A 112,637-nucleotide genomic window follows, 5' to 3' on the forward strand; every position below is an offset into this window, starting at 1 on the left:
AGAATCGGGCTTTGTCCCTCCTCCTCCCTTCAAGTCCTACCATACAAGCGGGCTTGCTCGCGAAAACGATGGGCCAGTCGACATATAGTTGAATGATTAATCGCTTTCGCGAGCAAGCCCGCTCCCACATTTAATCTCCAGCGCATCAAGTTAGCAGAGACAAAAAAGCCCCGAAAAATCGGGGCTTTTGGGGTAACGCTAAGGCTTACTCGCCAATAGCAGCCTTGTAGGCCACCGGGTCGAGCAGGTTGTTCAGCTCAGAGGTATCGCTTGGCTCGAGCTTGAAGAACCAGCTGTCATAAGGCGCGCTGTTGACCAGTTCCGGGTTGTTGGCCAACTCTTCATTGACAGCAATGACTTTGCCGGAGACTGGCGAGTAGATATCGGACGCTGCCTTGACCGACTCGACTACACCCGCAGCCTCACCGGCAGCGAACACTTTGCCGATTTCCGGCAGCTCAACGAACACTACGTCACCCAAGGCTTCCTGAGCATGGTCTGAAATACCCACTTTCACGCCGCCATCATGGTCTAGACGGGCCCATTCGTGACTTTCGGCATAACGCAGGTCGACAGGGATTTCGCTCATGTTCTGTGTCCTCAAGAAAAATGTCAGCGGTTATTGCCCGCCAAAAAAGTTAGATCAAAGTTTTGCCGTGGCGTACGAAGGTCGGTTTGACCACTCGAACCGGGTACCACTTGCCACGGATTTCCACTTCAGCGCGGTCGGCGGTGGCCACCGGCACGCGCGCCAGTGCTATCGACTTGCTAAGCGTAGGAGAGAAACTACCACTGGTGATCTCCCCTTCGCCAACATCGGCGATGCGAACCACTTGATGGGCCCGTAAAACTCCACGTTCTTCAAGGACCAGACCCACCAGTTTGTGCTGCACGCCGCTGGCCTTTTCCGCTTCCAGGGCTGTGCGGCCGATGAACTGGCGCGTGGCCGGTTCCCAGGCAATGCTCCAAGCCATGTTGGAGGCCAATGGCGAAACTTCTTGATGAATGTCCTGACCGTAGAGGTTCATGCCGGCTTCGACACGCAAGGTATCGCGGGCGCCGAGGCCGATCGGGGAAATACCCGCGCCCACCAGATCGTTGAAGAAGCCCGGAGCCTGATCGGCCGGTAGCACGATTTCCAGACCATCCTCACCGGTGTAACCGGTGCGCGCGATGAACCAGTCACCGTCGGTCTGACCTTCGAAATATTTGAGCTGCTGAATCAGCGTGCCACGGGACTGAGTCACCAGTTCGGCAATCTTGTGCCGGGCGTGAGGCCCTTGAATGGCCAGCATCGCCAGTTCGGAGCGCTCGTTGAGCTGCACCTCGAAGTCACCGAGATGCGCCTGCATCCAGGCCAGGTCCTGATTGCGGGTGGAGGCGTTGACCACCAGGCGATAACCGTCCTCGAGACGGTAGACGATCATGTCGTCGACGATGCCACCGTGCTCGTTGAGCATGGCGCTGTACAAGGCACGGCCGGGGCTGTGCAGACGTTCGACGTCATTGGCCAGTAAATACTGAAGCCAGGCCTTGGCCTGGGGGCCGTCAACATCGATCACGGTCATGTGGGATACATCGAAAACCCCGCAGTCGCGGCGCACCTGATGGTGTTCCTCGACCTGCGAGCCGTAATGCAGAGGCATATCCCAACCGCCAAAATCGACCATCTTCGCGCCGAGGGCGAGATGAAGGTCATACAGAGGCGTACGCTGTCCCATGGGTTTCTCCTTCCGGGCGTGGCGAAGGTGCGGACAGGCGCTGCACGGGGTGAAATGCCTTGAAATAAAAGACTTTCAGCCGTTTCAGCCACCCGGTCTGAAAGACGGACCGCACCGAATGCCGCGCATTGTAGCCGCAAGGTGTAGGACTGACACCTACGTGTTTCGATGCGCCGAACGTCGGATCAATCCGATGACCGGTAACAGCCCGACCAACACCAGGGTCAATGCCGGCAACGAGGCCCTCGCCCACTCGCCCTCGCTGGTCATTTCAAAGATACGCACTGCCAGCGTGTCCCAGCCAAACGGGCGCATCAGCAGGGTCGCGGGCATTTCCTTGAGCACATCGACGAACACCAGCAACGCCGCACTCAACGTGCCCGGAAGCAGCAGCGGCAGATACACTTTGAAAAACAGTCGTGGCCCACTAACGCCAAGGCTACGTGCTGCTTCGGGCAAAGAGGGCCGTATTCGCGCCAGGCTGCTTTCAAGCGGTCCATAGGCCACCGCAATGAAACGCACCAGATAGGCCAGCAACAACGCCGACAGACTGCCTAGCAGCAACGGTTTGCTCGCGCCGCCAAGCCAGCCCGACAGCGGGATCACCAGTTCGCGATCCAGGTAACTGAACGCCAGCATGATCGACACCGCCAGCACCGAGCCCGGCAAGGCGTAGCCAAGGTTGGCCAGACTGATGCCGGAGCGGATCGCCCGGGTCGGCGCCAATCGACGGGCAAAGGCCAGCACCAGAGCGACACCAACAGTGATCAACGCCGCCATGCCGCCCAGATAAAGGGTGTGGATGATCAATCCGGTATAGCGCTCATCCAGATCGAAGCGCCCGCGTTGCCAGAACCACACCACCAGTTGCAGCACGGGAATGACGAAGGCGCAGGCGAAGACCAGGCCGCACCAGCTCATGGCCGCCAGCGCCTTGACCCCGCGCAGGTGATACAACGCCTTGACCCGTGGCCGTTCGTTGCTCGCCCGGTTGGCCCCGCGGGCACGGCGCTCGCCATACAGCACGACCATCACCACCAATAGCAACAGGCTGGCCAGTTGCGCGGCGGTGGAAAGACTGAAAAAGCCGTACCAGGTCTTGTAGATAGCGGTGGTGAACGTATCGAAGTTGAACACCGACACCGCACCAAAATCCGCCAGGGTTTCCATCAGAGCCAACGCCACTCCCGCGCCGATGGCCGGACGTGCCATGGGCAACGCAACTCGCCAGAACGCCTGCCATGGGGATTGCCCAAGGACTCGCGCTGCTTCCATCAAGCCTTTGCCCTGGGCCAGGAATGCGGTACGTGCCAACAGGTAAACGTACGGATAGAAAACCAGCACCAGCACCAGAATCACACCGCCGGTGGAGCGCACTCGCGGCAGCCTCAAACCGCTGCCAAACCATTCGCGCAGCAAGGTTTGCACGGGGCCGGCGAAATCCAGCAGTCCGACGAAGACAAATGCCAGCACATAAGCAGGAATGGCAAAGGGCAGCATCAACGCCCAATCCAGCCAACGCCGCCCGGGGAATTCGCAGAGGCTGGTGAGCCAGGCCAGGCTGACGCCCAGCAGCGTTACGCCAAAACCGACGCCGAGGACCAGCGTGAGTGTATTGCCCAGCAGTCGCGGCATCTGGGTGTCCCACAGGTGGGACCAGATCTGCTGATCGATGGTTTGCCAGGAGAGAAGCAGGACGCTCAGGGGCAGCAGGACCAGCGCAGCAATGGCGAAGACCAGGGGATACCAGCGGCGTTGGGCGGGGTGGGCCAAGGAAAGCTCTCGTTTAAATGATTGTGCCCACGCTCTGCGTGGGCACACATCTTGTGACGCTCTGCGTCACGCCTCGACGCGGAGCGTCGGTGGATGCATTCCCACGCAGAGCGTGGGAACGATCAGGCCGGCAGGGACGCCGCCGACTTCATTCTGTGGCGCAGTATATCGACAGACTCAGTTCCAGCCAGCCCGATCCATCATCCGGATCGCTTCAGCCTGACGCTTGCCGGCAATTTCCACCGGCAAGGTGTCGGCCACAAACTTGCCCCAGCTCGCTACTTCAGCTGAAGGCTGAACGGCAGGGTTGGCCGGGAATTCCTGGTTCACGTCAGCGAAAATCTTCTGCGCTTCAGGCGTGGTCATCCACTCCACCAGCGCCTTGGCGGCTTCCGGGTGCGGCGCATGTTTGGTCAGGCCAATGCCCGACAGGTTGACGTGCACGCCACGGTCGCCCTGATTCGGCCAGAACAGCTTCACCGGCAGGTCCGGCTTCTGTTTGTGCAGACGACCGTAGTAGTAAGTGTTGACGATACCGACGTCGCACTGACCGGCGTTGATCGCTTCCAGCACGGCAATGTCGTCGGAGAACACGTCGGTGGACAGGTTATTGACCCAGCCCTTGAGGATTTTCTCGGTTTTCTCGGCGCCATGGACTTCGATCATGGTGGCGGTCAGGGACTGGTTGTAGACCTTCTTCGCCGTGCGCAGGCACAGGCGGCCTTCCCATTGCTTGTCGGCCAGCGCTTCGTAGGTGGTCAGCTCACCGGGTTTCACCCGGTCGGTGGAGTAGGCGATGGTCCGCGCCCGCAGGCTCAGGCCGGTCCAGGCATGGGAGGACGCACGGTATTGCAGCGGGATGTTGGCGTCGATCACCTTGGAAGTGAACGGCTGGAGGATGCCCATCTGCTCGGCCTGCCAGAGGTTGCCGGCATCGACGGTCAGCAGCAGGTCGGCAGTGGCGTTTTCGCCCTCGGCCTTGATCCGCTGCATCAGCGGCGCTTCCTTATCGGTGATGAACTTCACCTGCACGCCGGTTTTCTGGGTGTAGGCATCGAAGACTGGCTTGATCAGCTCATCGATACGCGAGGAGTAAACCACCACCTCGTCGGCGGCCTGGGCGGCGGTGCTGCCAATCAGGGTCAGGGCCAGTGCGGTCAGTAGACGCTTGGGTGCCAACATGGAAGCGGTCTCTCGAATGGGGAAGTGAGGGCAAATGATAAGGACTCACATTTCGCTTCTCAATCGAACAGTGAGTGGAGGCGTTACCGGATGTTGCACGGTTTGGGATGTGCGTTGAATGTGCCGCCGCCTTCGCGAGCAAGCCCGCTCCCACATTGGAATGCATTTCAAATGTGGGAGCGGGCTTGCTCGCGAAGAGGCCATCAGCTGCAGCGATGATGTCAGGCCTTGGCCAACGCCGGCAGATCCCCAATCAACCCAAGCGCCTCACGCACGAACAACGCCTTGGCCTCGGGCATTTGATCGACCATCTTCAACCCGGTATTACGCAACCAGCGCACCGGCAACGGATCGGCCTGGAACAGTCGCTCGAACCCTTCCATCGCCGCCATCAACGCCAGGTTGTGGGGCATGCGCCGACGCTCATAACGACTGAGCACTTTCACATCCGCCAACCGCTCGCCGCGTGCAGCCGCTTGCAACAGCACTTCGGCCAATACTGCGGCATCGAGGAAACCGAGGTTCACGCCCTGCCCGGCCAGCGGATGGATGGTGTGGGCCGCATCGCCGATCAGCGCCAGGCCTTCAGCCACATACCGCTTGGCATGACGCTGACGCAGCGGCACGCACAAACGCGGGTCAGCGCTGAGCACTGTGCCGAGGCAACCCTCGAAGGCCCGTTCCAGCTCCTTGCAGAAGCCTTCGTCGTCCAGCGCCATCAGGCGTTCGGCTTCGCTGGGCGTGGTCGACCAGACGATCGAGCACCAATCCCCTTGACCGTCCCGTTCCAGCGGCAGAAACGCCAGCGGGCCATTGTCGGTGAATCGCTGCCAGGCGGTCATTTGATGAGGTTTTGAGCTGCGCACGCTGGTAACGATCGCGTGGTGCATGTAATCCCACTCGCGAGTCGCAACGCCGGTCAGGCGCCGAACGGCCGAATTGGCGCCATCCGCCGCAATTACCAAAGGCGCTCGCAAGGTTCGGCCGTCGGCCAGGGTCAGCAGCCAGTCGTCACCGGAGCGGCGCATCTGCTCCAGACGCGCATTCGCCAGCATCCCGAGATCGCAGTCGTGCAGTCGATCGAGCAGAGCGTTCTGAACCACGCGGTTCTCGACGATATGCCCGAGCACTTGGGCATGGACGCTGGTCGCCGAGAAATGGATTTGCCCGGTGCCGCTGCCATCCCAGACGTGCATGTCGGTGTACGGACTACTGCGCCGGCTGACAATGCCATCCCAGACGCCCAAGCGTTCGAGTATTCGCTGGCTGGCAGCCGACAAGGCGCTCACCCGCGGTTCGAACGGAGCCTGCCCATCGAAAGGTTTGACGCTCAGGGGGCTACCGTCCAGCAGCAGGACTTCGAGCCCACTGTTTTGTAACGCCAGCGCCAGGGCACTGCCGACCATTCCGGCCCCGACAATCAGCAGATCTGCGCGCATTTCCATGCTTTAAGCCTATCTCGCTTGCGGCTTGAGCCGCACATAAAGGTTTTTCTCGACCCGCGTCACCCAAGTGCTCGCGCCGTCATGAATATCGACTTGCAGGTGCACCCTGCCCGGTTTTCGCTTAATCATCGGGACGCGTACCCAACCCCATGGCCTGCCGGGCGAACCAGCGCTTGGCCGGCGGCAGCAGATCGAGGCCGAGCAGCCCAATGTTGCGGCCCAGGGAAACCAGCGGCTGAGTGCTGCCGAACAAGCGGGTGACCTGATCGGAAAAACCCACGGTCAGGCTCTGGTCCAGACGCTGACGCTCGCGATAAGCCTGCAAGGTGGCGAAATCGCCGGGCCCGGTCTCGCTGCCCAACAAACTGTCGGCCAGCGCCTGGGCGTCACGCAACGATAGATTGAAACCCTGCCCGGCGATCGGATGCAGGCTGTGGGCGGCGTTGCCGAGGATCGCCAGATGCGGGCGGACTTGTTCCTCGGCTTCGATCAGCGACAGCGGATACAAATGCCGTGCGCCCACCTGTTTCAACGTGCCGAGGCGATAACCGAAGATGCCCTGCAACTCGCCGAGAAAACTGCGGTCATCCAGGGCCGCCAGCCGTTGCGCGTCCATGCCCAGACGGGTCCAGACCAAGGCGCAACGATTGTCCGGCAACGGCAGCAAGGCCATCGGGCCATCGTCGGTGAAACGCTCGAAGGCCATGCCGTTGTGCGCTTCACTGGGGGTGATGTTGGCGATCAGCGCGCTCTGGTTGTACGGGCGTTTCTTGATGCCAATCCCCAGTTGCTCACGCAAACCGGAACGGCCACCATCGGCGAGCACCGCAAGGTCGCATTCCAGGATGGTTTCATCGTTAAGGGTCAGGCGATAGCCGTCGGTCAGCGGTTCCATGCGGGTGACTTCCGCCGGGCAACGCCAACTGATCACGTCTTTGTCCAGACCTTGCCAGAGGCATTGGCCAAGCCAGGCGTTTTCAACCACATAACCCAGCGCCGGAACGCCCTCTTCCATCGCCGACAGCCGCGCGGTGGAGAAACGCCCACGGTCGGAGACATGAATCTGCTTGATCGGCTCGGCGCGGCGAGAGATTTCCTGCCACACGCCCAACCGTTGATAAATCTGCCGGGCACCGAAGGACAGCGCCGAAGAACGGGCGTCATAACTCGGTTGATAAGTGTCGCCGGGGGCAAACGGTTCGATCAGCACGATCTTCCAGCCACGGGCCTTGGCCCCGGCCTGCAACGCCAACGCCAAACTGGCGCCGACCAGACCACCACCGATGATTGCCAGATTGACTCGACTCATGCCGCTTGTGTCCGTGCTGCGGCCATCAAGGCCTCGATTTCGGCGACCGTTTTCGGCACGCCGTTAGTCAGGATTTCACAACCGGTTTTGGTGACCACCACGTCGTCCTCGATGCGTACGCCAATACCGCGCCATTTCTTTGCCACGCTCTGGTTGTCCGGAGCAATGTAAATGCCCGGTTCGACCGTCAGCGCCATGCCGACTTCCAGTACGCGCCATTCGCCGCCGACCTTGTATTCGCCAACATCGTGCACATCCATACCCAGCCAGTGGCCGGCGCGGTGCATGTAAAACGCTTTATAGGCTTCGCTGGCGATCAACTCGTCGACGTCGCCCTGCAACAGGCCCAACTTCACCAGGCCGGCGGTAATTACCCGGACCGTGGCTTCGTGCGCCTGATTCCAGTGTTTGTTCGGCGCGATCTCGGCAAACGCTGCTTCCTGGGAAGCCAGCACCAACTCGTAAACCGCCTTCTGCTCTGGTGAATACTTGCCGTTGACCGGCCAGGTGCGGGTGATGTCGCTGGCGTAGCAGTCGATCTCGCAACCAGCGTCGATCAGCACCAGATCGCCGTCCTTGAGCACCGCGTCATTCTGCTGGTAATGCAGGATGCAGCTGTTGCGCCCCGCCGCGACGATCGACCCATAGGCCGGCATCTTCGCCCCGCCCTTTCGGAATTCGTAATCGAGCTCGGCTTCAAGGCTGAACTCATGCAAACCGGCACGGCTGGCTTGCATCGCACGAATATGTGCCTGAGCGGAAATCCGTGCGGCTTCGCGCATCACCTTCACTTCTGCCGCCGATTTATACAGGCGCATGTCGTGAAGCAGATGATCCAGGGCAACGAATTCGTTCGGCGGCTGGGCGCCGAGGTGCGCTTTAGAGCGGATCACGTTGATCCAGTCCATCAGGTGCCGATCGAATTCCGGGTTGCTGCCCATGGCCGAGTACACCCGGTCACGGCCTTCGATCAGGCCCGGCAGGATGTCGTCGATGTCGGTGATCGGGAATGCGTCGTCGGCGCCGAAGTCGCGGATCGCGCCTTCCTGGCCGGCGCGCAGGCCATCCCACAATTCCCGTTCGGCATTACGTTCCCGGCAAAACAGCACGTATTCGCCATGCTCACGGCCGGGCATCAAGACGATGACGGCTTGAGGCTCGGGGAAACCGCTGAGGTACTGGAAGTCGCTGTCCTGACGGTAGACGTGCTCGACATCGCGGTTGCGGATGGCCACCGCGGCGGCGGGCAGGATGGCGATGCTGTTGGGTTCCATCTGCGCCATCAGCGCCTTGCGGCGACGGCTGTATTCCGATTTCGGGATATGAATCATGGGCAGATGGCTTTCCCTTGCACGCGATTAATGCAACGACGGTTTGGCAGCCGCTTCGTCGGTTTTCTTGGTTTCGGTGAACAGCAGCAACGGAGCGACGCGCAGGTACTCCATCACTTCCATGTAGTCGCTTTCGCCGTCGTCGGACTCTTCCAGCGCGTCCTGTACCTGGGCAATAGCGGCCAGATCCTGCAGCACTTCAGTGGCTTCAGTGCTCAAGGCATATTCACGGCGGGTCAGACCGAAGCCAGTAAGGAAGCCCTGGCACCACTGGCCCAGTGCAGCCGCACGCTCGGTGAGTGGCGCGTCGTCGGTCGGCAGCAGCAGAACAACGGTCATGTCGTCGCTGGTAAGCTCGCCCTTGACCATCTCTTGCAGGCCGATCAAGGCGTTGCGAACGTTGTCTTGTGGCTCGCCTTCGAGCAGCTCGGCGGCGTCTGCCAACCAGCTGTCGGCTTCGAAGCCGGCACCGGCGCAACTGCGGCCGAGCAACAGGCCATGCAGTTCGGCAGGCGAGACGGGATGGCCGCTGGTGCTCAGCAGGGTGGCAAAGGCTTGGTACGGAGAATTCTGAATGGGCATGGGCAGCTAGGCGCCAGACGGCGCTATGTCTAGAATGAAGGCCTTGTATCCTACATCGACAGACTCGCCAAGACTATTAAAGGCTGTCCGCCAGCCAGGGTCTGTACGAAACTCGCCGAGCGCCGATCAGGCGAGCCTGTTTTTAACGCAGCATGATCGACGCGCAGGCAGTTTCGTACAGGGCCTGCCATCCATCAGACACAAACTCAGTGGACACAATGGAAGACACCGACCTGCAAGCGCTGATGGCCAGACTCGAACTGCTAATTACTCGAGTCGAGCAACTAAAGAGTCAGAATGGACTCCTATTAGCTCAGGAAAAGAGCTGGCGCGAGGAACGCGCGCACCTCATTGAAAAAAATGAAATCGCCCGGCGTAAGGTCGAATCGATGATTTCGCGCCTCAAGGCCCTGGAGCAAGACTCATGAGTTCAAGCAATAGCGTTACCGTGCAGATCCTCGACAAAGAATATTCGATCATCTGCCCCCAGGAAGAGCGCAGCAACCTGGTGAGCGCTGCCCGTTACCTGGACGGCAAGATGCGCGAAATCCGCAGCAGCGGCAAAGTCATCGGCGCCGACCGCATCGCCGTGATGGCCGCGCTGAACATCACGCACGATCTTCTGCACAAGGAAGAACGCCCGGATGTACAGGCCAGCGGCTCGACCCGTGAGCAGGTTCGCGACCTGCTGGACCGCGTCGATCTGGTACTGGCAACCGATCCGGATGTCACCAAGGGCTGATTCGCGTGACCGCTTGGGGTATACTCGCATCACTCCCTGGGGTGCTTGCCAGTTGACGACGTCCCTGAGCCGATTCGCACTACCCTGGAGGTTGCACGTTGGGCTGGTGTGCATGTCCGCTAGACGGAAAGCCTTAAAGCCTACTGCATCTTCCACCTTGAACTTTCGGGTTCAAGGGCTAAGTCGACAGCGGTTCATCCGGGGAGCCTGATTCCAGTCCGATGCCGGTTTAAATACCGGCATCGGCTTTTTTACGGGTACGCTTTAGTACTCGCACTTGCGAAGCCTGAATCCATGACCGAACCTGCGCTGCTGCCCCGCCCGCAACTTCGACGCATGCTGCGCAAGGCCCGCCGCGCACTGACACCCTGTCAGCAGCGCGAGGCCGCTCGCGGGCTGTATAAGCAATTGGCCCAGCACCCGCTGTTCCGCCGCGCAAAACACATCTCTCTGTACCTGCCCAACGACGGTGAAATCGATCCGCACCTGCTGACGCGTGCCGCGCAACGTCGGGGCAAGGCGATTTATCTGCCGGTGCTCAGTGCCTGGCCGCGAACCAAAATGGTGTTCCAGCGGATTCATCCCGGCGAAAAGCTTAAACCCAACCGCTTTCGCATCCCCGAGCCTCGGCACAACATCGCTCGACAACGCAAAGTCTGGGCGCTGGACCTGGTGTTGTTGCCGCTGGTGGGGTTTGACGATGTCGGCGGACGCCTGGGAATGGGCGGTGGCTTCTACGATCGAAGCCTGGCGTACCTGGCGCGCCGCAAAAACTGGCGCAAGCCGACGCTGCTGGGCCTGGCCCATGAATGTCAGAAGGTTCAACGATTGGCTCAGGCGAGCTGGGATGTACCGCTGCAGGGAACGGTCACGGACAAGGCGTGGTATTTCGCGGACTAGACGCCACTGATTTCAGCGGCGTCGAAAGACAGGTTCAGCGCTTGAAGGCCGACGGCTGTTGCTGTGCGATCTCGACGGGAGCATCGGGTTTGTTGTTCCACAGGCTTTGGGCATAGCCGGTGGTCACGACACCAAGGCCGAATAAAATTACCAAAATCCATAGTAAATCCGGTTTGCGTTTCATCGATTGCCCCCCAAAGGCACATCAACACGATGACAGCAGCGGTTTCCGTTGTAGGTGTAGGCCGTGCAGCAGCGTCAAGCTTAGAAGGCCGGCATTTTGCGACAACGTGAACCTACACGCAAACGCTGGCGTCAACCGACCGTCGGTTTGTCATAAAATTGCCCGACCACTTGCCCACTCACCTCGCAAGGAGCAAAACCATGGCCTATTGGCTGATGAAATCCGAGCCCGACGAACTCTCGATCAAAGACCTGGAGAAGCTTGGCCGAGCGCGCTGGGACGGGGTTCGCAACTACCAGGCGCGTAACTTCCTGCGGGCCATGGCGGTGGGTGACGCGTTTTTCTTCTATCACTCCAGCTGCCCGGAGCCGGGAATTGCCGGGATCGGCAAGATTGTCGAAGCCGCGTACCCGGACCCGACGGCGCTGGAGCCTGAGAGTCATTACTTCGACCCGAAGGCCACTGCCGAGAAAAACGCCTGGAGCGCGATTGATGTTGCGCATATCGAGACGTTTCCCAAGGTGCTGAAGCTCGATTATCTGAAGCAGCAAACGGCGCTCGCCGAGATGCCACTGGTGCAGAAGGGTTCGCGGCTGTCGGTGATGCCAGTGACAGCCGAGCAGTGGGCGGCGGTGATTGCATTACGGGCATGAGCGATGTAGCGACAGCAAGAATGCCTTCGCGAGCAAGCCCGCTCCCACATTAAACCGAGTTGCTGGATAAGTACGCGGTCAACTGTGGGAGCGGGCTTGCTCGCGAAAGGGTTAGCCCGGACAGCAAAAGACTTATTGAATGATCAGGTTGTTGAACAACAAATCCTCAACCACCGGCTTGCCGGTCTCGTCGTTCATCACTTGCTGAGTCTGCTTCAAGGCTTCCTGACGCAGTTTTTCCTTGGCTTCAACATTGTTCATGGCTTCAGTGGTCTGCTGCGCAAACAACGCCACCAGCTGATTGCGGATCAATGGCTCATTGGCCTTCACCGCTTTGGTCGCTTCTTCACCGGTCACCCGCAACGCCACATCGGCCTTGTAGACCTTGAGCTTCGGCGTGCCGTCCAGCCCATAGTTGCCCACGAATGGCGGGCTCAGGGTGATGTAATTGACCTTCGGGGCTTCACCTTCTTTGGCTTCTTCGGCCATCGCTGCCACAGGCAGAGACAGGGCCAGCAACAACATGATCCACGCTTTCACAATTCGCTCCTTATCCGGTTTGCGGCCAAGCATAACGACCCGCCGCTCAAGCACAAGCTTATGGCTGACTATCAGGGTCGGGCATGCTCGTTGACCCAATGACTCACACACCTACACTTATCGGCCATCACTCCCAAAGGAATAGCCCTGATGAAAGCCGTGCTGTGCAAAGCCTTCGGCCCTGCCGAATCGCTGGTGCTGGAAGACGTCGCCAGTCCTGTCGCGAAGAAGAATGAAATCCTGCTGGACGTGCACGCGGCTGGGGTGAATTTCCCGGACACGTTGATCATCGAGGGTAAATACCAGTTCAAACCGCCCTTCCCGTTTTCGCCGGGGGGCGAAGCGGCCGGGGTGGTCAGCGCGGTGGGCGAAAAGGTCAGTCACCTCAAGGTCGGTGACCGGGTCATGGCCCTGACTGGCTGGGGCAGCTTTGCCGAGCAGGTCGCGGTGCCGGGCTACAACGTGCTGCCGATCCCGTCATCGATGGACTTCAACACTGCTGCCGCATTCAGCATGACCTACGGCACTTCGATGCACGCCCTCAAGCAACGGGGCAACCTGCAACCCGGTGAAACCTTGCTGGTGCTCGGCGCTTCCGGTGGCGTCGGCCTCGCCGCCGTGGAAATCGGCAAAGCCATGGGCGCTCGCGTCATAGCCGCCGCCAGCAGCGCGGAAAAACTCGCGGTAGCCAAGGCCGCCGGCGCCGATGAGTTGATCAACTACAGCGAAACCAGCCTCAAGGACGAGATCAAACGCCTGACCGATGGCCAGGGCGCCGACGTGATTTACGATCCGGTGGGCGGCGACCTGTTCGACCAGGCCATCCGCGCCATCGCCTGGAACGGCCGTCTTTTGGTGGTCGGTTTCGCCAGCGGACGAATCCCTGAGCTGCCCGTGAACCTGGCACTGCTCAAAGGCGCAGCGGTGGTCGGCGTGTTCTGGGGCTCCTTCGCCCAGCGCCAACCACAGGACAACGCGGCGAACTTCCAGCAACTGTTTGGCTGGTTTGCCGAAGGCAAGTTGAAGCCGCTGGTGTCCCAGGTTTATCCCCTGAGCAATGCGGCGCAGGCCATCAATGATCTTGGCCAGCGCAAGGCGGTCGGGAAAGTGGTGGTTCAGGTTCGCTGATCGTTTACTCACCTACTTGATCTAAACCGGGTCCTAGCCCTGCGACCCGGTTCCGCCATCCTCATACCGTCCTGCATTTATATATGAGCGACATGTTCATAAAAGAACATGCGATCTCCAACATTTCCCCTGTTTGGCCGATGTGAAGCGGTGCTATTTTCGGTAACGAAACTGTAACATTCGCATCCGCAGTCAAAACAAGAAATCTGGAGCTCTTGAATGTTTGCTTTCTTTCGTCCTGCCGCACATCAGGCTCCATTGCCTGAAGAAAAAATAGACGACACCTACAAACGACTTCGCTGGCAGATCTTCGCCGGGATTTTCATTGGGTATGCGGGTTACTACTTGCTGCGCAAGAACTTCACCCTGGCATTCCCGGATCTGATCGCCCAAGGCTATACAAAAGGCCAACTCGGGGTGGCGATGTCGGCGATTGCGATCGCCTACGGCCTTTCCAAGTTTTTGATGGGGATTGTGTCCGACCGCTCCAACCCTCGTTACTTCCTGCCCTTTGGCCTGATCGTGTCCGCCGGGGTGATGTTCGTATTCGGTTTCGCACCCTGGGCGACGTCCAGCGTGACCATGATGTTCATCCTGCTGTTCATCAACGGCTGGGCGCAAGGCATGGGTTGGCCACCGAGCGGGCGCACCATGGTGCACTGGTGGTCGCAGAAAGAACGCGGCGGTGTGGTTTCGGTATGGAACACCGCGCATAACGTCGGCGGCGGCTTGATTGGTCCGCTGGCGATACTCGGCATGGGCTGGTTCAACGATTGGCACAGCAAGTTCTATGTGCCGGCTGCGGTGGCGTTGCTGGTCGCTGTATTTGCCTTCATTGTCATGCGCGATACCCCGCAATCGACGGGCTTGCCGCCCATCGAGAAGTACAAGAACGATTACCCGGAAGGCTACGACGCCAGCCACGAAGAAGAATTCAGCGCCAAGGACATCTTCGTCAAATACGTGCTGCGCAACAAAATGCTCTGGTTCATCGCGCTGGCTAATGTCTTCGTCTACTTGTTGCGCTACGGCATTCTGGATTGGGCGCCGACCTACCTTAAAGAGGTCAAGCACTTCGACTTCGACAAGACATCCTGGGCTTACTTCCTGTACGAGTGGGCAGGCATTCCCGGCACGCTGCTGTGCGGCTGGATGTCGGACAAGATCTTCCGGGGCAACCGTGGCCTGACGGGCATGGTGTTCATGGCACTGGTGACCGTTGCAACGATCGTTTACTGGCTGAATCCGCCGGGTAACCCGATGGTCGACATGATCTCGCTATTCGCGATCGGCTTCCTGATCTACGGCCCGGTGATGCTGGTCGGCCTGCAAGCGCTGGAGCTGGTACCCAAGAAAGCAGCGGGCACGGCTGCCGGTTTTACCGGTCTGTTTGGTTATCTGGGTGGTTCAGTCGCGGCCAGCGCCCTGATGGGTTACACGGTGGACTATTTCGGCTGGGATGGCGGCTTCATCCTGCTGGTCGTCGCCTGCCTGCTGGCGATGGCGTTCCTTGCACCCACCCTGGGTCACAAGAACGTCGCCAGTCAGAGCCGCGAAGCGATCGCCTGATCGGCCTTTGATTTGCAGCGCTTGAGCCGCGCCTCCAGATTCCGGTCTGGCATGGCGTGGCTACGCAGGGCGTGCGCAGTCTGCTCGACATACTCGCGAGTGGTGCCATAACGCCCGCAAGCGCTTTCGAACACCTGGCTCAGCACATGATCCGGCAAGTTGCCGGCATAGCTGGGCAGGTGCCGCTCCAATACAAATCCCAATGCCTGAACCTGGCTTCCGTCTTCAAGACGGCAGTTAAGCCAATGTGGGCGATAGGACGGAAATGGCATTTCACGCTGCCAGAGCGCATAAAGCGAAGCTTCGAGTTGTTCTTCGGGCAAGCGATAGGCAAACCCGCTGCATGAGCCGCCGCGATCCAGGCCAAACACCAGCCCGGGCACTTCCGGCGTACCGCGATGTTCGTGGGACCACAGGTATAAACCGCGATGGTAGCCATGCACGCGACCGCGCACTCGCTCAACCGCTGCACATTCAGGGCGCCATATCAGCGAACCATAAGCGAATAGCCAGACCGGCCCACCCTTGTGGCGCGCCATGGTCGATTGCATCGAGCCGAGTAATTGTTCGTGCGTGAGCTGCGGCCCCAGATCGAGCCGCGGAGGGTAAGCCAGATTCAAAAAAGCAGATTCAATGGCGCTCATGGCGAATAGCGTTCAGCTCCCCGCGGGTAAAGAATTACTTAATAGAACGCACCGCTGTAACAATAAGGCACATATGTTTTAAGGCAATTTAAGTGCCATGGCGGCGCTCTGAAACTTATTGCCTGAATAAGATATAACCTACCGGCATTTATATAAATCTATAAATACCGATCGGCTATATGGGGAGTTATAACGATTTAAAATCGAGGATCAAGATCGGGGCGCATAAGCGAAAACATCCGCGCGCATTTGATGGGCATCCATCCCCGCTTCGACCAGCGCATCCAGCGTGCCATAGACCATCGCCGGAGAGCCGCTGGCGTAGACGTGCAGGGCTTTCAGATCAGGGAAGTCTTCACACACCGCCTCATGCAACATGCCGCAGCGCCCTCCCCAGCCGCATTGATCGCTGACGACTTTATGCAGGAACAGATTGGGCAGCTTCAACCATTCGTCCCAATGCTCAATGTCATAAAAGTCTTCGGGACGACGCACACCCCAATACAGATGCACCGGATGCTTGAAACCCGTGGCCCGGCAATGTTCGATCAGACTGTGGATCTGGCCCATGCCGGTACCGGCAGCAATCAGTACCAGTGGACCGTCCGGCAATTCCGCCAGATGGGTGTCGCCGAATGGCATCTCGATGCGCACCATCGAGTTGCGCTGAAGCTGTTCGATCAGGCTCAGCGCACTGCTTTCGCGCGCCAGCACGTGAATTTCCAGATCGCGGCCGGAATGCGGTGCAGAGGCCAGGGAGAAAGCGGACTTCTCGCCGTTCTCACGCTCGATCATCAGGTACTGACCGGCGTGATAGCGCGGCGACTTGCCCGCAGGCGCACGCAGACGCACGCGCCAGGTATCGCCGCCGACGTCTCTACATTCAATGACCTGACACGACACGCTGCGCACCGGCAACTCTCCCAGCGCGAGCACGCCATCCCACAGCACGATGCAGTCTTCCAGCGGCTCTGCAATGCAAGTGTAGAACTCGCCGTGGTCGCGCACATCGCCGGCCTGTTCGACCCGCCCTTCCACCAGCAACGCGCCGCACACATGGCAATTGCCGTTGCGACAGCTCTGCGGGCATTCATAGCCCAGGCGCCGCGCGCCATCGAGAATACGCTCGCCGGGCAGAATCTCTAGCACTGCTCCGGAGGGCTGCAAGGTTACACGCATCAATCTATTCCTAACTGATTCCAGATGGCATCGATCCGTTGGGTAACGGCTTCATCCTTGACGATAACCCGGCCCCACTCGCGAGTGGTTTCGCCTGGCCATTTATGCGTGGCATCGAGCCCCATCTTCGAGCCCAAGCCGGAGACCGGCGAGGCGAAGTCCAGGTAGTCGATCGGCGTGTTGTCGATCATCACCGTGTCACGCTTGGGGTCCATGCGCGTGGTGATGGCCCAGATCACGTCGTTCCAGTCCCGTGCGTTGATATCGTCGTCGGTGACGATAACGAACTTGGTGTACATGAACTGTCGCAAAAACGACCAGACACCGAGCATTACCCGCTTGGCATGGCCGGGATACGACTTCTTCATGGTCACGATGGCCATGCGGTACGAACAGCCTTCGGGCGGCAGGTAAAAGTCGGTGATCTCCGGAAACTGCTTTTGCAGGATCGGCACGAACACTTCGTTCAGCGCCACTCCGAGAATCGCCGGCTCATCCGGTGGACGGCCCGTGTAGGTGCTGTGGTAGATCGGCTTGATCCGGTGGGTGATGCGCTCGACTGTGAACACCGGGAAGCTGTCGACTTCGTTGTAGTAGCCGGTGTGGTCGCCGTATGGACCTTCATCGGCCATTTCGCCCGGATGGATCACGCCTTCGAGGATGATCTCGGCGGTGGCCGGCACTTGCAGGTCATTGCCGCGGCACTTCACCAGCTCGGTGCGGTTACCGCGCAACAGACCGGCGAAAGCGTATTCGGAGAGGCTGTCCGGCACCGGCGTCACGGCGCCAAGAATGGTTGCCGGGTCAGCGCCCAAGGCCACAGATACCGGGAACGGCTGGCCAGGGTGTTTCTCGCACCACTCACGGTAGTCCAGCGCGCCGCCACGATGGCTCAGCCAGCGCATGATCACCTTGTTGCGGCCGATCACTTGCTGACGGTAGATGCCGAGGTTCTGGCGATCCTTGTTCGGCCCCTTGGTGACGGTCAGGCCCCAAGTAATCAGCGGACCGACGTCGCCCGGCCAGCAAGTCTGTACCGGCAACATCGCCAGATCGACATCGTCGCCTTCGATGATCACTTCCTGGCAGATCGCGTCTTTGACGACTTTCGGCGCCATGGCAATGATCTTGCGGAAGATCGGCAGCTTCGACCAGGCGTCCTTCAGGCCCTTCGGCGGCTCGGGCTCCTTGAGGAACGCCAGCAGCTTGCCGATTTCGCGCAATTCGCTGACCGCTTCTGCGCCCATGCCCAGCGCCACGCGCTCGGGGGTGCCGAACAGGTTGCCGAGTACTGGAATGTCATAACCGGTAGGGTTTTCGAAAAGCAGCGCAGGGCCCTTGGCGCGCAACGTGCGATCGCAGACCTCGGTCATTTCGAGCACTGGGGACACTGGAACCTGGATGCGCTTGAGTTCGCCGCGCTTTTCCAGGCCGCTGATAAAGTCGCGCAAGTCGCGATACTGCATGCGTGAGCCTCGTGTTGGCCGGGCGTTCGGGGCAGGCAGTTTAGCGCCGAACCCCTCTATTCAGAACCACGAACTGCCGGTTCATCAAAAATCAGATAGCAAAAAGCCGGGTTTCCCCGGCTTTTGCTGACTTTCTGCGATTTACTTGCGCTTCATCGACAGGAAGAACTCGTCGTTGGTCTTGGTCTGTTTCAGCTTGTCGACCAGGAACTCGATGGCAGAGACTTCGTCCATCGGGTGCAACAGCTTACGCAGGATCCACATACGCTGCAGCTCGTCGTCGGCCGTCAGCAACTCTTCGCGGCGAGTACCGGAACGGTTGATGTTGATGGCCGGGAACACACGCTTTTCGGCGATCTTGCGATCCAGAGGCAGTTCCATGTTGCCGGTGCCTTTGAATTCCTCGTAGATCACTTCGTCCATCTTCGAGCCGGTTTCAACCAGCGCGGTAGCGATGATGGTCAGCGAGCCGCCTTCTTCGATGTTCCGTGCAGCGCCGAAGAAACGTTTTGGTTTCTCCAGGGCGTGGGCATCGACACCACCGGTCAGTACCTTGCCGGAGCTCGGGATCACGGTGTTGTAGGCACGCGCCAGACGGGTGATGGAGTCGAGCAGGATCACCACGTCCTTTTTGTGTTCGACCAGGCGCTTGGCCTTCTCGATCACCATTTCGGCAACCTGCACGTGGCGGGTTGGCGGCTCGTCGAACGTCGAGGCAACCACTTCGCCGCGAACGGTGCGCTGCATTTCGGTCACTTCTTCCGGACGTTCGTCGATCAGCAATACGATCAGATGAACTTCAGGATTGTTACGTGCGATGTTCGCCGCGATGTTCTGCAGCATGATCGTTTTACCGGCTTTCGGCGGTGCAACGATCAGGCCGCGCTGGCCTTTACCGATCGGGGCGCACAGGTCGATGACACGACCAGTCAAGTCTTCGGTGGAACCGTTGCCGGCTTCCATCTTCATGCGCACGGTCGGGAACAGCGGGGTCAGGTTCTCGAAGAGAATCTTGTTTTTCGCGTTCTCGGGACGATCGTAGTTGATCGTGTCGACCTTGAGCAGCGCGAAATACCGCTCGCCTTCCTTTGGAGGGCGGATCTTGCCAACGATGGTGTCACCGGTGCGCAAGTTGAAGCGGCGGATCTGGCTCGGCGAGACGTAGATATCGTCTGGGCCGGCGAGATAGGAAGCGTCAGCGGAGCGCAGGAAGCCGAAGCCGTCCTGGAGAATCTCCAGCACGCCATCACCGGAGATTTCCTCGCCGCTTTTAGCGTGCTTTTTGAGCAGGGAGAAAATCACGTCCTGCTTGCGCGAACGGGCCATATTTTCTATGCCCATCTGTTCGGCCAATTCGAGCAGTTCGGTAATCGGCTTTTGCTTGAGTTCAGTCAGATTCATATAGGAATGACGTAATCATTTATGGAGGGGGGAAATTAAGCTTTTGGCTTAATGAGGCCGCGCCGCAGAGAAGGCGACAGGATCGCGTACTTATTCGAAAAGGAGTGCGTCGGCGACGGCTAGCAGGGGGCAGTGGAGAAACCAGTGCGGGGCCGAATGTACCACCTGAGTTTCGGAGCGTCTAGCCCTCAATAACGAAAAGGCCCCGCATTATGCGGGGCCTTTTCATGACGCTTTATAACAACGCTTAGATGTTGGCGTCGAGGAAAGCAGCCAGTTGCGACTTCGACAGCGCGCCGACCTTGGTGGCTTCGACGTTGCCGTTCTTGAACAGCATCAGTGTCGGGATACCACGTACGCCGTGCTTGGCCGGGGTTTCCTGGTTTTCATCGATGTTCAGCTTGGCAACGGTCAGCTTGCCAGCGTAGGTGCCAGCGATCTCGTCCAAAACCGGGGCGATCATTTTGCAAGGGCCGCACCACTCAGCCCAGTAGTCAACAAGCACAGGGCCAGCAGCCTTCAGTACTTCTTCTTCGAAGTTAGCGTCGGTGACGTGCTTGATAAGATCGCTGCTCATGGATGTCTCCGGGTTGTAAGCAATAAAAAACGTGGCCCATCATAGCCGCCCTTCCCGTGTTCAGGAAGCCGCAGATGATTGAGTCTCGCTATGGTGGTCCATGAGTTTGGGTATAGCTCAAGTCATGAGGTGGCGGGAGCGACGAAAGCAATTCCGGTGCGCAGGGCGGCGTTGCGCACATGCTCTTGCATCGCCTTCTGCGCGGCGCCAGAGGCCCGACGAGCCAGCGCGCGGAGGATTTTACGGTGTTCCTGCCAGGTTTCCATGGCGCGTTCGGCCCGGATGAACGGTAGCTTCTGGCTCTCCAGGAAGATGTCGGCGCTGGCTGTAAGGATGCTCAACATCGCCTGATTGCCGCTGGCGAGAAGAATGCGCCGGTGAAACTCGAAATCCAGTCGCGCCGCTGCATCGAAGTCGGCGGCACGCAATTCGGTGCGCATGGCGGCGACATTGTCTTCCAGGGCATCGAGCTCATCGGTACTCAGGGTGACGGCCGCCAGCCCGGCGGCAAAACCTTCCAGCGCATAGCGCAACTGGAAAATGTCCAGCGGCGATGCCTGAGCCGCGAACGGCCAGCCCGGCGCCGCATCGCCCCGGGGCAGATCGACCGGTGACTGCACGAACACCCCCTTGCCTGGCTGGATACTGATCACGCCCAGCGCACTCAAGGACGATAACGCCTCACGCAATGATGCCCGACTGACCCCCAATTGCACCGCCAGGTCCCGTTGCGAGGGCAAGGCATCCCCCGCCCCGAAACCTTGCTCGGTGATCAGTTTGCGGATGGCTTGCAGCGCCACTTCAGGTACGGCGCGGGAGATCGAGTTCATGGTTTTTTCAGACGAGCCAGGCCAATGAGCGGCTAGTTGTAAAGCTATTCGCGACGTCCGGCAAGTCGTGCCCCATGGGGGTTCGGGAATTTTCACGGGTGCGCCATCAGGGTGCGAAATGCCACCCAACTGTTCAGACCAGTAAGACCGAACGACACCAGCAAAACCGTGGCCTGCGCCCCCCAAAACCTAATCTTGGCATGGCCCGTGCTCTGTCGATCCGCAGAAATCACTTCCCGCCGATCCGGAGATTTGCCATGACCCAGCGTTACAGCGTCCTCCTCGCAGCCCTGTTTGCCAGCCTGATGCTGAGCCAGGCACCCGCCCACGCCGACGGTCTGGAGGACGTGGTCAAACGCGGAACCCTCAAAGTTGCCGTGCCCCAGGACTTCCCGCCATTCGGCTCGGTCGGCCCGGACATGAAACCTCGCGGCTTGGACATCGACACCGCCAAACTGCTGGCCGACCAACTCAAGGTCAAACTCGAGCTGACCCCGGTCAACAGCACCAACCGCATTCCGTTCCTGACCACCGGCAAAGTCGATTTGGTGATTTCCAGCCTCGGCAAGAACCCTGAGCGCGAAAAAGTCATCGACTTCTCCCGTGCCTACGCACCGTTCTACCTCGCCGTGTTCGGCCCGCCAGACGCCGCCATCAAGGGCCTGGACGATCTCAAGGGCAAAACCATCAGCGTCACCCGTGGCGCCATTGAAGACATCGAGTTGACCAAAGTCGCTCCCGAAGGCGCGACCATCAAACGCTTCGAAGACAACAACTCGACCATCGCCGCCTACCTCGCCGGCCAGGTCGACCTGATCGCCAGTGGCAACGTGGTGATGGTAGCGATCAGCGAGAAAAACCCGAAACGCGTGCCGGCCCTGAAAGTGAAGCTCAAGGATTCGCCGGTTTACGTTGGCGTGAACAAGAACGAGCCGGCGCTGCTGGGCAAGGTCAACGACATCCTCACCACGGCCAAAGCTGACGGGGCGCTGGAAAAGAATTCGCAAACCTGGCTGAAAGAGCCGCTGCCGGCCGATCTCTGATCGTTCGCGCGGGAGACGATTTATGGCTTATCAGTTCGATTTCTTGCCGGTGGTGGAAAACACCGATCTGCTGCTGCGCGGTGCGCTGTTCACCCTTGAGTTGACGGCCATTGGCGCGGTGCTCGGGGTCGGCCTGGGCATCGTCGGGGCACTGGTGCGGGCGTGGAACATCCGCCCGTTCGCCGGCATTTTCGGGGTTTACGTCGAGTTGATCCGCAACACGCCATTCCTGGTGCAGTTGTTTTTCATCTTCTTCGGCTTGCCGTCGCTGGGCCTGCAGATTTCCGAATGGCAGGCGGCGGTACTGGCGATGGTGATCAACCTCGGCGCCTATTCGACCGAGATCATCCGCGCCGGCATTCAAGCGATCCCTCGCGGGCAGCTGGAAGCCGCAGCCGCCCTGGCGATGACGCGCTTCGAAGCCTTCCGTCACGTGGTTCTGTTGCCGGCGCTGGGCAAGGTCTGGCCGGCCCTGAGCAGCCAGATCATCATCGTGATGCTCGGCTCGGCGGTCTGCTCGCAGATCGCCACCGAAGAGCTGAGCTTCGCCGCCAACTTCATTCAATCGCGCAACTTCCGCGCCTTTGAAACCTATGCCCTGACCACACTGATCTACCTGTGCATGGCGCTGCTGATCCGCCAATTGCTGAACTGGATCGGCCGGCGGTTTATTTCAAGAAGCAGCAGCGCAAGGAGCAGCAGCCAATGAGCGATTTCACCTTCTGGGACATCCTGCGCAACCTGCTCACGGGCCTGCAATGGACCCTGGCATTGTCGCTGGTGGCGTTTATCGGCGGTGGGCTGATCGGTTTGCTGATCATGGTGATGCGGATTTCAAAAAAATCCCTGCCCAGCAACTTCGCCCGCACCTACATCGAACTGTTCCAGGGCACGCCGCTATTGATGCAGCTGTTTCTGGTGTTCTTCGGTGTGGCGTTGGCCGGTGTGGAGATTTCGCCGTGGATGGCCGCGGCGATTGCCCTGACGCTGTTCACCAGCGCCTATCTGGCGGAGATCTGGCGCGGTTGCGTCGACTCGATCCCCAACGGCCAGTGGGAAGCCTCGTCGAGCCTGGCGCTCAACCCGCTGGAGCAACTGCGTTACGTGATCTTGCCGCAAGCCCTGCGCATCGCCGTGGCGCCGACCGTGGGTTTCTCGGTGCAAGTGGTCAAAGGCACCGCCGTCACCTCGATCATCGGCTTCACCGAACTGACCAAGACCGGCGGCATGCTCGCCAACGCGACCTTCGAACCCTTCATGGTCTACGGCCTGGTGGCGCTCGGTTACTTCCTGCTCTGCTACCCCTTGTCCCTCAGTGCGCGCTACCTGGAAAGGAGACTGCATGCCTCTGCTTAGAATTTCCGCCCTGCATAAATATTACGGCGACCACCATGTGCTCAAAGGCATCGACCTGAGTGTCGACGAAGGCCAGGTGGTGGCGATCATCGGCCGCAGCGGCTCGGGCAAATCCACCTTGTTGCGCACCCTCAATGGCCTGGAGTCGATCAATGACGGCGTGATCGAAGTCGACGGCGAATACCTCGACGCCGCCCGCGCCGACCTGCGCAGCCTGCGGCAGAAAGTCGGGATGGTGTTCCAGCAGTTCAATCTGTTCCCGCACCTGACTGTGGGCGAAAACGTCATGCTTGCGCCGCAAGTGGTGCAGAAAGTGCCGAAAGCCAAAGCCGCCGAACTGGCGCGGCAGATGCTGGAACGGGTCGGGCTGGGAGAAAAGTTCGATGCATTCCCGGATCGACTGTCTGGCGGCCAGCAACAGCGGGTGGCGATTGCTCGTGCCTTGGCGATGTCGCCGAAGGTCTTGTTATGCGACGAGATCACCTCGGCACTGGATCCGGAACTGGTCAACGAAGTGCTGAGCGTGGTCCGGCAACTGGCCAAGGAAGGCATGACGCTGATCATGGTCACCCATGAAATGCGCTTTGCCCGCGAGGTTGGTGACAAATTGGTGTTCATGCACCACGGCAAGGTGCATGAGGTGGGGGATCCGAAGGTGTTGTTTGCCAACCCGCAGACGGCGGAGCTGGCGAATTTCATTGGGACGGTCGAGGCGGCAGGCTGAGCGATTTTCAGTGGCTGACAGGCCGTCTTCGCGAGCAAGCCCGCTCCCACTGGGATTTTGTGTTACCTACAATCCTGCGAACGACACCGAACCAATGTGGGAGCGGGCTTGCTCGCGAAGGGGCCATCCGCAACGCCGCAAGTGCCCCGTGGTAAAAGATCGCAGCCTTCGACAGCTCCTACGCGTTGGCGGCAGCGTTTGATCGTGGCAGGATGTCGAGGTTATCGACCGAGACCCCCTGACCATGCCGCAATCCCAAGCCAAGAATCTGTCCCTGATCGCCGCAATCGACCTGGGCTCCAACAGCTTTCACATGGTCGTGGCCAAGGCCCAGAACGGCGAAATCCGGATTCTCGAACGTCTCGGGGAGAAGGTTCAGCTGGCCGCCGGCATCGACGAAGAACGTCAACTCAGCGAAGAATCCATGCAGCGCGGGCTCGATTGCCTGAAGCGTTTCGCCCAACTGATCAGCGGTATGCCGCCCGGTACCGTGCGGATCGTCGGCACCAACGCACTGCGCGAAGCCCGTAACCGCGCCGAATTCATCCATCGCGCCGAAGAAATCCTCGGTCACCCGGTAGAAGTCATCTCCGGCCGAGAAGAAGCGCGCCTGATTTACCTCGGCGTCTCCCACACCCTCGCCGACACCCCGGGCAAGCGCCTGGTGGCCGACATCGGCGGCGGCAGTACTGAATTCATCATCGGCCAGCGCTTCGAGCCGCTGCTGCGCGAAAGCCTGCAAATGGGCTGCGTCAGCTTCACCCAGCGCTATTTCAAGGACGGCAAGATCACCCCGGCCCGCTACGCCCAAGCGTACACCGCGGCACGGCTGGAGATCATGAGCATCGAACACGCCCTGCACCGCCTGACCTGGGATGAAGCCATCGGCTCCTCGGGCACCATTCGCGCCATTGGCCTGGCGCTGAAGGCCGGCGGGCATGGCACTGGCGAAGTGAATGCCGAAGGCCTGGCCTGGCTCAAGCGCAAGTTGTTCAAACTCGGCGATGTCGAGAAAATCGATTTCGAAGGCATCAAGCCCGACCGCCGGGCGATCTTCCCCGCCGGGTTGGCGATTCTCGAAGCGATCTTCGACTCCCTCGAACTTCGACGTATGGATCACTGTGAAGGCGCCCTGCGCGAAGGAGTGCTCTATGACCTGCTGGGCCGTCATCATCACGAAGACGTCCGTGAGCGCACGCTCAGCTCGCTGATGGAGCGTTACCACGTCGACCTGGAACAAGCCGTACGAGTCGAACGCAAGGCACTGCACGCCTTCGATCAAGTGGCTGAAGACTGGGATCTGAACGACGGCGTCTGGCGCGAATTGCTGGGCTGGGCGGCCAAAGTCCACGAAGTGGGCCTGGACATCGCCCACTATCAGTACCACAAGCACGGCGCCTACCTGATCGAGCACTCGGACCTGGCCGGATTTTCCCGCGAAGACCAGCAAATGCTCGCGCTACTGGTGCGCGGTCACCGACGCAACATCCCCAAAGACAAGTTCGCCGACTTCGGTGACGACGGCATCAAGCTGATTCGCCTGTGCGTGCTGCTGCGCTTTGCGATTCTGTTCCACCACATCCGCGGTACCCAGGAGATGCCACAAGTGGTGCTGCACGCCAACGGCGACAGCCTTGATGTGTTATTCCCGGAGCACTGGCTGGACGACAACCAGTTGACCCAGGCCGACTTCGCCCTGGAAGCGGAGTGGCTGACCCGCGTCAGCTTCGTGCTGAACGTGCGCTGAAATTAAAAAAGGCCTTCTTCGGAAGGCCTTTTTTGTGCCCGCGATTCAGCAAACGACGCAAACCCCATGTGGGAGCGGGCTTGCTCGCGAAAGCGGTGTGTCAGTCAACATCCTTGCTGAATGTGCTGCCCCCTTCGCGAGCAAGCCCGCTCCCACAGTTTTTGCGCGTTAACGAACAGCCAGAATCGGGCTGCCCAAACGCTCAAGCAAGGTTGCCTGGGCACTGCGCGGGTTCTGGTTGCCGGTCGGCGTGTTGCGGATGTAGCGACCGTCCGCCTGCAGGCTCCAGCTGTGGGTGTTATCGGTCAGATAAAGCTCCAGCTCTTTCTTGACCCGCAAAATCAGCTTCTTGCCCTCGACCGGGAAGCAAGTCTCGACGCGCTTGTCGAGGTTGCGCTCCATCCAGTCGGCACTGGACAGGAACATCTGCTCTTCGCCGCCGTTGAGGAAGTAGAAGACCCGGGTGTGTTCCAGGAAGCGACCGATGATCGAGCGCACGTGGATGTTGTGGGAAACGCCGGCGATGCCCGGGCGCAGGCAGCACATGCCGCGCACCACCAGATCGATACGCACCCCGGACTGACTGGCCTTGTACAACGCGCGGATGACCTTCGGATCGGTCAACGAGTTGAACTTGGCGATGATGTGCGCCGGTTTGCCGTCGAGGGCGAACTGCGTCTCCCGGGCAATCATGTCGAGCATGCCCTTCTTCAACGTGAACGGCGCATGCAGCAGTTTCTTCATGCGCAGGGTTTTACCCATGCCGATCAACTGGCTGAACAGTTTGCCAACGTCTTCGCACAAGGCGTCGTCGGAGGTCAGCAGGCTGTAGTCGGTGTACAGACGGGCGTTGGCTGCGTGGTAGTTGCCGGTACCCAAGTGGGCGTAGCGGACAATCTCACCAGCCTCGCGGCGCAAAATCAGCATCATCTTGGCGTGGGTCTTGAAGCCGACCACGCCGTAAATCACTACCGCACCGGCCGCTTGCAGACGGCTGGCCAGCTGCAGGTTGGATTCTTCGTCGAACCGCGCGCGCAATTCGATTACCGCCGTCACTTCCTTGCCGTTACGCGCAGCGTCCACCAGCGCATCGACAATCTCGGAGTTGGCGCCGCTGCGATACAACGTCTGACGAACCGCCAACACGTGCGGGTCCTTGGCCGCCTGGCGCAGCAAGTCGACCACCGGGGTGAACGATTCGAACGGGTGCAGCAGCAGGATATCCTGCTTGCTGATCACGCTGAAAATGTTCTCGCTGTTTTGCAGCAGTTTCGGAATCTGCGGAGTGAACGGCGTGTATTGCAGCTCCGGATGACTGTCCAGGCCGGTGATGCTGAACAGCCGGGTCAGGTTGACCGGGCCGTTGACCTGATACAGCTCGGTCTCATGCAGGTTGAACTGCTTGAGCAGGTAATCGGACAGGTGTTTCGGGCACGTATCGGCCACTTCCAGCCGCACCGCGTCACCGTAGCGACGGGAGAACAACTCGCCGCGCAGGGCGCGGGCCAGGTCTTCTACATCTTCGGTGTCGACCGAGAGGTCGGCGTTACGGGTCAAACGGAACTGGTAGCAGCCCTTGACCTTCATGCCCTGGAACAGGTCATCGGCGTGAGCGTGGATCATCGACGACAGGAACACGTAGTTGTCGCCGGGGCCACCGACTTCTTCCGGCACTTTGATGATCCGCGGCAGCAGACGCGGTGCCGGAATAATCGCCAGACCGGAGTCGCGACCGAAGGCGTCAATGCCCTCGAGCTCGACGATGAAGTTCAGGCTTTTGTTCACCAGCAACGGAAACGGGTGCGTCGGGTCGAGGCCGATCGGGGTGATGATCGGTGCGATCTCGTCGCGGAAATAACGACGAACCCAGGTCTTGAGCTTGGTGGTCCAGTAGCGACGACGGATGAAGCGGACCTGATGTTTTTCCAGTTCCGGCAACAGAATGTCGTTGAGGATCGCGTATTGGCGATCGACGTGGCCGTGCACCAGCTCGCTGATGCGGGCCAAAGCTTGATGCGGCTGCAAGCCATCGGCGCCAGCCTGTTCACGGGCGAAGGTGATCTGCTTCTTCAGGCCGGCCACACGAATCTCGAAGAACTCGTCCAGGTTGCTGGAGAAAATCAGCAGAAACTTCAGCCGCTCCAGCAATGGGTAGGACTCATCCAGCGCCTGTTCCAGCACACGGATGTTGAACTGTAGTTGCGAGAGCTCACGATGGATGTACAGGCTGCTGTCATCCAGGCCGGGAATGGCAATCGCTGGCGCCGCCACGGCGGGCTCGGCCACCACCGCGGGTGGAGCAGGCTCCAGCTCCGGCGGGGTTTCGGCGATTTGCTCCACCACAGGTTGAGCGTCTTTTACGGCAACTTCAGTGAGTCCTTCGGTATTCATCGAATGTTCCTGGGAGGGCTATTTTTGCTCTCGTAACAATTGAGCAGCGCGGACGGCAAAGTAAGTCAGGATGCCATCAGCGCCTGCACGTTTAAAAGCGGTCAGGGATTCGAGGATAACCCCTTCGCTCAACCAGCCATTCTGGATCGCTGCCATGTGCATGGCGTATTCGCCGCTGACCTGATAGACAAAGGTCGGCACTTTGAATTCTTCTTTAACCCGGTAAAGGATATCCAGATACGGCATGCCTGGCTTGACCATGACCATGTCCGCGCCTTCTGACAAGTCCGCTGCCACTTCGTGCAGAGCTTCGTTGCTGTTGGCCGGGTCCATCTGATAGGAGGCCTTGTTGGCCTTGCCCAGGTTCAGCGCCGAACCCACCGCATCGCGGAACGGGCCGTAATAGGCGCTGGCGTATTTGGCCGAGTAAGCCATGATCCGCACGTTGACGTGATCGGCCAGCTCAAGCGCCTCGCGGATCGCCTGGATGCGACCGTCCATCATGTCCGACGGAGCCACCACTTGAGCGCCGGCTTCGGCGTGGGACAGGGCCTGTTTAACCAGTGCGTCGACAGTTATGTCGTTCTGCACGTAGCCTTCTTCGTCGAGAATGCCGTCCTGACCGTGGGTGGTGAACGGGTCCAGAGCGACGTCGGTGATCACACCCAACTCAGGGAATCGATCACGCAGAGCTCGGGTAGCGCGCTGAGCGATGCCGTCGGGGTTCCAGGCTTCAGCGGCGTCCAGGGATTTAAGCTCTGGTGGTGTCACCGGGAACAGTGCCAACGCAGGAATCCCAAGCTCGACCCACTTGGCCGCTTCTTCAAGCAACAAATCGATGGTCAGGCGTTCGACGCCCGGCATCGAGGCCACCGCTTCGCGACGGTTTTCACCGTCCAGCACGAACACCGGCAAGATCAGGTCGTCGACGGTCAACACGTTTTCACGGACCAGTCGGCGCGAGAAATCATCACGACGGTTGCGACGCAGGCGGGTTGCAGGAAACAAACGGTTGGCGGGGGTAAAGCTCACGGCAGACTCCTGAGCCCGCGCAGACGGGCGAGCGTGACAGTTATAAGCGGCCATTATGACGAACACATGACAGTTGTGTGCACCCTGTGACACGTAGCCGCATTCCATTGTCCTTGTAGGAAATGTTCACGTCGAGACACATTTGGACACTTTCATGAATGTGCACGAAGGGTTAGGCTGCGCGTTCATTTCGCCAGCACCCAGACAATGCTCCAACAATTTCTGCATGACTTCGGCTATTTTGCCCTTTTTCTCGGCACGTTTTTCGAAGGCGAAACCATTCTGGTGCTCGCAGGCTTCCTCGCGTTCCGCGGATACATGGACATCAACCTGGTGGTGGTCGTGGCGTTCTTCGGCAGTTATGCCGGCGATCAGCTGTGGTACTTCCTGGGGCGCAAGCACGGGCGCAAATTGCTGGCCCGCAAACCGCGCTGGCAACTGATGGGCGATCGGGCGCTGGAACATATTCGCAAGCACCCGGACATCTGGGTGCTGAGCTTCCGTTTTGTCTACGGGTTGCGCACCGTAATGCCGGTGGCGATCGGTCTGTCGGGCTATCCGCCGGGACGTTACCTGCTGCTCAACGGGATTGGCGCAGCGATCTGGGCCACTGCGCTGGCCGCAGCCTCTTACCACTTCGGCGCGGTACTCGAAGGCATGCTTGGCAGTATCAAGAAGTACGAGCTATGGGTGCTGGGCGCCCTGCTGGTACTGGGCTTTGGCCTGTGGCTGCGGCGGCGCTTCAAGAATGCCCGTCTGGCGAAGAAGATCTATGCCGACGAGCAAGCGTTGAAAGCCGAACAGGCCAAGTCCAGCGAACCTACGACGCCCATCGAGTGAAGCGGTTTCTACAACAGTAGAGACCGATTGCGCTGAGCAGGCTGTAACTGAGCAGCCACACCCAGCCCACCGCGCTGCCCGGCCATAGCCCGACCATTGGCGCCAGCCACACCAGCGGCAAGTTCGACGCCAGCCGCAACAGCTCCAGCTTCAGTGCCTGCGGGCGATTTTCCAAGGCTACGCCCAACACAAACAGCCCCAGTGCGACGGCGCCCCAGCCCAACACCAGGGCAGAAGTCGGCAGGCTCTGCTCCAGGTTCATCAAGTAACTGCCCAAGGCGATGTAGACGCAAAATTGCAGCGCCACATACCACTGCTGGCGTCCATCCAGCCGTACCTCGAATTTGCGGAACTGGCTCAGGTCCGGTTTGTTCATCGGGTACTTGGCCGCCACATCCGCAGGCCGCCAACCGGTGCGCATGAACCAGATCCGCAGCTTGTCCCACCCGTTTTCGGCGCGCCGGGCGTCATCCCACAGCTGCGCATAGAACTGCACGTTCGCCCATAACGGATTCCAGCTTGCCAGTGGCGTGGTTACGCCGAAAATCACCGGTTCGTTGTCGTCCTCTTCCTGGAACGAGCCAAACAGACGGTCCCAAATAATGAACACCCCGCCGTAGTTGCGATCCATGTAGAGAGCGTTCTGTGCATGGTGAGCCCGATGATTGGACGGCGTGACGAAGAACCATTCGAACCAGCCGAGCTTGGGAATGTGCCGGGTATGCACCCAGAATTGGTACAGAAGATTCAGCGCCGCAACGCTGACGAACACCACCAGCGGCACACCGAGCACGGCCATGGGCAAGTAGAAAATCCAGCTCAGCAGAAACCCGGTGCTGGTCTGGCGCAAGGCCGTGGAGAGGTTGTAATCCTCGCTCTGATGATGCACCGAGTGGGCAGCCCAGAGGATGTTGCGTTCGTGGCCCATGCGGTGCAGCCAGTAATAGCAGAAGTCGTAGAAGACGAAGGCAAACACCCAGACCCAAACGCTGTCGGCCGACAGCTCAATCACGGCCAGATGCTTCAGGGCGAAGGCATAAGTCACCAGGCCGACGCCTTTGGTCAACAGGCCCGTGGTAGTCGACAGCACACCAGTGCTGACGCTGTTGATCGCGTCTGCCACGCGGTAATTGCTCACTCCGCGCCAACGGTCGGCCAGCAACTCGACCGCAATCAGCACAAAGAAAAACGGCACCGCATACAGAATGAAGTCCATGACGCGCCCTGATCAGAATCGTTCAGCAGAGATTAGGTGTAGCCGCGTATTAACCCTATGGCAACGAGTGACAAATTAGTGGACATTTAACGCCATGAATCTGGAGAAAAGCCCATGAGCAAAAAAATTGCAGTGATCCTTTCCGGCTGCGGCGTGTACGACGGCGCCGAGATCCACGAAAGCGTGATCACCCTGCTGCGGCTGGACCAGCGCGGCGCCCAGGTGCAGTGTTTCGCACCTAATATTGCGCAGTTGCATGTAATCAACCACCTGACCGGCGAAGAAATGCCCGAGGCGCGCAACGTGCTGGTGGAGTCGGCGCGGATCGCCCGGGGCAATATCAAGGACATTCGCGAAGCCAGCGTCGAAGACTTCGATGCGCTGATCGTTCCTGGCGGATTTGGATCGGCCAAGAACCTGTCGAACTTTGCCGTCGAAGGCGCCGGATGCAGCGTTCAGCCTGACGTCCTGGCGTTGACCGAAGCGTTCGCCGAAGCCGGCAAACCGGTGGGGCTGATCTGCATCTCGCCAGCCCTGGCGGCCAAGATTTACGGCCCGGGTGTGACCTGCACCATCGGCAACGATGCCGATACCGCCGCCGCGATGAACAAAATGGGCGCCACCCATGCCGAGTGCGCAGTGACCGACATCGTCGAAGACAAGGCGCGCAAGCTGGTGAGCACTCCGGCGTACATGCTGGCGCAATCGATCAGCGAGGCTGCTTCCGGCATCAACAAACTGGTCGACCGCGTACTGGAACTGACCCACGAAAACGACGAGTAACACTGTTCAATGTGGGAGCGGGCTTGCTCGCGAAGACTGACTGACATTCAACATTGATGTTGGCTGATATACCGCTTTCGCGAGCAAGCCCGCTCCCACAGGGTTCAATGCATGGCTTAAGACTTGCGCGACAACCGGGTAAGTATCCGGTCCAGCGCATTGGCGAACGCCTGCTTCTCGCGCTCGCCAAAGGGTGCCGGCCCCCCGCTCATCTGACCCTGCTCACGCAGATCGGTGAACAGGTTACGCACCGCCAGTCGATCGCCCATGTTCTGCGCATCGAACTCCTTGCCCCGTGGATCCAGCGCCGCAACGCCCTTCTTCACTAGCCGGTCCGCCAGCGGCACATCGCTGCAAATCACCAGTTCGCCTGGCACCGCGTGTTCCACGAGGTAATCGTCGGCGGCATCCGGGCCGCTAGGCACCACGATCAGCTTCACCAGGGCGAGGCCCGGTTTGATCTGCGGCTGACCGGCCACCAGCACCACTTCGAATTGGCGCTTGAGGGCGAATTTCACCACCAGATCCTTGGCTGCCCGCGGGCAAGCGTCGGCATCGATCCACACGCGCATAGTGTTTTCCTCTTCCAAAAAAATCGCGAGCAGGCTCGCTCCCACAGGTTATACGCAATCCTGTGGGAGCGAGCCTGCTCGCGATTGTGAGCGCAGCGAATGCTTTTAAGAAACCGACACCCGCCGCGTCTCGGCCATCCGGCTACGGCTGTACAGCACGATGATCGCAATGATCGCCACGGCCTGGGCACTCAGCGAATACGCATCAGCGTGAATCCCCAACCAGTCGAAGTCAAAGAACGGCACCGGTCGCGTGCCGAAGATCCCGGCTTCCTGCAACGCCTTCACACCATGGCCGGCAAACACCACCGACAACGCGCACAGCAGCCCGGCATTGATGCCGAAGAACAACGCCAGCGGCAGTTTCGCCGAGCCGCGCAAAATCACCCAAGCCAGACCAATCAGCAATACCAGCGCCGTCGCCCCGCCCGCCATGACGGCGTTGTGCCCTGCCGGCCCGGCCTGCAACCACAGGGTTTCGTAAAACAGGATCACTTCGAACAACTCGCGATACACCGAGAAGAACGCCAGGATCGCAAACCCGAAACGCCCGCCGCCACTCACCAGGCTGCTCTTGATGTAATCCTGCCAGGCCGCTGCGTGGCGACGGTCGTGCATCCACACGCCAAGCCAGAGCACCATGACACTGGCAAACAACGCCGTCGCGCCTTCCAGCAGTTCACGCTGGGCACCGCTGACGTCGATCACATACGCCGCCACCGCCCAGGTCGCCAGCCCGGCCAGCAGCGCCAGGCCCCAACCGATGTTGACGCTGCGCACCGCCGATTGCTGACCGGTATTGCGCAGGAACGCGAGGATCGCCGCGAGCACCAGAATCGCTTCCAGACCTTCTCGCAACAGAATCAACAGGCCGGAAATGTAGCTCAGCGACCAGCTCAAGCCATCGCTGCCGAGCAGGCCAGCGGACTCTTTCAATTTGGCCTTGGCCGCCTCCAGACGCTGCTCGGCCTGGGCCACCGGCAAGCCATCTTGCAACGATTGACGGTACGCCATCAGGGACTTCTCGGTGTCTTTGCGCACGTTGGCGTCGACGTTGTCCAGAGAGCTTTCGACCAGCTCGAAGCCTTCCAGGTACGCCGCCACCGACAGGTCGTAGGCCTGATCGTGATCGCCGGCGCGGTAGGCTGCGATGCTCTTGTCCAACGTAGCGGCCGTGTATTCCAGCAACTGCCCCGGGCCACGCTTGACCTGCGGCGGCTGCGCTCGTTGCGCGCGGAAGGTCGCGGCCGCTTGCGGACCCTCGGCGGCCTGCACTTCGGCGGGCGTCTGACGTGCCAGATCGGCGATGTTGTAGGTTTTCCCGGATTTTGCCGCGGCCGGATCGGCGCTGAAGCTGGCGATGTAGGTCGCCAGGTCCCAACGCTGGCGATCATCGAGCTGATCGGCGAAGGCCGGCATGTCGGTGCCTTCAACGCCCATGCCCAGCGTGTTGTAGATCGCATAGAGGCTCAGACGGTCCAGTCGCACGGCATCGCGCAGATTGGCCGGCGGTGGCGTCATGCCGACACCCGCCGGGCCGTCACCGGCGCCCGCATCGCCATGGCACACCGAGCATTGCTGGGCATACAGCGGCGCGCCGCGAGTCGGGTCCGGGGTGATGACCGGGGCCTGACTGACCTCATAGGTCACCGCCAGTTTTGCCCCCAGCTGCCGCGCCTGACGGGCAACATCCGCGCCGTCCTTGCGGGCGGCGATCGCAGCGCCAAGGCTGCTGACGCCCTGCTCCAGCTCTGCGCGTTCGGGTTTGGCCGGCAAATCGGCGATCAAGCCTTGTAATACCTTCAGGAATTCCTGCTGTTCGCGGTATTCAGACTCATCAATGACTTTGCCCGCCTCGACCGTCGCCGGGTAATCAGCGCCAATGTAATCGAGCAAATGCAGGGCCTTGGGCGCACCTTCCGTGGTTTCGGCCAGCGCATTGAAGCTGCAAAACGCGATCACCGGCAGCACGAGCCACGCCAGAAAACGAGAGGAGGCAATCATGAATAAATCTCAAATGGAAATACGAAGTAACACATTGTTCACTCCCAATGAGTTTCACTCAAGCTTTGTTGGTATTTCCAGCGCGAAGCGCTGAGGTACCAGGCCTGAAATAAGTAGTGGCACGTTGTGAAATCATGTAATTAAAAAGCCATTACATAGCCAGCATCCCTGTTTATAATGCCGCGCCGTCGTTATTGCGATATGGCATTTAAGCTCCTTTTTTTATGAGGAATTGGCAGGAGGCCAACAACCCTGCCGATGGGTCCCAACAGCCCGACCAGCACGCGGCTGCTTATATTCAGGGAAGACGTACCCCTTATGGCATTCCGTGCCCCCACCTTGATCGCGCTCAGCGCTGTCACGTTGCTTTCCGGCTGCTCGGCCTTTCGTAACTACGATTCGGAACTTGCACAAACCAACCAGCAATTGGCTTCCGGCAACGTCGACGCCGCATTGACCCTGCTGGAAAAGAACAACACCAGCAAAGACAAAGACCTGCTCTATTACTTCGAGAAAGGTGAACTGCTGCGCGCCAAAGGCGACTTGTCCGGCAGCCAGAACGCCTGGACCAGCGCCGATCAGGTGGTGGGCAAGTGGGAAGACGCGGTCAAACTCGATACCGACAAATACCTGGCTCAGTTCGGCAGTTTCCTGGTCAACGACAAGGTTCGTCGCTACGAAGGCTACGACTACGAAAAAGTCATGCTGACCACGCAGATGGCCCTCAACCTGCTGGCGGTGAATGACTTCGACGGCGCGCGCACCGCCATCAAGAAAACTCACGAGCGTGAAGCGGTGATCGCCGACCTGCGTGACAAGGAATACCTCAAGAGCGAAGAGCAAGCCGAGAAAGAAGGCGTCAAAACCCAGTACAAGGATCTTCAGGGTTACCCGGTGGCCAGCCTCGACGCGCCAGAAGTGGTCGGTTTGAAAAACAGCTATCAGAGCGCGTTCAGCCATTACCTGGCCGGCTTCGTCTATGAAGCTCTGGGCGAGAAAGATCTGGCGGCGCCGGGTTATCGCAAAGCCGCCGAATTGCGTCCGAACACGCCACTGCTGGAACAGGCGCTCGTGAATCTCGACAAACCGGCCAAGAACGATGACAGCGACATCCTGATCGTCGTGCAAAGCGGCCTGGCGCCGTCCCGCGATTCGATCCGCATTCCGCTGCCATTGCCGATCAGCAACAACGTGGTGATCACACCGCTGTCGTTTCCGATCATCAAGCCGGATAGCTCCACTGCCACCTTCGCCCAGATCGGCGTGGACGGTCAGCAGCTGAACCTGACGCAACTCAACAGCACCACCGCCATGTCCCGTCGTGCGCTACGTGATGACATGCCGGGCATCATCTTGCGCACTACTGTGCGGGCGATCACCCGTGGCGTGGCGCAGAAGCAGATCAACGAAACCAACCCGCTGGCGGGTCTTGCAGTCGGTATTTCTTCAGCCGTGCTCGAAGGTGCCGATACCCGTACGTGGCGTACGTTGCCGGACAACACTCAGGTAGTGCGTCTGCGCTTGAAGAAAGGCGAACACAGCGTCACGCTGCCGAGCGCCGTGGGCGGCTCGGTGGTCAAGGTCACCGTCGATCAGCGCTTTCAGGTCATCACTCTGCGCGCCGTGGGCAATCAAGTATTCGCCAGCGGCCTGGCTGCGCACGTGATCCCGAGCGCCAACCCGACCGCCGTGGCCAGCCTCAAACAACCTTAAGAACGGAGTCTTTGCATGCGCTTCAAATTCATCGCTGTCGTCGCCCTCGCCTTGTTGGCCGGCTGCGCCACCCCGCCACCGCCAGAGCCAGGCAGCGCTGCCAGCAAGGTCGTGGCCATGGGCAAGCTCAAGAACATCGTGGTCGGCGCCATGCGCGTGGCCCGGGAAAACGGCTTCATGACGGTCAATGCGCAGCTGAGCAACACCAGCTACAACAACAAGACCTTCTACTACCGTTTTGCCTGGCTCGGCCCTGAAGGTTTCCCGGTTGCCGAAGAAGAAACCTGGAAAAGCCAGATGATGTATGGCGAGCAGACCCGTTTCATTCAGGCCATTGCGCCAACCACCAAAGCCGTGGATTTCCGTCTCGAAATCAAAACGCCTTAAGCCCTACACCATTCGTTCAGTTCTAGAGAGCATTCCCATGTTTGCACGCTTTTCGTTCATCGCCGTCATCGCCCTCCTGGCCAGCGGTTGCGCCAACACTTCGCCGACCCTGGGCAGTAAAAACATCAGCTACGGCGACACCAAGGCCGTGGAAACCGTGACCAACGAGTTCGGCTCCACCGACCTGCAGATGATCGCCGAATCCATGACGCGCTCCCTGGCCCAGTCCGGCATCCTGCAAGGCCGTCCGGTGGTTCAGGTTTACGACGTGAAGAACAAGACCAGCGAGTACATCGATACCCGGGAAATCACCACCAGCATCAAGACCCAGCTGATGAAGACCGGCGTCGCCCGCTTCGCCAGCGACAACACTGCCATGCAAAGCCAGGTTGACCAGCTCAAACTACAAAACCAGAGCGGCCTGTACAAGAAAAGCACCGTGGCCAAGACTGGCAACATGATCGCAGCCAAGTATCGCATCGAAGGTTCGATCAGCTCGATCGTCAAGCGCAGCAGCGATTACAAGGACGTCTTCTACAAATTCAGCCTGCAGTTGATCGATGTAGAAAGCGGTCTGGCCGAGTGGATGGACGAAAAAGAGATTCGCAAAACCACGGAGCGTTAATCGATGCGCACATGGATTGGCATGATGGCCCTGGCTTGCGCGTTCAGCGTGCAAGCGGCCCCGAAAGTCGCAGTAGCGGACCTGGCGTATCAGGAACGGGTGGAACAATACGTCCACACTGTTTCGGCCCAGAGCAACCACAGCCAGAGCTATTACGGCGCCAGTGGTTCGTCCAGTTACGAAGAGTACGAAGCAACCAGCAGCTACATCGAGCAAGGCGAGCTGCGTAAATTCACTGGCGACATCAAGGGCGAGATTCTGCGCACCGGCATGTTCCAGCTGGTGCAGGGCACGCCTTATACAGCCTCGTCCAAAGGTGACGTGTATGACGTGATCAAGCGGATCAAGGCCGGTAGCTTCAAGGGTGCCGACTACGTGCTGTTCGGCACCGTGTCAGACATCGACTTCACCCGCGACATGAACGAACTGGCCAATACCGACAGCTATTCGGCAGTGCTGGGGCTGACGCTGGTGGCGGATTTCAGTCTGATCAACACCAAGACCTATGAGATCACCTCGGCCTTCACGGCGATGGGCGAAGGTCAGGACACCAAACTGGTGAATGGCCGGGATATCAAGATTTCGCTGAACCGCCCACGGGTGGTACGTGATGTGTCCAAGGCACTGGGTGAGGATGTGGCTGCGCAACTGAGCCAACAGCTCGGTGGCGGTGGCTATGAGCAGCCGGGGCAGGCGCCGCTGCGCAATAACCTGCCGCGGGATACGGCACCGGTGATTCTGCACTGAGTAGTGCTCTGATCATTCCCACGCTACGCGTGGGAATGCAGCAGCCAGGGACGCTCTGCGTCCCAAAGAGCCGAACGCGGAGCGTCCGTTGAGGCATTCCCACGCAGAGCATGGGAACGATCAGGCGACCTGTGAGGGTCGCCTTTTTTGTGCCTGAAGGTTTTACACCGCGGCTTTGCGCAGGGTCGCCATAAAGGCCGCCGCGCCGATGAACAGCCCGGCAAAGGTGCGGTTCATGCGTTTTTGCTGCTTGGGTGTGCGCAGCAAACGCAGCACCTTGGCCGCCAGCCCGGTGTAGCCGGCCATGACGATCAGGTCGACACAGATCATGGTCACGCCGAGGATCAGGTACTGGGCCACCAGCGGCGCGTGGGGGTCGATAAATTGCGGCAGCACCGCGAGCATGAACACCAAGGCCTTGGGGTTGCTGACGTTGACCAGAAAACCGCGGAATACCAGCGCCATCGGCTTGCCGATCTGCCGGATGGCAGCGTCGTCGCTCATGTCGTTGGGCAGCGCGCGCCATTGCTTGACCGCAAGATAGACCAGATAGGCCACGCCAAACCATTTGATCGCGTAAAAGGCTGTGGCGGAGGCCGCGAGGATCGCCCCCACACCGGCAGCAACAATCGCAATCTGCAACGCCAGGCCCAGTTGCAAGCCCAATGCGTTCCAGTAACCGCGCCAGAAACCGTAGCGCAAACCGCTGGACATCGACGCAATGGCGCCGGCGCCGGGAGAAAGACTGATCACCCAGCAGGCGGCAAAAAACGCCAGCCATGTTTGAAGCACCATCGCACACCTCGACTCAGACTCGTGACAGACGTCTAAGCTAATGCGCCTTTGGGCCGATGACTACCGATTTTTTGTAGGACATGGCGACTGCCGACCAGCGTTTACGGCTTGAGGCCCCCTTCGCGAGCAAGCCCGCTCCCACATGGGATCTCCAGTGGACACAAAATTTGTGATCCACATCAATCTAGTGTGGGAGCGGGCTTGCTCGCGAAAGCGGTATATCAGGCGACATCGATGCAGGAATTCAGAGCCTATTTTTCAAACCCGTTCGAAGAGAACACATCAGTGCCGCGCCAGCGTCGAACCGAACGCTGAAAGAACAGGCTATTGGGCACTTGCACCATGGCGCTGCCGGTACCGAGTTCTTCGGCTTCGATCAGCGTGGTGTAGAGCAGATTGATCGCCACCACCCGGCCTTTGACGCCGGGCTTGTCGGTGGTATCCACCAATTCGACCACATCGCCGATACGGAATGGGCCGACGGTGAAAATCAGGATCGCGCACAGCAGGTTGGACAGCACGCTCCACATGGCGAAAAACGCCACGGCGGCCACCGCAACGAAACCGGACAACGCCGTCCAGAGCACCGTGGCCGACACGCCAAGGCGTTCGAGCACGAAGATCAGCGCGCTGCCCATGATCAGCCAGCGCAAACCGCCGCGCAGCGGCATGAAAAACTGCGGCGGAAACGGGTAGCGCTCACCCAATCGAGTCAGGCATTTAGCGACGACACGCTGGGCGATATAGCCGGCCAGCAGGATTAGCAGGATTTGCGCGACCAGCCAGAGCGGCTCGCCCCACCCAGCCGGCAAAGGCAGCTTGAAGGCTTCCATCAGGACAGTGCCTCCAGCTCCGCCTGCATGCTTTCCAGCAGTTCCAGCGCTTCCATCCAGGCTTCTTCAAGTTCGGCTTCACGCACCTTCAGCTTGGCTTGTTCAGCCAGCAGATCACGCAAATCGTTCTTGCGCATCGGCTCGTAAATGTCGCTGTCGCCGAGGCTGGTATCGATCTTCGCCAGCTTCTCGTGCAGCTTGCCCAGCTCGGCTTCAAGCTTGTCGGCCTCACGCTTGTGCGGTGCCAGTTGCTGACGCAACGCAGCAGCAGCCTGACGCTGGGCCTTCTTGTCGGTCTTGTCCGGATTGACCGGGGTATTGCTGACCGGGGCATTGCGTTGACGGTATTCGACCAGCCAACGGGCGTAGTCTTCCAGGTCGCCGTCGAATTCCTCAACCTTGCCGTCTGCCACCAGATAGAAGTTGTCAGTAGTGCTTTTGAGCAGATGGCGATCGTGTGAGACCACCAGTACCGCGCCACTGAACTCTTGCAAGGCCATGGTCAGCGCCAAGCGCATTTCCAAGTCCAGGTGGTTGGTCGGTTCGTCGAGCAGCAACAGGTTCGGTCGATCCCAAGCGATCAATGCCAGGGCCAGACGCGCCTTCTCACCGCCGGAGAAATTCAGTACCGGCTCATCAATACGCGCGCCGCGGAAGTCGAAACCACCGAGGAAGTCGCGCAGGGTCTGCTCACGCTCGGTCGGCGCCAGGCGCTGCAAGTGCAGCAACGGGCTGGCCTTGGAGTCGAGGGAGTCGAGCTGATGCTGGGCGAAGTAGCCAACGACGGTGTTTTCACCGCGCGTCAGGCGACCGGCCAACGGCTCAAGCTCACCGGCGAGGTTTTTGATCAAGGTCGATTTACCCGCGCCGTTCGGGCCGAGCAAACCGATCCGTGCGCCGGGAGTCAGTTGCAGCTTGACCTTCTCCAGAATGGCTTTGTCGCCGTAACCCAGTCGAGCATCCGACAGATCGATCAACGGGCTGGAAATTTTCGTCGATTCGCGGAAGACGAAATCAAACGGAGAATCGACGTGCGCGGCGGACAGCTCTTCCATCCGCTCCAGCGCCTTGATCCGGCTCTGGGCCTGACGGGCCTTGGTGGCCTGGGCCTTGAAGCGGGCGATGTAGCTTTCCATGTGCGCACGTTGCGCCTGTTGCTTCTCGTAGGCCTGTTGTTGCTGGGCCAGACGTTCGGCACGGGCGCGTTCGAAGGCGCTATAACCACCGCGATACAGGGTGATCTTGCGTTGATCGACGTGGGCTACGTGATCGACCACGGCATCGAGGAAGTCCCGATCGTGGGAAATCAGCATCAAGGTGCCGGGGTAGCTTTTAAGCCACTCTTCGAGCCAGATGATGGCGTCGAGGTCCAAGTGGTTGGTCGGTTCGTCGAGCAGCAACAGGTCCGAAGGGCACATCAAAGCCTGCGCCAGGTTCAGACGCATCCGCCAGCCACCGGAGAAATCTCCTACTTGCCGATCCATCTGCTCATTGGTGAACCCAAGGCCGGCCAGCAGCTTTCGAGCCCGAGCGTCGGCGGTGTAGCCGTCGGCGCTGTCGAGTTCCGAGTGCAGGCGGGCCTGAGCGGCACCGTCATGGGCCGCTTCGGCTGCGGCGAGGTCGCGTTGCACCTCGCGCAGGCGCAGGTCACCATCGAGCACGTAGTCGACCGCGATGCGCTCGAGCGTCTCGATTTCCTGGCGCATGTGGGCGATGCGCCAGTCGGCCGGCAGGAAGCAATCACCCGAGTCCGGGTGCAGTTCGCCCCGGATCAAGGCGAACAGGCTCGATTTTCCGGCGCCGTTGGCACCGATGAGGCCGGCTTTGTGGCCGGCGTGCAGGGTCAGCTCGGCGTCTTCTAGCAGACGTTGCGGGCCACGCTGTAAAGTCAGGTTCTGAAGTCGAATCATAATGGCGGCGGAGTCTACCAGCTTCGCTCGCAACTGGCGCGAGTAGCACTATGTCCTCTGACCTGTGGAGCTTTTCCCTTGGCACTTACGCCCGTCCCGGCGTTGAAGCTGCCTGCCTGCAATTACAGTCGGCAGGGGTGAACGTGTGCCTGCTGCTCTGTGGATTGTGGCTGGGACAGCGAGGTGTCGCCTGCAATGGGCAACGATTACAGCAACTTCGCTACGTGGCCGAGCCTTGGGACGCGGAGGTCGTGCGACCGCTACGGGCGTTGCGCAGGCAATGGAAAGCCGGCGCGGCCGAGGATGCCGAACTGAATACGTTGCGCGAACAAGTCAAAACCCTGGAACTGCAAGCTGAGCGACAGTTGTTGTTGCGACTGGAGCGGTCGGCAAAGAGATGGCCGCAGGATGAGGCGACCGATCTCTCGGCCTGGCTGGAAGGTATGGCGGGGGGCGCCGCCAACCTGGACCGCGACGCGCTGCATCAGCTGCGCGTCGCGGTAACCGGCACTTAGGAAGCGCTGGTTGGGGTGGTGCTGATACTCGACGACGCGGCTGGCGTTGGCGCAGACGTGGTGGTCGAGGTGGTTGCTGCAGGCGCGGGCGAAGCCGAAGAAGCCGGGGCCGGAGTTGCTGGCTTGATCGCTGGCGCAGCAGTCGGTTTGGCAACGGCGACTGGCTTTTTCACGGCCGGTTTTGCTGCTGGTTTTGCAGCCGGTTTTGCAGCGGCTGGTTTTGCAGCAGTGGCTGGCTTGGCAGCGGCAGCAGGTTTCGCAGCAGCAGTTCTGGCAGCCGGTTTAGCGGAGGGTTTGGCCGCAGCTTTTGCAGCGGGTTTAGCAGCTGGCTTGGCTGCGGCGGTTTTAGCCGCGGCAGGTTTGGCGGCTGGCTTGGCAGCCGGTTTAGCGGCGGCAGTTCTAGCGGCTGGCTTGGCAGCAGATTTAGCCGCTGGTTTTGCCGCTGCGGTTTTTGCCACGGCGGGTTTGGCAGCCGTGGTTCTTGCAGCTGGTTTAGCGGCAGCTGTTTTGGCAGCAGCTGGCTTGGCGGCAGGTTTGGCAGCCGTCGTTTTAGCCGCTGGTTTTGCAGCACTGGCAGCGACTGGTTTTTTCACCGCCGGTTTTGCGGCTGGCTTGGCTGCGGCTTTCACCGGGGCTTTGGCAGCAGGCTTGGCCGGTGCTTTTGCAGCAGCTGGTTTGGCAGCGGCTTTCTTCGCAGTTGCCGCAGCTGGCTTGGCCGAACGCAGGGACAACGCCTTGCCGACAGCCTCTTGGACACGACCGACACCCTGGGCCAGTTTCAGGCTTTCTTGAGCGTCGCGTTTGAGTTGCAGGATGTAGCTGCGCGTTTCGGACTGGCGATCCTTGAGGGCATCGAGCAAGTCCTCAAGTTCTTTCACCGCATCTTTGGCCTTGGCTTGCGCCTTGGCTTTGCCGGCCGCCGCAGCGTCCTGCAATTTGGTCCGGGATTTGTGCAGTTTTTCCTGCGCTTTTCCGCGCTGCTTTTCCAACTTGGCGAGCAGTTTTTCAGCATCAGCCATAGCTTGGGAACAAGCGTTTTCCAAATGCTCGAGCAAGCTGCCCGAGAGTTGTTGGAGTAAGTGCAACGGAGTATTTACAGGCTTCTTGGTGGCCGACATGGTTTACCTCCTGGCTGACGTGAATGCGGCTCATACTAGACCTCTGCTGCTACCGCCGCTAGGGCATGTTGACAGTATCTAAAGCACTCCGTTGCAACGAATCAAAAAAGTTCTGCGCTTAGGTAAAACCAGTTCACCTTCGAGCGCATTCGCACTGGCATAATCCTGCGCATCTCAGGTCGGAGAGTGCCCATGTCGCGCTACTTTTTTTTATCGCTGTGCGTGTTTTTTTCCGTGGCCCAGGCCGCCGAAAAAAACGCCGCAAATGACGCTCACGATCTCGCTTACAGCTTGGGTGCAAGCCTTGGCGAACGCTTGCGCCAGGAAGTTCCGGACCTGCAACTTCAGGCCCTGCTCGAAGGTTTGCAACAAGCCTATCAGGGCAAGCCTCTGGCACTGAAAGATGAGCGGATCGAACAGATTCTGGCTGAGCATGAAGCCCGGGTTGCCATGCAATCGCCTGTGCCGCAAAGCGAATTGGCTTTAGAAAACGAGAGACGTTTTCTCGCCGAGGAAAAAGCCAAACCCGGCGTTCGCGAACTGACAGATGGAATATTGCTGACAGAGTTGGCGCCGGGCACCGGTGCCAAGGCCGGTCCAAATGGCAAGGTCCAGGTGCTGTATGTCGGACGCCTGCCTGACGGCTCGGTGTTCGACCAGAACAGCCAGCCGCAGTGGTTCAGTCTTGATAGCGTAATCAGCGGATGGCGCAGTGCGCTGCAAAACATGCCGGTCGGTGCGAAATGGCGCCTGGTGATTCCATCGGCCCAAGCCTACGGTGCCGACGGTGCCGGCGACCTGATCGCGCCATTCACGCCGCTGGTATTCGAGGTCGAATTGCGTGGTGCTACAAGCTGAAAGCCGGAAACGAAAAACGGCGCGCATTGGCGCACCGTTTTTGAGGGTGTTGCTGGATAAGGTTCAGGCCTGAACCGAATCCTCTTCTTTGTGAGCGGTGTGCAGCACTTCGATCAGGCAGTCTTCCAGTTCGAAGCGTTCGTGCAACAAGCCACCCAGCTCCTTGAATTTCTCCGCGACACACTTGCCGGCATCACACAGGTCGTTGAACGCCAGCAGCTTCTCGGTGATGACGTCGATGCGCGGGTAAATTGTCTCGGCCAATTCCAGACCGCGAGTATCACCGAACGCCTTGGCTTCGCCCGTCAGCTGTTCGTAAATCTCGAAATGCCCGGCAGACACGTAGTCGACCAGCACGCCGCAGAATTCCTGCAACGGTTTTCGGTTCTCGCCCAGAGCTTCGGGCTTGGCGCCGAGAGCGTCATAGGCCCGAACCAGTTCGTGACGCTCCTGCAACCAGCGATCGATCAGCAGATGCACTCCACCCCAACGTTCCTGAGCATTCTGACAACTTTCGAGCATGGTGATTCTCTCTTCCCTTGTGGGTCATGCTGCTCTACACCTGTCGCACACTTGAAGATCAAGAATCGACCAGGCAGAGCGTCATTCGAGCAACATAAATCCAATGACACGTGCGGGCCAGATTATGCCCGCGCGCCTATGGCTTCAAGGTACGCAGGAGATAAAGTTCATACAAGTGTTTAATCGCCCGCCAGTACCCGGTGCGACGACTCGCCGCTGAGCGGTCGCTGACACGCGATCCAGACAAGGCGCAGCAACTGATGCCCGCCCAGAATCATCATCGCAACGAAGAACAGCAGACTCCACTCCGGGATACTCAGGTCGAACAGCGTCCAGGAAATTTCCGCGCAATCGGCGGTTCCTTTGAACATTCGCTGCACGACACACAGCCAGGGCGTACTGGCGAACAGATCGGCCAGGTCAGTCGAGCACGCCGATAGCTGATGCACCGGATCGCTCTGCAACACCACCTGCCGCCATGCAGTGATGGTCCCCGCCAGACTGCAGAGCAGACCCAGAAGCCAATACAGGAACGACCCGAAGCGGCCAGGCCCCTGCACTGAAGCCACCAGGCAGACACCCGTGAGCAGCGCCAGGCAAACCCGCTGCAACAGGCACAACCCGCAAGGCTTGAGGCCGACCGCATATTCCAGGTAATAGGAAACGCCCAAGGCCAGGGCACCTGCAATGAAAACCATGAAAAACAAGGAGCGTGAGCAGGCCAAAGACATGGCTTTTCCGTAACAGTAGAGACAGGCGGTTACGGTAGAGGAAAGCGCAGCAGCCTTTCAAGGCAGACCACCACGGACACTTCACCAGAAGTGTAGGGAATTCCCGACAGGGTCGAGAGGATTTGATGTAGTCCTCTGTAGGACTTTGCCGGCAAAGGACTACAACGCTGAAACAGTGGCGGATTCGAAGCGATTCCCGCCCCTGTAGCAGCTGGCGCAGCCTGCTGCTACAGGGGCAGGAATCAGGCGTGAGCCGGCACCGGCAGCGGTGCCGCCAGCAAGCGTTCATCAAGCAGACCCAAGCCCTCCTGGAACAGCTGATTACTGCGTGCGGTGTCACCCAGTTGCGCCAGCAACCGCGCCAGTTCGGCGCAGGCTTCAGGGTTGCGCTGTACACGCAGGCTGCTCTCCAGATAATCCCTGGCCTTGCCCCACAGACTGCTTTGCAGACACAAACGGCCCAACGTCAGCAACAGGCTCGGGTCGGCGGGATGATCCTTGAGCCAACCCTCGGCGGTGTGCAGTTGCCTGGCCGGATCGCTGCCGCGAACCAGCCCGTACAGGCGTGCCAGATGGCTGTCGTATTTGCGCTTGAGGGCTGCACGCAGGACCTCCTCGGCCTCGACCTGCGCCCCCAGTTGCCGCAATTGCTCGGCATAGGCCAGCACCAGTTGCGGTTCCTGGCGCTGAGCGGCGGTGAGTTGCTGCCAGGCGCGATTGAGCGATTGCAAACCGACCGTTCCGTCCTCTTCCCGGTGTGCCGCCAACGAAAGATTTTCACCCCAGGCCCGGCGCTCCAGCTCAGCCAGTTCGGCCGGTGGCAATACCTTGTCCTTGCGTAACTCCGGCAACAAGCGAATCACTGCCGACCAGTCGCCCCGCTGCTGAAGCAGGCGTTGCAACTGGCGCAAGGTCTGGACGTTATGAGGATGACGCTCGTGCATGGCTTGCAGGGTCACCAGCGCGCCTTCAGTGTCGCCGCGATCAGTCTGCAATTGGGCATGGTTCAAGGCAATTGCCAGCTCGGCCTGGGGCTGCCGCTCGAGGGCGCGCTCCAGCAGGTTGTCGCTTTCCTCGTAGTGACCTTGTTCGTTCGCGGCGCGGGCGGCACCGAGGTAGTAGAGCAACGGCTGCCGCTCGGCTTCCGCTGCGCGATACAGATGACGCTGCGCACTGGCCCAACGGCCCTCGGCCAAATCCAGCTGACCGTGCTCGATCGCTACTTGCACCCGCCGACTGCGATTGCGCCGTGACCATGGATTGACCACTCCACCGGAAGTCGTCACCAGCTCGATCAACGCCTTGATGCCCCAGAACACCAGCCACAGCACGACCACCAGAGCCAGGGTTGCCCACAGGCTCGATTCGTAACGGAAGCTCTTGTAGGCGATCAGCACGTAGCCGGAATGCTCGGCAATCGCCAATCCCAGCGCGGCGGCGGCAGCGATGACCACGAACACGATCACATAGAGGCGCTTCATGGCGTGGCCTCCTGCATCGTGCTCGCGGCAGGTTTGGCCAGAGGTTTCACCGACTCCTCGGCGTTGACGTTGCGCCGCTCAAGATAGGCCTGCACCGAACTCAACGTGCCCGTCAGATCTGGCGTGACCACCGTGACCGGCTGCTTGCTCAACTCGACCACCTGCTCGAGCATGATTTTGCTCTGAGGGTTGTCCGGGTTGAAGTTGCCCTTGAGCACGTCCCGCGCCTCGGCCAGCGCCTGGGTGTAAACCGCGGCCTGGCCATTGAGCGCGGCCCATTGCGCCTGCTCCAGCGCCAGGCTCAGGGCCAGACGCACCTGGCTCAGGCTCTGCCCTGCCAACAACGGCCGGACATTCTTGTCGGCGTTGAAATCGATGCGGATATAACGCGAGATCTGATCCCACCATTGTGCCCAGCGACTGGCACCGTCGCCATCGGCGGTCAGGCCCAGCAGGGATTCGCCACGGTCCTTGTACTCAGGCGCCAGCTCGGTGAGGTTGATCACCTGGTCGCGCAAGGCCCCCAGTCGCAGGAACAACCCAGTGCGATCCGGCTGTTCGGTACTGCGCAGGGCTACCAGGGTTTTGGCCACTTGCTCGCGAGCGGCGAAAGCCCCCGGGTCGTTCTGTTCACGGAGAATTTCATCGGCGCCTTGCACCAGGGCCTGGGCGCTGCTGATGTCCTGCAACGCCGACAGACGCAGGCTGGCCAGACGCAGCAAGTGCTCGGCTTCAGCCAGACGCCAGTCCTTGCGGCTCGCGCCGAGGACGGTTTCCAGGCGTTGATTCAAGCGTTGCTGATCGCCTTGAAGTTGAGTGACCAAGCGGCTGCGCGCGTCGAGTTCCTCGGCGGCCGGCATTTGCTCAAGGCGAGCCGTCAGGCGTTGCTCGTTGAGCTTCAGGCTCTGGGCCTGATCGTTCAGCGCCTGAACCTGACTCAACTGTTGCTGGTTATTGGCTTGCAGGTGACGCACCTGCCAGACTCCCCAACCGCCCACGGCAACACCGGCAGCGCCTAACAGCAGCGCGACGATTGCCAACCCATTGCCTCGGCGCTGCTCAACAGCAGGTGGCGCAGTTTCAACCGGTGCATCAGCCGGTGCATCAAGCACGGGCCGGACGTCATCTTTAGGCAAGGCTGTTTCGCTCACGTATCCATCCTTTGCATTAGAAAACGGGCACGGGGTGTTCCCGTAACGCCGCCAGCAATGCCGCGGCACTGGCGCCACGACAATCCACAACTGTTTGGGCCCCGGCGGCGCGTGCCAACTCGGCGACCCTGGGGCTTGGAACAAACAACGGCAGCCGCACCATGCTCGGCCAGGTATCGCCAGCCAATCGGTGCAGGTGCTCAAAACCCTGTCCACTGCTGACCACCAGCCCGTTCAAGCGTTCCGCCTTGATCCGGTCAGGCAGCGTTGCCGACGGGTACTGCGGCAAACCGCGTCGGTACAACTCCAGATACTCGACACTAGCACCAAGCTCGCGTAAACGCTCAGCCAGCAGCTCACGCCCACCCTCTCCGCGCATGATCAGCACTCGCGGATCGGGTCGAATGACAGCCTCGCGCAACGACGCAAGCTCCAGCAAGGCTTCGCTGTCGTCGCCGTCGACCGGGAAGCTCACATCCAGCCCGTTATCCTCGAGGATCTGCGCGGTCGCCGCGCCCACGCTGAACCACTTCAGAATCGGTGGCTGCGGCCAGTACTGATTGAGCAGATCGACAGCGACTCTGGCGGCCGGCTTGCTGACCACGATCACCGCGCAATAGCCATCCAGGTTCTGAATCACTTCGCGCATTGTGTCAGAGGCGGGAATCGGCTCGATATCCAAAAGCGGCAAGCTGCTGCTGAAAACCCCCGCGTCGGCCAGCACACGGGCAAGCGCCACCGATTCATCCGCAGGGCGCGTCAGCAACAGGCGCCAGCCAGTCACTCGTGACCTGCCTCGCCATAGACTGCTTTCAGAATGTCCGCAGCGCCCTGGCTCAGCAGGTCTTCGGCCACTTGCACACCCAAAGCCTCGGCATCAGCCCGTGGCGCCCGGGCCTCGGCGCTGAGCAACAGGCCACCGCTCGGATCACCCACCAACCCACGCAACCAGATCTGCTCGCCTTCAAGCACGGCGTAGCAAGCGATCGGCACCTGGCAGCCGCCATTCAAATGTTTGTTGAGAGCACGTTCGGCAGTCACACGAATGGCCGTGTCCTGATGATGCAGCGGCGCCAGTAGCGCGTGGATTTCAGTGTCGGCGCTACGGCATTCGATACCGACTGCGCCTTGGCCACCGGCCGGCAGACTGTCTTCGACACTGATGGCCGAAGTGATGCGGTCTTCGAAGCCCAGGCGAATCAAACCCGCTGCGGCGAGGATGATGGCGTCGTATTCGCCGGCATTGAGCTTGGCCAGGCGAGTGTTGACGTTACCGCGCAGGAAGCGGATTTCCAGGTCCGGGCGGCGGGCCAACAATTGCGCCTGGCGACGCAGGCTGGAGGTGCCGACGATGCTGCCTGGCGGTAACTCATCCAGGCTGGCGTATGTGTTGGAGACAAATGCATCGCGCGGGTCTTCGCGCTCGCAGATGCAGAACAGACCGAGGCCTTCGGGGAAGTCCATCGGCACGTCTTTCATGGAATGCACGGCGATGTCGGCTGCGTTTTCCAGCAGCGCGGTTTCCAGTTCCTTGACGAACAGGCCCTTGCCGCCGATTTTCGACAGCGGCGAATCGAGCAGCTTGTCGCCTCGACTGACCATGGGAACCAGCGTCACGAGCAGGCCCGGATGGGCCTCTCCCAGACGAGCCTTGACGTATTCGGCCTGCCACAGGGCGAGAGCACTTTTGCGGGTGGCGATGCGGATTTCGCGAGAGGACATGGATCAATCCGTACTGAATAGATACGGCAGATAATAACAGCTCAGCCAAATCCACTTTGACTTGTATCAGAAACTGCGTGGCCTCCCTGGCCCTCAATGTCCGGTAATAGGGTAGAAATCCGCCCTGAATGGCGGATTAAAGCTGTTGCATCATTTTGCGCACGCCGGCCACATGGCGCCGACTGACGATCAGGGCATCGCCGTTCAGGCCTTTGAGAAACAGCTGGAAATGCCCCAGGGGCGTGCGTTGCAACCGCTCGATGCGTTCGCGAGCAACCAGTGCATTGCGGTGGATCCGCACGAAACGGTCGCCAAATTCGTCTTCGAGGGCCTTGAGTGGTTCGTCGAGCAGCACTTCACCGCCTTCATGACGCAAGGTGACGTACTTGTGGTCGGCAATGAAGTAGACCACCTGACCCAACGGAATCAGCTCGATGCCTTTTCGGGTGCGGGCGCTGATGTGGCTGCGCGGACCGCTACCGGTTTCGGCCGCCGGGCGAGTCAAGGCCGCGAGTTGGACACGATTGGGTCGCTCGGCTTTCTTTAATGCTTCGTGTAACTGTTCTGTGCGCACTGGCTTCACCAGATAACCCACGGCGCTGGCCTGTAGGGCTTCCACGGCAAATTCATCGGGCCCGGTGCAGAACACCACGGCGGGCGGGGTTTCGCGTTCGCACAATCGTGCAGCCACTTGCAGGCCATCGAGGCCCGGCATGCGAATATCGAGCAGCACGATATCCGGTTTGTGACTGTCGATCAGTGCCAACGCCTCTTCGCCGTTCGTGGCGCTGGGCTCCAGGACATTGTATCCCTCGAGTTCGCCAACCATTCGGCTCAGGCGCTCGCGGGCCAGGGGTTCGTCATCAACGATCAGGACATTCATATTGCGCTGGATTCCTGCGTGAGTCTCGCACAAGGATAGCGTAGACAGGTGAAGTGACGTCCGTCACCGCGATCCACGCTAAGACTAGCGCGAGGGCCAAAAAGTGCCGCGAGACCGACGGCTAAATTTTTATCTGCCGCGTGACTGGCGGCCCAGGCCCGCACTGGCGAGGCATCGCCGTAGGGTTTGCTGATACACAATATGAACACCCCTCTTCTCTCTATAGTCAGCTGCAGCATCGAGAAGTGCGCTGATCCTCTGTCCAACTGTAGACGGTTGCCGGGACGATATTGCTCAATTGAAAAATATCGTTGCGCAATTTCCGTATCGCTTGCTGCAAGCAGGGGTCGCCCGATGAGAAAAAAACCTGTCGACCAGTGTCAGCGACAGGATTGGCAACCCTGTTATTATCCGCATCAGCGTTTCACGCCATCTTTCTTCAAGCCGATACGAGCGAATTCATGAGCACTGACAAGACCAATCAGTCCTGGGGCGGCCGCTTCAGTGAACCCGTCGACGCCTTCGTCGCCCGCTTCACCGCCTCCGTCACCTTCGACCAGCGCCTGTATCGCCACGACATCATGGGCTCGATCGCCCACGCCAGCATGCTGGCCAAGGTCGGCGTGCTGACCGATGCCGAGCGCGACAGCATCATCGATGGCCTGAAAACCATCCAGGGTGAAATCGAGGCCGGCCAGTTCGACTGGCGCATCGACCTTGAAGACGTGCACATGAACATCGAGGCGCGTCTGACCGACCGCATCGGCGTCACCGGTAAAAAGCTGCACACCGGCCGCAGCCGTAACGACCAGGTCGCCACCGACATCCGCCTGTGGCTGCGTGACGAGATCGACCTGATCCTCAGCGAAATCACCCGCCTGCAACAAGGCTTGCTGGAGCAGGCCGAGCGCGAAGCCGCCAGCATCATGCCAGGCTTCACTCACCTGCAAACCGCGCAGCCGGTGACCTTCGGGCATCACATGCTGGCCTGGTTCGAAATGCTCAGCCGCGACTACGAGCGTCTGGTCGACTGCCGCAAGCGCACCAACCGCATGCCGCTGGGCAGCGCCGCACTGGCCGGCACCACTTACCCGATCGATCGCGAGTACACCGCTCAACTGCTGGGCTTCGACGCTGTCGGCGGTAACTCCCTGGACAACGTGTCCGATCGCGACTTCGCCATCGAGTTCTGCTCGGCCGCGAGCATCGCGATGATGCACTTGTCGCGTTTCTCCGAAGAGCTGGTGTTGTGGACTAGCGCGCAGTTCCAGTTCATCGATCTGCCGGACCGTTTCTGCACCGGCAGCTCGATCATGCCGCAAAAGAAAAACCCGGACGTCCCGGAGCTGGTTCGCGGCAAGACTGGCCGGGTATTCGGCGCGCTGATGGGCCTGCTGACCCTGATGAAAGGCCAGCCACTGGCCTACAACAAGGACAACCAGGAAGACAAGGAGCCGCTGTTCGACGCCGCCGACACCCTGCGCGATTCGCTGCGGGCCTTTGCCGACATGATCCCGGCGATCAAGCCCAAGCACGCGATGATGCGCGAAGCGGCTCTGCGCGGTTTCTCCACCGCCACCGACCTGGCTGACTATCTGGTGCGCCGTGGCCTGCCGTTCCGTGATTGCCACGAGATCGTTGGCCATGCCGTGAAGTACGGCGTGGAAAGCGGCAAGGACCTGGCGGAAATGAGCCTGGAAGAACTGCGCAAGTTCAGCGACCAGATCGAGCAGGACGTATTTGCCGTGCTGACCCTGGAAGGCTCGGTGAATGCCCGCGACCACATCGGCGGGACTGCGCCGGCGCAGGTCAAGAAGGCTGTTGCTCGCGGTCAGGCATTGCTCGCCAGCCGTTAAAAGCTTCGCGGGCAAGCCTCGCGCCTACAGGGACTGTGTTTGTCCTGTAGCGCGAGGCTTGCCCGCGAAGGCATTCTCAAGATCGTTACACGTCTACTTTTTGGACGCGACCATCTCCAGAAACGCTGGCATCGCCGCGTCCTTGTCCTTTGCGATCCGCTGCACATGCGGATTCTGCTCCAGACGCTCCAGCAGCGCCCTGGCCGCCGGCATCTCGGCCAACAGATCGATATCAAACAGCTTCTGCGCCACGGCACGCGCCAACGGCACGCTGTAGAGGAAATACAGGTCGGCCACGCTCAGGCTGTCACCCGCCACATAAGGGGCGAACTTGCCGTGCCTGCCCAGCGAGGCAAACCCCAGCAGTAACTCAGCCTTGGTCTTTTCCTGGATAGCGTCCGGTACCGTCATGCCGAAAAACGCCGCGGGGTAACAGGCGCGTCCTGGCAGTTCGATGTACAGCTCGATTTCCTTGGCCAAAGCCAGGGCCTGCGCTCGCTCGTAAGGATCGCTCGGCAGCAGCGGCGTGCCTTTCTGGCTCTGCTCGAGGTACTCGAGAATCACGCTGGATTCATTGATGAAACCTTGTTCGACGCCCAGCACTGGAACCTTTCCACGAGGGCTGATGGCTAGCGCCTCGGGGGTAGTGCCTGGGTAAAACGGCACTTCTTCAAATGGCAGTCCCTTCTCCAGCAACGCCAGCTTGACCATGTTGTAGTAGTTGCTGACGCAAAATCCATAAAGCTTGAGCATTACTTAGCCTCCAGGCCGTGCAGGGGGTTGGCAGCGCCAGTTATAGAACGCCGGGGCACTTCTTGCCAGCAGCATCACAGCGCTGAATGCAGGTAAACTGGCTGCCTTTCCTTGAGGAGCCTGCCATGAGCGAGCCAAACGATATCGACAACGATGAAGAAGAGTTCACTGAAACGACGCTGATCGAAGCGATCGAGAACCAGATCGAAAGCGATAACCCGCCAGCAGCCAAGGCGACCTTCAACAAGCTGACCCTGGTAGGCTACGAGCGTGAAGAAATCCTCAGCCTGATGGCCCACGTGCTCGCGGTGGAAATCGACGCGATCCTCGAAGAAGACCGCGCGTTCAATACCGAATGGTACGAAGCTGCGCTGCGCGCTCTGCCAGAGTTGCCGCCGGAAAAGAAATAAGCCAGCCCTGTCACGGGGCTTTTGTGGCGAGGGAGCTTGCACCCGTTCGGCTGCGTAGCAGTCGCAAAGCTTTTGGGGCCGCTTCGTGACCCAACGGGAGCAAGCCCCCTCGCCACAGACAAGCCCTTTCGCCATAGAAGCCCGCCTCCACATAGATTGTCACCAATCAATACCGCCTTCCCCCAGACGCTGACTAAACTGGAAACCACCCCAAGGCGAAAAAACCCTGTTACGAGCACTGGACATGCTGCGCGAGTGGGATCACCTTAGGAGCGCTATCGTCCAATTCCTAGAAAGTCTGGAGTCCTTATGTCGCTTACCCCTGAGTTGGTTGCCGAACTGGAAATCCTCGCCCTCTTCAACCTGGACAGTTCCCAGGAAGGTTTGAAAATTCATCAGACCGCTGCCCCGAAAGCCATTGCCGCTGCCCAAAGACTGTTCGACAAAGAATTGATCACCCAGCCCGATGGCGGTTATCTGACCAGCCTGGGGCGTGACGCTGCACAAAATGTGCAAACCGTTCTAACCATTCTGTCCGTGCGCGAAACAGCCTGAGCCTCACCGCATCGCCCACGGAAACCTCTGTCACGGGATTTCCGCGGGCACACTTTGGTGCCCGCTGTCGCCCTGCGATAGGAACCTGACGCCAGAAATACAAAATCAGCTTAAAAGTCCCGGGGCCGAGGCGCTAAACTGCCCCTCATCCCGAGCCCTCCACGTCCGAGCCCCGCGAGCCGGATTGAGCTGACATGACCCGTACCCATGAAATCCGCCCCGATCTGGACGAGGGAATCGACCGCAAGGTTCTCAGCCAGCTGCGCGCCCGTTTTCTGAAGCTCAACGAGGGTCGCATGGCCCGTGCCATGGAAGGGTTGTCGACCCGCCAGCAAACGGTTCTGACCCTGCTGCCGCTGTTTTTCCACGTTAATCATCCGCTATTGCCGGGTTACGTTTCGGGTAGCACCCCGGCCGGGCTGTCGAATTTCGAACCAGACGCCAACGCCCTCGCAGAAGCCCAGCGCCTGACGCGCTCGTTTTCCTACAAGCCGCGCCACGGCAGCAATCCGCCACGACCGATTCACGGTCTGTTCCTGATGGGTAGCCTCGGCACCTTGGCCCAAGCCGATCAGAGCGACATGGACGTATGGGTCTGTCACGGGCCGGACTTGAGCGAAAGCGAGCTCACAGAGCTGCGCAAGAAATGCCAGTTGCTTGAGATATGGGCCGCCAGCCAGGGTGCCGAGGCGCATTTCTTTCTGATCGACCCTGCTCGCTTCGTGCTCGGCGAGCGCGATACCCAACTGAGTTCAGAAGACTGCGGCACCACCCAGCACTATCTGCTGCTGGACGAGTTCTACCGCACCGCGATCTGGCTGGCCGGCCGCACACCCATCTGGTGGCTGGTGCCGGTTTACGAAGAGGCGGCGTATGACCGCTACACCCACACGCTGTTATCCAAGCGCTTCATCCGTGCCGACGAGACTCTGGACCTGGGGCATCTTTCGTATATCCCGCCAGGGGAGTTCATCGGTGCCGGGCTCTGGCAGTTGTTCAAAGGCATCGAGTCACCCTACAAATCGGTGCTCAAACTGCTGCTGACCGAGGTCTACGCCAGCGAACACCCCAAGGTCCAGTGCCTGAGCCTGCGCTTCAAGCAGGCGGTGTTTGCCAATCAACTGGACCTCGATGAACTGGATCCATACGTCGTGGTTTACCGGCGCATCGAGGAGTACCTCACGGCCCGGGGCGAACCGGAACGACTGGAGCTGGTACGCCGCGCGCTGTACTTGAAGGTCAACCGCAAGCTCACTGGCAGCAGCAGTCGTACCCAGAGCTGGCAGCGTTCATTGCTCGAACGCCTGGCCAACGAATGGCATTGGGATCAGCGTCAGCTCGCATTGCTCGACAGCCGCAGCCAGTGGAAAGTCCGCCAGGTCAGCGCCGAACGCCGAGCCCTGGTGGGCGAGCTGAATTACAGCTACCGCTTCCTGACGCAGTTTGCCCGCAATGAGCAGACCGTCAGCCTGATCAACAAGCGCGACCTCAATGTGCTGGGCCGGCGGCTGTATGCGGCCTTCGAGCGCAAGGCCGACAAGGTCGAATTCATCAACCCTGGCATCGCTCCCGATCTGGCCGAAGACACCCTGACGCTGGTGCAGGCACCCAACAAGAAAGAACCGGGGCAAACCCAATGGGGTTTGTACAACGGCAGCCTGGCCGCCCACGAGTGGGAGCATTTCGCGCCGATCAAGCGCAGCCGTCAGTTACTGGAACTGCTCACCTGGTGCCACCGCAACGGCGTGATCGACAGCAGCACCCGCCTGGCCCTGCACCCCGGCACCAGCGACTTGAGCGAGTTCGAACTGTTCAACCTGCTCGGCAGCCTGCAACAAAGCATCGCCCTGCCTTTGACTACTGTCTCCGAAGAGCCTTTGCTGCGCGCCAGTGTGCCGAGCGAAGTACTGATTCTGGTGAATGTCGGCATCGATCCGCTCAAGCACCATCGCGACCTGAATATTCTGATGACTACCGAACGCACCGATTCCCTGAGCTATGCCGGCGTGCGGGAAAACCTGGTGCTGACCCTGGATCAGGTCACGCTCAACAGCTGGAACGAGGTGCTGGTCAGCCGATTTGATGGCCCCCACGCCCTGCTCGACTGCCTGCGCGATTACCTCAACAACCTGCCGGACGGGCCACAACAGCCCAAACTGCGGGTGCGTTGTTTCTGCCACAACCGCGCGCAATTCATTGCCCGGCGGGTCGAAGAAATCCTCGACACCGCGCACAACCTGCTACTGAGCAAACTCAATCATCGTTACCTGATTCAGGTCCAGCAGCATTACCACGTGCTGGAGCTGATGCCCGGGCAGGTCAATCACGTCGCCCTCGCCACCCTGCCGGCGCTGTTCGACTACCTCGGCGAAGAACTAGCCAGCTACAGCCCGTTTCATCTGGACCCGATGGCACTGGAAGACCACGATCTGGCGTTGATCCTGCCCATGGGGCAACCCGACTGCGTTCAGGTGTTCTACCGGATCAACGAACACCAGGCCGATGTGTATGTATTGGATGAATTCAATGCCCTGTGGCAGCAGCGTTTGCCTTATCACGACGAGCAAAGCCTGTTGGTGCCGCTGCAACGCTTCCTGCAATCGATCCAGTACCGGCGCGATGCCTTGCTGCCGATGGACGCAGCCCAGCCACTGAGCCTGGACACTTTGTATTACCAGTTGTTGCCTTCAGGTACCGCACGGGCGCGTCGGGTCGAAGCCCTGCCGGCGCCGCAAACCCCGGTCAACAAACCGTTCTATGACGTGCAGGCGATCGTCGGCAAAGCCGCACCTGGACAGGTACAGGTCACGTTGTATTGCAATCAGCGGGAGTTTTCAGAGCTGGAATATGGCGACCAATTGTTCAGTGTAGTCGCCCGGGAAATCGTCGAGCAGCGCCGCGAGGCCGAACGATATCGCTGCTACATCACCGACCTGGACCTGTCGGGCCTGCTCGGTGATGGTCAGGGTTCAAGCCAGCTGTATCTGCGCTACAAGGCCGACCTGGAGCGCGCACTGAACGAGGCACTCGAGCAGGTCTGAAGGGATGTTATTCCGGGAAGTCGCCGCCATGAGCAGGCTGCGATTCAACTTCCAGCAGGGTCAGTTTGAGGGTCTTGCCGCCTGGTGCCGGCCAGTCGATGTGCTGGCCAACCTTCAGACCGAGCAAAGCACTGCCCACCGGCGCCAGAATGGAAATCCGGCCTTCGTCGGCGTTGGCATCCTTGGGGTAAACCAACGTCAGGTGATAGTCCTTGCCGCTGCTCTCTTCACGGCAATGCACACGGGAATTCATGGTCACGACATCGGCGGGCACTTCATCGTGACCGACCAGAGTATCGGCGCGATCCAGTTCGGTTTGCAGCGCGATAACGCCCGGCAGCGTGTCATCCAGGCTGTCGATCAGGCGCTCCAGACGTTGTACGTCCAGACGGGTAAGGGTGATGGAAGGTGCGGTCATGATCAGGGCAGACTCCTTTCTTCTGCACGAAAAAAGCAAAACCCCGCCAGAAAAAGGCGGGGTTTTCACGAGCCTCGATGGGTTGAGGCGTCTCTGGACACTATCACAGCTCAATAAATATACAAGTCAGGCCGCTGAACGCCCTCTTTAGGGTTGGCGAGTAACTTTGTGGCGAGGGGGCTTGTCGGAACGCCGCACCGCCCCGTTCGGCTGCGCAGCAGTCGTTAGCTTTTTGGGGCCGCTTCGCGACCCAGCGGGGGCAAGCCCCCTCGCCACAGGTAAGCATCGCTACCCAATAGAGTGATCAGATCGCAGATTTTCGCTGAACAGCCTGCGCACAAATCACCCGCCGCCGCTCATCATCCGCCGAGCGCCATTCGCGAATATCTTCAACATGGCGGAAACACCCCAGGCAGACCTTCTGTTCATCCAGCCGACACACACCGCTGCACGGCGAAGGCACCGCCGGGCTGACATTGCTGTAAAGCGGTTTGGGCGGACGAACGGGCGCAGGCTGGGTCACGATCTCACAGACCTTCGAAATCGAGTTCGACATCGGCTTGCTGCTTGACGATGCGCTCAAGCATCTCACCGAGCTGCTCTTCACTCTTGTCACACATCCAGCGCTCGCTTTCTGCGTCGTAATCAAAGTGGAAGCCGCCGGATACCGCCGCCAGCCACAGCTGACGCAATGGCTCCTGGCGACTAAAGATCAGCGCGGTGCCGTTTTCGAATTTGACGGTGAGCACACCGGCCGAGCTCTCCAGATCGATATCCAGGCCACTCTCGTCGAAAATATCCTCCAGCGACTGCTGGGTTGCATCGACCAGGTCGTGGAAACGGGCTTCAGTCAAACTCATTGCGGGAACCTCAAAAAGTGTCTACTCACGCTCAAGCGCCGCAAGATACGGGCGAGCCCCGGTGATTGCAAAGGATAACGACCCATGGCGATCACGAAACCTGTGGGAGCGAGCCTGCTCGCGAAGAGGTCATCATATTCAACATCAATGATGACTGACACTACGCCTTCGCGAGCAGGCTCGCTCCCACAATGGAATGCACCTGGCTGGCCGGCATCAGGCAAAGGCCCGCCGGACGGGAGGCGCGTCGCATAGGCAAGCTGCCGGGTGGCCGGTATACTCCGGCGCAATTAACGCATTTTCAAGGATTTCGCCATGAAGCGCCTGATCTCTTCCCTTGCTGCGCTCGTCGCGGTTGCCTGTCTTGTGTCGGCCTGTGGTCAAAAAGGCCCGCTGTACCTGCCTGATGAGAACCAGGATCCTGCCGAGCAGGCCAAGTCCTCGCAACAGCAGCCTGCCTCCAAGGCACACAAGCACGACGTCTACTAAGGGAACGCTATGGACGCTTTTAACTACCGTGACGGTGAGCTGTTCGCGGAAGGTGTTGCACTGTCCGCCATCGCCGAACGCTTTGGTACACCGACCTACGTCTACTCCCGTGCCCACATCGAAGCCCAATACCTGGCTTACGCCGATGCGCTGGCCGGCATGCCGCACCTGGTCTGCTTTGCGGTCAAGGCCAACTCCAACCTGGGTGTACTGAATGTCCTGGCGCGTTTGGGCGCCGGTTTCGACATCGTTTCCCGTGGCGAACTGGAACGCGTACTGGCCGCTGGCGGCACTGCTGACAAGATCGTGTTCTCCGGTGTCGGCAAGACCCGTGACGACATGCGTCGGGCGCTGGAAGTCGGCGTGCATTGCTTCAACGTCGAGTCCACCGATGAGCTCGAACGCCTGCAAGTGGTGGCCGCCGAGCTGGGCGTTCGCGCGCCGATCTCGTTGCGCGTGAACCCGGACGTCGATGCCGGCACTCACCCGTACATCTCCACCGGTCTGAAGGAAAACAAGTTCGGCATCGCCATCGCCGACGCCGAAGACGTGTACATCCGCGCCGCGCAACTGCCTAACCTGGAAGTGGTCGGCGTCGATTGCCATATCGGTTCGCAACTGACCACCCTGCCGCCATTCATCGACGCCCTCGACCGCCTGCTGGGCCTGGTCGACCGCCTCGGCGATTGCGGCATCTACCTGCGCCACATCGATCTCGGTGGTGGTTTGGGCGTGCGTTATCGTGATGAAGAGCCGCCATTGGCTGCCGACTACATCAAAGCCGTGCGCGAGCGTCTCGACGGTCGTGACCTGGCGCTGGTGTTCGAGCCGGGCCGTTTCATCGTCGCCAACGCCGGCGTGCTGCTGACCCAGGTCGAGTACCTCAAGCACACCGAACACAAAGACTTCGCCATCGTCGACGCGGCGATGAACGACCTGATCCGTCCGGCGCTGTATCAAGCCTGGATGGACGTCACCGCCGTGCGCCCGCGTACCAGCGCCGCTCGCGCCTACGACATCGTCGGCCCGATCTGCGAAACCGGCGACTTCCTGGCCAAGGATCGTCAACTGGCGCTGGAAGAAGGCGACCTGCTGGCCGTGCATTCGGCCGGTGCCTATGGGTTTGTCATGAGTTCCAACTACAACACCCGTGGCCGCGCCGCTGAAGTGTTGGTGGACGGTGATCAGGCATTCGAAGTGCGTCGCCGTGAGACGGTAGCCGAGTTGTTTGCTGGCGAAAGCCTGCTGCCGGAGTAAAACCATGCTGCTGCGTTTTACCAAGATGCACGGCCTGGGCAATGACTTCATGGTTCTCGACCTGGTCAGCCAGCACGCGCACATCCTGCCAAAACACGCCAAGCAATGGGGCGATCGGCACACGGGGATCGGTTTCGATCAGTTGCTGATCGTCGAAGCGCCCAGCAACCCGGACGTGGATTTCCGCTACCGAATCTTCAACGCCGACGGCTCCGAAGTGGAACAGTGCGGCAACGGTGCGCGCTGTTTCGCCCGCTTCGTGCTCGACAAGCGCCTGACCGCCAAGCGGTTGATTCGCGTCGAGACCAAAAGCGGCATCATCGAACTGGACATCCGCAGCGATGGCCAGATCAGCGTCAACATGGGCGCCCCGCGCCTGGTACCGGCCGAGATTCCGTTCGAAGCCCCGAGCCAGGCCCTGAGCTATCAGGTAGACGTCGACGGCACCACGGTCGAACTGGCCGCAGTGTCCATGGGCAACCCCCATGCCGTGTTGCGGGTCAGCGACATCAACAACGCACCGGTGCATGAACTGGGACCGAAAATCGAACATCACCCGCGCTTCCCGGCGCGGGTCAATGTCGGTTTTCTCCAGGTCATCGACCGGAGCCGCGCGCAGTTGCGCGTCTGGGAACGCGGGGCCGGGGAAACCCAGGCATGCGGAACCGGCGCCTGTGCTGCTGCAGTGGCCGCGATCAGCCAGGGGTGGATGGATTCGCCGCTATTGATCGACCTGCCCGGCGGGCGTCTGTCCATTGAATGGGCAGGCCCTGGCCAACCGGTCATGATGACCGGCCCGGCAGTGCGCGTATACGAAGGACAAGTGCGTCTTTGAGTGAGCCAAATCCATGACCGACAAGCCTCAGGTTCCCGCCCTACAGCCCGACGAATCTCCTTCCGAAAGCCTTGAGGCGGCGGCGATTGCCGCGTACCTGGAGGCTCATCCGGATTTCTTCATCGAGCATGAAGAACTGCTGCCGGCCCTGCGCATTCCGCACCAGCGCGGCGACACCATTTCGCTGGTCGAACGCCAGATGACGATTCTGCGCGACCGCAATATCGAGATGCGCCACCGCCTCTCGCAATTGATGGACGTGGCCCGCGACAACGATCGACTCTTCGACAAGACCCGCCGCCTGATTCTCGCGCTGATGGACGCCACCAGCCTGGAAGATGTGGTGATCAGCGTTGAAGACAGTCTGCGGCAAGACTTCCAGGTGCCCTTCGTCAGCCTGATTCTGCTGGGCGACAACCCGATGCCGGTGGGCCGTTGGGTGACGCATGCCGACGCGCAAACGGCCATCGGCGGCTTGCTCTCGGAAGACAAGAGCGTCAGCGGCAGCCTGCGTGAGCATGAACTGGACTTCCTGTTCGGTGAAGAACAGCGCAAGCAAATTGGCTCCACCGCCGTCGTCGCCATCAGCCACCAGGGCATCCACGGCGTTCTGGCCATCGCCAGCCGTGATCCGCAGCACTACAAGAACTCGGTGGGCACGCTGTTCCTGAGTTACATCGCCGAAGTCATGGGCCGCGTGCTGCCACGGGTCAATAGCTCCCTGCGCTCGGTACGCTGACCATGGAACGACAACTGGGCGCTTACTGCGAACACCTGCGCAGTGAGCGGCAGGTGTCGCCGCACACACTGTACGCCTACCGCCGCGACCTCGACAAAGTGCTGGGCTGGTGTGTCAAACAGAACATCGACAGCTGGGCCGCGCTGGACATCCAGCGCCTGCGCAGCCTGATCGCTCGCCTGCATTCCCAAGGCCAATCATCCCGCAGTCTGGCGCGGCTGCTGTCGGCAGTGCGCGGGCTCTATCACTATCTGAACCGCGAAGGTCTGTGCGACCACGACCCGGCCAATGGCCTGGCACCGCCCAAGGGCGAACGTCGCCTGCCGAAGACCCTCGACACTGATCGCGCACTGCAACTGCTTGAGGGCGCGGTAGAGGATGATTTTCTGGCGCGTCGGGATCAGGCGATTCTGGAACTGTTCTATTCCTCTGGCCTGCGCCTCTCCGAACTGACCGGGCTCAATCTTGATCAGTTGGACCTGGCTGACGGCATGGTCCAGGTGCTCGGCAAGGGCAGCAAGACTCGACTGTTGCCAGTGGGCAAAAAGGCTCGCGAAGCGCTGGAGTTGTGGCTGCCGCTACGAGCCATGACCAACCCGGCGGACGACGCGGTGTTTGTCAGCCAGCAAGGCCGGCGCCTCGGCCCTCGGGCGATTCAGGTACGGGTCAAGGCCGCCGGCGAGCGCGAACTGGGGCAGAACCTGCACCCGCACATGTTGCGACACTCCTTCGCCAGCCATTTGCTGGAGTCCTCTCAGGACTTGCGCGCGGTGCAGGAGCTGCTCGGCCACTCGGACATCAAGACCACCCAGATCTATACCCACCTGGACTTCCAGCACCTGGCGACGGTCTACGACAGCGCCCATCCACGGGCCAAACGCATTAAAGGCGATGATTCATGACCCTCCAATTGATCACCTTCGACCTCGACGACACCCTGTGGGACACCGCCCCGGTGATCGTCAGCGCCGAAGCCATATTGCGTGAATGGCTGACCGAGCATGCACCGAACCTGGGCGCGGTGCCGGTGGAGCATCTGTGGTCGATTCGCGAGCGAGTGCTGAGCAACGAACCGAGCCTCAAGCATCGCATCAGTGCCCTGCGTCGGCGGGTGTTGTTCCATGCGCTGGAAGAAGCCGGTTATGGACACACCGAAGCGTTCGATCTTGCTGATCAGGGTTTCGAAGTGTTTCTGCATGCGCGGCATCAGTTGGAGATCTTCCCGGAGGTGCAACCGACCCTGGAAATTCTGGCCAATCACTATGCGCTTGGCGTGGTGACCAACGGCAATGCCGATGTGCGTCGATTGGGGCTGGCGGATTACTTCAAGTTTGCCCTGTGCGCCGAAGACATCGGCATCGCCAAGCCCGATGCACGACTGTTTCATGAAGCGCTGCAGCGGGGCGGCGCGACCGCCGAAACCGCAGTGCATATCGGCGACCATCCCGGCGATGACATTGCCGGCGCCCAGCAGGCGGGGTTGCGGGCAATCTGGTTTAACCCGGCGGGCAAGGTGTGGGAAGCCGAGAAGGCGCCGGATGCCGAGATTCGGAGCCTGAACGAATTGCCGGGGTTGTTGGCGCGGTGGAACGCCCAACACTGACTGAGTACACACATACCCCTGTGGGAGCGAGCCTGCTCGCGATAGCGGTGTGTCAGCCAACATCAATATTGAATGTGACGGCCTCATCGCGAGCAGGCTCGCTCCCACATTGGATCGTGTCGAACCCAAGACTTTTGTTCCGCCCATGAAAAAGCCCGCAGCGACGGCGGGCTTTTTCAGCAAGCAAGAAGCAGGCGCTTAGATAGGCCGGCTGCCGTACTTGTTATCAGGCTTCTTGGGAGGATCGGCGACCACATTGGCCTCCACTTCCTGCACCTTGCCGCCCCGTGCCAGAAACTCTTCCATGGCCTTGGCCAGGGCGTCGCGTTCCTTGTTCTTGGCTTCGACGCTCGGCAGCTCATCGACCGATACCGCAGCCTTGGCCTTGCCTTTGGCAGTCGGAACGGGCGTATCACCGCCGTCATCTTCAGCGACGTCTTCTGCCGCCGCTTCAAGGCCTTCTTCGGTTTCGTCTTCGTCGCCTACTTCGAGGTCGTCGTTTTCCAGATCATCGTCGCTCATGTTCTACCTCATGACTTGCGAAAAGCAGATTAGTTATAGCCCAGCTTTGCCGTCTGTCGACGGCTGCCGGAAAAAAATCAACCACCGCTGGTAACCAGCGGTTTTCATGCCCCTTCACCGTGCACGGTGGCGAGGACTTTACGGGCACCGCCGTGATCACGGTGCTCGCCCAGATAAACACCTTGCCAGGTCCCCAACGCCAGTCGGCCTGCCGAGATCGGCAAACAGAGCTGACAGCCAAGTACACTGGCCTTGAAGTGCGCCGGGAGGTCGTCCAGGCCTTCGTCGTTATGCTCATAGCCGTCTGTTCCTTGTGGGATCAGACGATTGAAAAATCGTTCGAAGTCGCGACGTACCGCCGGATCGGCGTTCTCGTTGATGGTCAACGACGCCGAGGTATGCTGTAGCCACAAATGCAACAGACCGACCCGACACGCCTTGAGTTCAGGCAAGCCGGCGAGTAATTCATCCGTTACCAGATGAAAGCCCCGGGGCCGTGCCCGCAGGGTAATCAGAGTCTGTTGCCACATACAGTTCTCCGCACGTTCGGGGCGCATTCTAGCGCGCTCTGTGAAAAAACAAAGGCCCTAATATTCCTTCAATCGTGTAAGCCATTGGCCGTAGAAAAACGCCCGTCGCAAACGCGACTGAACGTGTCAGAAAAAACCTTTCAGCCCTTCCTCCACTGACAAATTCCAGACAAAAAAATGCCCGGCAAGCCGGGCAATTTTTTTATGCGCGTGCTTACAAGTTGTAGCCGCGTTCGTTGTGGAGCGCCAGATCGATGCCGACAGCTTCTTCTTCCTCGGTGACACGCAGACCCATGACGGCGTCCAGGACCTTAAGGATGATGAAAGTGACGATCGCGGTGTAGATCACCGTGAAGCCCACGCCTTTGCACTGAATCCAGACTTGTGCACCAATGTCGGTCACTGTGCCGAAGCCACCAAGGGCCGGTGCCGCGAACACACCGGTCAGGATCGCGCCGAGGATACCGCCAATTCCGTGCACACCGAAGGCATCCAGGGAATCGTCATAACCGAGTTTGCGTTTCAGGGTGGTGGCGCAGAAGAAGCACACCACGCCCGCCGCCAGACCGATCACCAGCGCGCCCATCGGGCCCACGGTGCCGGCTGCCGGAGTGATTGCAACCAGACCGGCCACAACACCCGAAGCGATACCCAGTGCGCTTGGTTTGCCGTGGGTGATCCACTCGGCAAACATCCAGCCCAGCGCCGCAGCAGCGGTGGCAATCTGGGTGACCAGCATCGCCATGCCGGCGGTGCCATTAGCGGCGGCAGCAGAACCGGCGTTGAAGCCGAACCAGCCGACCCACAGCATCGCGGCGCCCATCAGGGTGTAGCCGAGGTTATGCGGAGCCATCGGGGTGGTCGGGAAACCTTTACGCTTGCCCAACACCAAGCAGGCAATCAGACCGGCCACACCGGCGTTGATGTGCACCACGGTGCCGCCGGCGAAGTCGAGTACGCCCCAGTCCCACATCAGGCCGCCGTTGCCGGACCAGACCATGTGCGCAATCGGTGCGTAAACCAGGGTGAACCAGATGCCCATGAAGATCAGCATGGCGGAGAACTTCATCCGCTCGGCGAAAGCACCGACAATCAACGCTGGGGTGATGATGGCGAAAGTCATCTGGAAGGTAATGAAGACCGCCTCGGGGAACAACGCCGCGGGGCCGGTCAGGCTCGAAGGCGTGACACCGGCGAGGAATGCCTTGCCCATGCCGCCGAAGAACGAGTTGAAGTTGACGACGCCCTGCTCCATGCCGGTGGTGTCGAACGCAATGCTGTAGCCATAAATGACCCACAGAATGCTGATCAGACCGGTAATGGCGAAGCACTGCATCATCACGGAAAGAATGTTTTTCGAGCGAACCATGCCGCCGTAGAACAGCGCGAGACCGGGAATGGTCATGAACAGCACAAGGGCTGTCGAGGTCATCATCCAGGCGGTATCGCCGGAATTGAGGACTGGGGCCGCCACTTCGTCTGCCGCCATGGCCAGGCCGGGCATTACGAGGGACAACAGGGCTCCTAGCCCTGCGAATTTACGCAGAGTCATATTGTTTTCTCCTGGGGCGTTGGGTTTGTGGCGGCTTAGATTGCGTCGGTATCGGTTTCGCCGGTACGGATGCGAATCGCCTGTTCCAGATTGACCACGAAGATCTTGCCGTCACCGATCTTGCCGGTGTTGGCGGCCTTGGTTATCGCCTCGATAACCCGGTCCAGATCCTTGTCGTCAATGGCGACATCGATCTTCACCTTGGGCAGAAAATCGACCACGTACTCCGCGCCGCGGTACAGCTCGGTGTGACCCTTCTGCCGACCGAAGCCTTTGACCTCAGTAACGGTAATGCCCTGCACGCCGATCTCGGACAGCGACTCGCGCACGTCGTCCAGTTTGAACGGCTTGATGATGGCAGTGACTAGCTTCATGAAAACTCTCTCCCGAATTGGTGGACTTGCCCCAGGAAAACAAACCCGACTCAAGTCTAAGCGCAGTGCCTGGCTTTGTAACGCATCGTCGGCCTACCTGCCCGTCCGACGCCAGCGAACCACTCCGCACGAAACTTCCCCCGTTCCGCTTGGCGCACTGCATTCGTCACAGCGACTGCATCAGTGCATGGGTCACCAGCGACTAAGCAGAAAGCTTGCCATCTATCCAAAACCCATTGATTTCAAGTGCTTGGCCGCTGCCGCAGACCCTTTCGCTCAATTGACGCAACAGTTACGCACAACAACAGTGCGCGGCCGTCCACCCATATGCGCGAAAAGCGTGCATCGCAGTCGCCGAGATTGACTATAGACACTGCGTGATACACTGCCCGCCATTGTTGACAGGACATTTCCCATGCTCGCGCCCAAAGACTTCCTCGACGCCCTGAGCGGCACCGCCTCCCGCCTCTTCAGCGGCGACACCCCACTGCCGAAAAGCGAAATCGAAAGCCAGTTCAAGGCTCTGTTGCAGAGCGGCTTCAGCAAGCTAGACCTGGTGAGCCGGGAAGAGTTTGATAGCCAGATGGTTGTGCTCGCGCGGACCCGCGCACGGTTGGAGAGCCTTGAAGCGAAAGTGGCGGAGCTGGAAGCGAAGCTCAATCCACCGACCGAGTAACCCCGCCGATCCCCTTTGACAATGGGGTCTATGTGGGAGCGAGCCTGCTCGCGATAGAGTCACCACGATGTTCCAGCAGCCCCTCGTTGGAACGACCACCTCTGTAGGAGCTGCCGAAGGCTGCGATCTTTTGATCTTAAGCCCCGCAAACATCCCGGCAACTTCCTACAAAGATCAGCACCGCCGTCCGATTGCGCCGTGAAGCCCCGGTTCTTAAGCTCACTTCTGCTGAATGTTCAGCACTGGGTTTGGCGACCCGGAAGCTTAAGGCGCACAACGACCATCCGATGGCGGGTTTATTTCCGCCATATCGAGTCATGGCGGCTGTGCGTGGGAGATCTTCGGGTCTGCCGGGTTCCTTTTGCTCCGGTTCGCCAACCCGCGTACAGCTGCCACCCAATCGTTTGGCGACGGTTGACGGCAGCCCCTTTAGCAAAAGGAGCTGTATCAATGAATAGCGATGACACTTACCTGACCCCCCACATCTTCACCCGCCACAAACTCCACCTCCACGCCCTCCTCCTGGAAAACCAACCCTGGTTCAGCGCCCGCGACCTCGGTCGATTGCTCAGGCTCTTCCTCGACGAACGAGCACTACGCAAACTCGATCCCGACCAGCACCAGAATCTGCAGACACTCATCCACGGCACCGTCGAAAACACACTGCTGATCAGCGAATCCGGTGTCTACGCATTACTGGTCTACCACTACTGCCCCGAATACCGAGGCCTGCGCGAATGGCTGACCCACGACGTGGTGCCGGCGCTCAGAGACGCCCAACAACCCACCTCAACAGAGCGCCCGATCCTGAGCCTGCTGAATTGGCCGGAAATGTCGTTGAGTTTGCTGCACTGGAATAACCAGCCGTGGATTCGATTGCAGGATGTTCCGCAGATCCTGCCAGATCGAGAACAGCCACAGCATTCGGTCAATGCGCCGTGGTGGAAACGTGCGTCGCGAATACTTCAGGCATTCTGAACGACACAAAAACCCCACGTTCGTAGCGTGGGGTTCGTTCAGGAGCAGAGGATCAAGCACAGTGCGGAAGACGCTCAACCTGATCCCGGATCGCAGCCCCTCGTTCGATCTCGGCTTTTCGCAAATCGTATGTCGATTGCAGGTTCAGCCAAAACTCGGGAGTCGTGTCCAGGCAGATAGATAGCCTTAGAGCCATATCGGCACTGACACCTCGACGCTGAAGCACGATGTCGTTCACCGTAGGCGTCGAAACGCTCAACGCTCTGGCCAAGGCCGCAGCCGTAAGGCTCAGAGGCTCCAGGTATTCCTCTTTGAGGATCTCGCCAGGATGAACCGGGCGCATACCATTCTTAGTCATTACTCACCTCAGTGATAATCGACGATTTCGACATTCTCTGGCCCGTTAAGACCCCAAACAAAGCAAATTCGCCATTGAGCGTTGATGCGGATGCTGTGCTGACCTTTTCGATCTCCTTCCAGCGCCTCCAATCGATTGCCTGGTGGTGATCGAAGGTCCATCAGCACGGCAGCAGCATCAAGCATCGTCAGCTTTCGTTCCACGACACTCAGAATGGCTGACCACATACGGGTCTTTCCGTTGCGAAACAGGTACTCGGTCTCAGAACACTTAAAGCTAACGATCATAATTTAAAGCTTAACGTTATGCATTAATCTTGAGTGTATAACCTGAATTCACTAATGCAAACGCGGTGTTGCGATTCTTGGCCCCCTCTCAAAACTTTAGGAAAAGGACTACCTGAGTCCTTCAGAAGGCTTTCGAAATCCAGCCGAGTCCTACAAAAACAAGCGCCAATTCCCATTGCATCAAAACCGTGTCTACCTCTTAAGCTAACTGACCCCAAAAAAAACCAATCTACGAATCCAAAAGGTCGCTATGAAATCTAAAAAACAAAAAGCCAAACTGTTACTCGTCGCTGAATATCATGCTGAGGCACTCCGGTTAGCCGGGAGCGTATCGGCCAATCAACGCCGCTTTTTGGATGTCGCCGCTGCTCAGGGCAAAGAACTTGAACCGAGTGGCTGGCTTGCAGGTACGAGCCTGACGAAGCTCCCGAATTAGCTCACCAACACTCGCAACATCCTGCGAAAGTTTCCTTCCCTTGCCGCCACGCTAAACCCTCACTCCCCGGCTACCCTTCAAAAAACCGCAGGAAGCGGTTCCCGTACAGCTCAAGGAACGACCATGTCCCTCTCCATCGTCCACAGCCGCGCCCAGGTCGGTGTGGAAGCGCCCGCCGTCACCGTAGAAGTCCATCTGGCCAACGGCTTGCCGTCGCTGACCATGGTCGGGCTGCCCGAAGCCGCCGTGAAGGAAAGCAAGGACCGAGTACGCAGCGCGATCATCAATTCAGGGCTGCAATTTCCGGCGCGACGCATCACCTTGAATCTCGCCCCTGCCGATCTGCCAAAGGACGGCGGGCGGTTCGATCTGGCGATTGCCTTGGGGATTCTGTCGGCCAGTGTGCAAGTGCCAACGTTGACGCTGGATGACGTCGAGTGCCTGGGAGAGTTGGCACTGTCGGGGGCGGTGCGGGCGGTTCGGGGTGTGTTGCCGGCGGCGCTGGCGGCGCGCAAGGCCGGGCGCACGCTGGTGGTGCCGCGAGCGAATGCCGAGGAGGCCTGCCTGGCTTCGGGATTGAAAGTGATTGCGGTGGATCATTTGCTGGAGGCGGTCGCGCATTTCAATGGCCACACGCCCATCGAACCCTACGCTTCCAATGGCTTGCTCTACGCCAGCAAACCCTACCCCGATTTGAATGAAGTGCAGGGGCAACTCGCGGCCAAACGCGCCTTGCTGATTGCAGCGGCGGGAGCTCATAACTTGCTGTTCAGCGGACCGCCGGGGACGGGGAAAACGTTATTGGCGAGTCGTCTGCCGGGGCTGCTACCGCCATTGATCGAGAGTGAGGCGTTGGAAGTGGCGGCGATTCAATCGGTCGCCAGTTGCGTGCCGTTGAGTCATTGGCCACAGCGCCCCTTCCGACAGCCACACCACTCCGCTTCAGGACCAGCACTGGTGGGCGGTGGCTCGAAACCACAACCGGGCGAAATCACCCTCGCTCACCATGGCGTGCTCTTCCTCGATGAACTCCCGGAATTTGATCGCAAGGTGTTGGAGGTACTGAGAGAGCCACTGGAATCCGGCCACATCGTGATTTCCCGCGCCAAGGACCGCGTGCGCTTTCCGGCGCGCTTTCAACTGGTCGCCGCGATGAATCCCTGCCCCTGTGGATATCTTGGCGAGCCGAGCGGCCGTTGCACCTGTACACCGGACATGGTTCAGCGCTATCGCAACAAATTGTCCGGGCCCTTGCTGGACCGCATCGACCTGCATTTGACCGTAGCCCGGGAAAGCACGGCACTGAACCCGATCAAGGCCGGTGACGACACGGCCAGCGCTTCTGCCCTGGTCGCCCAGGCCAGGGAGCGTCAGCAACAGCGTCAGGGCTGCGCCAACGCCTTTCTCGACCTGCCAGGGCTACGCCAGCATTGCGCGTTATCCAAAGCAGATGAAGGTTGGCTGGAAAGCGCCTGCGAGCGACTAACTCTTTCGCTTCGTGCGGCTCACCGCCTACTGAAAGTCGCCCGTACCCTGGCGGATCTGGAACAAGTAGACGCTATCGGTCGCAGCCACGTAGCCGAAGCACTGCAATATCGGCCATCAGCACCCAGCTAGAGACGCAACAGGTTGGCATCGGATGCACCCATTCGTCCCAGGCGTCTTGCCGCGCGCCTGGTTTTTCGCCCAATGATGACATCAGCCTGGCAATAGCCCGGAGTAACAGGGTTAACGATAGACAGGATGACGGCGGCAGAGCTCCACCACCTGTTCACGCACGTGGCGCCCGACCCTCTCGCTGTCGCCGTTTTCCAGGGCGTCCAGTACGTCGCACAACCAGCCCGCCAATTGTTCACATTCGATCACGCCGAAACCACGGGTGGTGATGGCCGGGGTACCGATGCGCAGCCCGGAGGTCACGAACGGTGAGCGCGGGTCGTTGGGCACCGAGTTCTTGTTAGCGGTGATGTAGGCATTGCTCAGGGCCGCATCGGCTTCCTTGCCGGTATAGGGCCTGTCGGACAGGTCGATTAGCATCATGTGGTTATCGGTGCCACCGGAGACGATCTTGTAACCCCGCTCTTGCAGCACGGCCGCCATGGCCCGGGCGTTGATCACCACCCGTGCCTGATAGGTTTTGAACTCGGGCCTCAGTGCTTCCCTGAAAGCGACGGCCTTGGCGGCGATCTGGTGCATCAATGGGCCGCCCTGGACACCCGGGAATACCGCAGAATCGAGCTTTTTGTAGAATGCTTCATCTTGCCCCTTGGACAAAATCAAGCCACCCCGTGGGCCCCGCAGGGTCTTGTGTGTAGTGCTGGTGACCACATGGGCATGCGGCAATGGGTCCGGGTATTCTCCCGCGGCGACCAACCCTGCGACGTGGGCCATGTCGACCCAGAAAATGGCCCCGACCTTGTCGGCAATGGCCCGCATGCGCGCCCAGTCTTTGTACCGGGAGTAGGCAGAAAAACCACCAATCAGCATCTTCGGCCGGGTTTCCAGGGCGATACGTTCCATCTCGTCGTAGTCGAGAAAGCCCGTCTCCGGGTCAAGGCCATAAGGAACGATCTTGTAATGACGGCCCGAGAAGTTTGAAGGGTTACCATGGGTCAGGTGTCCACCTTGAGCCAGGTTCATGCCCATCACCGTATCGCCGGGATTGATCAATGCCAGGAATACCGCGGCGTTCGCCTGGGCACCCGCATGTGGCTGCACGTTGGCATAGTCGCAGCTGAACAGGGCCTTGACCCGTTCGATGGCCAGACGCTCGGCCACATCGACATACTCACAGCCGCTGTAGTAGCGCTTGCCTGGATAGCCTTCGGCGTATTTATTGGTGAGCACGGTGCTCTGGATTTTCATCACCAGAGGGCTGGCGTAGTTTTCGGAAGCGATCAGTTCGACGTGGTCTTCCTGACGATGTTCTTCGTTATGAATCGCCTCACACAGCTCGGCGTCGAATGCTTTAAGGGTCAGCGTTGAGTCGTACATCGGATTGGCTTCCTGTAGAGCTGGATCAAGATGTTAAGGGGAATGTCAGCGACGACTACTCATCACTTCCCGGGCGGGCATCCGCGGTCGGCCAGTAGTAGGCATCCGGCATGGCACGTGCGCCGAAGATGGCCTGACCAACACGCACCACGGTGGCCCCCTCTTCAATGGCGACTTCGAAATCACCGGACATGCCCATGGACAGTTCCTCCAGCCCGACGCCCGCCGGGGCGCGCTGGCGCAAGCGCTCGCGCAGTTCGCGCAGCCGTACAAAGCAAGGGCGGACACGGAGCACGTCGGCCGAAAACAGCGCCAGTGTCATCAACCCACGCACCCGTAACGCCGGGAACGCCGGCAGGGCGGACAAAAAGTCCGCGACGGCTTCGGGCGCCAAGCCGTATTTGCTGGCTTCGCCGGAGGTATTGACCTGAACGAACACATCCAGCTGGCGCCCCTCGATGTGCAGGCGACGATCCAGGGCCTCGGCCACTCGCAGGCTGTCCAGCGCCTGAAACTCACTGGCAAAACGCGCCACCTGCTTGGCCTTATTGGTTTGCAGGTGGCCGATAACCGACCACTGCAAGTCGGCCAGATCGGCCATGGCCTGCGATTTGCGCTGCGCTTCCTGCACTTTGTTCTCACCCAGTAGCCGGCAGCCGGCAGCGTAGGCCAGACGCAGATGAGCTTCGTCAAAGGTTTTACTGACCGGCAGCAGGCGCACACTCGCCGGATCACGTCCAACCCGCTGACAGGCGTTAGCGATCCGCTGCTGCACGGCTGCCAGGTTGCGGCGAAAGTCCTCGACGCTGGTGGCCTGTGGGTAACGGCCATGACGCTCGTGCAGGGTGACGGTTTTTTCCAATTGATCAAACATCAGTGGGTGGCTCCTTTGGTCGTCACAACAGCGTCGGCAGCCGGAATGACCATCGTCTCGCGACGCGGTAAGCGGCCATTGAGTAAGGCATAAGCCGCCAGACCGATCAGCAATCCCCAGAACGCCCCACCAATCCCCAGCAAGGTGATGTTCGCGGCGGACGCCAGAAAGGTGATCAGCGAGGCTTCGCGGGTTTTGACGTCAGCCATGGCGCAGGCCAGGCTCGCGCCGATAGTGCCGAGCAGGGCCAGCCCGGCCAGCGTCGTAATGAAGGTGGCCGGTAACGCCATGAACACTGCAGCGAGGGTCACCCCGAAAATCCCTACGAGGATGTAGAACAGTCCCGCAGCAACCCCGGCGATCCAGCGCTTGGACGGATCCTCCGAGGCTTCTTTGCCGGTGCAGATGGCCGCCGTGATGGCCGCGATATTGAAGGCGTGAGAACCGAAGGGCGCCATTAGCAAGGAGCCCAGCCCTGTGACAGTCAGGATAGGATTAGCGCTGGTGCTGAAGCCATCGTTGCGCAGCACCAGCATGCCCGGCATGTACTGGCCGGTGAGCGTGATCAGGAACAGCGGCAGTGCCACACTGAGCAGTGCATTGATCGAAAACTCAGGCTGGGTGAATACCGGTGCCGCGAATTGCAGCACCAGCCCCGACAGTTCTACACGGCCCTGCGTCAGAAGAAACGCCAGCCCCAGCACCAGAATGCCCACCACCGCGTAGCGCGCGGTAAAGCGCTTGAGCACAACGTAAGCGGCAATCAGCAACCCGACCAACACTGGGTCAAGACTCATGCCACCAAACGCGCCGATTCCGAACTGCAGCAAGATACCGGCCAGCAGGCCCGCAGCCACACCCGACGGAATCAGGCGGATGAGTTTTTCGAAGCAACCGGACAAACCCAGCAGCACGAAGGCGGCGGCCGAAATAATGTACGCACCCACCGCCTCGGCGTAAGGCGTGGTGGACAGCGCGACGACCAGAAAAGCCGCCGCGGGTGTCGACCAGGCGGTAATGATCGGCTCACGGCTCACCCAACTCAGAAACAGCCCGGTAATGCCCACGCCAATCGACACCGACCATACCCACGACGCCGTCAGCTCTGGGCTGAGCCCGGCCACTTTGGCGGCCTGAAAGACCAGGATGAAAGTGCCGCCATAGTTGACGATGACTGAAATCAGCCCGGCGACAATCGGATGCAGAAGGTCCCGTAGACGCAGGGGCGATGGCAATGCTGAAGACGACATGATGGCTTTGCTCCTTGCAAAACGAGGTGCCTGTCCCGGATAAGGGCGGATTTATAACGTTGAAATGGCATGCTTTGCCCCTACACTTTCTCGCAGAAGGCCAGACCACTTACCAGACCGCTTGCTGTGACTGAAAGCGATCCCTGCCTCAGCCCGCGGGCAAAATTCTTCATGAAGTCGCTCAATGCATCGACCGATCACCGAGCGCAAAGGCAGTGACGAGGGGCGGATTCTACGGATAGACTGGCCTGCCTTTGCAGGCCAATTTACTAAGATCAGGCAGACCGCATGGCGAAAACGTTCGAGCTGGAAACGCTGAAAATGCGCCTCAACGATGTTGAGTTTCAGCTGTTGAATCTGCATCAGCGGATTCAGCGCGCACTGCGTGCATTGATCCTCGATGGCGCCCTTGCCCCAGGCTTGAAGCTGCCCGCGACCCGGGTCCTGGCCAAGTCACTCGGGATTGCCCGCGACACCGTTGAAAACGCCTACGTGCAACTGCACCGCGACGGTTTTATCGTGCGGCGCGAAGGGGCTGGCAGTTATGTCTGTGAAACGCTGGGCACCGAATTGCGCGGCGCAGCGCGCCGACGCATCAAGGCGCAGGAAGTCAAAAGCAGTCAGGCGGCACCGGGGGCGGGATTGAGCCAGCGCGGGCGGATGATCTTCGACAGTGGCGGCGTGAACGATCAGCAGGTAATCAAGGCATTCGCGACCGGCCTGCCGGAAACCCGCACCTTCCCCACCGATGTCTGGGAGCGCCTGCAACGCCAAGTGATGAAGGACTATCGCGCCAACGTGTTATTGCACGGCGATCCGCAAGGCGCCGAGCCGCTGCGCAAGGCCATCGCCACCTACTTGAACCTCGAGCGCGGGGCCAAATGCTCCCCCGACCAGATCATGGTATTGAGCAGCACTCGCCAGGCTCTTTTTCTGTGTGCGCAGTTGCTGGTGGACGTCGGCAAACCGATCCTGCTGGAAAACCCGGGTTACTATGGCGCCAAGAAAGCCTTTGAAACCGCCGAGACCAACGTTCTTCCCATCGATGTCGACGAACTGGGCATACGCACCGACCTGCTTTACGCCGACCGCAGCGGCGCCAATTGCGTTTATGTCACGCCTTCTCATCAATACCCCACCGGCGCGACCTTGCCGCTGGAGCGTCGTCTTGAGTTGATCAACTGGGCAGCGGAGAAGGGCAAATGGGTCATCGAAGATGATTACGACAGCGAGTTTCACTACGACGGGCAACCGACCGCCTGCGTACAGGGCCTGGACAAGTATCAGCGTACGCTCTATATCGGCACCTTCAGCAAGACCCTCTACCCCGGTTTGCGAATGGGTTACATGGTACTCCCCCACGAGCTGATCAAGGCTTTCACCTACGCCCGCAGCATGATTGACGGCCATACACCACAAATCCTGCAACTGACCCTGGCGCGCTTTATGGAGGACGGCCATTACAACGCCCACGTCCGAGCCATGCGCAAGCTGTATGCCGGACGCCGCTCCATCATGCTCGACACGATCGGTAAGCACTTGGACGGCATCGTTACCGCCTTGCGCCCTCCTGGCGGGCTACAAATTCCCTGCCTGCTGCACGATGGCTGGTCTGAAGAAAAAACCATCCGCCAAGCAGCCAGCGCGGGCGTTCAGCTTTCCGGTCTGAGCCGGTTGTACGCCGGCGAGGAGAAGAAACAAGGCTGGTTATTGGGTTACTCGTCGCTGACCGCTTATGAAATCGAAGCGGCCATGCTGCGCCTGGCCAATGCACTGAAAACCCGGTAGGGCATTTTGGGAGGGCTCGCGCGATTCCCGTCACTGCTGACCAAATCTGGCTGGAAACGGCGCGTGAACGGCTGACCTTGTCACTGAGGTCAGCCCATCGACTGCTCAAAGTGGCGCGCACCCTGGCGGACCTTGAGCAAGTCGATGGAATTACCCGCGAGCACTTGGCCGAGGCACTGCAATACCGGCCGAGCACAAATTAGCAGGCATCACCCCTTGGTGAGATCAACCAACGGCGTCTGCCGCACCTCAGTCTCCCGCCCACCCTGAATCTCGCTCACCCGCTTCAACGCCTTATCCACAGCCGCCTTATCCGCTAACAAGCTGTAGCTGATCCCGAACTGCTTCTGTTCCTTCGGCCCAATCGTCGGCACCAGGTTCAGTGGCCGCTGATACCGGCGGTTATAGGAAAAACTCGTCCCCGGCTCCAGCCCTGTGACATAGCCCTGCCCCTGGGTATCGGTGTTCTTCCACAGGGAGAACACGGGCAGTGTTTGAGTGTTGAAGCCGACCGAAACGCCCAAGCTGCCGGCCTTGTTATGCAGCACGGTCAACGTATCGCCCTTGGCATCGGCATACGGCACCACGTTGTAGACCGTTTCGTCGTAGTCCTTGGTCGGTGCGCGGTAGGTTTGCCAGTCGGGCAGATCGCCCTTGGCCTTGTCGTTGAATGGCGACACCTGTTTCACCGGCGCGGCGAAGCGGGCGCCCTGTTCCAGGAATGGGGTGCTGAAGTTGCTGTGATACAGCGCCTGGTATTCCTTCGGATAGTCGCCATTGTTGGTGAGGGTGTCGTTGAGGGCGAACGCTACGCTGCCAGGCTCGGTGACCAGTTCGGTCGCAACCGAGAAGTCGACTTTCTTGAACGCCTGCTCTTTCAGCTCGCCGCGCAGAGTGATGGCGTACGGCGGTTTTTCGTCGATGTGCAGGGTAACTTTGTTCGCAGGGATATTAGCGGCGCGACCGTGCAGGGTCAGCAGTTCGCCGTTGTCCATACCGGGATGACCGACCCATTCGTAGCCACAGCGGGTGACCAGCTCATTGAAACCTTCCAGCCAGCCCAGGCCACCACGGCCGTTGAGTTCGATGAAGGATGGATTGACCACTTCCTTGACCGGCGAATCCCAGCCCATGCGCACATCGCCGACCGAGGCCTGCAGGACGTTCATGCCGCGAGTCGGTACCACCGAAAGTTTCATCGTGCCGTTATCGATATCGACGATGCTGACGCCTTCCTGCCGGCCGCCATGCAAGGTGCGCAGGGTCACACTGAAGGGTTTGTCGGTTTTTACGCCGAGTTGCTGGCTGGTGATTTGCCAGTTCTGGGCGGCTTTGTCGGTGTCGAGCAGGACGTAGTCCCAGGCCATGGCTTGGGAGGCAGCGGACAGTGCGCTGAGGGCAACGAAGAGTTTGAGCGGGGTCATGGCAGCAGCCTTTCTTGGAGTTGTGCCAATTTTATAGACTTGAAGAAACGTTTCAGCAAGCATAAAAATCGAGACACTGGTGCTAAATGCCAAGGAAGACTACTAGTGAGTAATTGATACACAGCATTGAGACAAATCGGGAATTGGGTCGATCCCTTCGCGAGCAAGCCCGCTCCCACATTTTGATCTCGGGTGTTCACACATACTGTGTTCACCGCAGATCTACTGTGGGAGCGGGCTTGCTCGCGAAGACTATTTCAGAGGCGACTCAACGAAACCGGTCAACCTCATGCCGCAAATCCGCCGCCAGCTTCTCCAGCTCTTTGGCCGTCACAGCCAGGTTCGACACCACTTCGCGCTGTTCACTGTTCGCCAAAGCGATGCTTTGCAGATTGCTGCTGAGCAAGGTCGCGGTACTGCTTTGTTCCTGGGTCGCGGTGGTGATGGCGGCGAATTGCTGACCGGCCGATCGGCTTTGTTCATCGATCCGCGCCAGTGCCGAGGCGACGTTGGCGTTGCGCGACAGGCCTTCCTGCATCAGCACGTTGCCTTGCTCCATGGTGCTGATGGCGTTGCCGGTTTCCTGCTGGATGCTTTGGATCATCCCGGAAATTTCGTCAGTGGCCTGGCGGGTGCGTGAGGCCAGGTTGCGCACCTCATCGGCCACCACCGCAAACCCACGGCCCTGCTCACCAGCGCGGGCGGCTTCGATGGCGGCGTTGAGCGCCAGCAAGTTGGTTTGTTCGGCGATCGAAGTAATCACCCCAACAATGCCGCCGATTTCCTGGGAGCGCTGCCCCAAGGTATTGATCACCGTCGCGGTGCTGTTCAGCGCACCGGCGATTTGCTCCAGGGATGAGGACGCTTCGTCCATCGACGTACGACCGATCTGGGTTTGCTGTGCGTTTTCCTGCGCCAGACGCTGGGTGTTGCCCATGTTGTCGGCGATGTTCAGCGAGGTGGCGCTGAATTCTTCTACGGCGCCGGCCATGCTGGTGATTTCGCCGGACTGCTGCTCCATCCCTTCATAGGCGCCACCGGACAAACCGGACAACGCCTGGGCACGGCTGTTGACCTCTCCCGAGGCCTTGCGGATGTGCTCGACCATGGTCGACAGGGCCTGGCTCATCTGATTGAAGGCGCGGGCAAGTTGGCCGATTTCGTCATTGCTCGACACGTTGAGGCGAACACTCAAATCACCAGCGCCCAAGGCTTCGGCCTGACGCACCAGATCACCCAGCGGGGCCAGTTTGCTGCGCAGCAACCAGACCGCCGCACCGACCGCCAGCAACATCGCCAGCAAACTGCCGATCGCCAATTGAATGCCGACGCTCCAGGTCACGGCGCGGATTTCGGTTTTCGGCATGCTCGCCACCACCGACCACGGCCCGCCTTCGAACGGCACGGCAACACTGTAAAAGTCTTGCGACTTGTCGTTCCAGAAGTCGCCTTTGCCCGGTGTCTTGGCCAGACCGACGATGCTCGATCCCGCCTGATCCAGCGCTTGCACACCGGCAATCGGCACCAGCCATTTGCCTTGTTCATCCAGCAACGCCAGGGAACCGGTCTGGCCGATGCGGAAGCGTTTGAGGTTGGCGAACTGCGCGTTCTGCGCGTCGGTGTAATCGAATCCTACGTACAGCACGGCAATGATCTTACCGCTGCTGTCGCGTACGGGAGTGTACTGCGACATGTAGAAGCGTTCGAAAAGCAAAGCTCGACCCACGTAGCTCTGCCCCGCCATCAAACGGGCGTAAGCCGGGTTCGCGTGGTCGAGCAGAGTGCCAATGGCGCGGCTGCCGTCTTGTTTGGTGACATTCGTGCTGACCCGAATGAACTCCTCACCACTGCGCACGAACACGGTCGCGACACCTGCAGTCATCTGCTTGAATTCGTCGACTTCGGCGAAGTTGTTGTTCAACACTTCACTGCCCAAGTGCAGGCCCGGGGTCTGCACACCCGCCACTGTCACCGGCTCATCCGGATGCACGCTCAAACCGGCGCTGAAGCGCTTCTCGAACAGGCCGGCCAGGCGCTGGGTGCTTTCACGCAGGGTGCCGTGAAAGGTGCTCAGCTGATCGGCAAGCAAGCGGGCCTCACTGGCCAGATGCTCTTCGCGGGTGGCGAGGTTGGCGGTGTCCAGCGAGCGCAGGGCGAATACTGTACTGCCACTGATGACAATCGCCAGAATCACGGCAAGCGCAAGACCCAGCTGTGAGGCAATCCGAGCACGAGGTTGAGACATGACAGCTCCTGACCCAGTGGCCGGATCATTTTGATCGCATCGCACACTCGGCAAAATTTCTGATTGTGGGGAAAACATGGAACCTGCACGACGGTGCCATCAGCAGATTTTCGGCGGCAAAGCTGAATACTTGAGTAATTAACGGGGATATGGCTCAAGGCCGCCATTGCAGCGGCTCCATCGATTCACCCCAGGCGTTCGACATCCGGTAATTCCATGGCCCGGACTTCGCCTTGCAGGAAATCGCTGAGGCGGCGCAAACGCTCACCGCCGGGGCGGGTTTTCGGCCAGACCAGGTAATAATTCTCACCACTGGCGACGGCCGTCGGCCACGGCAAACTCAGACGTCCCTGCGCAACATCCTCCGCCACCATCAGCAAATCGCCCATGGACACGCCGTAACCCCGGGCAGCAGCAATCATGCCCAGCTCCAGCGTGTCGAAGACCTGCCCGCCCTTGAGCGAGACTTGATCGGTCAGGCCCATGCGCTCCAGCCAGTTGCGCCAGTCGCGACGGTCCGGCGTCGGGTGCAACAGCTCGGTACTGGCCAGGCGCGCAACGTCCCACGGTTGATCCTTCAGAAGATTCGGCGCGCCTACCGGAATCAGCTCTTCGGGGAACAGGAAAGTCGCCTCCCAGTCCGGTGGAAAATGCCCGTTGCTGAGGATGACGGCGCAATCGAAGGGTTCGTGGTTGAAGTCCACCCTATCGATGTCCATCCAGGCGCTGGTCAATTGCACCTCGTTTCCCGGTCGCAGGTGCCGAAAACGACTGAGCCGCGCCAACAGCCAGCGCATGGTCAGGGTCGACGGGGCTTTCATGCGCAAGATGTCGTCCTCGGCACGCAACGTATTGCAGGCCCGTTCGAGGGCGGTGAAGCCTTCGCGAATGCCGGGCAGGATCAGCCGCGCCGATTCAGTCAGTTGCAGGTTGCGCCCGCTGCGATGAAACAGCCGACAGGCGAAATGCTCTTCGAGCGTACGAATGTGCCGACTGACCGCACTTTGCGTGATCGACAGTTCTTCGGCGGCGCGGGTAAACGAGCTATGCCGCGCCGCCGCTTCGAATGCTCGAAGGGCATACAAGGGAGGAAGACGACGAGACATCAGGAAAGCTCCTATAGCGCGATTGCACCAACTTATCAGAAACTCCCCAGCATGAGTTTTAATCATGCCACCCATCCTTTTTATCCCTTTGTGAAAACCCCGCAGAGCGCCGAGAATCGACGCTTCCTGTTATCTCTGACACTCGAGCGTGATGATCATGCAGCATCCAGCGCGTATTGAACTCTGGGCCATCCTGCGGCTGGCGGGGCCGTTGATTGCCTCGCAGTTGGCGCACATGTTGATGGTTCTCACCGACACATTGATGATGGCGCGCCTGAGCCCCGAAGCACTGGCCGGTGGCGGTCTGGGTGCGGCGACGTATTCGTTCGTGTCGATTTTCTGCATCGGCGTGATCGCCGCCGTCGGCACCTTGGTGGCGATCCGTCAGGGCGCGGGCGACATCATTGGCGCCGCGCGGCTGACCCAGGCCGGGTTGTGGCTGGCATGGTTGATGGCGCTGGTGGCGGGCTTGCTGCTGTGGAACCTGAAACCGGTGTTGCTGCTGTTCGGTCAGACCGAAACCAACGTCCAGGCTGCCGGCCAGTTTCTGTTGATTCTGCCGTTCGCCCTGCCCGGTTATCTGAGCTTCATGGCGCTGCGCGGCTTCACCAGCGCCATCGGCCGGGCGACGCCGGTGATGGTCATCAGCCTCGCCGGCACCGTGGCCAACTTCCTGCTCAACTATGCGTTGATCACCGGCATGTTCGGCCTACCAAAAATGGGCCTGGTGGGCATCGGCCTGGTCACGGCGATCGTTGCGAACCTCATGGCGCTGGCGCTCGCGCTGCACATTCGTCGGCATCCGGCTTACAACGCCTATCCGTTGCGTCAGGGTCTGTCGCGGCCCAACCGTCAGTACTTGAAGGAGTTGTGGCGCCTGGGCCTGCCGATTGGCGGCACCTATGCGGTGGAAGTCGGCCTGTTCGCCTTCGCCGCGCTGTGCATGGGCACCATGGGCAGTACGCAACTGGCGGCGCACCAGATCGCCCTGCAAATCGTCTCGGTGGCGTTCATGATTCCTGCGGGGCTTTCCTACGCGATCACCATGCGCATCGGCCAGCATTACGGCGCCGGGCAATTGCTCGATGCGCGACTGGCCGGACGGGTCGGGATCGCCTTCGGCGCTGCGTCGATGCTGGGGTTTGCCATGGTCTTCTGGCTGCTGCCGCATCAGTTGATCGGCTTATTCCTGGACCACAACGACCCGGCGTTCCGCGAAGTCATCAACCTGGCTGTGAGCCTGCTGGCAGTAGCGGCGTGGTTCGAGCTGTTCGACGGCACGCAAACCATCGCCATGGGCTGCATCCGCGGGCTCAAGGATGCCAAGACCACGTTCCTGGTGGGTTTGGGTTGCTATTGGCTGATCGGCGCACCGGCCGCTTGGTGGATGGCCTTCCATTTGAACTGGGGGCCAACGGGGGTCTGGTGGGGCCTGGCGCTGGGGCTGGCGTGTGCGGCCGTGAGTCTGACACTGGCGTTTGAGTGGAAGATAAAGCGGATGATTCGGCGGGAGCCGACGTCAGAGCAGAATTTCCAGGTCGCTCAGCCTGACTGAGATCCCCTGTGGGAGCGGACTTGCTCGCGAAAGCGGTGTGTCAGTCGACATCTACGGTGACTGATACACCGCTTTCGCGAGCAAGCCCGCTCCCACATTTGTCCGAGTTTAAACCACGACTTCCAGTGCAGGCTGCTGACTGCTGCCAAAGGTCAAATACTCAACCAGTTCTGCCAACGGCAACGGCTTGCTGATCAGATACCCCTGCACCTGATCGCAACCAAAGCCGCGCAACAAATCCAGCTGCTCCGCTGTTTCCACTCCTTCGGCAACCACTTCGAGGTTGAGGTTGTGCGCCAGGTTGATCATCGCGTGGACCAGCTTGCGATTCTCTTCCCGTTCTTCCATGCCGCCGACAAAGCTCTTATCGACCTTCAACAACGCAATCGGCAGGCTGTTGAGGTGCACGAACGAAGAGAACCCGGTGCCGAAATCGTCCAGCGAGAAGCGCACGCCCAAACGTCCGAGAGCGTCCATGGTCTGCTTGACCAGATCGCTGCGACGCATCACCGCGGTTTCGGTCAGTTCGAATTCCAGCCATTGCGCCTCGACGCCTCGCTCGGCAATCAGCCGGCTCAGGGTCGACAGCAACTGGCTGTCCTGAAACTGCCGGAACGACAGGTTGATTGCCATATGCAGCGCTGGCAGACCTCGTTCGCGTAACGCCTGCATGTCTCGCAAGGCCCGGGAAATCACCCAGTAACCCAACGGCACGATCAAGCCGCTTTGCTCGGCCAGCGGCACGAATTCGCTGGGGGGCAGCAAGCCGCGTTCGCCATGACGCCAGCGCACCAACGCTTCGAGGCCGACAATCTGGCCGTCCTCAAGGTTCAGGCGCGGCTGGTAATGCAATTCCAGCTCATCGCGGCGCAAGGCCCGGCGCAGCTCGCTTTCGAGGTCGGCGATGCTGCGGGCATTGCGATTGATCCGCTCGTTGAAGATGTGAAAGGTGCAGCCCTGAGTGCTCTTGGCCTGCTGCATGGCGATGTGCGCGTGCCACATCAACGGGTCGGGGCCGGCCTGCGCTCGTGCGTGAGCGATGCCAAGGCTGGAACCGATCAACAGGCTTTCGCCGTCGACCCAATAGGGTTCGGACAGGGCTTCGGTAATGCGTTCGGCCATCCATTCGGCGCGCTGAGGGGCGCGGCGGGTGTCGATCAGCAGGGCGAATTCATCGCTGCCCAGCCGCGCCAGTTGATCGCTGGCCTCCAGTTGGCTTTTCAGCCGCGAGACCACTTGCAGGATCAACCGATCGCCGGCCTGGTGGCCGAGGGCGTCGTTGGCGTGTCGGAAGTTGTCGAGGTCGAGGTGACCGAGGGCCAGGCCGCGACCTTCGTTTTCGGCCAGACGCGCCGCCAGCAAGGTCTGGAAACCCTGACGGTTGGCGATACCGGTCAACGGGTCCTGCTCGGCCAGGCGCTGCAAAGTGTTTTCCAGCACGCCGCGCTCACGCACATGGCGCAGGCAGCGGCGCAACATGCCGGGATCCAGCAGATTGCGCACCAGCCAGTCGCTCACACCATCGGGCGGCGCCAGCGGCTCGTGTTCGAGCAGCAACACCGTCGGCAGATTGCAACGGCCGGGTGCCGGCTGGAGAGCAGGAATCGTCAACAACACCGCGCTGCGGTTGTCATCAAACAGGTTGCTGACCGACTCCCAGCTCGGCGCGCTGAGCAGCACAGCCGAACTCCCCATCGGAGCCAGACACTCGCGCAACAACGCTGCCCACGCCGGCTCTTCGGCCAGTAGCAGCAAACGCAAGGGTTCGACAGGCGTAGACAAGCTAGCTCCCTAGACTCTGCAAAGATGTAGGCGGCGGGCATTATGCCGCGCAGATAACCAATGACAACATGACATCGGTTATCAAACACGACTTTGGCGTATTGAATACGAACATTAGACGCAATTTCACTGCGCATCCTGCGTGAAAGTAGCAAAACCGGCAAATAGAGATAGCGTGTTGCGTCACAAGTCGGAGAGAGCAGCACAATTCGCTGAGCCTGTTAAAATGCCGGCCCATTTCGCTAATGACTCCCTGATTTCGTATGTCCCGACTCAATCCCCGGCAGCAAGAAGCCGTGAGCTACGTCGGCGGCCCTCTTTTGGTGCTCGCCGGCGCAGGCTCCGGCAAGACCAGCGTGATCACTCGCAAAATTGCGCATCTGATCCAGAGCTGTGGCATCCGCGCCCAATACATTGTCGCCATGACCTTTACCAACAAGGCCGCGCGAGAGATGAAGGAACGGGTCGGCACCCTGCTCAAAGGTGGCGAAGGCCGCGGCCTGACGGTCTGCACCTTCCACAACCTGGGCCTGAACATCATCCGCAAGGAACACGTGCGGCTAGGCTACAAACCGGGCTTCTCGATCTTCGACGAGACCGACGTCAAAGCCCTGATGACCGACATCATGCAGAAGGAATACTCGGGCGACGACGGCGTCGACGAGATCAAGAACATGATCGGCTCGTGGAAAAACGACCTGATCCTGCCGCCCGAAGCCCTGGAAAACGCCCGTAATCCCAAGGAACAGACCGCAGCCATCGTCTACACCCACTACCAGCGCACGCTCAAGGCGTTCAACGCGGTGGACTTCGACGACCTGATCCTGCTGCCGGTAAAACTGTTCCAGGAACACGACGATATCCTGGAAAAATGGCAGAACAAGGTCCGCTACCTGTTGGTGGACGAATACCAGGACACCAACGCCAGCCAGTATTTGCTGGTGAAACTGCTGATCGGCAAACGCAACCAGTTCACCGTGGTGGGCGACGACGACCAGTCGATCTACGCCTGGCGCGGCGCCCGTCCGGAAAACCTGATGCTGCTCAAGGACGATTACCCGTCCCTGAAAGTGGTCATGCTCGAGCAAAACTACCGCTCCACCAGCCGTATCTTGCGCTGCGCCAACGTGCTGATCTCCAATAACCCGCACGAGTTCGAAAAACAGCTGTGGAGTGAGATGGGCCACGGCGACGAAATCCGCGTGATCCGTTGCCGCAACGAAGACGCCGAAGCCGAGCGCGTGGCCGTCGAATTGCTGACCCTGCACCTGCGCACGGATCGGCCATACAGCGATTTTGCGATCCTGTATCGCGGCAACTACCAGGCCAAGCTGATCGAGCTGAAGCTGCAGCACCACCAGATTCCGTATCGCCTGTCCGGCGGCAACAGCTTTTTCGGACGTCAGGAAGTGAAAGACCTGATGGCCTACTTCCGATTGATCGTGAACCCGGACGACGACAACGCCTTCCTGCGGGTGATCAACGTTCCACGCCGGGAGATCGGTTCGACCACGCTGGAAAAGCTGGGCAACTACGCCACCGAGCGAAAAATCTCGATGTACGCCGCCACCGACGAAATCGGCTTGGGCGAGCATCTGGACACACGCTTCACCGATCGCCTGTCGCGCTTCAAGCGTTTCATGGACAAGGTCCGCGAGCAGTGTGCCGGCGAAGACCCGATCTCCGCCCTGCGCAGCATGGTCATGGACATCGACTACGAGAACTGGCTGCGCACCAACAGCTCCAGCGACAAGGCCGCCGATTACCGCATGGGTAACGTCTGGTTCCTGATCGAGGCGCTGAAAAACACGCTGGAGAAAGACGAAGAAGGCGAGATGACCGTCGAAGACGCCATCGGCAAACTCGTCCTGCGCGACATGCTGGAGCGTCAGCAGGAAGAAGAGGATGGCGCCGAAGGTGTGCAGATGATGACCTTGCACGCCTCCAAGGGTCTGGAATTCCCCTACGTGTTCATCATGGGCATGGAAGAGGAAATTCTCCCGCACCGCTCCAGCATCGAAGCCGACACCATCGAAGAAGAACGCCGCCTGGCCTACGTCGGGATTACCCGAGCGCGTCAGACGCTGGCGTTCACCTTCGCCGCCAAGCGTAAGCAATACGGCGAGATCATCGACTGCGCGCCTAGCCGTTTCCTTGATGAACTGCCGCCGGACGACCTGGCCTGGGAAGGTAACGACGACACTCCCGTTGAAGTCAAAGCGGTTCGCGGCAATACCGCATTGGCGGATATACGCGCGATGTTAAAGCGCTAGAATTGAGCACTTTTTAACCGAACACTTTTTACAAGCTAGGCGCACACGGCGCCAGTAGAGGAAAGCTTCATGGAAGCACTGCACAAGAAAATTCGCGAAGAAGGCATCGTGCTTTCCGACCAGGTTCTGAAAGTCGACGCCTTTCTGAACCACCAGATCGACCCGGCCCTGATGAAGCTGATCGGCGACGAATTCGCCACGCTGTTCAAGGATTCGGGCATCACCAAGATCGTCACGATCGAAGCCTCGGGCATTGCCCCGGCGATCATGACCGGCCTGAACCTTGGCGTGCCGGTGATTTTCGCCCGCAAGCATCAGTCCCTGACCCTGACTGAAAACCTGCTGTCGGCGACCGTTTACTCGTTCACCAAACAAACCGAAAGCACCGTGGCGATCTCCCCGCGCCACCTGACCAGCAGCGACCGCGTGCTGATCATCGACGACTTCCTGGCTAACGGTAAGGCGTCGCAAGCGCTGATCTCGATCATCAAACAGGCCGGAGCGACCGTGGCCGGTTTGGGTATTGTGATCGAGAAGTCGTTCCAGGGTGGTCGTGCGGAGCTGGATGCCCAAGGTTATCGCGTGGAATCGTTGGCGCGGGTGCAGTCGCTGAAGGATGGCGTTGTAACCTTCATCGAATAAACCGCCACACCGCAAAACCAGTGTGGGAGCGGGCTTGCTCGCGAATGCGGTGTGTCAGTCGACATCAACTTTGACTGACACACCGCATTCGCGAGCAAGCCCGCTCCCACATTTGGTCTCCGCTGGCCGTTACAAAGCGGTGGCTTTCAGGCCGGTGAGCAGTAGCCGTTGAAACAAATCCTCTTTCAACCCCTCCGGCTTGGTCAGCTGCATCCTTTCCAGATGCGCCGGGAATTCCGAAGCCGCTGGCGCATCCAGCGCAGCCTTGCCCAATTCCAGAATCTCCGTGAGCTTGAACTTGCTCTTCAACCAGTTCAGCGCCCGCAATAAGTCCCGTTCCTCAGCGGTGAAATCACAGCCCAGCGGATATTCCGGAAACAGATTCAAATGCCGCCCCTGAATGGCCTGCAACCGCTGTGGGCTGTTGTCGGCGAAACGCGGATCGAGGCGAAAATGCTTCGGCAATTTGCCAACGCTCTGCGCCTGCTCGATCAGCCCCGGTTGGAAGCGTGAGTCGCTGATGTTCAGCAACGCCTCGATCACCGCCGCGTCGGTCTTGCCCCGCAAATCGGCGATGCCGTACTCGGTGACGACGATGTCCCGCAGGTGCCGTGGGATCGTGCAGTGGCCGTAATCCCAGACGATATTCGAACTGACTTCACCGCCCGACTCGCGCCAACTGCGTAGCAGCAAGATCGAACGCGCACCTTCCAGCGCATGGCCCTGGACGACGAAGTTGTATTGCCCGCCGACACCGCTCAGCACCCGCCCGTCTTCGAGTTGATCGGCCACGCCGGCGCCGAGCAAGGTCATGGTGAAGACAGTGTTGATGAAGCGCGCATCGAGGCGCTGCAAGCGTTTGAGTTCTTCCTGACCGTAGAGCTCGTTGATGTAGCTGATGCGGGTCATGTTGAATTCGAGCCGTTTGCCTTGAGGCATCTCCCGCAGGCGTTCATAGAAACTGCGCGGCCCGAGGAAAAATCCGCCATGCACCGAGATGCCATCAGTCTGCGCGGCCTCGTCCAGCGTTCCGGCATTTGCCTGCTGCTGGGTCGGCACGTCCGGGTAGACCTTGCGCCGCACGATCCCGGCGTCCGCTAATACCAGCAAGCCGTTGACGAACATTTCGCTGCAACCGTAAAGGCCTTTGGCGAACGGTTCGATGCCTCCTTCACGCTCAATCAACTGCGCCCACTGGCTGAGATTCAGATCCGCCAGCAACGCCTTATAACCGTCACTGTCAGCCTGCCGCGCCAGCAACGCTGCCGTCAGGGCATCGCCCATGGCGCCGATGCCAATCTGCAAGGTACCGCCGTCGCGCACCAGCGTGCTGGCGTGCAGGCCGATGAAATGATCCTGAAAACCCACCGGCATATTCGGCGTGGAAAACAGCGTGGTGCTGTCCTTCGCGTCGATCAGCAGGTCGAAGCTGTCGATGCCGATTTCCGCATCGCCGGGCATGTACGGCAAATCGTTGTGTACCTGGCCCACCATCAGGATCGTCTCCCCCGCCGCCCGGCGTTTGGCGATCATCGGAAACAGGTCGAGGGTGATGTCCGGGTTGCAGCTCAAACTCAGGCGATCGGGATGCTCGCTGTGGCTGGCGACCAGTTGCGCGACCAGATTCAAGCCAGCGGCATTGATGTCCCGGGCGGCGTGGCTGTAATTGCTGCTGACGTAATCCTGCTGGGCCGATGCGCTGTTAAGCAGGCTGCCTGGCTGCAGGAAGAATTGATGGACGTGAATGTTGGCCGGCAGGCTGTCGCGATGCAGGTCGGCGAGAAAATCCAGCTCCGGATAATCGCCGAACACCCTTTCGATGAAGGGTTCGAGGAAGCGCTTTTGCAAGCCATCGCCCAATGGCGGGCGTCCGAGGCACAGGGCGGTGTAAATCGTCAGTTGCCGCTCGGGCAGTTGCGCGATCCGTTGATACAGTGCGTTGACGAAGTCATTGGGTTTGCCCAGCCCCAGGGGCAAGCCCATGTGGATATGCGCAGGCAACCGCGCCAGGACATCATCGACCGCCTGTTCGATAGAACACAACTGCACCATCTGATCCTCCCGCCCGTTCCATGAATTGGGGTTGGACCGAGCTTGCCGGGTCTTTGCCGCAAAGAATAGCCTCAGGGGAAAATCGCAGGCACAAAAAAGCCGCTCGAAAGCGGCTTTTCGTTGAAGACGGGGTTATTTCAGACCGGACATCTTCTGGATGGCGCCCTTGAGATCGCCATCAGAGCAATCGGCGCAAGTGCCTTTTGGTGGCATCGCGTTGACGCCGGAAATTGCTTTCGCCAGCAAGCCATCAAGGCCGCCTTCTTTCTTGGCACGCTCGCCCCAGGCTGCAGCATCACCGACTTTCGGTGCGCCCAACAGGCCGGTGCCGTGGCATGCGTTGCAATGTTTTGCAATCACTGAGTCTGGGGTTTTGGCATCACCACCACCCGCAGAAGCAGCGACTTCCATCCCCTTGCACTCTTTGCCCTGCACACAAACCTGGCCGACGGGTTCAAGACGTTTAGCGATATCGTCGTTGGTCGCTGCCTGTGCGCTGACTGCCCAAAGGGCCAATACGGTTGCTGGTGCGGCCAGCATTTTCATAATTAGGTTCACGCGTACACCCTCAATGGTGGCTAGTCACGCCCACGGCCACGGTTCGCAGGCGGGCGCAAGTATAGCGGTAAGCCCGTCACACTGAAACAACCCCAAAGTCGAAGGGGTCTTGTCGTGGGATGGGAATACAGCATGGGCGTCTCCACAATCCGGGCAGGACGCCTCTTCTCTTAGAAATTCGCTGGAGTGGCTGCGCTGATTAGTCGCGCCGGGGCATCGAACGGATTACGGAAGCGGTGCGGCTTGGTACTTTCAAAGTAGTAGCTATCGCCGGCTTCGAGCACAAATGTTTCGAGCCCGACCACAAGCTCCAGCCGACCTTCCACCAGAATTCCGGTTTCCTCGCCCTCATGGGTGAGCATCTCGTCACCGGTGTCGGCGCCTGGCGGGTAGATTTCGTTGAGGAACGCGATAGCCCGGCTCGGGTGAGCCCGACCGACCAGTTTCATGGTCACTGCCCCATCGGAAATATCGATCAGCTCGTGGGCCTTGTAGACGATCTGAGTCGGTTTTTCCTGCAGGATTTCTTCGGAAAAGAACTCGACCATGGACATGGGAATCCCGCCCAGTACCTTCCTCAGCGAACTGATCGAGGGGCTGACGCTGTTCTTCTCGATCATCGAAATAGTGCTGTTGGTAACACCCGCGCGTTTGGCGAGCTCACGCTGGGAAAGACCTTTGAGCTTACGGATGGATTGCAGTCGTTCACCGACGTCCAATGCTGGAGCCTCCAGGGATTCAGGTTGCAGGAATATTGAGCGTTATCATGGCGACAGCGTTCAGTATTTACAACACTTGGACCTGAATCCTGTTTGGCGAAGCGACTTTCGGTCGGGAACGTTTTTCGTCAGGCCCCGGAATAGAGCAGCGGCACTCGACGCAGGTTGCAGAAGATCTGGTAAGGAATCGTGCCCGCTGCCGTCGCAACGTCACTGGCGAGGATATTTTTGCCCCACAACTCGACGGGCGAACCGAGACCGGCTTGCGGCACATCGGTCAGGTCGACACAGAGCATGTCCATCGACACGCGGCCAATCAACTGGCTGCGCTGCCCGGCGACCATCACGGGCGTACCGGTCGGAGCCTGACGTGGATAGCCGTCGGCATAACCCATTGCCACCACGCCAACGCGCATCGGCTTGGGGGTGACGAATTTCGCGCCGTAACCAATCGGCTCGCCGGCCGGCAGTTCACGCACGCAAATCACTTTCGATTCCAGGGTCATCACCGGTTGCAGGCGGGACGCCACGGCATTGGCCTCTTCGAAAGGCGTTGCGCCGTAGAGCATGATGCCCGGGCGCACCCAATCGCTCGGAATCTGCGGCCAACCGAGCACCGCCGGCGAATTACGCAGGCTGATTTCAGCCGACAACCCCTGACGCGCCGCCTCGAACACCGCGACCTGCTCGGCGCTGGTCTGGCAGTGCAGTTCATCGGCGCGGGCGAAGTGACTCATCAGCACGATCTTTGCCACTTTGCCGCTGGCCAGCAGCCGTTGATAGGCCGCCTGGTAATCCGCCGGGTGCAAGCCAACCCGATGCATGCCCGAGTCGAGCTTGAGCCATACCGTGATCGGTTTGCTCAGCGCGGCTTTTTCGATGGCTTCGAGCTGCCACAGCGAATGCACCACGCACCAGAAGTCATGCTCGACGATCAGCGACAGCTCATCGGCTTCGAAAAAACCTTCGAGCAACAACACCGGCGCACGAATGCCGGCGGCACGCAGCTCCAACGCCTCTTCGATGCACGCCACGGCAAACCCGTCCGCCTCGGTTTCCAGAGCCTGGGCGCAACGTACCGCGCCATGGCCATAGGCATCGGCCTTGATCACCGCGAGGGCCTTGGCCCCCGTGACTTCACGGGCGATCCGGTAGTTGTGGCGCAGGGCTTGAAGGTCGATCAGGGCACGGGCTGGACGCATGGCGGCAGACTTCTAGTCGGTCATTTGAAAAAAAACCGGCGCTGGCTGACAGCGTGAACCGCCAACAGCACCGGGAGAGGGATCTTTCTGGCTGAGCGTTATGGCAGCGCGGCAACAACCGACAGCTCGACCAGGATTTGCGGTTCGCACAGCTTCGATTCAACGGTAGCGCGGGCCGGGGCGACGCCTTTCGGCAGCCACTGGTCCCACACCGAATTCATGCCTTCGAAGTGCGCGTCGATGTCTTTCAGGTAAATCGTCACCGACAGCAGACGGTTCTTGTCGGTCCCGGCCAGGTCCAGCAAACGCTCGATGTTGGCGAGGGTTTCACGGGTCTGCTGTTCAATCCCGGCGCTCATGTCATCGCCGACCTGCCCTGCCAGATACACGGTACTGTTGTGGACAACGATCTGGCTCATGCGCTCATTGGTGAGCTGGCGCTGGATTGACATGTTTTGCGGACTCCTGAAGTTTGTTGCCATAACGGGAAATATCGAGACCTTCGGCGCTGATCTGCGGCGTTTTCTTCGCCATCAGATCGGCCAGCAAACGACCGGAGCCACAGGCCATGGTCCAGCCGAGCGTACCGTGGCCCGTATTCAGAAACAGATTTTTGAACGGTGTGGCGCCAACAATCGGGGTGCCGTCCGGAGTGGTCGGACGCAGGCCGGTCCAGAAGCTCGCCTGAGGCAGATCGCCGCCCTGAGGATAAAGGTCGTTGACGATCATCTCCAGGGTTTCGCGTCGACGCGGATTCAACGACAGGTCAAAACCGGCAATTTCCGCCATGCCGCCGACGCGGATGCGGTTGTCGAAACGTGTGATCGCGACCTTGTAGGTCTCGTCGAGAATGGTCGACGTCGGGGCCATCGCCGGATTGATGATCGGCACGGTCAGCGAGTAACCCTTGAGCGGATACACCGGAGCCCGGATGCCCAACGGCTTGAGCAATTGCGGCGAGTAGCTGCCCAACGCCAGCACGTAGCGGTCGGCAGTTTCCAGCTTGCCGTCGATCCATACGCCGTTGATGCGATCACCGGCGAAGTCGAGGCGCTGAATGTCCTGGCCGAAACGGAATTCCACACCCAGTTTCGTAGCCATCTCGGCCAGGCGGGTGGTGAAGATCTGGCAGTCGCCGGTCTGGTCGTTCGGCAGGCGCAAGGCACCGGCGAGGATGTCGGTGACACTGGCCAGGGCCGGTTCGACCCGGGCAATGCCGGCGCGGTCGAGCAATTCGAACGGCACGCCGGACTCTTGCAGCACGGCGATGTCTTTGGCGGCGCCATCAAGCTGCGCCTGGGTGCGGAACAGCTGGGTAGTCCCCAGGCTGCGGCCTTCGTAGGCAATACCGGTTTCGGCGCGCAATTCGTCGAGGCAGTCGCGACTGTACTCGGACAGGCGCACCATGCGCTCCTTGTTCACTGCGTAACGGCTGGCGGTGCAGTTGCGCAGCATCTGCGCCATCCACAGGTATTGGTCGATGTCGGCAGTGGCCTTGATCGCCAACGGTGCGTGACGCTGCAACAACCACTTGATGGCTTTGAGCGGCACGCCCGGTGCGGCCCACGGCGAGGCATAACCCGGCGAAACCTGCCCGGCGTTGGCGAAACTGGTTTCCATGGCCGCCGCTGGCTGACGGTCAACCACCGTCACCTCAAAGCCGGCCCGTGCCAGATAATAGGCACTGGCGGTACCGATGACGCCGCTACCCAAGACCAGAACGCGCATTTTCATATCCCTCATCGCGGCTTACCGCTGACGTTTATTGTGCAGACCGAAGATGTGGGCAGTTTAAAAAAGATTAGCCAGTGCTTTTCACTATATAAGTGCCTATATTTGGCGACAATTCTCGGCAAAAACCCTTTTCACGGAGGCGCATCCCCTATGCGGACCAACACTCAGACCAAACGTGAGCTGGACAAGATCGACCGCAACATCTTGCGGATCCTGCAAGCGGACGGGCGTATTTCCTTCACCGAGCTCGGGGAAAAGGTCGGCCTCTCCACCACGCCCTGCACCGAGCGGGTACGGCGACTGGAGCGCGAAGGGATCATCATGGGCTACAACGCCCGCCTGAATCCGCAGCACCTCAAGGGTAGCCTGCTGGTGTTCGTCGAGATCAGCCTCGACTACAAATCCGGCGATACTTTCGAAGAGTTCCGACGCGCGGTGCTGAAACTGCCCCACGTACTGGAATGCCATTTGGTGTCAGGTGACTTCGATTACCTGGTGAAAGCACGGATTTCCGAGATGGCCTCGTACCGCAAACTGCTGGGCGACATCCTGCTCAAGCTACCGCATGTGCGCGAATCCAAGAGCTATATCGTGATGGAAGAAGTGAAAGAGAGCTTGAACCTGCCGATTCCGGATTGAGGGGCTGCCTTGAGGAAATGGCTGTCAGGGCGATAGCTTTCGCGAGCAAGCCCGCTCCCGCATTAGATATTCAGTGGGCATGGATTTGTGTACGGCAAAGATCAAGTGTGGGAGCGGGCTTGCTCGCGAAGGCCGCGCCTCGGTCTAGCTAGACCAACACCTGCCGGGTGCTGGCCATGTATTCATGAATCTGCTTCTCGACCCGCGGATGGATCAGCTCCACCGGTCGCCGTCCGTTGGGGCATGGCAACGTCTTGGTGGTACCGAACAGCCGACAGATCAGCGGTCGTTCGTCATACACCGTGCAGCCGTTGGGCCCTAGATGGACGCAATTGAGTTCATCCATCGCTGCATCCTGCTCGGCCCGGGTCTTGCGCGGCAGGCGGGACATTTCTTCAGGCGAGGTGGTCACCGGCCCACAGCAGTCATGGCAGCCGGGCACGCACTCGAAAGAGGGAATCTGCTGGCGCAGCGTGCGAATTTTCTGACTGTTGCAACTCATCGAAGCGGTGACCGAATGCGGAATAGACCGGGATTCTGACGCAAAAACCCCGATCCAGACAGCGCCAACCGACCGGTGTTGCCCGTGGCCGAAACGGCGGCTTATGCTCCGTCAACTTTTTCAAACACACGAACTCAGGATGACGCACATGAACGCCCCCGTTCAGCAACCAGCCCCGAGCCATCAACACACGGCCTCTTATTACGCCGCCAGCAGCTTGCCGCAACCCGATTTTGCGGTGCTCACAGGTGAGCTGGTTGCGGACGTATGTGTGGTGGGCGGCGGGTTATCCGGGCTGAACACCGCGATTGAACTGGCCGAACGCGGCTTCAGCGTGGTGCTGCTGGAAGCACACAAGATCGGTTGGGGCGCTAGCGGGCGCAATGGCGGGCAATTGATTCGCGGCGTCGGCCATGGCCTCGACCAATTCGCCAACGTGATCGGTGCAGACGGTGTGCGTCACATGAAACTGATGGGCCTGGAAGCGGTGGAAATCGTCCGACAGCGGATCGAGCGTTTTCAGATCCCTTGCGACCTGACCTGGGGTTACTGCGACCTCGCCAACAAGACTCAAGACCTGGAAGGCTTCGCCGAAGACGCCATCGAGCTACACAGCCTCGGTTACCGTTACGAAACCCGTCTGCTGCAAGCCAATGAAATACACAGCGTGGTGGGTTCCGACCGCTATGTCGGCGGTCTGATCGACATGGGCTCCGGGCATCTGCACCCATTGAACCTGGCACTCGGCGAAGCGGCCGCCGCCCAACAATTGGGCGTAAAGCTGTTCGAACAATCGGCGGTGACCCGCATCGATTACGGCCCCGAGGTCAAAGTCCACACCGCCCAGGGCTCAGTTCACGCGAAGACGCTGGTGCTGGGTTGCAACGCCTACCTCAACGATCTCAATCCGCAACTCGGCGGCAAGGTGCTGCCCGCCGGCAGTTATATCATCGCCACCGAACCCTTGAGTGAAGAACAGGCTCACGCGCTGCTGCCGCAAAACATGGCGGTCTGCGATCAACGGGTGGCGCTGGATTATTACCGACTCTCGGCGGACCGACGCTTACTGTTCGGCGGTGCCTGCCATTATTCAGGAAGCGACCCGAAAGACATCGCCGCGTACATGCGACCGAAGATGCTGGCGGTATTCCCGCAACTGGCCGGGGTGAAAATCGACTATCAATGGGGCGGGATGATCGGCATCGGCGCCAATCGCCTGCCGCAGATCGGACAGCTCAAGGAGCAGCCGAATGTGTATTACGCCCAGGCTTATTCCGGCCATGGGTTGAACGCCACGCATCTGGCGGGCAAGTTGTTGGCTGAAGCTATCAGTGGTCAGCAGAGTGGAGGGTTCGATCTGTTCGCCAAGGTGCCGCATATCACCTTCCCCGGCGGCAAACATTTGCGTTCGCCGTTGTTGGCGTTGGGGATGTTGTGGCATCGGTTCAAAGAATTGGTCTGAAAGATTTTCGGCGTCTGTATCGACGCCTTCGCGAGCAAGCCCGCTCCCACATTTAATCGTTGTCGAACACAAAATCTGCGTTCGTTGACGATCAAATGTGGGAGCGGGCTTGCTCGCGAATCGATTTAAAGAACACCGCAAAACTCAGATCCGCCAGAACGGTTTAAGCCCCTCCTCCAACGCCTGCTCCTGACTCAATCCGACATCCCTGAGCTGCTCCGGCGTCAATTCCAGCAACACCTTGCGCGTGTGCAGACGATGCCAGAACAGGCCCCAGCGACCCAGGCAGGACGGTGCGTTGCGCATGACCGCCTCGCGTGCGCCGTTTTTTTGCCCTGCCGCCAGTTCCTGACTGTGTAACGTCAGCCGCACATCGCTCAAGCCGTTCATTTTCGTCGCTCCTGTTTACTTGGGTAGCCAGAGCTTTCATGATGCGCGGACGGCGAAAAGCATTACAGATTCAACGATGGTGTATTAATTCCATACAGATTTTCCATTTAAGCCTCTGAATCACATATTTTTGCCCCATCTGTGCTGGTTAACCGAATCACCCACACCGAGACTGCGCCATGACCCTTTACGTCAACCTCGCCGAATTGCTCGGCACTCGTATCGAACAGGGCTTCTATCGTCCCGGTGACCGGTTGCCCTCGGTGCGGGCACTGAGTGTCGAACACGGGGTCAGCCTGAGCACGGTGCAGCAGGCCTATCGAGTGCTGGAAGACGTTGGCCTGGCGATGCCCAAACCCAAGTCCGGCTACTTCGTCCCCGTGAGTCGCGAACTGCCGGAGCTGCCAGTGGTTGGCCGGCCCGCCCAACGACCGGTGGATATTTCGCAGTGGGATCAAGTGCTGGAACTGATCCGCGCCGTACCGCGCAAGGACGTCGTGCAACTGGGTCGCGGCATGCCGGACATCACCACGCCGACCATGAAACCGCTGCTGCGCAACCTGGCGCGAATCAGCCGGCGGCAGGATATGCCCGGTCTGTATTACGACAACATCTACGGCACCCTTGAATTGCGCGAACAGATCGCTCGTCTGATGCTCGATTCCGGCTGCCAGTTAAGCGCCAACGATCTGGTGATCACTACCGGTTGCCATGAAGCACTGTCCACCAGCATCCGTGCCATTTGCGATCCGGGTGACATCGTCGCCGTAGATTCGCCGAGCTTTCACGGCGCCATGCAGACGCTCAAGGGCCTGGGCATGAAAGCCCTGGAAATCCCCACCGACCCGCTCACCGGCATCAGCCTCGATGCTTTGGAACTGGCGTTGGAGCAATGGCCGATCAAAGCCATACAGCTGACCCCCAACTGCAACAACCCGCTGGGCTACATCATGCCGGAGGCGCGTAAACGTGCGCTGTTGACGCTCGCACAGCGTTTCGACGTGGCGATTATCGAGGACGATGTGTATGGCGAACTGGCCTACACCTACCCACGCCCGCGCACGATCAAATCCTTCGACGAAGACGGCCGCGTCCTGCTCTGCAGTTCTTTTTCCAAGACCCTGGCACCGGGCCTGCGCATTGGTTGGGTCGCGCCGGGTCGTTATCTGGAACGGGTGCTGCACATGAAGTACATCAGCACCGGCTCCACCGCGCCGCAACCGCAAATTGCGATTGCCGAATTTCTCAAGGCCGGGCACTTCGAACCGCATTTGCGGAAGATGCGCACGCAATACCAGCGCAATCGCGACGCGATGATCGACTGGGTGACCCGCTATTTCCCTGCTGGCACCCGGGCTAGCCGTCCGCAAGGCAGCTTCATGCTGTGGGTCGAACTGCCCGAGGGCTTCGATACCCTGAAACTCAATCGGGCGCTGCATGATCAAGGCGTACAGATTGCTGTCGGCAGTATCTTTTCCGCCTCGGGCAAATACCGTAATTGCCTGCGGATGAACTACGCTGCCAAAACAACCCCGCAGATCGAAGAAGCAGTACGCAAGGTCGGTGCGACAGCGATCAAACTGCTGGCGGAAACTGACTGACCTTTCTTCGGGAAGCGGCGTCCATATGCTAACTGCCACCACCCGGAATACGCTCCGTGAGAATCAGACAGCCCCTGCTTGCTCTTCTGTTACTCGCCTCGCTCTTTGGTGGCTGTACAACACTCAACGTTCCTCGCGAACCGAGTCAGGCCCTGCCAGCGGCCGATTCGGCGTTCGGCCGCTCGATCCAGGCCCAGGCCGCCCCCCATCAGGGCCAATCGGGTTTTCGCTTACTCTCCGATAGCGCCGAAGCCTTCACCGCCCGCGCCGAGCTGATTCGCAACGCCCAAAGCAGCCTCGATCTGCAGTACTACATCGTCCATGACGGCATCAGCACACGAATACTGGTGAGCGAGCTGCTTAAGGCCGCTGACCGCGGAGTACGGGTGCGGATTCTGCTCGACGACACCACCAGCGATGGTCTGGACCGGATCATCGCGACCCTCGCCGCACATCCGAAGATTCAGATCCGCGTGTTCAACCCGCTGCATCTTGGCCGCAGCACCGTCGTTACGCGAACCATGGGCCGGTTCTTCAACCTGTCGCAGCAACATCGGCGCATGCATAACAAACTGTGGGTGGCGGACAACAGCGCGGCGATCGTTGGTGGACGCAACCTGGGGGACGAATATTTCGATGCCGAACCCAACCTCAATTTCACCGACATCGACATGCTCAGTGTCGGCCCGGTTGCAGAGCAGTTGGGGCACAGCTTCGACCAGTACTGGAACAGCGCCCTGAGCAAGCCGATCGAGCAGTTTCTCTCGACCAAGCCGACAGCCAGGGACCTGAGAAACACCCGGACCCGACTGGACGAATCCCTGGAGGAAACGCGCAAACAGAATCACGCGCTCTATCAGCAGCTAATGGCCTACACCACTCACCCGCGCCTGGATGTCTGGCGCCGGGAGCTGATCTGGGCCTGGAACCAGGCGTTGTGGGACGCACCGAGCAAGGTATTGTCCAAGGGCGAGCCGGATCCGCACTTGTTGCTGACCACCCAGTTGGCGCCCGAACTCAATGGGGTCAGCAAGGAGCTGATCATGGTTTCGGCTTACATCGTGCCCGGCCAATCGGGGCTGGTGTACCTGACCGGTCGCGCTGATGCAGGCGTGTCGGTGAGTTTGCTGACCAATTCACTGGAAGCCACCGATGTACCGGCCACGCACGGTGGTTACGCACCTTATCGCAAAGCCTTACTGGAGCATGGCGTGCAGCTGTTCGAATTACGCCGCCAGCCCGGCGACAATGGAGACAATGGCGGCAGCGGACCGAGCCTGTTTCACAGCGGGAGCAGCTCTTACCGTAGTTCCGACTCCAGCCTGCACAGCAAGGCGATGATTTTCGACCGACAGAAAGCCTTCATCGGCTCGTTCAATTTCGACCCGCGCTCGGTACTGTGGAACACCGAAGTCGGGGTATTGGTGGACAACCCGCAACTCGCCGGGCGGGTGCGCGAACTGGCACTGGAGGGCATGGCGCCTGCCCTCAGCTATCATGCCCGACTGGAAAAGGGTCAGATCGTCTGGGTCACCGAAGATGACGGCAAGCAGCACACATTGACCGAAGAACCGGGAGGTTGGTGGAGACACTTCAATTCATGGCTCAGCAGCATGGTTGGGCTGGAGCGGATGTTGTAGCTTAAATTGCCAGGATCGCAGCCTTCGGCAGCTCCTACAGGGATCGCATTTCAAATGTAGGAGCTGCCGAAGGCTGCGATCTTTTGATCTATGCCGGCTGCACCACACCAAACGCCCCTTGCCGCGACACCAGAATCACCAGCCCCAACGCGCCCGCCGCCATCAGCAACGGCAAGGCATGCCCGCTGATCCACTGGCTCCCGGCACCGGCCGCCAAGGGCCCGATCAAGCAACCAATTCCCCACAACTGTGCGATATGAGCATTGGCCCGCACCAGCGCATCGTCGCGATAACGTTCGCCGATCAGGATCAGCGACAAGGTGAATAACCCGCCGGCACTGGCGCCAAACAACACCCACAGCGGCCAGATCAGTAGCGTGTCGATCAGCAATGGAATCGCCAGGCTCGACAGCAGCAAGAGCATCGCGCAACCGGTAAACAATGTACGCCGCGACAAGCGATCGGCCAGCGCACCAATCGGCAACTGCAGCAAGGCATCACCCACCACCACCGTGCTGACCATCGCCAAGGCGATTTCCGTGGTGAAGCCCTGGCGCAGGCAGTAAACCGGCAGCAAAGTCAGGATCATCGCTTCAAACGCCGCGAACAGCGATACCGCCCAGGCAATTGCCGGCAAGCCGCGGCAGAAGGTCAACAAGTCACCGAGGGTTACGCTGCAGGCTTCGCTGGTGGGTGCTCCGCCGCGACCCAGCAGCAGGAGCGGTGACGTCATCAGTAAACCGACACCAACCCAGAAGCCGTAATCGTGCTCGGTGCCCAATGCGCCCAACAGCAACGGCCCGGCCAACTGACTCAGCGCATAGCTACTGCCATACAGCGCCACCAGCCGACCGCGCCATTGCTCGACCACCAGTTGGTTGATCCAGCTTTCGCCGAGGATGAAGACGAGGGTCAGGATCACCCCGATCATCAACCGCAGCACCAGCCAGATCGGATAGCTCGGCCACAGCGCAAGCAAGCCGATGGAGACCGCCCCGGCCCACAGGCAAAGGCGCATCAGATTAGCCGTGCCAAGACGGGCTGCGAGGTGGCTGGAAATTTTCGCCCCCAGCAGTACGCCAATGGCCGGCATCGCCGCCATCACGCCGATCGCGAACGAGCCGTAACCCCAGCCTTCCAGACGCAGCGATACCAACGGCATGCTGACACCCAGGGCCAGGCCGACACTCAAGACAGACGCCAAAACGGCGAAATACGTCGCCCAACGCATGTTCCACACTCCTGTGGATTATTATTTTCAGGCACCACGCAAAGCAATGTGGGAGCGGGCTTGCTCGCGAAGAGGCCATCACATCCAACATTGATGTTGGCTGTTACACCGCCTTCGCGAGCAAGCCCGCTCCCACAGGGGATCTGTGTCGTTCAGGAGCCCGACTTACTACCGGGCCCCTTCACTTTACAACTTGATCCAGGTCGCCTTCAGCTCGGTGTACTTGTCGAACGCGTGCAGCGATTTGTCGCGACCATTGCCGGACTGTTTGAAGCCACCGAACGGCGCGGTCATGTCGCCGCCATCGTACTGGTTGACCCACACGCTACCGGCACGCAAAGCCTTGGCGGTCAGGTGAGCCTTGGAGATGTCGGCAGTCCAGACTGCAGCAGCCAAACCGTATGGCGTGTCGTTGGCGATCTGGATGGCTTCTTCAGCGCTGTCGAAGGTGATGACCGACAACACCGGACCGAAGATTTCTTCCTGAGCGATTTTCATCGCATTGCTCACGCCATCGAAAATCGTCGGCTCGACGTAGGTGCCACCGGTTTCCTGAAGAATGCGCTTGCCGCCAGCCACCAGTTTGGCGCCATCGGTGTGACCGGATTCGATGTAGGACAACACAGTGTTCATCTGCTGGGTGTCCACCAGTGCACCGACGTTGGTCGCAGGGTCCAGCGGATTGCCCGGCTTCCAGGTTTTCAGGGCTTCGATCACCAGCGGCAGGAATTTGTCCTTGATCGAACGCTCGACCAACAGGCGCGAACCAGCAGTGCAGACTTCGCCCTGGTTGAAGGCGATGGCACCGGCAGCGGCTTCGGCGGCGGCTTGCAGGTCCGGCGCATCGGCAAACACGATGTTCGGGCTCTTGCCGCCAGCTTCGAGCCAGACACGCTTCATGTTCGACTCACCGGAGTAGATCAGCAGTTGCTTGGCAATCTTGGTAGAACCGGTGAACACCAGGGTGTCGACGTCGTTATGCAGGGCCAAGGCCTTGCCGACGGTGTGGCCGTAACCCGGCAGCACGTTCAGCACACCTTTCGGGATGCCGGCTTCAACGGCCAGCGCTGCAAGGCGAATGGCAGTCAGCGGCGACTTTTCGGAAGGCTTGAGGATCACCGAGTTACCGGTGGACAGTGCCGGGCCGAGTTTCCAGCAGGCCATCATCAACGGGAAGTTCCATGGCACGATCGCGCCGACCACGCCGACCGGCTCACGAGTCACCAGACCCAGCTGATCATGCGGAGTGGCAGCGACTTCGTCGTAGATCTTGTCGATGGCTTCACCGCTCCAGCTCAGGGCTTGCGCCGCGCCGGGAACGTCGATGTACAGGGAATCGCTGATCGGCTTGCCCATGTCCAGGGTTTCGAGCAGGGCCAGCTCTTCGGCGTGCTGTTTCAGCAGCCCGGCGAAACGAATCATGGTGGCTTTGCGTTTGGTCGGCGCCAGGCGCGACCAGGCGCCGGAATTGAAAGTGGCGCGGGCGTTGTCCACGGCACGCTGGGCATCGGCGGCGTCACAGCTGGCAATCTTGCCCAGCAGACGGCCATCGACGGGACTGATGCACTCGAAGGTCTCACCGGAGACGGCATCGGTGTATTCGCCATTGATGTAGGCGCGGCCTTCGATCTTCAGATCGCGAGCCCGTTGTTCCCAGTCGGCACGAGTCAGGGTGGTCATTCGAGTGTCCTCCTCTTATTGAATACGACTGCCCCGCGTTCTATGCGGGTGCTGTCAGGAATTCTGCCCGGCCAGCCTGCTTTTCGGCTCAAGGCAACCGTTACCCTAAACCAGCGGCCGGTAATGTTTCAATATATTTGACACAAGGCTGGCAAACGGCCTTGCGATGTTCATTTTAATAAACATAGACTTTCAACTTTCCAGCGCAATCACGGGGGAATACCAGCATGAGCATTCAGGATATCGTCGATTTCAGCCAGGCCAACACCCAGCCCGATCGTTATCGGCCCGACCCTGCAAAAGTCCTCAAGGGTGACCCCGAGCAAGCGGTGTACAACCACTACAACAGCCCGTGCGGCCAGATGAGTGCAGGTGTCTGGGAAGGCGAAGTCGGCCAGTGGCTAGTGAACTACACCGAGCACGAATACTGCGAAATCGTTCAGGGGGTTTCAGTGCTGCGCGACGCCGATGGCAACGCCAAGACTCTGCGTGTGGGCGATCGCTTCGTGATTCCGGCCGGTTTCAAAGGCACCTGGGAAGTGCTGGAGCCGTGCCGCAAGATCTATGTGGTGTTTGAACAGAAGGCTTGAGGATTTGTGTTGCCCTCACCAACCTCATCGCGAGCAGGCTCGCGATGAGGCCCTGCCAGACAACACTAAACCCATAGGCAACAAAAAAGGCCCGTATCTCGCGATACGGGCCTTTTTCGTAAGAGGGAAAAATCAATTACTTGATTTTGCCTTCTTTGTAGATCACGTGCTTACGAACAACCGGATCAAATTTCTTGATCTCGATTTTGTCCGGAGTAGTGCGCTTGTTCTTGTCGGTAGTGTAGAAGTGACCAGTACCGGCGCTCGAAATCAAACGAATCAATTCACGCATGATTAGCTCCCTTAGATCTTGCCGGCTTTGCGGATTTCGGCCAGCACGACAGTGATGCCACGCTTGTCGATGATACGCATGCCTTTGGCAGATACGCGCAGACGCACGAAACGTTTCTCTTCTTCAACCCAGAAGCGGTGATGCTGCAGGTTCGGCAGGAAACGACGACGGGTTTTGTTGTTTGCGTGGGAAATGTTATTCCCAGTCACCGGACCCTTACCGGTAACTTGACATACTCTCGACATGCCTCAGCCCTCTAAAACCACATGCCCAACCCGGCATGGGTTGGCCGCTTAATCTCTCAGTCATTTGGCGCCAGGCGCCGCGTTTCTTTAGAGGTCTTACCGGCTACACCTACAGTGAAGGAACCGGGCCCCTAGAAAAGAGCGCTGCTTTATACCAGAAAGACCAGAGAGCAACAACAATCGATGTGCATTGAATCAACAAAAACCCCATTTTTCGGGCTCGGAGCGCCTTGGACAAAGGCTGTCGTCGATGGAGACCGCTCGTCGCAGAAAATCAGCCAGAAGGCCAATCAGGGTTTTCCTCGGTCAGCACTCACCGAAAACAACGCACATAGTCCCCTTAAAATGAAAAAGGGGATAGTCATTTGCAAAAGAGCCCACTAGGGTAAGCCTTTTCCAGACTGCACTTGCAGATGGGCCTTCGATCTGTAAAGGAATCCGACCATGCGCCTCGCTGCCCTACCGCTGCTGTTCGCCCCGCTTCTATTGAGCCCCCTGGCCCATGCTGCCGCCTTGAGCGTCTGCACTGAAGCCAGCCCGGAAGGGTTCGATGTGGTGCAATACAACTCGCTGACCACCACCAATGCCTCGGCCGATGTGCTGATGGACCGCCTGGTGGACTTCGATACGGTCAGCGGCAAAGTGGTCGCCAGCCTGGCGGACAGCTGGGAAGTCACGCCCGACGGCCTGACCTACGTCTTCAAGTTGCACCCGCAGGTGAAATTTCACCGTACCGAATACTTCAACCCGACACGTAACCTGACCGCCGAAGATGTGAAGTTCAGCTTCGACCGCATGCTCGACCCGGCGAACCCGTGGCACAAAGTCGCCCAGAGCGGCTTCCCGCACGCCCAGTCGATGCAGTTACCGGCGTTGATCAAGAAGATCGACGCATTGGACCCGCTTACCATCCGCGTCACCCTTGATCACCCGGACTCGACTTTCCTGCCAACCCTGACCATGGGTTTCGCCTCGATCTATTCGGCTGAGTACGCGGACAAACTGCTGAAGGCCGGCACCCCGGAGAAACTCAACAGCCAGCCGATCGGCAGCGGCCCGTTCATCTTCACGCGCTTCCAGAAAGACGCCTCGATTCGCTACAAGGCCAACCCGGATTACTTCCGTGGCAAGCCGTCGGTTGACCCGCTGATCTTCGCCATCACTCCGGACGCCAACGTGCGCTTGCAGAAGCTGCGCCGCAACGAGTGTCAGATCGCCCTGTCGCCCAAACCGCTGGACGTACAGGCCGCGCACAAAGAGCCGACCCTGAAAGTCGAAAAGACTGACGCCTTCATGACCGCATTCGTTGGCATCAACAGCCAGCATCCGCCGCTGGACAAACCTGAAGTGCGCCAGGCCATCAACCTGGCGTTCGACAAGGCCAATTACATCAAGGCCGTGTTCGAAGACACCGCTGAACCCGCCAATGGCCCATATCCGCCCAACACCTGGAGCTACGCCAAAAACCTCTCGGGCTATCCCCATGATGTCGAGAAAGCCCGCGCTTTGATGGCGAAGGCGGGACTCAAGAGTGGTTTCCAGACCACCATCTGGACCCGCCCTTCCGGCAGCCTGCTGAACCCCAATCCGAGCCTCGGTGCGCAATTGCTGCAGTCCGACCTGGCGGAAATCGGCATCCAGGCAGAGATTCGCGTGATCGAATGGGGCGAGCTGATTCGCCGCGCCAAGGCCGGCGAGCACGACCTGTTGTTCATGGGCTGGGCCGGCGATAACGGTGACCCGGACAACTTCCTCACGCCGCAGTTTTCTTGCGCGGGGGTCAAATCCGGCACCAACTTCGCCCGCTACTGCAACCAGGACCTGGACAAGCTGATCAGCGCCGGCAAGACCACCGGCGAGCAAGGTGTACGCACCAAGCTCTACGAACAGGCCCAGGCGCAGATCCAGCAACAGGCGTTGTGGCTGCCACTGGCGCACCCGACGGCCTTTGCGCTGACACGCAAGGATGTGCAGGGTTATCAGGTCAGCCCGTTCGGTCGTCAGGATTACTCGAAGGTCAACCTCAAGTAATCCGCCCCGCCACAACCCCCTGTGGGAGCGGGCTTGCTCGCGAAAGCGGTCTGTCAGTAGACATTGATATCGACTGACACGACGCCTTCGCGAGCAAGCCCGCTCCCACAGGGGTTGCTTACCTCTAGCCTCTTACATCCACCCATACTCGGCCATGGACAGCGGATCGCCGTCACCAACTATGAAATGGTCGAGCACCCGCACATCGATCAGATCCAAGGCCTCTTGCAGGCGCTTGGTCAGCATTCGGTCGGCTTGACTGGGGTCTGGGTTACCCGACGGATGGTTGTGACACAGGATCAGCGCTGCGGCGTTGTGAGCCAGGGCGCGCTTGACCACCTGCCGCGGATAAACGCTGGTGCTGTCGATGGAGCCGCGAAACAGCGCCTCAAAGGCCAGCACCCGGTGCTTGGAATCGAGAAACAGGCAACCAAACACCTCGTGAGGCTCATGGCGCAGCATCGACTTGAGGTAGTCACGCACCGCCAATGGATTCTCCAGCACCGAGTTGTGACGCAAGCGCTCGGCCAGATGCCGCCGGGCCATTTCCAGCACTGCCTGCAACTGGGCGAACTTTGCCGGCCCAAGGCCAAGCTGACCGCTGAAGGTCGGCTGATCGGCCTCCAGCAAGGTGCGCAGGCTGCCAAATTGATGCAGCAGGTGTCGCGCCAGATCGACCGCGCTTTTACCGGACACGCCGGTTCGTAGAAAGATTGCCAGCAACTCGGCGTCTGAAAGACTTGCCGATCCCTGCTCAAGTAGCTTCTCCCGCGGTCGCTCCGCCGCCGGCCAATCGCGAATGCTCATAGCACCTCCATGTATGTGGGCGCCGCTGTTCCATAGCGGTCGCTGTGATATCGTAGCCCATCTTTTTTGCTGGCGAATTCATCCCTGGGGAGGGGGTATCGCCAAGCAGTCATCAACGAAATGAAAGGCAGACCTATGCAGCGGCTGTATCGGAAACGCATCGTTCTGGGCGTCGGCGGCGGCATTGCTGCTTACAAGAGCGCCGAGCTGGTTCGCCGCCTGATCGACCAGGGCGCCGAAGTGCGCGTGGTCATGACCCGTGGCGGCAGCGAATTCATTACCCCGCTGACCATGCAGGCGTTGTCCGGGCATCCGGTCCATCTCGATTTGCTGGACCCGGCGGCCGAAGCCGCGATGGGCCACATCGAGCTGGCCAAATGGGCCGACCTGGTGCTGATCGCTCCCGCCACCGCGGACCTGATCGCCCGCCTGGCCCAAGGCATTGCCGACGACCTGCTGACCACGCTGGTGCTGGCCACCGACGCGGTGGTCGCGGTTGCCCCGGCGATGAACCAGGCCATGTGGCGCGACCCGGCGACCCAGGCCAACCTGCAAACCCTCGAAAGCCGCGACCTCAAAGTCTTCGGCCCAGCCTCCGGCAGCCAGGCCTGCGGCGACGTCGGCATGGGTCGCATGCTCGAAGCCACCGACCTCGCCCAGTGCGCGGCAGACTGCTTCCAGCGCCAGGCGCTGACCGGCAAACACGTGCTGATCACCGCCGGCCCGACCCAGGAAAACATCGACCCGGTGCGCTACATCACCAACCACAGCTCCGGAAAAATGGGCTTTGCCCTGGCCGAAGCCGCGGTAGAAGCTGGCGCCCGCGTGACCCTGATCACAGGTCCCGTGCACCTGCCGACCCCGGATCGCGTCACGCGCATCGACGTGGTGAGTGCCCGCGACATGCTCGCTGCCTGTGAAGCGGCGATCCCTTGCGACCTGTTCATCGCCTCGGCCGCGGTCGCGGACTACCGCCCGGAAGTCGTCGCCCCACAGAAACTCAAGAAAGACCCTACGAACGGCGACGGCTTGTTGCTACAGATGGTGCGTAACCCAGACATCCTGGCCACCATCGCCACCCGTCCCGACCGTCCGTTCAGTGTCGGCTTCGCTGCCGAAACCGAACACCTGCTCGATTACGCTGCTCGCAAGTTGAAAGACAAGAACCTCGATCTGATCGTCGCCAACGACGTCGCGAACCCGAGTATTGGCTTCAACAGCGAAGAAAACGCCTGCAGCGTGATTGACCGTGAGCTGCACGCCACACTCTTCGCCCAGACCAGCAAGAGCAAAATCGCTCGCCAGCTGATCACTTTTATCGCCGAACGTCTGAACCAGGTTTAATTTACATGCACGCTTTGCAAGCCAAGATCCTCGACCCACGCATCGGTACCGAATTCCCGCTGCCACAGTACGCCACGCCAGGCTCCGCCGGCCTCGACCTGCGCGCCATGCTGGAAAAAGATACCGTCATCAAGCCGGGCGAAACCCTGCTGATCCCTACCGGCCTGTCGGTGTACATCGGCGATCCGGGCTTGGCGGCCTTGATTCTGCCGCGCTCCGGCCTGGGCCATAAGCACGGCATCGTGCTGGGCAACCTGGTCGGCCTGATCGACTCCGATTACCAAGGCCCGTTGATGGTGTCGTGCTGGAACCGTGGCCAGACCGATTTCAACATGGTGGTAGGCGAACGCCTGGCCCAGTTGGTGTTGGTACCGGTAGTTCAAGCGCATTTTGAAATGGTCGAAGAGTTCGTCGAAACCCAGCGCGGCACCGGCGGTTTCGGCCATTCGGGCAGCCACTGATCATCGGCACTCAGGCTGGGAGCCCTGCCCGGCCTGACCTGTCCTCTGCATTTTAAGGATGAAAATTGCAAAGACGTCATCTGGAAGGTTTACCACTGGAAATCAAGGCATTGGCCGGCCAATTGCTCGCCAATGTTGATGGCATGGCCTTTTCACACCACGAACTCTCGGTGGAAAACACCGTCATACCCTTCAGTTTGAGCCAGCCCACGAATTTTTCGCAGGCTTGTCCAGCCACTTTCAAGATGGAGCATTCCTACAGATGAGCACCCCAGCCCAAGTCGCACCCAAGTTCCCCGACAGCATCTTCCGCGCCTACGACATTCGCGGCACCGTCCCGGAATTCTTGAACGCTGAAACAGCTTATTGGCTTGGTCGCGCCATCGGCTCCCAGAGCCTGGCCCAGGATGAACCGAACGTTTCAGTCGGCCGCGACGGTCGCCTGTCCGGCCCGGAACTGGTCGAGCAACTGATCAAAGGCCTGGCCGACAGCGGCTGCCACGTCAGCGACGTCGGCCTGGTGCCAACCCCTGCGCTGTATTACGCCGCTAACGTTCTGGCCGGCAAATCCGGCGTGATGCTCACCGGCAGCCACAACCCGTCGAACTACAACGGCTTCAAGATCGTCATTGCCGGCGACACCCTGGCCAACGAACAGATCCAGGCCCTGCACGAACGCCTCAAGACCAACAATCTGAGCAGCGGCAAGGGCAGCATCACCAAGGTCGAGATCCTCGACCGCTACAACACTGAAATCGTCCAGGACATCAAACTCGCCCGCCGCCTGAAGGTGGTGGTCGATTGCGGCAACGGCGCGGCCGGCGTGATCGCCCCGCAGCTGATCGAAGCCCTGAACTGCGAAGTCATCCCGCTGTTCTGCGAAGTCGATGGCAACTTCCCGAACCACCACCCGGACCCGGGCAAGCCTGAAAACCTGGTGGACCTGATCGCCAAGGTCAAGGAAACCAACGCCGACCTGGGCCTGGCTTTCGACGGCGACGGCGACCGTGTAGGTGTCGTCACCAACACCGGTAGCATCGTCTTCCCTGATCGTCTGTTGATGCTGTTCGCCCGCGACGTCGTGGCGCGCAACCCGAACGCGGAAATCATCTTCGACGTCAAATGCACCCGTCGCCTGATTCCGCTGATCAAGGAATACGGTGGTCGTCCGCTGATGTGGAAGACCGGTCACTCGTTGATCAAAAAGAAAATGAAACAATCCGGCGCCCTGTTGGCCGGCGAAATGAGCGGGCACATCTTCTTCAAGGAGCGCTGGTTCGGTTTCGACGACGGCATTTACAGCGCCGCGCGGCTGCTGGAGATCCTCAGCAAGGAAAAATCCACCGCGGAAGAGCTGTTCGCGACCTTCCCGAACGATATTTCTACGCCAGAGATCAATATCCATGTGACCGAAGAGAGCAAATTCAGCATCATTGACGCACTGCACGATGCGCAATGGGGTGAAGGCGCCGACCTGACCACCATTGACGGCGTGCGAGTCGACTATGCCAAAGGCTGGGGCCTGGTTCGCGCGTCCAACACCACACCGGTGCTGGTGCTGCGCTTCGAGGCCGATGACGAGGCTGAATTGCAGCGCATCAAGGATGTGTTCCACGTCCAGCTGAAACGCGTTGCACCTGATCTCCAATTACCGTTTTGATCTTCTGAAGTACCCGGAGCCCTGAATGACCCTCGAACGCGAAGCCGCCGCCAACACCGCCAAGGTCCTGTCCGAAGCGCTGCCTTATATTCGCCGCTATGTCGGCAAGACGCTGGTGATCAAATACGGCGGCAACGCGATGGAAAGCGAGGAGCTGAAAACCGGCTTCGCCCGCGACATCGTGCTGATGAAAGCCGTGGGCATCAATCCGGTGGTGGTTCACGGTGGCGGCCCGCAAATCGGCGACCTGCTCAAGCGTCTGTCGATCGAGAGCCACTTCATCGATGGCATGCGCGTGACTGACGCGCAGACCATGGACGTGGTGGAAATGGTCCTCGGCGGCCAGGTCAACAAGGACATCGTCAACCTGATCAACCGTCATGGCGGCAGCGCCATCGGCCTGACCGGTAAAGACGCCGAGCTGATTCGCGCGAAAAAGCTCACTGTTACCCGTCAGACGCCGGAAATGACCCAGCCGGAAATCATCGATATTGGCCAAGTGGGCGAAGTGGTCGGCATCAACACCGACCTGCTGAACCTGCTGGTCAAAGGCGATTTCATTCCGGTGATCGCGCCAATCGGCGTCGGCGCCAACGGCGAGTCGTACAACATCAACGCCGATCTGGTGGCCGGTAAAGTGGCCGAGGCACTGAAAGCCGAGAAGCTGATGCTGCTGACCAACATCGCCGGCCTGATGGACAAGTCGGGCACGGTTCTGACCGGCCTGACGACCCAGCAGGTCGACGACCTGATCGCCGACGGCACTATCTACGGCGGCATGCTGCCGAAGATTCGTTGCGCACTGGAAGCGGTACAGGGCGGCGTGGGTAGCTCGTTGATCATCGATGGTCGGGTGCCGAACGCGATTCTGCTGGAAATCTTCACCGACACCGGTGTGGGCACCTTGATCAGCAATCGCAAGCGTCACTGATTCAAGCCTTAAAACGATCGCAGCCTTCGGCAGCTCCTACAAAAGCGGATTTTCGGATGTACGAAAACCCCGTAGGAACTGACGAAGTCTGCGATCTTTTTTATGCGTGCAGGAAATGCCTGACCTGACTAAGCGAAACGTCTGACATCGCGATGTATGCAATCTGCATAGGATTTTCCCTGAACCCACAGGAGATCTACCTCATGCAAAAAGACTATGTCCCATACGGCAGCGATGTTTCACCTGGCACCTATGCCTGCGTTGATTGCGGTCATGAGTATTCGAACCAGGCCAAAACCTCAATGCCGCCGTGCCCGCAACTCCGGAAAACCCCACACACCCGCCATGGCTGGAAAATTCTTACCGGTCAGGGCGATGCCGCTAGTGATCCGTACCCAGAGAAAGCCAGTAAACCCGTCAGGATCAAAAAGGCCGAGACGCTCAGCAGCACCAGCAAAGAATAATCCTGGAGGACTGAGCCATGCAGATCTCGTTCACGATCGACGCCCAGGCCTTCGACCTGGAACAAAAGGAACCGGTCAAAAAGACGCTGAGGATTTCCGACCACGAAATCGCTCATGCCCTACAGCGAATAGCCAAGGCGAGCCTGACCGAATACCTGAAAATGCTGGTCGAAGGCGGCATGCCAAGCAGGGCCGATGAGGCGAAACAGGATCGTCTGCTGTATCTGATTCAGAGTTACTTCGGGCAAACGCTGCCGACCGAATCGCAGATATCAACGATCTTCCAACTGACCCAGAGCCAAAGCAAAACGCTCCTGAAGAACACGGTCTCGCGGTTTCGCAATCAACTCGACGACATCCTGCAGAACAGCATGCGGGCCGTGATCGAAACCGCAGACCATGCGCAGACGGTTTACCTGGTCGTCATCAGCTCCGACGTCATTCGTGATGAACTGAACATGCTGATCACCCAGAACGAGCCGACCTTCAAGCCCATCACCAAACGCAAAGGCAGCGCCGGGCTGTTCGAAATCAGCGAAGACTCTCACGACTTGCTGTGCAGGACGCTTGGTCTGAATGCCGTTCAGTGACATCGTCGCGGTCAGCGGTTTGCTGCTGACCCTGACCACTTTCATGTTCAATCTGGCGTGGCCCAGGCTACATGAAGCGTTGGAACTGGATGAAAAACAATCAGGTCCGCAGGCGAGAAAACGCAGCCGGGAACAGGTCATAAGTGTTTTCTTCAGCTGTGCATTACCGCTGACCTGCACTTTCGTGGCGCTGTTTTACGTCAATTTGCCGGCCGCCGTGCGGATCACGCGTAGCAGCACGCTGGATCTGTGGGATTTCGATGTGGGTCGTACGCTTTATGTACTTGTGGCCTGCGCGCTTCTGGCGTTTGCGGCGCTCAACGTTTGGCTGACTGTGCGGCTCATCGCCAAATGGTGCCACCTGCGCTAGGTACCACCCAAAGAAAAGGCCCTGTAAACAGGGCCTTTTCTATTAGACGCCGAATTGGGCGCGGTAGGCTTCAACTGCCGGCAGGTGTTGCTTGAGCTGCGGGTCATCCGCCAGGAATTCGAGAA

The 112,637-nt window shown here is 59.8% G+C and carries 111 protein-coding genes, 1 other RNA gene and 3 pseudogenes (1 of these 115 running past the window's edge); 51 read left to right on the forward strand and 64 right to left on the reverse strand.

The genetic code is table 11. The annotated features are described in order from the left end of the window. Positions 1-205: 205 nt before the first annotated feature. From gcvH to KVG95_RS13625, 9 genes and pseudogenes are all read right to left on the reverse strand, one after another. Complete coding sequence (gene gcvH, locus KVG95_RS13585; protein WP_217856811.1) at positions 206-589, reverse strand: glycine cleavage system protein GcvH; 384 nt, start codon at positions 587-589, stop codon at positions 206-208. A gap of 49 nt (positions 590-638) precedes the next feature. After that, positions 639-1,721 (reverse strand): glycine cleavage system aminomethyltransferase GcvT, encoded by a 1,083-nt coding sequence (gene gcvT, locus KVG95_RS13590; RefSeq protein WP_217856812.1) that lies wholly within the window; start codon positions 1,719-1,721, stop codon positions 639-641. 156 nt (positions 1,722-1,877) lie between these two features. Continuing rightward, positions 1,878-3,494 carry an ABC transporter permease gene (locus KVG95_RS13595; protein ID WP_217856813.1) on the reverse strand — a complete coding sequence of 539 codons (1,617 nt, stop codon included), beginning with the start codon at positions 3,492-3,494 and terminating at the stop codon, positions 1,878-1,880. A 177-nt stretch (positions 3,495-3,671) separates the two neighbouring features. After that, positions 3,672-4,676: an extracellular solute-binding protein gene (locus tag KVG95_RS13600; protein ID WP_123360961.1), complete on the reverse strand. Its 1,005-nt coding sequence runs from the start codon at positions 4,674-4,676 to the stop codon at positions 3,672-3,674. Positions 4,677-4,897: 221 nt separating this feature from the next. Beyond that, positions 4,898-6,115 carry a 2-octaprenyl-3-methyl-6-methoxy-1,4-benzoquinol hydroxylase gene (locus tag KVG95_RS13605; protein ID WP_217857055.1) on the reverse strand — a complete coding sequence of 406 codons (1,218 nt, stop codon included), beginning with the start codon at positions 6,113-6,115 and terminating at the stop codon, positions 4,898-4,900. 15 nt (positions 6,116-6,130) lie between these two features. Then, positions 6,131-6,220 (reverse strand): annotated as a pseudogene (locus tag KVG95_RS13610) (tetrameric acyl-CoA thioesterase); the annotation flags it as partial. Positions 6,221-6,242: 22 nt separating this feature from the next. Then, complete coding sequence (ubiH, locus tag KVG95_RS13615) at positions 6,243-7,430, reverse strand: 2-octaprenyl-6-methoxyphenyl hydroxylase (protein ID WP_217856814.1); 1,188 nt, start codon at positions 7,428-7,430, stop codon at positions 6,243-6,245. Further along, on the reverse strand, positions 7,427-8,761 hold the full coding sequence (gene pepP / locus KVG95_RS13620) for a Xaa-Pro aminopeptidase (RefSeq protein ID WP_217856815.1): 1,335 nt from the start codon (positions 8,759-8,761) through the stop codon (positions 7,427-7,429). The genes ubiH and pepP overlap by 4 nt, the downstream gene beginning before the upstream one ends. A gap of 27 nt (positions 8,762-8,788) precedes the next feature. Beyond that, positions 8,789-9,343, reverse strand: a complete 555-nt coding sequence (locus tag KVG95_RS13625) for a YecA/YgfB family protein (protein ID WP_008012538.1) — start codon at positions 9,341-9,343, stop codon at positions 8,789-8,791. A gap of 218 nt (positions 9,344-9,561) precedes the next feature. On the opposite strand from KVG95_RS13625, the gene KVG95_RS13630 reads away from it, so the two are divergent. The 4 genes from KVG95_RS13630 (at position 9,562) to KVG95_RS13645 (ending at position 10,985) form a co-directional block, all read left to right on the forward strand. Then, entirely contained in the window at positions 9,562-9,771 is a 210-nt protein-coding gene (locus tag KVG95_RS13630; protein WP_007899405.1) for a TIGR02449 family protein, read from the forward strand. Then, the gene (locus KVG95_RS13635) at positions 9,768-10,085 is read left to right on the forward strand and encodes a cell division protein ZapA (protein ID WP_007942435.1); all 318 of its coding nucleotides are present in this window, start codon (positions 9,768-9,770) and stop codon (positions 10,083-10,085) included. Before KVG95_RS13630 ends, KVG95_RS13635 begins: the two co-directional genes overlap by 4 nt. Positions 10,086-10,115: 30 nt before the next feature. Continuing rightward, positions 10,116-10,294: non-coding RNA, 6S RNA (ssrS, locus tag KVG95_RS13640), on the forward strand. Positions 10,295-10,379: 85 nt separating this feature from the next. Then, positions 10,380-10,985 (forward strand): 5-formyltetrahydrofolate cyclo-ligase, encoded by a 606-nt coding sequence (locus KVG95_RS13645; RefSeq protein WP_217856816.1) that lies wholly within the window; start codon positions 10,380-10,382, stop codon positions 10,983-10,985. Positions 10,986-11,019: 34 nt separating this feature from the next. Here KVG95_RS13645 and KVG95_RS13650 read toward each other — a convergent pair whose 3' ends face one another. After that, positions 11,020-11,169, reverse strand: a complete 150-nt coding sequence (locus KVG95_RS13650; RefSeq protein ID WP_018927582.1) for a hypothetical protein — start codon at positions 11,167-11,169, stop codon at positions 11,020-11,022. A 200-nt stretch (positions 11,170-11,369) separates the two neighbouring features. Here KVG95_RS13650 and KVG95_RS13655 point away from each other — a divergent pair, with 200 nt between their 5' ends. Further along, positions 11,370-11,822, forward strand: a complete 453-nt coding sequence (locus KVG95_RS13655) for an EVE domain-containing protein (protein ID WP_217856817.1) — start codon at positions 11,370-11,372, stop codon at positions 11,820-11,822. A 132-nt stretch (positions 11,823-11,954) separates the two neighbouring features. On the opposite strand, the gene KVG95_RS13660 is transcribed toward KVG95_RS13655, so the two are convergent. Then, positions 11,955-12,362: a flagellar basal body-associated protein FliL gene (locus KVG95_RS13660; RefSeq protein WP_038980837.1), complete on the reverse strand. Its 408-nt coding sequence runs from the start codon at positions 12,360-12,362 to the stop codon at positions 11,955-11,957. A 150-nt stretch (positions 12,363-12,512) separates the two neighbouring features. On the opposite strand from KVG95_RS13660, the gene KVG95_RS13665 reads away from it, so the two are divergent. After that, positions 12,513-13,490: an NADPH:quinone oxidoreductase family protein gene (locus KVG95_RS13665; RefSeq protein ID WP_122841051.1), complete on the forward strand. Its 978-nt coding sequence runs from the start codon at positions 12,513-12,515 to the stop codon at positions 13,488-13,490. Between the two features lie 219 nt (positions 13,491-13,709). Next, complete coding sequence (glpT, locus tag KVG95_RS13670) at positions 13,710-15,059, forward strand: glycerol-3-phosphate transporter (RefSeq protein WP_052964553.1); 1,350 nt, start codon at positions 13,710-13,712, stop codon at positions 15,057-15,059. On the opposite strand, the gene KVG95_RS13675 is transcribed toward glpT, so the two are convergent. From KVG95_RS13675 to KVG95_RS13700, 6 genes are all read right to left on the reverse strand, one after another. After that, a complete protein-coding gene (locus KVG95_RS13675; protein ID WP_050682219.1) occupies positions 15,035-15,703 on the reverse strand; it encodes a gamma-glutamylcyclotransferase in 669 nt (222 codons plus the stop codon). The two genes, glpT and KVG95_RS13675, sit on opposite strands and share 25 nt — an antisense overlap. Positions 15,704-15,913: 210 nt before the next feature. Then, on the reverse strand, positions 15,914-16,882 hold the full coding sequence (locus KVG95_RS13680) for a CDP-6-deoxy-delta-3,4-glucoseen reductase (protein WP_217856818.1): 969 nt from the start codon (positions 16,880-16,882) through the stop codon (positions 15,914-15,916). Continuing rightward, on the reverse strand, positions 16,882-18,348 hold the full coding sequence (gene ubiD / locus KVG95_RS13685) for a 4-hydroxy-3-polyprenylbenzoate decarboxylase (RefSeq protein ID WP_217856819.1): 1,467 nt from the start codon (positions 18,346-18,348) through the stop codon (positions 16,882-16,884). Before ubiD ends, KVG95_RS13680 begins: the two co-directional genes overlap by 1 nt. A 141-nt stretch (positions 18,349-18,489) precedes the next feature. After that, complete coding sequence (gene rho, locus KVG95_RS13690) at positions 18,490-19,749, reverse strand: transcription termination factor Rho (RefSeq protein ID WP_007899384.1); 1,260 nt, start codon at positions 19,747-19,749, stop codon at positions 18,490-18,492. Positions 19,750-19,996: 247 nt separating this feature from the next. Further along, the gene (gene trxA, locus KVG95_RS13695; RefSeq protein ID WP_007899382.1) at positions 19,997-20,326 is read right to left on the reverse strand and encodes a thioredoxin TrxA; all 330 of its coding nucleotides are present in this window, start codon (positions 20,324-20,326) and stop codon (positions 19,997-19,999) included. A gap of 122 nt (positions 20,327-20,448) precedes the next feature. After that, on the reverse strand, positions 20,449-21,156 hold the full coding sequence (locus tag KVG95_RS13700; RefSeq protein ID WP_123500422.1) for a FadR/GntR family transcriptional regulator: 708 nt from the start codon (positions 21,154-21,156) through the stop codon (positions 20,449-20,451). A 257-nt stretch (positions 21,157-21,413) separates the two neighbouring features. On the opposite strand from KVG95_RS13700, the gene KVG95_RS13705 reads away from it, so the two are divergent. The 5 genes from KVG95_RS13705 (at position 21,414) to ppx (ending at position 26,026) form a co-directional block, all read left to right on the forward strand. Continuing rightward, positions 21,414-22,199 carry a transporter substrate-binding domain-containing protein gene (locus KVG95_RS13705; RefSeq protein ID WP_123720278.1) on the forward strand — a complete coding sequence of 262 codons (786 nt, stop codon included), beginning with the start codon at positions 21,414-21,416 and terminating at the stop codon, positions 22,197-22,199. A 22-nt stretch (positions 22,200-22,221) separates the two neighbouring features. After that, a complete protein-coding gene (locus KVG95_RS13710) occupies positions 22,222-22,908 on the forward strand; it encodes an amino acid ABC transporter permease (protein ID WP_217856820.1) in 687 nt (228 codons plus the stop codon). Beyond that, entirely contained in the window at positions 22,905-23,555 is a 651-nt protein-coding gene (locus tag KVG95_RS13715) for an amino acid ABC transporter permease (RefSeq protein WP_008012514.1), read from the forward strand. Before KVG95_RS13710 ends, KVG95_RS13715 begins: the two co-directional genes overlap by 4 nt. Beyond that, positions 23,542-24,279, forward strand: a complete 738-nt coding sequence (locus KVG95_RS13720; RefSeq protein WP_008076079.1) for an amino acid ABC transporter ATP-binding protein — start codon at positions 23,542-23,544, stop codon at positions 24,277-24,279. Before KVG95_RS13715 ends, KVG95_RS13720 begins: the two co-directional genes overlap by 14 nt. A gap of 244 nt (positions 24,280-24,523) precedes the next feature. Next, positions 24,524-26,026, forward strand: a complete 1,503-nt coding sequence (gene ppx, locus KVG95_RS13725; protein WP_217856821.1) for an exopolyphosphatase — start codon at positions 24,524-24,526, stop codon at positions 26,024-26,026. A 168-nt stretch (positions 26,027-26,194) separates the two neighbouring features. Here ppx and ppk1 read toward each other — a convergent pair whose 3' ends face one another. Together ppk1 and hemB are read right to left on the reverse strand one after the other, a co-directional pair. Further along, the gene (ppk1, locus tag KVG95_RS13730) at positions 26,195-28,417 is read right to left on the reverse strand and encodes a polyphosphate kinase 1 (RefSeq protein WP_217856822.1); all 2,223 of its coding nucleotides are present in this window, start codon (positions 28,415-28,417) and stop codon (positions 26,195-26,197) included. 18 nt (positions 28,418-28,435) lie between these two features. Further along, positions 28,436-29,449: a porphobilinogen synthase gene (gene hemB, locus KVG95_RS13735; protein ID WP_008076082.1), complete on the reverse strand. Its 1,014-nt coding sequence runs from the start codon at positions 29,447-29,449 to the stop codon at positions 28,436-28,438. Positions 29,450-29,656: 207 nt separating this feature from the next. Here hemB and KVG95_RS13740 point away from each other — a divergent pair, with 207 nt between their 5' ends. After that, positions 29,657-30,289: a DedA family protein gene (locus KVG95_RS13740; RefSeq protein ID WP_007899360.1), complete on the forward strand. Its 633-nt coding sequence runs from the start codon at positions 29,657-29,659 to the stop codon at positions 30,287-30,289. Here the strand turns inward: KVG95_RS13740 and KVG95_RS13745 are convergent. Beyond that, on the reverse strand, positions 30,270-31,505 hold the full coding sequence (locus KVG95_RS13745; RefSeq protein WP_217856823.1) for a sterol desaturase family protein: 1,236 nt from the start codon (positions 31,503-31,505) through the stop codon (positions 30,270-30,272). The two genes, KVG95_RS13740 and KVG95_RS13745, sit on opposite strands and share 20 nt — an antisense overlap. Before the next feature lie 114 nt (positions 31,506-31,619). Between KVG95_RS13745 and elbB the strand changes: the two genes are divergently transcribed. Then, a complete protein-coding gene (gene elbB, locus KVG95_RS13750; protein WP_052964543.1) occupies positions 31,620-32,288 on the forward strand; it encodes an isoprenoid biosynthesis glyoxalase ElbB in 669 nt (222 codons plus the stop codon). A 116-nt stretch (positions 32,289-32,404) separates the two neighbouring features. Here the strand turns inward: elbB and KVG95_RS13755 are convergent, their stop codons facing one another. Continuing rightward, complete coding sequence (locus KVG95_RS13755) at positions 32,405-32,860, reverse strand: YaiI/YqxD family protein (RefSeq protein ID WP_008076086.1); 456 nt, start codon at positions 32,858-32,860, stop codon at positions 32,405-32,407. A 105-nt stretch (positions 32,861-32,965) separates the two neighbouring features. Continuing rightward, positions 32,966-34,864, reverse strand: coding sequence for an FTR1 family protein (locus KVG95_RS13760; protein ID WP_217856824.1), 1,899 nt, complete (start codon positions 34,862-34,864; stop codon positions 32,966-32,968). A gap of 318 nt (positions 34,865-35,182) precedes the next feature. On the opposite strand from KVG95_RS13760, the gene KVG95_RS13765 reads away from it, so the two are divergent. From KVG95_RS13765 to KVG95_RS13780, 4 genes are read left to right on the forward strand one after another with little or no spacing between them, the layout of a single operon-like run. Next, positions 35,183-36,577 carry a COG3014 family protein gene (locus tag KVG95_RS13765; protein WP_217856825.1) on the forward strand — a complete coding sequence of 465 codons (1,395 nt, stop codon included), beginning with the start codon at positions 35,183-35,185 and terminating at the stop codon, positions 36,575-36,577. A 15-nt stretch (positions 36,578-36,592) separates the two neighbouring features. Further along, positions 36,593-36,964: a YcfL family putative periplasmic lipoprotein gene (locus KVG95_RS13770; protein ID WP_217856826.1), complete on the forward strand. Its 372-nt coding sequence runs from the start codon at positions 36,593-36,595 to the stop codon at positions 36,962-36,964. Between the two features lie 37 nt (positions 36,965-37,001). After that, complete coding sequence (gene lpoB, locus KVG95_RS13775) at positions 37,002-37,589, forward strand: penicillin-binding protein activator LpoB (RefSeq protein ID WP_008012492.1); 588 nt, start codon at positions 37,002-37,004, stop codon at positions 37,587-37,589. 3 nt (positions 37,590-37,592) lie between these two features. After that, positions 37,593-38,336, forward strand: a complete 744-nt coding sequence (locus tag KVG95_RS13780; RefSeq protein WP_217856827.1) for a penicillin-binding protein activator LpoB — start codon at positions 37,593-37,595, stop codon at positions 38,334-38,336. Between the two features lie 162 nt (positions 38,337-38,498). On the opposite strand, the gene KVG95_RS13785 is transcribed toward KVG95_RS13780, so the two are convergent. From KVG95_RS13785 to KVG95_RS13795, 3 genes are all read right to left on the reverse strand, one after another. Then, positions 38,499-39,131: a LysE family transporter gene (locus KVG95_RS13785; protein WP_007899339.1), complete on the reverse strand. Its 633-nt coding sequence runs from the start codon at positions 39,129-39,131 to the stop codon at positions 38,499-38,501. A gap of 251 nt (positions 39,132-39,382) precedes the next feature. Next, positions 39,383-39,964, reverse strand: coding sequence for a mechanosensitive ion channel family protein (locus tag KVG95_RS13790; RefSeq protein ID WP_052964537.1), 582 nt, complete (start codon positions 39,962-39,964; stop codon positions 39,383-39,385). Beyond that, on the reverse strand, positions 39,964-41,874 hold the full coding sequence (locus tag KVG95_RS13795) for an ATP-binding cassette domain-containing protein (RefSeq protein ID WP_123360932.1): 1,911 nt from the start codon (positions 41,872-41,874) through the stop codon (positions 39,964-39,966). The genes KVG95_RS13790 and KVG95_RS13795 overlap by 1 nt, the downstream gene beginning before the upstream one ends. Positions 41,875-41,924: 50 nt before the next feature. Between KVG95_RS13795 and KVG95_RS13800 the strand changes: the two genes are divergently transcribed. Continuing rightward, on the forward strand, positions 41,925-42,389 hold the full coding sequence (locus KVG95_RS13800; protein WP_217856828.1) for a TIGR02444 family protein: 465 nt from the start codon (positions 41,925-41,927) through the stop codon (positions 42,387-42,389). On the opposite strand, the gene KVG95_RS13805 is transcribed toward KVG95_RS13800, so the two are convergent. Then, a complete protein-coding gene (locus tag KVG95_RS13805; RefSeq protein WP_217856829.1) occupies positions 42,386-43,507 on the reverse strand; it encodes an AlgP family protein in 1,122 nt (373 codons plus the stop codon). The two genes, KVG95_RS13800 and KVG95_RS13805, sit on opposite strands and share 4 nt — an antisense overlap. Before the next feature lie 192 nt (positions 43,508-43,699). Here KVG95_RS13805 and KVG95_RS13810 point away from each other — a divergent pair, with 192 nt between their 5' ends. Continuing rightward, entirely contained in the window at positions 43,700-44,365 is a 666-nt protein-coding gene (locus KVG95_RS13810; RefSeq protein WP_217856830.1) for an FKBP-type peptidyl-prolyl cis-trans isomerase, read from the forward strand. A gap of 63 nt (positions 44,366-44,428) precedes the next feature. Here KVG95_RS13810 and KVG95_RS13815 read toward each other — a convergent pair whose 3' ends face one another. From KVG95_RS13815 to KVG95_RS13845, 7 genes are all read right to left on the reverse strand, one after another. Continuing rightward, positions 44,429-44,887, reverse strand: coding sequence for an Rsd/AlgQ family anti-sigma factor (locus KVG95_RS13815; protein ID WP_007899333.1), 459 nt, complete (start codon positions 44,885-44,887; stop codon positions 44,429-44,431). A gap of 179 nt (positions 44,888-45,066) precedes the next feature. After that, positions 45,067-45,618: a disulfide bond formation protein B gene (locus tag KVG95_RS13820; RefSeq protein WP_052964532.1), complete on the reverse strand. Its 552-nt coding sequence runs from the start codon at positions 45,616-45,618 to the stop codon at positions 45,067-45,069. A gap of 242 nt (positions 45,619-45,860) precedes the next feature. Beyond that, on the reverse strand, positions 45,861-47,099 hold the full coding sequence (locus tag KVG95_RS13825; RefSeq protein ID WP_217856831.1) for a heme biosynthesis HemY N-terminal domain-containing protein: 1,239 nt from the start codon (positions 47,097-47,099) through the stop codon (positions 45,861-45,863). Then, a complete protein-coding gene (locus tag KVG95_RS13830; RefSeq protein ID WP_217856832.1) occupies positions 47,096-48,250 on the reverse strand; it encodes a uroporphyrinogen-III C-methyltransferase in 1,155 nt (384 codons plus the stop codon). Before KVG95_RS13830 ends, KVG95_RS13825 begins: the two co-directional genes overlap by 4 nt. Before the next feature lie 16 nt (positions 48,251-48,266). After that, positions 48,267-49,034 carry a uroporphyrinogen-III synthase gene (locus tag KVG95_RS13835; protein ID WP_217856833.1) on the reverse strand — a complete coding sequence of 256 codons (768 nt, stop codon included), beginning with the start codon at positions 49,032-49,034 and terminating at the stop codon, positions 48,267-48,269. Next, positions 49,031-49,972, reverse strand: coding sequence for a hydroxymethylbilane synthase (gene hemC / locus KVG95_RS13840; protein WP_217856834.1), 942 nt, complete (start codon positions 49,970-49,972; stop codon positions 49,031-49,033). The genes KVG95_RS13835 and hemC overlap by 4 nt, the downstream gene beginning before the upstream one ends. A 136-nt stretch (positions 49,973-50,108) precedes the next feature. Beyond that, on the reverse strand, positions 50,109-50,855 hold the full coding sequence (locus tag KVG95_RS13845) for a LytR/AlgR family response regulator transcription factor (RefSeq protein WP_007899317.1): 747 nt from the start codon (positions 50,853-50,855) through the stop codon (positions 50,109-50,111). A 461-nt stretch (positions 50,856-51,316) separates the two neighbouring features. Here KVG95_RS13845 and argH point away from each other — a divergent pair, with 461 nt between their 5' ends. Then, positions 51,317-52,711 (forward strand): argininosuccinate lyase, encoded by a 1,395-nt coding sequence (argH, locus tag KVG95_RS13850; protein WP_050682213.1) that lies wholly within the window; start codon positions 51,317-51,319, stop codon positions 52,709-52,711. Positions 52,712-52,804: 93 nt separating this feature from the next. Here the strand turns inward: argH and KVG95_RS13855 are convergent, their stop codons facing one another. Next, a complete protein-coding gene (locus KVG95_RS13855) occupies positions 52,805-53,464 on the reverse strand; it encodes a glutathione S-transferase family protein (protein WP_217856835.1) in 660 nt (219 codons plus the stop codon). Between the two features lie 125 nt (positions 53,465-53,589). Here KVG95_RS13855 and KVG95_RS13860 point away from each other — a divergent pair, with 125 nt between their 5' ends. The 3 genes from KVG95_RS13860 to KVG95_RS13870 all read left to right on the forward strand — a co-directional run bounded on the left by KVG95_RS13860 (position 53,590) and on the right by KVG95_RS13870 (position 57,470). After that, on the forward strand, positions 53,590-53,874 hold the full coding sequence (locus KVG95_RS13860) for a hypothetical protein (RefSeq protein WP_052964526.1): 285 nt from the start codon (positions 53,590-53,592) through the stop codon (positions 53,872-53,874). A 309-nt stretch (positions 53,875-54,183) separates the two neighbouring features. Next, positions 54,184-54,429 (forward strand): TIGR02647 family protein, encoded by a 246-nt coding sequence (locus KVG95_RS13865; RefSeq protein WP_007894898.1) that lies wholly within the window; start codon positions 54,184-54,186, stop codon positions 54,427-54,429. Positions 54,430-54,623: 194 nt separating this feature from the next. Next, entirely contained in the window at positions 54,624-57,470 is a 2,847-nt protein-coding gene (locus KVG95_RS13870) for a class I adenylate cyclase (protein ID WP_217856836.1), read from the forward strand. Positions 57,471-57,477: 7 nt separating this feature from the next. Here the strand turns inward: KVG95_RS13870 and rnk are convergent, their stop codons facing one another. The 3 genes from rnk to cyaY all read right to left on the reverse strand — a co-directional run bounded on the left by rnk (position 57,478) and on the right by cyaY (position 58,748). Continuing rightward, positions 57,478-57,888, reverse strand: a complete 411-nt coding sequence (gene rnk / locus KVG95_RS13875) for a nucleoside diphosphate kinase regulator (RefSeq protein WP_034147684.1) — start codon at positions 57,886-57,888, stop codon at positions 57,478-57,480. Positions 57,889-58,192: 304 nt separating this feature from the next. Further along, on the reverse strand, positions 58,193-58,411 hold the full coding sequence (locus tag KVG95_RS13880) for a DUF1289 domain-containing protein (RefSeq protein WP_052964523.1): 219 nt from the start codon (positions 58,409-58,411) through the stop codon (positions 58,193-58,195). Between the two features lie 4 nt (positions 58,412-58,415). After that, on the reverse strand, positions 58,416-58,748 hold the full coding sequence (cyaY, locus tag KVG95_RS13885) for an iron donor protein CyaY (RefSeq protein ID WP_217856837.1): 333 nt from the start codon (positions 58,746-58,748) through the stop codon (positions 58,416-58,418). Between the two features lie 315 nt (positions 58,749-59,063). Here cyaY and lptM point away from each other — a divergent pair, with 315 nt between their 5' ends. The 6 genes from lptM to KVG95_RS13915 are packed head-to-tail and all read left to right on the forward strand — an operon-like array spanning position 59,064 to position 63,671. Beyond that, positions 59,064-59,237 carry an LPS translocon maturation chaperone LptM gene (gene lptM, locus KVG95_RS13890; RefSeq protein WP_123720251.1) on the forward strand — a complete coding sequence of 58 codons (174 nt, stop codon included), beginning with the start codon at positions 59,064-59,066 and terminating at the stop codon, positions 59,235-59,237. A 9-nt stretch (positions 59,238-59,246) separates the two neighbouring features. Beyond that, the gene (gene lysA, locus KVG95_RS13895) at positions 59,247-60,494 is read left to right on the forward strand and encodes a diaminopimelate decarboxylase (protein ID WP_217856838.1); all 1,248 of its coding nucleotides are present in this window, start codon (positions 59,247-59,249) and stop codon (positions 60,492-60,494) included. A 4-nt stretch (positions 60,495-60,498) separates the two neighbouring features. Beyond that, positions 60,499-61,329: a diaminopimelate epimerase gene (dapF, locus tag KVG95_RS13900; RefSeq protein ID WP_217856839.1), complete on the forward strand. Its 831-nt coding sequence runs from the start codon at positions 60,499-60,501 to the stop codon at positions 61,327-61,329. 13 nt (positions 61,330-61,342) lie between these two features. Next, on the forward strand, positions 61,343-62,068 hold the full coding sequence (locus KVG95_RS13905; RefSeq protein ID WP_217856840.1) for a DUF484 family protein: 726 nt from the start codon (positions 61,343-61,345) through the stop codon (positions 62,066-62,068). 2 nt (positions 62,069-62,070) lie between these two features. Continuing rightward, complete coding sequence (gene xerC, locus KVG95_RS13910; protein ID WP_217856841.1) at positions 62,071-62,970, forward strand: tyrosine recombinase XerC; 900 nt, start codon at positions 62,071-62,073, stop codon at positions 62,968-62,970. Then, entirely contained in the window at positions 62,967-63,671 is a 705-nt protein-coding gene (locus KVG95_RS13915; protein WP_217856842.1) for an HAD family hydrolase, read from the forward strand. Before xerC ends, KVG95_RS13915 begins: the two co-directional genes overlap by 4 nt. Before the next feature lie 198 nt (positions 63,672-63,869). Here KVG95_RS13915 and sutA read toward each other — a convergent pair whose 3' ends face one another. The 4 genes from sutA to glnK all read right to left on the reverse strand — a co-directional run bounded on the left by sutA (position 63,870) and on the right by glnK (position 66,649). After that, the gene (sutA, locus tag KVG95_RS13920) at positions 63,870-64,193 is read right to left on the reverse strand and encodes a dormancy-specific transcriptional regulator SutA (RefSeq protein ID WP_030129119.1); all 324 of its coding nucleotides are present in this window, start codon (positions 64,191-64,193) and stop codon (positions 63,870-63,872) included. Between the two features lie 104 nt (positions 64,194-64,297). After that, positions 64,298-64,723, reverse strand: coding sequence for a secondary thiamine-phosphate synthase enzyme YjbQ (locus tag KVG95_RS13925; protein WP_217856843.1), 426 nt, complete (start codon positions 64,721-64,723; stop codon positions 64,298-64,300). A gap of 214 nt (positions 64,724-64,937) precedes the next feature. Then, positions 64,938-66,275: an ammonium transporter gene (locus KVG95_RS13930; RefSeq protein WP_217856844.1), complete on the reverse strand. Its 1,338-nt coding sequence runs from the start codon at positions 66,273-66,275 to the stop codon at positions 64,938-64,940. Between the two features lie 35 nt (positions 66,276-66,310). Beyond that, complete coding sequence (gene glnK, locus KVG95_RS13935; RefSeq protein ID WP_002555808.1) at positions 66,311-66,649, reverse strand: P-II family nitrogen regulator; 339 nt, start codon at positions 66,647-66,649, stop codon at positions 66,311-66,313. A 415-nt stretch (positions 66,650-67,064) separates the two neighbouring features. Between glnK and KVG95_RS13940 the strand changes: the two genes are divergently transcribed. Beyond that, positions 67,065-67,325, forward strand: a complete 261-nt coding sequence (locus tag KVG95_RS13940; RefSeq protein WP_008007559.1) for an accessory factor UbiK family protein — start codon at positions 67,065-67,067, stop codon at positions 67,323-67,325. Between the two features lie 450 nt (positions 67,326-67,775). Next, the gene (locus tag KVG95_RS13945; RefSeq protein ID WP_217856845.1) at positions 67,776-68,303 is read left to right on the forward strand and encodes a BRO-N domain-containing protein; all 528 of its coding nucleotides are present in this window, start codon (positions 67,776-67,778) and stop codon (positions 68,301-68,303) included. Positions 68,304-68,355: 52 nt separating this feature from the next. On the opposite strand, the gene KVG95_RS13950 is transcribed toward KVG95_RS13945, so the two are convergent. Together KVG95_RS13950 and KVG95_RS13955 are read right to left on the reverse strand one after the other, a co-directional pair. Next, entirely contained in the window at positions 68,356-68,661 is a 306-nt protein-coding gene (locus tag KVG95_RS13950; protein ID WP_030129123.1) for a HigA family addiction module antitoxin, read from the reverse strand. An 8-nt stretch (positions 68,662-68,669) separates the two neighbouring features. Next, positions 68,670-68,948, reverse strand: a complete 279-nt coding sequence (locus KVG95_RS13955; protein WP_123499512.1) for a type II toxin-antitoxin system RelE/ParE family toxin — start codon at positions 68,946-68,948, stop codon at positions 68,670-68,672. 559 nt (positions 68,949-69,507) lie between these two features. On the opposite strand from KVG95_RS13955, the gene KVG95_RS13960 reads away from it, so the two are divergent. Next, positions 69,508-71,001 (forward strand): YifB family Mg chelatase-like AAA ATPase, encoded by a 1,494-nt coding sequence (locus KVG95_RS13960; protein WP_217856846.1) that lies wholly within the window; start codon positions 69,508-69,510, stop codon positions 70,999-71,001. Between the two features lie 111 nt (positions 71,002-71,112). Here KVG95_RS13960 and glyA read toward each other — a convergent pair whose 3' ends face one another. Genes glyA through KVG95_RS13975 form a run of 3 tightly spaced genes read right to left on the reverse strand, consistent with a single transcriptional unit; the run spans position 71,113 to position 74,502 of the window. Next, on the reverse strand, positions 71,113-72,378 hold the full coding sequence (gene glyA, locus KVG95_RS13965) for a serine hydroxymethyltransferase (protein ID WP_217856847.1): 1,266 nt from the start codon (positions 72,376-72,378) through the stop codon (positions 71,113-71,115). A 55-nt stretch (positions 72,379-72,433) separates the two neighbouring features. Then, positions 72,434-73,252 (reverse strand): YggS family pyridoxal phosphate-dependent enzyme, encoded by an 819-nt coding sequence (locus KVG95_RS13970; RefSeq protein ID WP_217856848.1) that lies wholly within the window; start codon positions 73,250-73,252, stop codon positions 72,434-72,436. Further along, complete coding sequence (locus tag KVG95_RS13975; protein WP_217856849.1) at positions 73,252-74,502, reverse strand: benzoate/H(+) symporter BenE family transporter; 1,251 nt, start codon at positions 74,500-74,502, stop codon at positions 73,252-73,254. The genes KVG95_RS13970 and KVG95_RS13975 overlap by 1 nt, the downstream gene beginning before the upstream one ends. A gap of 288 nt (positions 74,503-74,790) precedes the next feature. Between KVG95_RS13975 and pdxR the strand changes: the two genes are divergently transcribed. After that, the gene (pdxR, locus tag KVG95_RS13980) at positions 74,791-76,290 is read left to right on the forward strand and encodes a MocR-like pyridoxine biosynthesis transcription factor PdxR (RefSeq protein ID WP_217856850.1); all 1,500 of its coding nucleotides are present in this window, start codon (positions 74,791-74,793) and stop codon (positions 76,288-76,290) included. 32 nt (positions 76,291-76,322) lie between these two features. Next, a pseudogene (locus tag KVG95_RS13985) lies at positions 76,323-76,493 on the forward strand (magnesium chelatase subunit ChlI family protein); the annotation flags it as partial. Between the two features lie 6 nt (positions 76,494-76,499). Here KVG95_RS13985 and KVG95_RS13990 read toward each other — a convergent pair. The 3 genes from KVG95_RS13990 to KVG95_RS14000 all read right to left on the reverse strand — a co-directional run bounded on the left by KVG95_RS13990 (position 76,500) and on the right by KVG95_RS14000 (position 81,065). After that, entirely contained in the window at positions 76,500-77,714 is a 1,215-nt protein-coding gene (locus tag KVG95_RS13990; protein ID WP_038980773.1) for an aldose 1-epimerase family protein, read from the reverse strand. A 268-nt stretch (positions 77,715-77,982) separates the two neighbouring features. After that, positions 77,983-79,959 (reverse strand): methyl-accepting chemotaxis protein, encoded by a 1,977-nt coding sequence (locus tag KVG95_RS13995; RefSeq protein WP_217856851.1) that lies wholly within the window; start codon positions 79,957-79,959, stop codon positions 77,983-77,985. 185 nt (positions 79,960-80,144) lie between these two features. Continuing rightward, a complete protein-coding gene (locus KVG95_RS14000) occupies positions 80,145-81,065 on the reverse strand; it encodes a LysR substrate-binding domain-containing protein (RefSeq protein ID WP_048396276.1) in 921 nt (306 codons plus the stop codon). A gap of 157 nt (positions 81,066-81,222) precedes the next feature. On the opposite strand from KVG95_RS14000, the gene KVG95_RS14005 reads away from it, so the two are divergent. Continuing rightward, the gene (locus KVG95_RS14005) at positions 81,223-82,620 is read left to right on the forward strand and encodes a NorM family multidrug efflux MATE transporter (RefSeq protein WP_217856852.1); all 1,398 of its coding nucleotides are present in this window, start codon (positions 81,223-81,225) and stop codon (positions 82,618-82,620) included. Positions 82,621-82,728: 108 nt separating this feature from the next. On the opposite strand, the gene KVG95_RS14010 is transcribed toward KVG95_RS14005, so the two are convergent. After that, positions 82,729-84,402 (reverse strand): putative bifunctional diguanylate cyclase/phosphodiesterase, encoded by a 1,674-nt coding sequence (locus tag KVG95_RS14010; RefSeq protein WP_217856853.1) that lies wholly within the window; start codon positions 84,400-84,402, stop codon positions 82,729-82,731. A 263-nt stretch (positions 84,403-84,665) separates the two neighbouring features. Between KVG95_RS14010 and rep the strand changes: the two genes are divergently transcribed. Together rep and KVG95_RS14020 are read left to right on the forward strand one after the other, a co-directional pair. Beyond that, a complete protein-coding gene (rep, locus tag KVG95_RS14015; RefSeq protein WP_007894754.1) occupies positions 84,666-86,675 on the forward strand; it encodes a DNA helicase Rep in 2,010 nt (669 codons plus the stop codon). A 69-nt stretch (positions 86,676-86,744) separates the two neighbouring features. After that, the gene (locus KVG95_RS14020) at positions 86,745-87,317 is read left to right on the forward strand and encodes a xanthine phosphoribosyltransferase (protein ID WP_007934646.1); all 573 of its coding nucleotides are present in this window, start codon (positions 86,745-86,747) and stop codon (positions 87,315-87,317) included. Positions 87,318-87,446: 129 nt separating this feature from the next. Here KVG95_RS14020 and KVG95_RS14025 read toward each other — a convergent pair whose 3' ends face one another. From KVG95_RS14025 to dadA, 6 genes are all read right to left on the reverse strand, one after another. Then, positions 87,447-89,369, reverse strand: a complete 1,923-nt coding sequence (locus tag KVG95_RS14025; RefSeq protein ID WP_217856854.1) for an acetyl-CoA hydrolase/transferase C-terminal domain-containing protein — start codon at positions 89,367-89,369, stop codon at positions 87,447-87,449. Positions 89,370-89,501: 132 nt separating this feature from the next. Further along, on the reverse strand, positions 89,502-89,915 hold the full coding sequence (locus KVG95_RS14030; RefSeq protein WP_367616756.1) for a c-type cytochrome: 414 nt from the start codon (positions 89,913-89,915) through the stop codon (positions 89,502-89,504). Positions 89,916-90,097: 182 nt separating this feature from the next. Then, the gene (locus tag KVG95_RS14035) at positions 90,098-90,646 is read right to left on the reverse strand and encodes a cupin domain-containing protein (protein ID WP_007894746.1); all 549 of its coding nucleotides are present in this window, start codon (positions 90,644-90,646) and stop codon (positions 90,098-90,100) included. A gap of 128 nt (positions 90,647-90,774) precedes the next feature. Then, on the reverse strand, positions 90,775-91,848 hold the full coding sequence (gene alr, locus KVG95_RS14040; protein WP_217856855.1) for an alanine racemase: 1,074 nt from the start codon (positions 91,846-91,848) through the stop codon (positions 90,775-90,777). A gap of 98 nt (positions 91,849-91,946) precedes the next feature. Beyond that, positions 91,947-92,300 (reverse strand): RidA family protein, encoded by a 354-nt coding sequence (locus KVG95_RS14045; protein ID WP_217856856.1) that lies wholly within the window; start codon positions 92,298-92,300, stop codon positions 91,947-91,949. After that, positions 92,272-93,576 (reverse strand): D-amino acid dehydrogenase, encoded by a 1,305-nt coding sequence (gene dadA / locus KVG95_RS14050; protein WP_217856857.1) that lies wholly within the window; start codon positions 93,574-93,576, stop codon positions 92,272-92,274. The genes KVG95_RS14045 and dadA overlap by 29 nt, the downstream gene beginning before the upstream one ends. Positions 93,577-93,732: 156 nt before the next feature. On the opposite strand from dadA, the gene KVG95_RS14055 reads away from it, so the two are divergent. Continuing rightward, positions 93,733-94,221 (forward strand): Lrp/AsnC ligand binding domain-containing protein, encoded by a 489-nt coding sequence (locus KVG95_RS14055; RefSeq protein ID WP_003206849.1) that lies wholly within the window; start codon positions 93,733-93,735, stop codon positions 94,219-94,221. Between the two features lie 148 nt (positions 94,222-94,369). Here KVG95_RS14055 and KVG95_RS14060 read toward each other — a convergent pair whose 3' ends face one another. Next, entirely contained in the window at positions 94,370-94,723 is a 354-nt protein-coding gene (locus KVG95_RS14060) for a YkgJ family cysteine cluster protein (protein ID WP_007894729.1), read from the reverse strand. 148 nt (positions 94,724-94,871) lie between these two features. On the opposite strand from KVG95_RS14060, the gene KVG95_RS14065 reads away from it, so the two are divergent. Further along, positions 94,872-96,185, forward strand: coding sequence for an NAD(P)/FAD-dependent oxidoreductase (locus KVG95_RS14065; protein WP_217856858.1), 1,314 nt, complete (start codon positions 94,872-94,874; stop codon positions 96,183-96,185). 144 nt (positions 96,186-96,329) lie between these two features. On the opposite strand, the gene KVG95_RS14070 is transcribed toward KVG95_RS14065, so the two are convergent. Further along, a complete protein-coding gene (locus tag KVG95_RS14070) occupies positions 96,330-96,575 on the reverse strand; it encodes a DUF1127 domain-containing protein (protein WP_123720232.1) in 246 nt (81 codons plus the stop codon). 179 nt (positions 96,576-96,754) lie between these two features. On the opposite strand from KVG95_RS14070, the gene KVG95_RS14075 reads away from it, so the two are divergent. Further along, on the forward strand, positions 96,755-98,176 hold the full coding sequence (locus KVG95_RS14075; protein ID WP_217856859.1) for an aminotransferase-like domain-containing protein: 1,422 nt from the start codon (positions 96,755-96,757) through the stop codon (positions 98,174-98,176). 56 nt (positions 98,177-98,232) lie between these two features. Next, positions 98,233-99,816: a phospholipase D family protein gene (locus KVG95_RS14080; RefSeq protein WP_052964495.1), complete on the forward strand. Its 1,584-nt coding sequence runs from the start codon at positions 98,233-98,235 to the stop codon at positions 99,814-99,816. Between the two features lie 88 nt (positions 99,817-99,904). Here the strand turns inward: KVG95_RS14080 and KVG95_RS14085 are convergent, their stop codons facing one another. Continuing rightward, positions 99,905-101,047 carry an MFS transporter gene (locus KVG95_RS14085; protein ID WP_217856860.1) on the reverse strand — a complete coding sequence of 381 codons (1,143 nt, stop codon included), beginning with the start codon at positions 101,045-101,047 and terminating at the stop codon, positions 99,905-99,907. 186 nt (positions 101,048-101,233) lie between these two features. Next, the gene (locus KVG95_RS14090; RefSeq protein WP_201061253.1) at positions 101,234-102,727 is read right to left on the reverse strand and encodes an aldehyde dehydrogenase; all 1,494 of its coding nucleotides are present in this window, start codon (positions 102,725-102,727) and stop codon (positions 101,234-101,236) included. Between the two features lie 227 nt (positions 102,728-102,954). Between KVG95_RS14090 and KVG95_RS14095 the strand changes: the two genes are divergently transcribed. Next, positions 102,955-103,317 (forward strand): cupin domain-containing protein, encoded by a 363-nt coding sequence (locus KVG95_RS14095; RefSeq protein ID WP_217856861.1) that lies wholly within the window; start codon positions 102,955-102,957, stop codon positions 103,315-103,317. A gap of 136 nt (positions 103,318-103,453) precedes the next feature. On the opposite strand, the gene rpmG is transcribed toward KVG95_RS14095, so the two are convergent. Further along, a complete protein-coding gene (gene rpmG, locus KVG95_RS14100; protein ID WP_007894709.1) occupies positions 103,454-103,609 on the reverse strand; it encodes a 50S ribosomal protein L33 in 156 nt (51 codons plus the stop codon). A gap of 11 nt (positions 103,610-103,620) precedes the next feature. Next, positions 103,621-103,854 carry a 50S ribosomal protein L28 gene (gene rpmB, locus KVG95_RS14105; protein WP_007894701.1) on the reverse strand — a complete coding sequence of 78 codons (234 nt, stop codon included), beginning with the start codon at positions 103,852-103,854 and terminating at the stop codon, positions 103,621-103,623. Positions 103,855-104,298: 444 nt separating this feature from the next. Here rpmB and KVG95_RS14110 point away from each other — a divergent pair, with 444 nt between their 5' ends. Beyond that, entirely contained in the window at positions 104,299-105,885 is a 1,587-nt protein-coding gene (locus KVG95_RS14110) for an ABC transporter substrate-binding protein (protein WP_217856862.1), read from the forward strand. Between the two features lie 132 nt (positions 105,886-106,017). Here KVG95_RS14110 and radC read toward each other — a convergent pair whose 3' ends face one another. Then, the gene (gene radC / locus KVG95_RS14115) at positions 106,018-106,692 is read right to left on the reverse strand and encodes a RadC family protein (protein WP_038980746.1); all 675 of its coding nucleotides are present in this window, start codon (positions 106,690-106,692) and stop codon (positions 106,018-106,020) included. A 135-nt stretch (positions 106,693-106,827) separates the two neighbouring features. Between radC and coaBC the strand changes: the two genes are divergently transcribed. The 7 genes and pseudogenes from coaBC to KVG95_RS14150 all read left to right on the forward strand — a co-directional run bounded on the left by coaBC (position 106,828) and on the right by KVG95_RS14150 (position 112,512). Continuing rightward, positions 106,828-108,036, forward strand: a complete 1,209-nt coding sequence (coaBC, locus tag KVG95_RS14120; RefSeq protein WP_007894693.1) for a bifunctional phosphopantothenoylcysteine decarboxylase/phosphopantothenate--cysteine ligase CoaBC — start codon at positions 106,828-106,830, stop codon at positions 108,034-108,036. Positions 108,037-108,041: 5 nt separating this feature from the next. Then, on the forward strand, positions 108,042-108,497 hold the full coding sequence (dut, locus tag KVG95_RS14125) for a dUTP diphosphatase (RefSeq protein WP_007894692.1): 456 nt from the start codon (positions 108,042-108,044) through the stop codon (positions 108,495-108,497). Between the two features lie 283 nt (positions 108,498-108,780). Continuing rightward, positions 108,781-110,157 (forward strand): annotated as a pseudogene (locus tag KVG95_RS14130) (phosphomannomutase/phosphoglucomutase); the annotation flags it as partial. 25 nt (positions 110,158-110,182) lie between these two features. Next, entirely contained in the window at positions 110,183-111,088 is a 906-nt protein-coding gene (gene argB, locus KVG95_RS14135; protein WP_008007602.1) for an acetylglutamate kinase, read from the forward strand. A gap of 203 nt (positions 111,089-111,291) precedes the next feature. Beyond that, positions 111,292-111,552: a zinc ribbon-containing protein gene (locus KVG95_RS14140; RefSeq protein ID WP_217856864.1), complete on the forward strand. Its 261-nt coding sequence runs from the start codon at positions 111,292-111,294 to the stop codon at positions 111,550-111,552. Between the two features lie 17 nt (positions 111,553-111,569). Further along, complete coding sequence (locus KVG95_RS14145) at positions 111,570-112,142, forward strand: hypothetical protein (RefSeq protein ID WP_038980739.1); 573 nt, start codon at positions 111,570-111,572, stop codon at positions 112,140-112,142. After that, on the forward strand, positions 112,129-112,512 hold the full coding sequence (locus KVG95_RS14150) for a hypothetical protein (protein WP_217856865.1): 384 nt from the start codon (positions 112,129-112,131) through the stop codon (positions 112,510-112,512). The genes KVG95_RS14145 and KVG95_RS14150 overlap by 14 nt, the downstream gene beginning before the upstream one ends. 42 nt (positions 112,513-112,554) lie before the next feature. Here the strand turns inward: KVG95_RS14150 and pyrE are convergent, their stop codons facing one another. Then, on the reverse strand, positions 112,555-112,637 hold the 3' end of the coding sequence (gene pyrE, locus KVG95_RS14155; protein WP_007894680.1) for an orotate phosphoribosyltransferase. 562 nt of this gene lie beyond the right edge of the window; 83 of the gene's 645 nt are visible here — the last part of the coding sequence; its start codon lies beyond the right edge, outside the window; the stop codon is at positions 112,555-112,557.

The sequence above is a fragment of the Pseudomonas farris genome, from assembly GCF_019145235.1.
Taxonomy (GTDB): Bacteria; Pseudomonadota; Gammaproteobacteria; order Pseudomonadales; family Pseudomonadaceae; genus Aquipseudomonas; species Aquipseudomonas farris.

Bases quoted from the DNA above. Each gene is read 5' to 3' on its own strand.
- KVG95_RS13995 (WP_217856851.1), bottom strand. From the start codon at position 79,959: ATGTCTCAACCTCGTGCTCGGATTGCCTCACAGCTGGGTCTTGCGCTT.
- KVG95_RS14000 (WP_048396276.1), bottom strand. From the start codon at position 81,065: ATGTCTCGTCGTCTTCCTCCCTTGTATGCCCTTCGAGCATTCGAAGCG.
- cyaY (WP_217856837.1), bottom strand. From the start codon at position 58,748: ATGAGTTTGACTGAAGCCCGTTTCCACGACCTGGTCGATGCAACCCAG.
- elbB (WP_052964543.1), top strand. From the start codon at position 31,620: ATGAGCAAAAAAATTGCAGTGATCCTTTCCGGCTGCGGCGTGTACGAC.
- KVG95_RS13675 (WP_050682219.1), bottom strand. From the start codon at position 15,703: ATGAGCGCCATTGAATCTGCTTTTTTGAATCTGGCTTACCCTCCGCGG.
- argH (WP_050682213.1), top strand. From the start codon at position 51,317: ATGAGCACTGACAAGACCAATCAGTCCTGGGGCGGCCGCTTCAGTGAA.
- KVG95_RS14110 (WP_217856862.1), top strand. From the start codon at position 104,299: ATGCGCCTCGCTGCCCTACCGCTGCTGTTCGCCCCGCTTCTATTGAGC.
- KVG95_RS13760 (WP_217856824.1), bottom strand. From the start codon at position 34,864: ATGATTGCCTCCTCTCGTTTTCTGGCGTGGCTCGTGCTGCCGGTGATC.
- KVG95_RS13630 (WP_007899405.1), top strand. From the start codon at position 9,562: ATGGAAGACACCGACCTGCAAGCGCTGATGGCCAGACTCGAACTGCTA.
- KVG95_RS13930 (WP_217856844.1), bottom strand. From the start codon at position 66,275: ATGACTCTGCGTAAATTCGCAGGGCTAGGAGCCCTGTTGTCCCTCGTA.
- ubiD (WP_217856819.1), bottom strand. From the start codon at position 18,348: ATGCAGTATCGCGACTTGCGCGACTTTATCAGCGGCCTGGAAAAGCGC.
- KVG95_RS14020 (WP_007934646.1), top strand. From the start codon at position 86,745: ATGGAAGCACTGCACAAGAAAATTCGCGAAGAAGGCATCGTGCTTTCC.
- KVG95_RS13780 (WP_217856827.1), top strand. From the start codon at position 37,593: ATGCGCACATGGATTGGCATGATGGCCCTGGCTTGCGCGTTCAGCGTG.
- KVG95_RS13770 (WP_217856826.1), top strand. From the start codon at position 36,593: ATGCGCTTCAAATTCATCGCTGTCGTCGCCCTCGCCTTGTTGGCCGGC.
- KVG95_RS13950 (WP_030129123.1), bottom strand. From the start codon at position 68,661: ATGACTAAGAATGGTATGCGCCCGGTTCATCCTGGCGAGATCCTCAAA.
- KVG95_RS14140 (WP_217856864.1), top strand. From the start codon at position 111,292: ATGCAAAAAGACTATGTCCCATACGGCAGCGATGTTTCACCTGGCACC.
- gcvH (WP_217856811.1), bottom strand. From the start codon at position 589: ATGAGCGAAATCCCTGTCGACCTGCGTTATGCCGAAAGTCACGAATGG.
- KVG95_RS14150 (WP_217856865.1), top strand. From the start codon at position 112,129: ATGCCGTTCAGTGACATCGTCGCGGTCAGCGGTTTGCTGCTGACCCTG.
- glnK (WP_002555808.1), bottom strand. From the start codon at position 66,649: ATGAAGCTAGTCACTGCCATCATCAAGCCGTTCAAACTGGACGACGTG.
- KVG95_RS13870 (WP_217856836.1), top strand. From the start codon at position 54,624: ATGACCCGTACCCATGAAATCCGCCCCGATCTGGACGAGGGAATCGAC.
- KVG95_RS14145 (WP_038980739.1), top strand. From the start codon at position 111,570: ATGCAGATCTCGTTCACGATCGACGCCCAGGCCTTCGACCTGGAACAA.
- KVG95_RS13625 (WP_008012538.1), bottom strand. From the start codon at position 9,343: ATGCCCATTCAGAATTCTCCGTACCAAGCCTTTGCCACCCTGCTGAGC.
- KVG95_RS13905 (WP_217856840.1), top strand. From the start codon at position 61,343: ATGACCGACAAGCCTCAGGTTCCCGCCCTACAGCCCGACGAATCTCCT.
- KVG95_RS14090 (WP_201061253.1), bottom strand. From the start codon at position 102,727: ATGACCACCCTGACTCGTGCCGACTGGGAACAACGGGCTCGCGATCTG.
- KVG95_RS14095 (WP_217856861.1), top strand. From the start codon at position 102,955: ATGAGCATTCAGGATATCGTCGATTTCAGCCAGGCCAACACCCAGCCC.
- KVG95_RS13960 (WP_217856846.1), top strand. From the start codon at position 69,508: ATGTCCCTCTCCATCGTCCACAGCCGCGCCCAGGTCGGTGTGGAAGCG.
- KVG95_RS13975 (WP_217856849.1), bottom strand. From the start codon at position 74,502: ATGTCGTCTTCAGCATTGCCATCGCCCCTGCGTCTACGGGACCTTCTG.
- lpoB (WP_008012492.1), top strand. From the start codon at position 37,002: ATGTTTGCACGCTTTTCGTTCATCGCCGTCATCGCCCTCCTGGCCAGC.
- KVG95_RS13715 (WP_008012514.1), top strand. From the start codon at position 22,905: ATGAGCGATTTCACCTTCTGGGACATCCTGCGCAACCTGCTCACGGGC.
- ppx (WP_217856821.1), top strand. From the start codon at position 24,524: ATGCCGCAATCCCAAGCCAAGAATCTGTCCCTGATCGCCGCAATCGAC.
- KVG95_RS14025 (WP_217856854.1), bottom strand. From the start codon at position 89,369: ATGGTGCAGTTGTGTTCTATCGAACAGGCGGTCGATGATGTCCTGGCG.
- rpmG (WP_007894709.1), bottom strand. From the start codon at position 103,609: ATGCGTGAATTGATTCGTTTGATTTCGAGCGCCGGTACTGGTCACTTC.
- KVG95_RS13755 (WP_008076086.1), bottom strand. From the start codon at position 32,860: ATGCGCGTGTGGATCGATGCCGACGCTTGCCCGCGGGCAGCCAAGGAT.
- dapF (WP_217856839.1), top strand. From the start codon at position 60,499: ATGCTGCTGCGTTTTACCAAGATGCACGGCCTGGGCAATGACTTCATG.
- pepP (WP_217856815.1), bottom strand. From the start codon at position 8,761: ATGATTCATATCCCGAAATCGGAATACAGCCGTCGCCGCAAGGCGCTG.
- argB (WP_008007602.1), top strand. From the start codon at position 110,183: ATGACCCTCGAACGCGAAGCCGCCGCCAACACCGCCAAGGTCCTGTCC.
- pdxR (WP_217856850.1), top strand. From the start codon at position 74,791: ATGGCGAAAACGTTCGAGCTGGAAACGCTGAAAATGCGCCTCAACGAT.
- ubiH (WP_217856814.1), bottom strand. From the start codon at position 7,430: ATGAGTCGAGTCAATCTGGCAATCATCGGTGGTGGTCTGGTCGGCGCC.
- glpT (WP_052964553.1), top strand. From the start codon at position 13,710: ATGTTTGCTTTCTTTCGTCCTGCCGCACATCAGGCTCCATTGCCTGAA.
- KVG95_RS13915 (WP_217856842.1), top strand. From the start codon at position 62,967: ATGACCCTCCAATTGATCACCTTCGACCTCGACGACACCCTGTGGGAC.
- KVG95_RS13820 (WP_052964532.1), bottom strand. From the start codon at position 45,618: ATGTCTTTGGCCTGCTCACGCTCCTTGTTTTTCATGGTTTTCATTGCA.
- sutA (WP_030129119.1), bottom strand. From the start codon at position 64,193: ATGAGCGACGATGATCTGGAAAACGACGACCTCGAAGTAGGCGACGAA.
- KVG95_RS13720 (WP_008076079.1), top strand. From the start codon at position 23,542: ATGCCTCTGCTTAGAATTTCCGCCCTGCATAAATATTACGGCGACCAC.
- rep (WP_007894754.1), top strand. From the start codon at position 84,666: ATGTCCCGACTCAATCCCCGGCAGCAAGAAGCCGTGAGCTACGTCGGC.
- dut (WP_007894692.1), top strand. From the start codon at position 108,042: ATGCACGCTTTGCAAGCCAAGATCCTCGACCCACGCATCGGTACCGAA.
- ppk1 (WP_217856822.1), bottom strand. From the start codon at position 28,417: ATGAATACCGAAGGACTCACTGAAGTTGCCGTAAAAGACGCTCAACCT.
- coaBC (WP_007894693.1), top strand. From the start codon at position 106,828: ATGCAGCGGCTGTATCGGAAACGCATCGTTCTGGGCGTCGGCGGCGGC.
- xerC (WP_217856841.1), top strand. From the start codon at position 62,071: ATGGAACGACAACTGGGCGCTTACTGCGAACACCTGCGCAGTGAGCGG.
- KVG95_RS13825 (WP_217856831.1), bottom strand. From the start codon at position 47,099: ATGAAGCGCCTCTATGTGATCGTGTTCGTGGTCATCGCTGCCGCCGCC.
- KVG95_RS13805 (WP_217856829.1), bottom strand. From the start codon at position 43,507: ATGTCGGCCACCAAGAAGCCTGTAAATACTCCGTTGCACTTACTCCAA.
- KVG95_RS13600 (WP_123360961.1), bottom strand. From the start codon at position 4,676: ATGTTGGCACCCAAGCGTCTACTGACCGCACTGGCCCTGACCCTGATT.
- KVG95_RS13970 (WP_217856848.1), bottom strand. From the start codon at position 73,252: ATGTTTGATCAATTGGAAAAAACCGTCACCCTGCACGAGCGTCATGGC.
- KVG95_RS14065 (WP_217856858.1), top strand. From the start codon at position 94,872: ATGAACGCCCCCGTTCAGCAACCAGCCCCGAGCCATCAACACACGGCC.
- KVG95_RS13855 (WP_217856835.1), bottom strand. From the start codon at position 53,464: ATGCTCAAGCTTTATGGATTTTGCGTCAGCAACTACTACAACATGGTC.
- trxA (WP_007899382.1), bottom strand. From the start codon at position 20,326: ATGAGCAGCGATCTTATCAAGCACGTCACCGACGCTAACTTCGAAGAA.
- KVG95_RS13785 (WP_007899339.1), bottom strand. From the start codon at position 39,131: ATGGTGCTTCAAACATGGCTGGCGTTTTTTGCCGCCTGCTGGGTGATC.
- KVG95_RS13745 (WP_217856823.1), bottom strand. From the start codon at position 31,505: ATGGACTTCATTCTGTATGCGGTGCCGTTTTTCTTTGTGCTGATTGCG.
- KVG95_RS14030 (WP_367616756.1), bottom strand. From the start codon at position 89,915: ATGAAAATGCTGGCCGCACCAGCAACCGTATTGGCCCTTTGGGCAGTC.
- KVG95_RS13680 (WP_217856818.1), bottom strand. From the start codon at position 16,882: ATGCGTGTAACCTTGCAGCCCTCCGGAGCAGTGCTAGAGATTCTGCCC.
- glyA (WP_217856847.1), bottom strand. From the start codon at position 72,378: ATGTACGACTCAACGCTGACCCTTAAAGCATTCGACGCCGAGCTGTGT.
- KVG95_RS14045 (WP_217856856.1), bottom strand. From the start codon at position 92,300: ATGTCAATCCAGCGCCAGCTCACCAATGAGCGCATGAGCCAGATCGTT.
- KVG95_RS13810 (WP_217856830.1), top strand. From the start codon at position 43,700: ATGTCGCGCTACTTTTTTTTATCGCTGTGCGTGTTTTTTTCCGTGGCC.
- KVG95_RS13940 (WP_008007559.1), top strand. From the start codon at position 67,065: ATGCTCGCGCCCAAAGACTTCCTCGACGCCCTGAGCGGCACCGCCTCC.
- radC (WP_038980746.1), bottom strand. From the start codon at position 106,692: ATGAGCATTCGCGATTGGCCGGCGGCGGAGCGACCGCGGGAGAAGCTA.
- KVG95_RS13705 (WP_123720278.1), top strand. From the start codon at position 21,414: ATGACCCAGCGTTACAGCGTCCTCCTCGCAGCCCTGTTTGCCAGCCTG.
- KVG95_RS13845 (WP_007899317.1), bottom strand. From the start codon at position 50,855: ATGAATGTCCTGATCGTTGATGACGAACCCCTGGCCCGCGAGCGCCTG.
- KVG95_RS13945 (WP_217856845.1), top strand. From the start codon at position 67,776: ATGAATAGCGATGACACTTACCTGACCCCCCACATCTTCACCCGCCAC.
- KVG95_RS14055 (WP_003206849.1), top strand. From the start codon at position 93,733: ATGCGGACCAACACTCAGACCAAACGTGAGCTGGACAAGATCGACCGC.
- KVG95_RS13955 (WP_123499512.1), bottom strand. From the start codon at position 68,948: ATGATCGTTAGCTTTAAGTGTTCTGAGACCGAGTACCTGTTTCGCAAC.
- KVG95_RS13865 (WP_007894898.1), top strand. From the start codon at position 54,184: ATGTCGCTTACCCCTGAGTTGGTTGCCGAACTGGAAATCCTCGCCCTC.
- KVG95_RS13815 (WP_007899333.1), bottom strand. From the start codon at position 44,887: ATGCTCGAAAGTTGTCAGAATGCTCAGGAACGTTGGGGTGGAGTGCAT.
- dadA (WP_217856857.1), bottom strand. From the start codon at position 93,576: ATGCGCGTTCTGGTCTTGGGTAGCGGCGTCATCGGTACCGCCAGTGCC.
- KVG95_RS14085 (WP_217856860.1), bottom strand. From the start codon at position 101,047: ATGCGTTGGGCGACGTATTTCGCCGTTTTGGCGTCTGTCTTGAGTGTC.
- KVG95_RS13650 (WP_018927582.1), bottom strand. From the start codon at position 11,169: ATGAAACGCAAACCGGATTTACTATGGATTTTGGTAATTTTATTCGGC.
- KVG95_RS14060 (WP_007894729.1), bottom strand. From the start codon at position 94,723: ATGAGTTGCAACAGTCAGAAAATTCGCACGCTGCGCCAGCAGATTCCC.
- KVG95_RS13710 (WP_217856820.1), top strand. From the start codon at position 22,222: ATGGCTTATCAGTTCGATTTCTTGCCGGTGGTGGAAAACACCGATCTG.
- lysA (WP_217856838.1), top strand. From the start codon at position 59,247: ATGGACGCTTTTAACTACCGTGACGGTGAGCTGTTCGCGGAAGGTGTT.
- KVG95_RS13645 (WP_217856816.1), top strand. From the start codon at position 10,380: ATGACCGAACCTGCGCTGCTGCCCCGCCCGCAACTTCGACGCATGCTG.
- lptM (WP_123720251.1), top strand. From the start codon at position 59,064: ATGAAGCGCCTGATCTCTTCCCTTGCTGCGCTCGTCGCGGTTGCCTGT.
- gcvT (WP_217856812.1), bottom strand. From the start codon at position 1,721: ATGGGACAGCGTACGCCTCTGTATGACCTTCATCTCGCCCTCGGCGCG.
- KVG95_RS13800 (WP_217856828.1), top strand. From the start codon at position 41,925: ATGTCCTCTGACCTGTGGAGCTTTTCCCTTGGCACTTACGCCCGTCCC.
- alr (WP_217856855.1), bottom strand. From the start codon at position 91,848: ATGCGTCCAGCCCGTGCCCTGATCGACCTTCAAGCCCTGCGCCACAAC.
- rho (WP_007899384.1), bottom strand. From the start codon at position 19,749: ATGAATCTGACTGAACTCAAGCAAAAGCCGATTACCGAACTGCTCGAA.
- KVG95_RS13655 (WP_217856817.1), top strand. From the start codon at position 11,370: ATGGCCTATTGGCTGATGAAATCCGAGCCCGACGAACTCTCGATCAAA.
- KVG95_RS13765 (WP_217856825.1), top strand. From the start codon at position 35,183: ATGGCATTCCGTGCCCCCACCTTGATCGCGCTCAGCGCTGTCACGTTG.
- KVG95_RS13860 (WP_052964526.1), top strand. From the start codon at position 53,590: ATGAGCGAGCCAAACGATATCGACAACGATGAAGAAGAGTTCACTGAA.
- KVG95_RS13605 (WP_217857055.1), bottom strand. From the start codon at position 6,115: ATGCGCGCAGATCTGCTGATTGTCGGGGCCGGAATGGTCGGCAGTGCC.
- KVG95_RS13665 (WP_122841051.1), top strand. From the start codon at position 12,513: ATGAAAGCCGTGCTGTGCAAAGCCTTCGGCCCTGCCGAATCGCTGGTG.
- KVG95_RS13740 (WP_007899360.1), top strand. From the start codon at position 29,657: ATGCTCCAACAATTTCTGCATGACTTCGGCTATTTTGCCCTTTTTCTC.
- rnk (WP_034147684.1), bottom strand. From the start codon at position 57,888: ATGACCGCACCTTCCATCACCCTTACCCGTCTGGACGTACAACGTCTG.
- KVG95_RS14075 (WP_217856859.1), top strand. From the start codon at position 96,755: ATGACCCTTTACGTCAACCTCGCCGAATTGCTCGGCACTCGTATCGAA.
- KVG95_RS13925 (WP_217856843.1), bottom strand. From the start codon at position 64,723: ATGTGGCAACAGACTCTGATTACCCTGCGGGCACGGCCCCGGGGCTTT.
- KVG95_RS13700 (WP_123500422.1), bottom strand. From the start codon at position 21,156: ATGAACTCGATCTCCCGCGCCGTACCTGAAGTGGCGCTGCAAGCCATC.
- KVG95_RS14070 (WP_123720232.1), bottom strand. From the start codon at position 96,575: ATGAACGGCTTGAGCGATGTGCGGCTGACGTTACACAGTCAGGAACTG.
- KVG95_RS13795 (WP_123360932.1), bottom strand. From the start codon at position 41,874: ATGATTCGACTTCAGAACCTGACTTTACAGCGTGGCCCGCAACGTCTG.
- KVG95_RS13635 (WP_007942435.1), top strand. From the start codon at position 9,768: ATGAGTTCAAGCAATAGCGTTACCGTGCAGATCCTCGACAAAGAATAT.
- hemC (WP_217856834.1), bottom strand. From the start codon at position 49,972: ATGTCCTCTCGCGAAATCCGCATCGCCACCCGCAAAAGTGCTCTCGCC.
- KVG95_RS13790 (WP_052964537.1), bottom strand. From the start codon at position 39,964: ATGGAAGCCTTCAAGCTGCCTTTGCCGGCTGGGTGGGGCGAGCCGCTC.
- KVG95_RS14005 (WP_217856852.1), top strand. From the start codon at position 81,223: ATGCAGCATCCAGCGCGTATTGAACTCTGGGCCATCCTGCGGCTGGCG.
- rpmB (WP_007894701.1), bottom strand. From the start codon at position 103,854: ATGTCGAGAGTATGTCAAGTTACCGGTAAGGGTCCGGTGACTGGGAAT.
- KVG95_RS13990 (WP_038980773.1), bottom strand. From the start codon at position 77,714: ATGACCCCGCTCAAACTCTTCGTTGCCCTCAGCGCACTGTCCGCTGCC.